This is a genomic window from Streptomyces sp. NPDC005151, assembly GCF_053599875.1.
The window spans coordinates 1-113,418 of record NZ_JBSFYR010000002.1; the positions used below are offsets into that span (position 1 = coordinate 1).

93 protein-coding genes, 1 tRNA gene and 12 pseudogenes (1 of these 106 only partly in view) are annotated in these 113,418 nt (G+C 70.4%); 56 read left to right on the top strand and 50 right to left on the bottom strand.

The genetic code is table 11. The features are described 5' to 3' along the window. The first annotated feature begins 207 nt into the window (after positions 1-207). Complete coding sequence (locus tag ACWD6R_RS01530) at positions 208-468, top strand: ATP-binding protein (protein ID WP_451817055.1); 261 nt, start codon at positions 208-210, stop codon at positions 466-468. Positions 469-482: 14 nt separating this feature from the next. Here the strand turns inward: ACWD6R_RS01530 and ACWD6R_RS01535 are convergent, their stop codons facing one another. Beyond that, complete coding sequence (locus ACWD6R_RS01535) at positions 483-995, bottom strand: hypothetical protein (protein ID WP_451816835.1); 513 nt, start codon at positions 993-995, stop codon at positions 483-485. Positions 996-1,577: 582 nt separating this feature from the next. Here ACWD6R_RS01535 and ACWD6R_RS01540 point away from each other — a divergent pair. The 6 genes from ACWD6R_RS01540 to ACWD6R_RS01565 all read left to right on the top strand — a co-directional run bounded on the left by ACWD6R_RS01540 (position 1,578) and on the right by ACWD6R_RS01565 (position 7,788). Beyond that, the gene (locus tag ACWD6R_RS01540) at positions 1,578-2,792 is read left to right on the top strand and encodes an FAD-dependent monooxygenase (protein ID WP_451816836.1); all 1,215 of its coding nucleotides are present in this window, start codon (positions 1,578-1,580) and stop codon (positions 2,790-2,792) included. 23 nt (positions 2,793-2,815) lie between these two features. After that, on the top strand, positions 2,816-3,853 hold the full coding sequence (locus tag ACWD6R_RS01545) for a cupin domain-containing protein (RefSeq protein WP_451816837.1): 1,038 nt from the start codon (positions 2,816-2,818) through the stop codon (positions 3,851-3,853). A 30-nt stretch (positions 3,854-3,883) separates the two neighbouring features. Beyond that, positions 3,884-4,753, top strand: coding sequence for a fumarylacetoacetate hydrolase family protein (locus tag ACWD6R_RS01550; protein WP_451816838.1), 870 nt, complete (start codon positions 3,884-3,886; stop codon positions 4,751-4,753). A gap of 49 nt (positions 4,754-4,802) precedes the next feature. After that, positions 4,803-5,306 carry a MarR family winged helix-turn-helix transcriptional regulator gene (locus tag ACWD6R_RS01555; protein ID WP_451816839.1) on the top strand — a complete coding sequence of 168 codons (504 nt, stop codon included), beginning with the start codon at positions 4,803-4,805 and terminating at the stop codon, positions 5,304-5,306. A 173-nt stretch (positions 5,307-5,479) separates the two neighbouring features. Continuing rightward, positions 5,480-6,232, top strand: a complete 753-nt coding sequence (locus tag ACWD6R_RS01560) for an IclR family transcriptional regulator (RefSeq protein ID WP_451816840.1) — start codon at positions 5,480-5,482, stop codon at positions 6,230-6,232. 209 nt (positions 6,233-6,441) lie between these two features. Next, a complete protein-coding gene (locus tag ACWD6R_RS01565) occupies positions 6,442-7,788 on the top strand; it encodes an MFS transporter (RefSeq protein ID WP_451816841.1) in 1,347 nt (448 codons plus the stop codon). A 159-nt stretch (positions 7,789-7,947) separates the two neighbouring features. Here the strand turns inward: ACWD6R_RS01565 and ACWD6R_RS01570 are convergent, their stop codons facing one another. Then, positions 7,948-8,226: a hypothetical protein gene (locus ACWD6R_RS01570; RefSeq protein WP_451816842.1), complete on the bottom strand. Its 279-nt coding sequence runs from the start codon at positions 8,224-8,226 to the stop codon at positions 7,948-7,950. An 83-nt stretch (positions 8,227-8,309) separates the two neighbouring features. Then, positions 8,310-9,584, bottom strand: a complete 1,275-nt coding sequence (locus tag ACWD6R_RS01575; protein WP_451816843.1) for a sulfite oxidase — start codon at positions 9,582-9,584, stop codon at positions 8,310-8,312. A gap of 587 nt (positions 9,585-10,171) precedes the next feature. Here ACWD6R_RS01575 and ACWD6R_RS01580 point away from each other — a divergent pair. Next, positions 10,172-11,161 carry a helix-turn-helix domain-containing protein gene (locus tag ACWD6R_RS01580; protein ID WP_451816844.1) on the top strand — a complete coding sequence of 330 codons (990 nt, stop codon included), beginning with the start codon at positions 10,172-10,174 and terminating at the stop codon, positions 11,159-11,161. 47 nt (positions 11,162-11,208) lie between these two features. After that, positions 11,209-12,105, top strand: a complete 897-nt coding sequence (locus ACWD6R_RS01585; RefSeq protein WP_451816845.1) for a hypothetical protein — start codon at positions 11,209-11,211, stop codon at positions 12,103-12,105. Between the two features lie 265 nt (positions 12,106-12,370). Here ACWD6R_RS01585 and ACWD6R_RS01590 read toward each other — a convergent pair whose 3' ends face one another. Next, a complete protein-coding gene (locus tag ACWD6R_RS01590; RefSeq protein WP_451816846.1) occupies positions 12,371-13,249 on the bottom strand; it encodes a septum formation family protein in 879 nt (292 codons plus the stop codon). A gap of 426 nt (positions 13,250-13,675) precedes the next feature. Here ACWD6R_RS01590 and ACWD6R_RS01595 point away from each other — a divergent pair, with 426 nt between their 5' ends. After that, positions 13,676-17,242 (top strand): ATP-dependent DNA helicase, encoded by a 3,567-nt coding sequence (locus ACWD6R_RS01595; RefSeq protein ID WP_451816847.1) that lies wholly within the window; start codon positions 13,676-13,678, stop codon positions 17,240-17,242. Positions 17,243-17,297: 55 nt separating this feature from the next. Here the strand turns inward: ACWD6R_RS01595 and ACWD6R_RS01600 are convergent. After that, positions 17,298-18,185: pseudogene (locus ACWD6R_RS01600) on the bottom strand (hypothetical protein); the annotation flags it as partial. Here ACWD6R_RS01600 and drmB point away from each other — a divergent pair. Further along, entirely contained in the window at positions 18,115-19,602 is a 1,488-nt protein-coding gene (drmB, locus tag ACWD6R_RS01605; RefSeq protein ID WP_451816848.1) for a DrmB family protein, read from the top strand. The pseudogene ACWD6R_RS01600 and the gene drmB overlap by 71 nt on opposite strands. Beyond that, positions 19,599-20,381 carry a DISARM system phospholipase D-like protein DrmC gene (gene drmC, locus ACWD6R_RS01610; protein WP_451816849.1) on the top strand — a complete coding sequence of 261 codons (783 nt, stop codon included), beginning with the start codon at positions 19,599-19,601 and terminating at the stop codon, positions 20,379-20,381. The genes drmB and drmC overlap by 4 nt, the downstream gene beginning before the upstream one ends. Before the next feature lie 81 nt (positions 20,382-20,462). Here the strand turns inward: drmC and ACWD6R_RS01615 are convergent. Further along, positions 20,463-20,750 (bottom strand): annotated as a pseudogene (locus tag ACWD6R_RS01615) (DUF3533 domain-containing protein); the annotation flags it as partial. 166 nt (positions 20,751-20,916) lie between these two features. Here ACWD6R_RS01615 and ACWD6R_RS01620 point away from each other — a divergent pair. Both ACWD6R_RS01620 and ACWD6R_RS01625 read left to right on the top strand, forming a co-directional pair. Then, positions 20,917-24,372 (top strand): DNA polymerase III subunit alpha, encoded by a 3,456-nt coding sequence (locus tag ACWD6R_RS01620; protein WP_451816850.1) that lies wholly within the window; start codon positions 20,917-20,919, stop codon positions 24,370-24,372. Next, on the top strand, positions 24,369-25,373 hold the full coding sequence (locus ACWD6R_RS01625; protein WP_451816851.1) for a DNA polymerase Y family protein: 1,005 nt from the start codon (positions 24,369-24,371) through the stop codon (positions 25,371-25,373). The genes ACWD6R_RS01620 and ACWD6R_RS01625 overlap by 4 nt, the downstream gene beginning before the upstream one ends. A 242-nt stretch (positions 25,374-25,615) precedes the next feature. On the opposite strand, the gene ACWD6R_RS01630 is transcribed toward ACWD6R_RS01625, so the two are convergent. Next, positions 25,616-27,112: an IMP dehydrogenase gene (locus ACWD6R_RS01630; protein WP_451816852.1), complete on the bottom strand. Its 1,497-nt coding sequence runs from the start codon at positions 27,110-27,112 to the stop codon at positions 25,616-25,618. Positions 27,113-27,800: 688 nt separating this feature from the next. Between ACWD6R_RS01630 and ACWD6R_RS01635 the strand changes: the two genes are divergently transcribed. The 3 genes from ACWD6R_RS01635 (at position 27,801) to ACWD6R_RS01645 (ending at position 30,824) form a co-directional block, all read left to right on the top strand. Next, entirely contained in the window at positions 27,801-28,691 is an 891-nt protein-coding gene (locus tag ACWD6R_RS01635) for an esterase/lipase family protein (protein ID WP_451816853.1), read from the top strand. A gap of 142 nt (positions 28,692-28,833) precedes the next feature. Continuing rightward, complete coding sequence (locus ACWD6R_RS01640; protein ID WP_451816854.1) at positions 28,834-29,298, top strand: GNAT family N-acetyltransferase; 465 nt, start codon at positions 28,834-28,836, stop codon at positions 29,296-29,298. Between the two features lie 47 nt (positions 29,299-29,345). Further along, the gene (locus tag ACWD6R_RS01645) at positions 29,346-30,824 is read left to right on the top strand and encodes a methyltransferase domain-containing protein (RefSeq protein ID WP_451816855.1); all 1,479 of its coding nucleotides are present in this window, start codon (positions 29,346-29,348) and stop codon (positions 30,822-30,824) included. Here the strand turns inward: ACWD6R_RS01645 and ACWD6R_RS01650 are convergent. Together ACWD6R_RS01650 and ACWD6R_RS01655 are read right to left on the bottom strand one after the other, a co-directional pair. Continuing rightward, positions 30,821-31,330, bottom strand: a complete 510-nt coding sequence (locus ACWD6R_RS01650) for a DUF402 domain-containing protein (RefSeq protein WP_451816856.1) — start codon at positions 31,328-31,330, stop codon at positions 30,821-30,823. The two genes, ACWD6R_RS01645 and ACWD6R_RS01650, sit on opposite strands and share 4 nt — an antisense overlap. Continuing rightward, the gene (locus ACWD6R_RS01655) at positions 31,311-32,231 is read right to left on the bottom strand and encodes an N-acetyltransferase family protein (RefSeq protein WP_451816857.1); all 921 of its coding nucleotides are present in this window, start codon (positions 32,229-32,231) and stop codon (positions 31,311-31,313) included. The genes ACWD6R_RS01650 and ACWD6R_RS01655 overlap by 20 nt, the downstream gene beginning before the upstream one ends. 69 nt (positions 32,232-32,300) lie before the next feature. On the opposite strand from ACWD6R_RS01655, the gene ACWD6R_RS01660 reads away from it, so the two are divergent. Next, positions 32,301-32,675, top strand: coding sequence for a GntR family transcriptional regulator (locus ACWD6R_RS01660; RefSeq protein ID WP_451816858.1), 375 nt, complete (start codon positions 32,301-32,303; stop codon positions 32,673-32,675). 93 nt (positions 32,676-32,768) lie between these two features. Here ACWD6R_RS01660 and ACWD6R_RS01665 read toward each other — a convergent pair whose 3' ends face one another. Next, positions 32,769-33,863: a DUF5925 domain-containing protein gene (locus tag ACWD6R_RS01665; protein ID WP_451816859.1), complete on the bottom strand. Its 1,095-nt coding sequence runs from the start codon at positions 33,861-33,863 to the stop codon at positions 32,769-32,771. 721 nt (positions 33,864-34,584) lie between these two features. Between ACWD6R_RS01665 and ACWD6R_RS01670 the strand changes: the two genes are divergently transcribed. Next, entirely contained in the window at positions 34,585-35,385 is an 801-nt protein-coding gene (locus ACWD6R_RS01670; protein ID WP_451816860.1) for an SGNH/GDSL hydrolase family protein, read from the top strand. A 30-nt stretch (positions 35,386-35,415) separates the two neighbouring features. On the opposite strand, the gene ACWD6R_RS01675 is transcribed toward ACWD6R_RS01670, so the two are convergent. Further along, positions 35,416-37,065 carry a serine/threonine-protein kinase gene (locus ACWD6R_RS01675; RefSeq protein ID WP_451817056.1) on the bottom strand — a complete coding sequence of 550 codons (1,650 nt, stop codon included), beginning with the start codon at positions 37,063-37,065 and terminating at the stop codon, positions 35,416-35,418. A gap of 265 nt (positions 37,066-37,330) precedes the next feature. Here ACWD6R_RS01675 and ACWD6R_RS01680 point away from each other — a divergent pair, with 265 nt between their 5' ends. Continuing rightward, positions 37,331-37,594, top strand: a complete 264-nt coding sequence (locus ACWD6R_RS01680) for a hypothetical protein (RefSeq protein ID WP_327247209.1) — start codon at positions 37,331-37,333, stop codon at positions 37,592-37,594. 80 nt (positions 37,595-37,674) lie between these two features. Here the strand turns inward: ACWD6R_RS01680 and ACWD6R_RS01685 are convergent, their stop codons facing one another. The 3 genes from ACWD6R_RS01685 to ACWD6R_RS01695 form a co-directional block, all read right to left on the bottom strand. Next, the gene (locus tag ACWD6R_RS01685; protein ID WP_451816861.1) at positions 37,675-38,697 is read right to left on the bottom strand and encodes a CaiB/BaiF CoA transferase family protein; all 1,023 of its coding nucleotides are present in this window, start codon (positions 38,695-38,697) and stop codon (positions 37,675-37,677) included. 73 nt (positions 38,698-38,770) lie between these two features. Next, the gene (locus ACWD6R_RS01690; RefSeq protein ID WP_451817057.1) at positions 38,771-39,523 is read right to left on the bottom strand and encodes an ABC transporter permease; all 753 of its coding nucleotides are present in this window, start codon (positions 39,521-39,523) and stop codon (positions 38,771-38,773) included. Between the two features lie 71 nt (positions 39,524-39,594). Further along, complete coding sequence (locus ACWD6R_RS01695) at positions 39,595-40,572, bottom strand: ATP-binding cassette domain-containing protein (protein ID WP_451816862.1); 978 nt, start codon at positions 40,570-40,572, stop codon at positions 39,595-39,597. 64 nt (positions 40,573-40,636) lie between these two features. Between ACWD6R_RS01695 and ACWD6R_RS01700 the strand changes: the two genes are divergently transcribed. Next, positions 40,637-41,344: a TetR/AcrR family transcriptional regulator gene (locus tag ACWD6R_RS01700; protein ID WP_451816863.1), complete on the top strand. Its 708-nt coding sequence runs from the start codon at positions 40,637-40,639 to the stop codon at positions 41,342-41,344. 21 nt (positions 41,345-41,365) lie between these two features. On the opposite strand, the gene ACWD6R_RS01705 is transcribed toward ACWD6R_RS01700, so the two are convergent. The 3 genes from ACWD6R_RS01705 to hmgA all read right to left on the bottom strand — a co-directional run bounded on the left by ACWD6R_RS01705 (position 41,366) and on the right by hmgA (position 44,831). Next, positions 41,366-42,589, bottom strand: a complete 1,224-nt coding sequence (locus tag ACWD6R_RS01705) for a type ISP restriction/modification enzyme (RefSeq protein ID WP_451816864.1) — start codon at positions 42,587-42,589, stop codon at positions 41,366-41,368. A gap of 63 nt (positions 42,590-42,652) precedes the next feature. After that, the gene (locus tag ACWD6R_RS01710; RefSeq protein WP_451817058.1) at positions 42,653-43,411 is read right to left on the bottom strand and encodes a GntR family transcriptional regulator; all 759 of its coding nucleotides are present in this window, start codon (positions 43,409-43,411) and stop codon (positions 42,653-42,655) included. A gap of 91 nt (positions 43,412-43,502) precedes the next feature. Next, positions 43,503-44,831: a homogentisate 1,2-dioxygenase gene (gene hmgA, locus ACWD6R_RS01715; RefSeq protein WP_451816865.1), complete on the bottom strand. Its 1,329-nt coding sequence runs from the start codon at positions 44,829-44,831 to the stop codon at positions 43,503-43,505. Positions 44,832-45,008: 177 nt separating this feature from the next. On the opposite strand from hmgA, the gene ACWD6R_RS01720 reads away from it, so the two are divergent. The 6 genes from ACWD6R_RS01720 (at position 45,009) to ACWD6R_RS01745 (ending at position 53,989) form a co-directional block, all read left to right on the top strand. After that, positions 45,009-47,231 carry a right-handed parallel beta-helix repeat-containing protein gene (locus ACWD6R_RS01720; RefSeq protein ID WP_451816866.1) on the top strand — a complete coding sequence of 741 codons (2,223 nt, stop codon included), beginning with the start codon at positions 45,009-45,011 and terminating at the stop codon, positions 47,229-47,231. Between the two features lie 2 nt (positions 47,232-47,233). Next, positions 47,234-48,100: a hypothetical protein gene (locus ACWD6R_RS01725; protein ID WP_451816867.1), complete on the top strand. Its 867-nt coding sequence runs from the start codon at positions 47,234-47,236 to the stop codon at positions 48,098-48,100. Beyond that, entirely contained in the window at positions 48,097-49,380 is a 1,284-nt protein-coding gene (locus ACWD6R_RS01730) for a hypothetical protein (RefSeq protein ID WP_451816868.1), read from the top strand. The genes ACWD6R_RS01725 and ACWD6R_RS01730 overlap by 4 nt, the downstream gene beginning before the upstream one ends. A 46-nt stretch (positions 49,381-49,426) precedes the next feature. Beyond that, entirely contained in the window at positions 49,427-50,047 is a 621-nt protein-coding gene (locus ACWD6R_RS01735; RefSeq protein WP_451816869.1) for a TetR family transcriptional regulator, read from the top strand. A 396-nt stretch (positions 50,048-50,443) separates the two neighbouring features. Beyond that, positions 50,444-51,883, top strand: coding sequence for a CitMHS family transporter (locus ACWD6R_RS01740; RefSeq protein WP_451816870.1), 1,440 nt, complete (start codon positions 50,444-50,446; stop codon positions 51,881-51,883). Between the two features lie 219 nt (positions 51,884-52,102). Next, positions 52,103-53,989 (top strand): ABC transporter ATP-binding protein, encoded by a 1,887-nt coding sequence (locus tag ACWD6R_RS01745; RefSeq protein ID WP_451816871.1) that lies wholly within the window; start codon positions 52,103-52,105, stop codon positions 53,987-53,989. Between the two features lie 11 nt (positions 53,990-54,000). Here ACWD6R_RS01745 and ACWD6R_RS01750 read toward each other — a convergent pair whose 3' ends face one another. The 3 genes from ACWD6R_RS01750 to ACWD6R_RS01760 all read right to left on the bottom strand — a co-directional run bounded on the left by ACWD6R_RS01750 (position 54,001) and on the right by ACWD6R_RS01760 (position 62,884). Further along, positions 54,001-57,357, bottom strand: a complete 3,357-nt coding sequence (locus tag ACWD6R_RS01750; RefSeq protein ID WP_451816872.1) for an ATP-binding protein — start codon at positions 57,355-57,357, stop codon at positions 54,001-54,003. Positions 57,358-57,455: 98 nt separating this feature from the next. Then, complete coding sequence (locus ACWD6R_RS01755; RefSeq protein WP_451816873.1) at positions 57,456-60,338, bottom strand: FG-GAP-like repeat-containing protein; 2,883 nt, start codon at positions 60,336-60,338, stop codon at positions 57,456-57,458. Next, positions 60,335-62,884: a S8 family serine peptidase gene (locus ACWD6R_RS01760; RefSeq protein WP_451816874.1), complete on the bottom strand. Its 2,550-nt coding sequence runs from the start codon at positions 62,882-62,884 to the stop codon at positions 60,335-60,337. Before ACWD6R_RS01760 ends, ACWD6R_RS01755 begins: the two co-directional genes overlap by 4 nt. 202 nt (positions 62,885-63,086) lie before the next feature. On the opposite strand from ACWD6R_RS01760, the pseudogene ACWD6R_RS01765 reads away from it, so the two are divergent. From ACWD6R_RS01765 to ACWD6R_RS01780, 4 pseudogenes are all read left to right on the top strand, one after another. Next, positions 63,087-63,743: pseudogene (locus ACWD6R_RS01765) on the top strand (aldehyde dehydrogenase family protein); the annotation flags it as partial. Positions 63,744-63,918: 175 nt separating this feature from the next. Next, positions 63,919-65,585: pseudogene (locus ACWD6R_RS01770) on the top strand (IS200/IS605 family accessory protein TnpB-related protein). Between the two features lie 6 nt (positions 65,586-65,591). Further along, a pseudogene (locus tag ACWD6R_RS01775) lies at positions 65,592-65,936 on the top strand (aldehyde dehydrogenase family protein); the annotation flags it as partial. A 40-nt stretch (positions 65,937-65,976) separates the two neighbouring features. Beyond that, a pseudogene (locus tag ACWD6R_RS01780) lies at positions 65,977-66,257 on the top strand (alcohol dehydrogenase catalytic domain-containing protein); the annotation flags it as partial. Between the two features lie 23 nt (positions 66,258-66,280). Here the strand turns inward: ACWD6R_RS01780 and ppk2 are convergent. From ppk2 to ACWD6R_RS01800, 4 genes are read right to left on the bottom strand one after another with little or no spacing between them, the layout of a single operon-like run. After that, entirely contained in the window at positions 66,281-67,318 is a 1,038-nt protein-coding gene (gene ppk2 / locus ACWD6R_RS01785) for a polyphosphate kinase 2 (RefSeq protein WP_451816875.1), read from the bottom strand. Further along, positions 67,251-68,276, bottom strand: coding sequence for a DMT family transporter (locus ACWD6R_RS01790; protein WP_451816876.1), 1,026 nt, complete (start codon positions 68,274-68,276; stop codon positions 67,251-67,253). The genes ppk2 and ACWD6R_RS01790 overlap by 68 nt, the downstream gene beginning before the upstream one ends. Before the next feature lie 33 nt (positions 68,277-68,309). After that, the gene (locus ACWD6R_RS01795; protein WP_451817059.1) at positions 68,310-69,029 is read right to left on the bottom strand and encodes an ArsR/SmtB family transcription factor; all 720 of its coding nucleotides are present in this window, start codon (positions 69,027-69,029) and stop codon (positions 68,310-68,312) included. A gap of 14 nt (positions 69,030-69,043) precedes the next feature. Continuing rightward, on the bottom strand, positions 69,044-69,718 hold the full coding sequence (locus tag ACWD6R_RS01800) for a TetR/AcrR family transcriptional regulator (RefSeq protein WP_451817060.1): 675 nt from the start codon (positions 69,716-69,718) through the stop codon (positions 69,044-69,046). Positions 69,719-70,005: 287 nt separating this feature from the next. Between ACWD6R_RS01800 and ACWD6R_RS01805 the strand changes: the two genes are divergently transcribed. Continuing rightward, entirely contained in the window at positions 70,006-70,221 is a 216-nt protein-coding gene (locus ACWD6R_RS01805) for a hypothetical protein (RefSeq protein WP_451817072.1), read from the top strand. A 38-nt stretch (positions 70,222-70,259) separates the two neighbouring features. Here ACWD6R_RS01805 and ACWD6R_RS01810 read toward each other — a convergent pair. The 4 genes and pseudogenes from ACWD6R_RS01810 to ACWD6R_RS01825 form a co-directional block, all read right to left on the bottom strand. Continuing rightward, a pseudogene (locus tag ACWD6R_RS01810) lies at positions 70,260-71,483 on the bottom strand (zinc ribbon domain-containing protein); the annotation flags it as partial. Between the two features lie 220 nt (positions 71,484-71,703). Beyond that, positions 71,704-72,198, bottom strand: coding sequence for a recombinase family protein (locus tag ACWD6R_RS01815; RefSeq protein WP_451816877.1), 495 nt, complete (start codon positions 72,196-72,198; stop codon positions 71,704-71,706). A gap of 526 nt (positions 72,199-72,724) precedes the next feature. Continuing rightward, on the bottom strand, positions 72,725-73,567 hold the full coding sequence (locus ACWD6R_RS01820) for an alpha/beta fold hydrolase (RefSeq protein WP_451816878.1): 843 nt from the start codon (positions 73,565-73,567) through the stop codon (positions 72,725-72,727). Positions 73,568-73,571: 4 nt separating this feature from the next. Next, the gene (locus ACWD6R_RS01825) at positions 73,572-74,189 is read right to left on the bottom strand and encodes a dihydrofolate reductase family protein (RefSeq protein WP_451816879.1); all 618 of its coding nucleotides are present in this window, start codon (positions 74,187-74,189) and stop codon (positions 73,572-73,574) included. A 324-nt stretch (positions 74,190-74,513) separates the two neighbouring features. On the opposite strand from ACWD6R_RS01825, the pseudogene ACWD6R_RS01830 reads away from it, so the two are divergent. Next, positions 74,514-75,014: pseudogene (locus ACWD6R_RS01830) on the top strand (IS701 family transposase); the annotation flags it as partial. Here the strand turns inward: ACWD6R_RS01830 and ACWD6R_RS01835 are convergent. Further along, positions 74,923-75,297, bottom strand: coding sequence for a hypothetical protein (locus ACWD6R_RS01835; protein WP_451816880.1), 375 nt, complete (start codon positions 75,295-75,297; stop codon positions 74,923-74,925). The pseudogene ACWD6R_RS01830 and the gene ACWD6R_RS01835 overlap by 92 nt on opposite strands. A 129-nt stretch (positions 75,298-75,426) precedes the next feature. Between ACWD6R_RS01835 and ACWD6R_RS01840 the strand changes: the two genes are divergently transcribed. Beyond that, the gene (locus ACWD6R_RS01840) at positions 75,427-76,149 is read left to right on the top strand and encodes an ArsR/SmtB family transcription factor (protein ID WP_451816881.1); all 723 of its coding nucleotides are present in this window, start codon (positions 75,427-75,429) and stop codon (positions 76,147-76,149) included. Between the two features lie 141 nt (positions 76,150-76,290). On the opposite strand, the pseudogene ACWD6R_RS01845 reads toward ACWD6R_RS01840, so the two are convergent. Further along, positions 76,291-77,423 (bottom strand): annotated as a pseudogene (locus ACWD6R_RS01845) (IS630 family transposase). A 291-nt stretch (positions 77,424-77,714) separates the two neighbouring features. Here ACWD6R_RS01845 and ACWD6R_RS01850 point away from each other — a divergent pair. Both ACWD6R_RS01850 and ACWD6R_RS01855 read left to right on the top strand, forming a co-directional pair. Then, the gene (locus tag ACWD6R_RS01850) at positions 77,715-78,005 is read left to right on the top strand and encodes a YiaA/YiaB family inner membrane protein (RefSeq protein WP_451816882.1); all 291 of its coding nucleotides are present in this window, start codon (positions 77,715-77,717) and stop codon (positions 78,003-78,005) included. Between the two features lie 83 nt (positions 78,006-78,088). After that, positions 78,089-78,712 (top strand): TetR family transcriptional regulator, encoded by a 624-nt coding sequence (locus ACWD6R_RS01855; RefSeq protein ID WP_451816883.1) that lies wholly within the window; start codon positions 78,089-78,091, stop codon positions 78,710-78,712. 20 nt (positions 78,713-78,732) lie between these two features. Here ACWD6R_RS01855 and ACWD6R_RS01860 read toward each other — a convergent pair whose 3' ends face one another. Further along, on the bottom strand, positions 78,733-79,194 hold the full coding sequence (locus ACWD6R_RS01860; protein WP_406417976.1) for a MaoC family dehydratase: 462 nt from the start codon (positions 79,192-79,194) through the stop codon (positions 78,733-78,735). 137 nt (positions 79,195-79,331) lie between these two features. Between ACWD6R_RS01860 and soxR the strand changes: the two genes are divergently transcribed. After that, a complete protein-coding gene (gene soxR / locus ACWD6R_RS01865) occupies positions 79,332-79,805 on the top strand; it encodes a redox-sensitive transcriptional activator SoxR (protein ID WP_406417974.1) in 474 nt (157 codons plus the stop codon). Positions 79,806-79,857: 52 nt separating this feature from the next. On the opposite strand, the gene ACWD6R_RS01870 is transcribed toward soxR, so the two are convergent. Together ACWD6R_RS01870 and ACWD6R_RS01875 are read right to left on the bottom strand one after the other, a co-directional pair. Beyond that, on the bottom strand, positions 79,858-80,469 hold the full coding sequence (locus ACWD6R_RS01870; RefSeq protein ID WP_451816884.1) for a hypothetical protein: 612 nt from the start codon (positions 80,467-80,469) through the stop codon (positions 79,858-79,860). A gap of 437 nt (positions 80,470-80,906) precedes the next feature. Continuing rightward, complete coding sequence (locus ACWD6R_RS01875; RefSeq protein ID WP_451816885.1) at positions 80,907-82,184, bottom strand: exo-beta-N-acetylmuramidase NamZ family protein; 1,278 nt, start codon at positions 82,182-82,184, stop codon at positions 80,907-80,909. A 187-nt stretch (positions 82,185-82,371) separates the two neighbouring features. Between ACWD6R_RS01875 and ACWD6R_RS01880 the strand changes: the two genes are divergently transcribed. Beyond that, the gene (locus ACWD6R_RS01880; RefSeq protein WP_451816886.1) at positions 82,372-83,136 is read left to right on the top strand and encodes an SDR family oxidoreductase; all 765 of its coding nucleotides are present in this window, start codon (positions 82,372-82,374) and stop codon (positions 83,134-83,136) included. A 273-nt stretch (positions 83,137-83,409) separates the two neighbouring features. Next, a complete protein-coding gene (locus tag ACWD6R_RS01885) occupies positions 83,410-84,003 on the top strand; it encodes a TetR/AcrR family transcriptional regulator (RefSeq protein WP_451816887.1) in 594 nt (197 codons plus the stop codon). Positions 84,004-84,185: 182 nt separating this feature from the next. On the opposite strand, the gene ACWD6R_RS01890 is transcribed toward ACWD6R_RS01885, so the two are convergent. Together ACWD6R_RS01890 and ACWD6R_RS01895 are read right to left on the bottom strand one after the other, a co-directional pair. Next, on the bottom strand, positions 84,186-85,436 hold the full coding sequence (locus ACWD6R_RS01890) for an acyl-CoA dehydrogenase family protein (protein WP_451816888.1): 1,251 nt from the start codon (positions 85,434-85,436) through the stop codon (positions 84,186-84,188). A gap of 8 nt (positions 85,437-85,444) precedes the next feature. Further along, positions 85,445-86,467: a phosphotransferase family protein gene (locus ACWD6R_RS01895; protein WP_451816889.1), complete on the bottom strand. Its 1,023-nt coding sequence runs from the start codon at positions 86,465-86,467 to the stop codon at positions 85,445-85,447. 299 nt (positions 86,468-86,766) lie between these two features. Between ACWD6R_RS01895 and ACWD6R_RS01900 the strand changes: the two genes are divergently transcribed. Next, the gene (locus ACWD6R_RS01900; protein WP_451816890.1) at positions 86,767-87,702 is read left to right on the top strand and encodes an NADP-dependent oxidoreductase; all 936 of its coding nucleotides are present in this window, start codon (positions 86,767-86,769) and stop codon (positions 87,700-87,702) included. 12 nt (positions 87,703-87,714) lie between these two features. On the opposite strand, the gene ACWD6R_RS01905 is transcribed toward ACWD6R_RS01900, so the two are convergent. From ACWD6R_RS01905 to ACWD6R_RS01925, 5 genes are read right to left on the bottom strand one after another with little or no spacing between them, the layout of a single operon-like run. Beyond that, positions 87,715-88,026 (bottom strand): DUF202 domain-containing protein, encoded by a 312-nt coding sequence (locus ACWD6R_RS01905; RefSeq protein WP_451816891.1) that lies wholly within the window; start codon positions 88,024-88,026, stop codon positions 87,715-87,717. Continuing rightward, complete coding sequence (locus ACWD6R_RS01910) at positions 88,023-88,418, bottom strand: YidH family protein (RefSeq protein WP_451816892.1); 396 nt, start codon at positions 88,416-88,418, stop codon at positions 88,023-88,025. Before ACWD6R_RS01910 ends, ACWD6R_RS01905 begins: the two co-directional genes overlap by 4 nt. 9 nt (positions 88,419-88,427) lie before the next feature. Continuing rightward, complete coding sequence (locus tag ACWD6R_RS01915; protein ID WP_451816893.1) at positions 88,428-88,973, bottom strand: NUDIX domain-containing protein; 546 nt, start codon at positions 88,971-88,973, stop codon at positions 88,428-88,430. A 45-nt stretch (positions 88,974-89,018) separates the two neighbouring features. Then, a complete protein-coding gene (locus ACWD6R_RS01920) occupies positions 89,019-89,195 on the bottom strand; it encodes an SDR family oxidoreductase (protein ID WP_451817061.1) in 177 nt (58 codons plus the stop codon). Then, positions 89,192-90,085, bottom strand: a complete 894-nt coding sequence (locus ACWD6R_RS01925; protein WP_451816894.1) for a DMT family transporter — start codon at positions 90,083-90,085, stop codon at positions 89,192-89,194. The genes ACWD6R_RS01920 and ACWD6R_RS01925 overlap by 4 nt, the downstream gene beginning before the upstream one ends. 340 nt (positions 90,086-90,425) lie before the next feature. On the opposite strand from ACWD6R_RS01925, the gene ACWD6R_RS01930 reads away from it, so the two are divergent. Then, complete coding sequence (locus ACWD6R_RS01930) at positions 90,426-92,084, top strand: FAD-binding dehydrogenase (RefSeq protein ID WP_451816895.1); 1,659 nt, start codon at positions 90,426-90,428, stop codon at positions 92,082-92,084. 233 nt (positions 92,085-92,317) lie between these two features. Here the strand turns inward: ACWD6R_RS01930 and ACWD6R_RS01935 are convergent, their stop codons facing one another. Beyond that, positions 92,318-92,758, bottom strand: a complete 441-nt coding sequence (locus ACWD6R_RS01935; protein WP_451816896.1) for an ASCH domain-containing protein — start codon at positions 92,756-92,758, stop codon at positions 92,318-92,320. A gap of 185 nt (positions 92,759-92,943) precedes the next feature. Between ACWD6R_RS01935 and ACWD6R_RS01940 the strand changes: the two are divergent. From ACWD6R_RS01940 to ACWD6R_RS01950, 3 genes and pseudogenes are all read left to right on the top strand, one after another. After that, positions 92,944-93,258: pseudogene (locus ACWD6R_RS01940) on the top strand (amino acid permease); the annotation flags it as partial. Positions 93,259-93,395: 137 nt separating this feature from the next. Then, positions 93,396-94,061 carry a molybdopterin-dependent oxidoreductase gene (locus tag ACWD6R_RS01945; protein ID WP_451817062.1) on the top strand — a complete coding sequence of 222 codons (666 nt, stop codon included), beginning with the start codon at positions 93,396-93,398 and terminating at the stop codon, positions 94,059-94,061. After that, positions 94,045-94,683 (top strand): cytochrome b/b6 domain-containing protein, encoded by a 639-nt coding sequence (locus tag ACWD6R_RS01950; protein ID WP_451816897.1) that lies wholly within the window; start codon positions 94,045-94,047, stop codon positions 94,681-94,683. Before ACWD6R_RS01945 ends, ACWD6R_RS01950 begins: the two co-directional genes overlap by 17 nt. A 61-nt stretch (positions 94,684-94,744) precedes the next feature. On the opposite strand, the gene ACWD6R_RS01955 is transcribed toward ACWD6R_RS01950, so the two are convergent. Both ACWD6R_RS01955 and ACWD6R_RS01960 read right to left on the bottom strand, forming a co-directional pair. Further along, the gene (locus ACWD6R_RS01955) at positions 94,745-96,142 is read right to left on the bottom strand and encodes a GntT/GntP/DsdX family permease (RefSeq protein ID WP_451816898.1); all 1,398 of its coding nucleotides are present in this window, start codon (positions 96,140-96,142) and stop codon (positions 94,745-94,747) included. An 11-nt stretch (positions 96,143-96,153) separates the two neighbouring features. Beyond that, positions 96,154-96,663, bottom strand: coding sequence for a gluconokinase (locus ACWD6R_RS01960; RefSeq protein ID WP_451816899.1), 510 nt, complete (start codon positions 96,661-96,663; stop codon positions 96,154-96,156). 144 nt (positions 96,664-96,807) lie between these two features. Between ACWD6R_RS01960 and ACWD6R_RS01965 the strand changes: the two genes are divergently transcribed. Next, positions 96,808-97,509: a FadR/GntR family transcriptional regulator gene (locus tag ACWD6R_RS01965; protein WP_451816900.1), complete on the top strand. Its 702-nt coding sequence runs from the start codon at positions 96,808-96,810 to the stop codon at positions 97,507-97,509. A gap of 291 nt (positions 97,510-97,800) precedes the next feature. Here ACWD6R_RS01965 and ACWD6R_RS01970 read toward each other — a convergent pair whose 3' ends face one another. Then, positions 97,801-98,520, bottom strand: a complete 720-nt coding sequence (locus tag ACWD6R_RS01970) for a TetR/AcrR family transcriptional regulator (protein WP_451816901.1) — start codon at positions 98,518-98,520, stop codon at positions 97,801-97,803. Between the two features lie 99 nt (positions 98,521-98,619). Here ACWD6R_RS01970 and ACWD6R_RS01975 point away from each other — a divergent pair, with 99 nt between their 5' ends. The 4 genes and pseudogenes from ACWD6R_RS01975 (at position 98,620) to ACWD6R_RS01990 (ending at position 103,717) form a co-directional block, all read left to right on the top strand. Further along, positions 98,620-100,125 carry an APC family permease gene (locus tag ACWD6R_RS01975; RefSeq protein WP_451816902.1) on the top strand — a complete coding sequence of 502 codons (1,506 nt, stop codon included), beginning with the start codon at positions 98,620-98,622 and terminating at the stop codon, positions 100,123-100,125. Positions 100,126-100,184: 59 nt separating this feature from the next. Then, positions 100,185-101,827 (top strand): annotated as a pseudogene (locus ACWD6R_RS01980) (amidohydrolase). Positions 101,828-101,999: 172 nt separating this feature from the next. Further along, a complete protein-coding gene (locus ACWD6R_RS01985) occupies positions 102,000-103,088 on the top strand; it encodes an S-(hydroxymethyl)mycothiol dehydrogenase (RefSeq protein WP_451816903.1) in 1,089 nt (362 codons plus the stop codon). After that, positions 103,088-103,717 carry an MBL fold metallo-hydrolase gene (locus ACWD6R_RS01990; protein WP_451816904.1) on the top strand — a complete coding sequence of 210 codons (630 nt, stop codon included), beginning with the start codon at positions 103,088-103,090 and terminating at the stop codon, positions 103,715-103,717. The genes ACWD6R_RS01985 and ACWD6R_RS01990 overlap by 1 nt, the downstream gene beginning before the upstream one ends. A 10-nt stretch (positions 103,718-103,727) precedes the next feature. On the opposite strand, the gene ACWD6R_RS01995 is transcribed toward ACWD6R_RS01990, so the two are convergent. The 3 genes and pseudogenes from ACWD6R_RS01995 to ACWD6R_RS02005 form a co-directional block, all read right to left on the bottom strand. Continuing rightward, positions 103,728-104,663: a pseudouridine synthase gene (locus tag ACWD6R_RS01995; RefSeq protein WP_451816905.1), complete on the bottom strand. Its 936-nt coding sequence runs from the start codon at positions 104,661-104,663 to the stop codon at positions 103,728-103,730. A gap of 167 nt (positions 104,664-104,830) precedes the next feature. After that, positions 104,831-105,010, bottom strand: a complete 180-nt coding sequence (locus tag ACWD6R_RS02000; RefSeq protein ID WP_451816906.1) for a beta-galactosidase small subunit-related protein — start codon at positions 105,008-105,010, stop codon at positions 104,831-104,833. After that, positions 105,010-105,289 (bottom strand): annotated as a pseudogene (locus ACWD6R_RS02005) (hypothetical protein); the annotation flags it as partial. The pseudogene ACWD6R_RS02005 and the gene ACWD6R_RS02000, both read right to left, overlap by 1 nt. Positions 105,290-105,700: 411 nt before the next feature. On the opposite strand from ACWD6R_RS02005, the gene ACWD6R_RS02010 reads away from it, so the two are divergent. The 3 genes from ACWD6R_RS02010 to ACWD6R_RS02020 all read left to right on the top strand — a co-directional run bounded on the left by ACWD6R_RS02010 (position 105,701) and on the right by ACWD6R_RS02020 (position 108,337). Continuing rightward, positions 105,701-106,345, top strand: coding sequence for a GAP family protein (locus ACWD6R_RS02010; protein ID WP_451816907.1), 645 nt, complete (start codon positions 105,701-105,703; stop codon positions 106,343-106,345). A 365-nt stretch (positions 106,346-106,710) separates the two neighbouring features. Then, a complete protein-coding gene (locus ACWD6R_RS02015; protein ID WP_451817063.1) occupies positions 106,711-107,517 on the top strand; it encodes an SDR family oxidoreductase in 807 nt (268 codons plus the stop codon). Between the two features lie 274 nt (positions 107,518-107,791). Further along, positions 107,792-108,337 carry a hypothetical protein gene (locus ACWD6R_RS02020; RefSeq protein WP_451816908.1) on the top strand — a complete coding sequence of 182 codons (546 nt, stop codon included), beginning with the start codon at positions 107,792-107,794 and terminating at the stop codon, positions 108,335-108,337. Positions 108,338-108,425: 88 nt separating this feature from the next. On the opposite strand, the gene ACWD6R_RS02025 is transcribed toward ACWD6R_RS02020, so the two are convergent. Further along, positions 108,426-108,513: transfer RNA gene (locus ACWD6R_RS02025), tRNA-Leu, on the bottom strand. Between the two features lie 182 nt (positions 108,514-108,695). Here ACWD6R_RS02025 and ACWD6R_RS02030 point away from each other — a divergent pair. The 3 genes from ACWD6R_RS02030 to ACWD6R_RS02040 all read left to right on the top strand — a co-directional run bounded on the left by ACWD6R_RS02030 (position 108,696) and on the right by ACWD6R_RS02040 (position 111,334). Further along, entirely contained in the window at positions 108,696-110,021 is a 1,326-nt protein-coding gene (locus ACWD6R_RS02030) for a M20/M25/M40 family metallo-hydrolase (protein WP_451816909.1), read from the top strand. Positions 110,022-110,173: 152 nt separating this feature from the next. After that, on the top strand, positions 110,174-110,407 hold the full coding sequence (locus ACWD6R_RS02035; protein WP_451816910.1) for a chaplin: 234 nt from the start codon (positions 110,174-110,176) through the stop codon (positions 110,405-110,407). Between the two features lie 138 nt (positions 110,408-110,545). After that, positions 110,546-111,334: a chaplin gene (locus tag ACWD6R_RS02040; protein ID WP_451816911.1), complete on the top strand. Its 789-nt coding sequence runs from the start codon at positions 110,546-110,548 to the stop codon at positions 111,332-111,334. Positions 111,335-111,404: 70 nt separating this feature from the next. Here ACWD6R_RS02040 and ACWD6R_RS02045 read toward each other — a convergent pair whose 3' ends face one another. Further along, complete coding sequence (locus ACWD6R_RS02045; RefSeq protein ID WP_030918345.1) at positions 111,405-111,593, bottom strand: DUF5703 family protein; 189 nt, start codon at positions 111,591-111,593, stop codon at positions 111,405-111,407. A 47-nt stretch (positions 111,594-111,640) separates the two neighbouring features. Here ACWD6R_RS02045 and ACWD6R_RS02050 point away from each other — a divergent pair, with 47 nt between their 5' ends. Continuing rightward, positions 111,641-112,300 carry a hypothetical protein gene (locus ACWD6R_RS02050; protein ID WP_451816912.1) on the top strand — a complete coding sequence of 220 codons (660 nt, stop codon included), beginning with the start codon at positions 111,641-111,643 and terminating at the stop codon, positions 112,298-112,300. Between the two features lie 482 nt (positions 112,301-112,782). On the opposite strand, the gene ACWD6R_RS02055 is transcribed toward ACWD6R_RS02050, so the two are convergent. Beyond that, a protein-coding gene (locus ACWD6R_RS02055; RefSeq protein WP_451816913.1) for an ATP-dependent DNA helicase crosses the window boundary here: on the bottom strand, positions 112,783-113,418 show its end. The gene runs 1,608 nt beyond the window's last position; only the last 636 of its 2,244 coding nucleotides appear in the window; its start codon lies off the right edge, out of view; its stop codon occupies positions 112,783-112,785.

Here is a 113,418-nt window from a genome sequence, read left to right on the forward strand (position 1 = left end):
GATGGCACGGTGAAGCACCAGGCAATCACTCCCGAACCCCGCCCGACCGTGCCAGAGTTCAGCCTCCGCCTCAGCAGCACAAGACGAGGCGCCCGACTGGCCCGCACCCTCGCCGTGTAGCAGCTCACCGAGTGGTGCGGCATCCCGCACGACTCCGACTCGGCCCGGACCGTCGCCCTGATCACGGCCGAGCTGGCCTCCAACGCGATCACCCACGGCCACCTACCCGGCCGCGACTTCCGGCTGACGCTGCTGCTCCTGCCCCATGCCCTGCGTATCGAGGTAACGGACACCCGCCCCGACCGACTTCTGCCGAACCCGCCCTTCACCCCCACCGGTGCCACTTCTGGCCGCGGCCTACTGCTCATTGACGCCTACGCGAACCGCTGGGGCTGCACAGTCCGCGACGCCTGTACCAAGACGGTCTGGGCGGAGGTGACGCTCTTGGAGACGGCGCCGACCCCATAGGAGAGCGGCCCGGATCAGGAGGCCTTCGACTCCAGGTGGTAGGTCGTGTCGACCCAGAAACCGTTCGTGGCCCTGGCCTTGATCTCCAGTACGTACTGACCGGGAGTCAGCGACGCGATGCCGCCCCAGATGCCCCATGCGTAGCGTTGGGTCAGCCCCGTCCTGAACGGCGCGGAGAACTCCTGAAGCGGCAACGGAATGCCGTTGAGCGATGCCGTGGCCTCTGCCACCGTCAGGGACTGAGGGACCCTCGAGTACGACCTGGTGTGCTGCATATTGAGCACCGGGAAGAAGACCGGCCGGTCCGAGGGGATCGGACAGCGCCGCACCACGCGGCCGCCGTAGGTGCCGGCGAGAAACCACAGGTCGTCCGGCTGCTTCCAGGCGGCGTGCTCACCTGTTGTGTCCCGGACCGGGCTGAGGTCCTCAGGGGCGGACATGGCCCACTTCCACCACCGGCCCGCTAGCACCCCGCCCTCGTTGTCGCTCAGCTTCCACGCACTGTCGACCGATTCCGCACCACTCATGACGCCCCTCCCGCGTGCAGCCCCTGGCTCGGGGCCCGATTGAACAAGCGGACAGTATCCGAGGCGGATGAAGGGCTCGACGGCGACCTCTGAGACTGGTTGCGTTGGGCCGCTGGGCCACACTGCCCAGGACGCACGGCCGGATGTTCCAGCCCCCAGCATCGCCTCTACCACCCTGCGGCCGCCTTCGCTCGTCTCGGGCTACCGGAGCCGGAAACGTTCGCCCAGGGCTCCGGAGGACCAGCCTCTGCCCGATGGACTCGATACCACTGCGCACGATGCGCCGGGCGATCCCGGCCGCCATACGCCCGGTGTCACCGCGGAGGACATCGCGGCGTGCACCGACGCTCCTCTGCTCCTCTGCTTCTGGACAGCCTCACGGCTACCCCCTGATCAAGAGGCGCACCACCCGAGCCATCGGTTCGCGATATGTGGACCTCTCCATCGACACCCCATTGACATCGGGGCAACACCGTCTCAAGATGATCCGTACACCAATGATTGACGTACAGATCATTTAGAGGCCCGCGCTCGCCGCCTCCTCTCTCGGTGTCCTCCACTCCTTCGACGCTAGGAGGCCATATGCCTGTGACTCCTGATCCTCTCCGCATCGCCGTCGTCGGCGGCGGCATCGGCGGACTGGCCGCGGCGCTGGCAGTCGCCCGCTCCGGGCACCACGTGACGCTCGTGGAACGAGCCGCCCAGTTCGGCGAGATCGGAGCCGGCCTGCAGCTCGCCCCGAACGCCTCTCTCGCACTTGAGGAACTCGGCGTCCTCACGGCTGTTCAGCGCACCGCGGTTGCCCCACCCCGACTCGTGATGATGGACGCTCTGACGGGAGACCAGATCACCTCCCTCGACCTTCGCAGCGCGGCCTACACCGAGCGCTTCACGCATCCCTACCTGGTCACGCACCGCACGGATCTGCACGCCGCGCTGCTGACCGCTTGCCAGGAACATCCTGCCGTCACACTTCGCACAGGGCACACCGTCACCCACGTCGAACAGGACGCATCCGGGGCGCAGCTGCACTTCGCCGAATCGTCGGCGATCCTGACCGCGGACGCGGTCGTTGCCGCGGACGGCCTGCATTCACGTTTGCGCCAGGCTTTGGTGGGCGATGGGGAACCGGTCTGCTCCCGTTACGTGGCCTTCCGCGGCGCATTGCCGACCGAGAAGATGACCGGCCGGATGTCGCAGCACGCCGCTTCGGAGGCGGTGATGGTGTGGGCCGGGCCCCGCATGCATCTGGTGCAATACCCCGTGCGGCGCGGGGAGCTGTACAACCAGGTCGCTGTCTTCGAGAGCGACCACTACACGGCGGACTCCGACGACTGGGGCACCGAGGCGGAGCTCGAGGAACGCTTCGCCGGCACCTGTCAGGCCATACGCGATTCTCTGCCCCTGGTGTCGCGCGATCGGCGCTGGCCCCTGTACGACCGCCTGCCCATCGACAACTGGGTGCACGGCCGGATCCTGCTTCTCGGCGACGCCGCCCACCCGATGCTGCAGTACCTGGCCCAGGGAGCCTGCCAGGCGCTGGAAGACGCCGTCGCCCTGGGACAGGCACTCGGCCGGTTCCCCGACCCGGCCGACGCCTTCACCGCGTACGCCGCCCAGCGCCGCGAGCGGGCAGCGCGTATCCAGACCAACGCCCGCCGCTTCGGCGAGATCTGTCACCTGGAGGGCATGGGGGCCACCCTGCGCAACGTCCTCCTCTCATCCCGTACGCCTGACGACTTCGACGACATCTCCTGGGCGTGGACACCGGCCGCGGCCGGCGTTCCTGCCCTGTGAGCCCGCAACCGCAGGAGGAGACGATGACCGACGAACTCGCCTACAAGGCTTTGGAGGGCCTGGGGGCCGCGCCGCTGTGGAGCTTCTACGGAAACCTGTTCCCCGCCCAGCCGCGCAGCCGCGCAGTGCCCTACCGCTGGAGCTGGCAGGAACTGCGCCCGCACCTGCTGCATTTCTCCAAGACCCTCTCGCTGGAGGAGGCCGAACGGCGGGTCCTCATGCTGGTCAATCCCGGCCTGACAGATCCCCCGGCCACCGTCAACACCCTCTATGCCGGCCTGCAGATCATCCTGCCCGGCGAGACCGCGCAGGCGCACCGGCACACGTCCAACGCCTTCCGCTTCATCCTGGAGGGGAGCGGCGCATGGACGACGGTCAACGGCGAGCGGGTCTTCATGTCCCCCGGCGATCTGCTGCTCACTCCCGGCTGGCACTGGCACGACCACACCCACGAGGGCGACGAGCCGATGCTCTGGCTCGACGCTCTCGACTACCCGCTCGTCAACGCTCTCGAAGCCGGTTTCTACGAGCAGTACCCCCAGCGTCTCCAGCCTGTCACCCGGCCCGACGACGCAGGCAGCAGGCAGTTCCTGCACGGCCGACTGACCCCCGTCTGGCTCTCCCAGGACGGGCCCAACTCCCCCGTCACCCGCTACACCTGGCAGGAGACGCATCGCGCCCTGGAGAGCATCGCTGACACCGCCGAAGGAAGCGACGTCGACGGCATCGTCCTGGAGTACACGAATCCGTGGACGGGCGGTCCTGTGATGCCCACCATCGGCTGCCGCATCCAGCGTCTGCGCCCCGGCTTCCAAGGAGCCGGACGCAGGCACACGGCCTCCACCATCTTCAGCGTCGTACGCGGTGAGGGGGCCACGATCGTGGACGGCGTGCGGCTGGAGTGGTCCGAGAACGACACCTTCGCCGTGCCCGGCTGGACGTCCTACCGGCACCTGAACGCCTCCTCCTCGCAGGACGCCGTCCTGTTCTCCTACAGCGACGAGCCCGTCATGCGCTCCCTCGGCCTCTACCGCACGGAAAGCGCCGACCCCGGCGCCTGATCCGCCCATTCGACACCTCAGAAGGAGGCCATGATGCGTCTGGCCCTGTTCAACAAGGGGCGACTCGGACTCGTCGACGGCTACGAACTCGTCGATGTGACCGAACAACTCGCCGGCTCCGGCACCCCCGGTGCGGCCGGTGCGCTCCACCAGCACATCGAGACCGCCGCCCGCGGCGACGCGACAGAGATCGACCTCACCGGCTGCGCACGCGTCCCGCTCGCCGAGGCAGTCCTGGAAGCCCCTCTGCCACGCCCCGGCAAGATCGTCGGCGCGCCGGTCAACTACCTGGACCACAAGGCCGAGATGGAGTACACCACCTCGGTCGCCGACCTCGGCGTCTTCCTCAAGGCGAACTCGTCCGTCATCGGGCCCGGCCAGGACATCCTCCTGCCCTACACCGACAAGCGCACTGACCAGGAAGGCGAACTGGGCGTCGTCATCGGACGCACCGCCACGCACGTCAGCGCCGATGACGCACTGGACCACGTGTTCGGCTACACATGCGTGCTGGACATCACCGTCCGTTCCGGCGAGGACCGCTCCACGCGGAAGTCGTTCGACACTTTCACCCCCATCGGCCCCTGGGTCGTGACCGCGGACGAGATCCCGGACCCGGACACCCTCGATCTGCGATGTGACGTGGGCGGCACCACCCGGCAGCGGACCAACACGGCAGACCTGATCTTCGGCGTCCGTGAACTGATCGCCTACACCTCCTCCGTCATGACGCTGCACCCGGGCGACGTGATCGCGACGGGCACGCCGGCCGGCGTGGGGCCGCTCAGCCACGGCGACCGGGTCGTTCTGGAGATCGAGCAGGTCGGCCGCCTGGAAGTGGGCGTCGACGGATCCCGGGCCACCCCCTACGAGCAGCGTCCGGGGCGCCGAGATCGCTGACGGGTCGGCCGCACGCGAGGTGGTGCCGCACACTCGTAGACTCCTGGGCGTGCCGGTCGTCTCCTTGGCCGGCACCACCTCGGCAGCGGACGAACGGAGCACTGTGGCGCGCGCACTGGATCTGCACAACTACATCGGACACCTGATCCGACGTGCGGAACAGGTACACACCGCTCTGTGGTCCCAGCACGTGTCCCGGGAGATCACCTCCCAGCAGTTCTCCGTCCTGAACGCTCTGAGCCAGAAACCGGGCATCGACCAGCGCACACTCGCGCACCTCACCTCGCTGGACCGCTCCACGGTCAACCAGATGATCCGTCGTCTGACCGACCAGCACTACGTGAGTCAGGTGCGGGACGAAGACGACCGCAGACGAACCCTGCTGAGTCTGACCGACCAGGGAGCCGAGCTGCTCGACTCACTGATCCCTCCGGCCGAACGGGTCAACGAGCAACTCCTGAGCTCACTCCCCGCGAGCGTGCGGGCTCTGGCCGTGGACATCCTCCGCAGAATTGCCACCATGGACGACAGGCCGTTCCACGACGAGGCGTAACGCCCGGTAAGCGGCTGCCTCGGCGACGGCCGACTCGGCGCTCGGACGTCCCGCGTATCAACGCAGGCGCGAGATGCTCCAGGCCCCGGGTCCGGATGAGGAGTCACATCTTGCCTCACTATCGCATTCCTGAAGCAGCCCAGCCCAGCGTGCGGCAACAGCCGCAGCCCCGCTTGGCCACCAGCACCGGTCCCGTCATCGGCCGCGCCCTGCAGATCCTCGGCACCTTCACGGCCCAGCACCCTCATCTGTCTCTGAGTGAACTGGCCCGCAAGGCCGACCTGCCGGTGTCCACCGTGCACCGCATGCTGGGAGAGCTTCTCGCCTGGGGAGCCCTCGAACGGGACGAGCACGGGCGCTACCGCGTCGGACTGCGGTTGTGGGAGGTCGGCTCCCTAGCACCCCGTACCCAAGGGCTGCGTGAGCGCGCGCTGCCCTATCTGGAGGACCTGGCAACCCTCACACGCGAGAACGTGCAACTCGCCGTCCGTGAAGAGTCGGAGATCGTCTTCGTGGAGCGCATCGGCTCCAGCAGCGCCGTGCCCACGCTGACACGCGTGGGCGGACGGCTGGCCATCACGGCTACCGGCGTGGGACTGGTCCTGCTCGCCCACGCCCCGGCTCATGTGCAGGATGCCGCGCTGGCCCAACCGATTCAGCGCCACACCTCCTTCACATTGACCGACAGCAGTCAGCTCAGGAGGGTCCTCGCGCAAGTGCGGACGTGCGGCTACGCGGTGAGTGACCGGCAACTGTCTGTCGACACCCTCTCGGTTGCGGCACCCGTCACGACCGCCGCCGGTGAGGTCGCAGCAGCTGTCTCCCTCGTCGTCCGGCACGGCTCCATGCCAGTGGGAGCCCTGGCAGATCTCGTCCGAACCAGCAGCCGGGCTATCTCGCGGGTACTTCACACGCCTGTTTCCTGAGGTGCACGTGCCCCTCACGATTGCTTTCCCGGCATACGGAAAAGGCCCTGGCCACCGGACGCAGGTGCTCGGAACATGTCTGCGCCGACAGCCGAAGTCACCACAGGCCATATGCCCCTCTTCGGCCTCCGTCATCCATACCACAGTCGACAATGGAGTGCCGCCATGTACATGTTCTTCAGTCTCGTCGCCGCTCAGCGAGTCGTCCGATGAGCGCCTTGCAAGAGGCCCTGGACACGGGTCGCATGAGCCGCTTCCAGTGGCGCGCAATCGTGATCTGTGTGCTTCTCAACACCCTCGACGGTTTCGACGTGCTGGTCATGTCCTTCACCGGGAAGACGATCTCCAGTGAGTGGCACCTGGACTCCGGCACGCTGGGGCTTCTCCTCAGCAGCGGTCTGGCCGGCATGGCTCTGGGCGCCCTCCTCGTCGCCCCCTGGGCGGACCGGATCGGCAGAAGGCCCGTCATTCTCGCCGGGTTGATCGTGGCGGCGGTCGGCATGATGCTCTCCTCAGCCAGCCAGAGCTGGCAACAGCTGGGAACGCTGCGCCTCGTGACGGGCGTCGGGATAGGCGCCGTTCTCGCCTGCAGCAACGTCATCGCCGGCGAGTTCGCCTCGCAGCGCTGGCGCGGCCTCGCCGTCAGCCTCAACTCCACCGGCTATGCCATCGGCGCAACAGTCGGCGGTCTCTCATCCGTGGCTCTCATCGACCACTACGGGTGGCGATCGGTATTCCTGGCCGGCGGAATAGCCACTCTGGTCGTCGTACCGCTCACCTTCTGGTTCCTCCCCGAGTCTCTTGACTTCCTCATCACGAGGAGACCCAAGAACGCCCTGGGCAGGGTCAACTCGCTCGCGCGCCGCATGGGACATCCCGAGCTCACCGCGCTTCCCGACTCGCCCCAGGCCGAGCGCTCACGTCCGGCAGGGTTCCGTCCTCTGCTCGCAGGGGAGCTGCGCCGCCCCACCCTGACGCTCTGGGCAGCCTTCTTCCTGGTGATGGCGGCCTTCTACTTCGTCACCAGCTGGACGCCAACGCTGCTGGTGGAAGCCGGCATGTCCTCGAACCAGGGCTTGACCGGCGGCACGCTGCTCAACCTGGGCGGCATCTTCGGAACGGCACTCCTGGGTGCACTGGCCGCGCGCTTCGCCCTGGTCAGCGTGCTGCGGACCTACCTCTTTCTGGCAGGAGCACTGGTCACAGTGTTCGCAGCCTCCACCGACGTGCTCGTCCTGGCCTTTTCCCTCGGTGCGGTCATCGGCGTGGCTGTGAACGGATGCATCGCCGGCCTCTACGCCCTCACACCGGGCGTCTACTCGACGCAGCTCCGCGCCACTGGCGTGGGAGCGGCCATCAGTGTCGGTCGCGTGGGCGCCATCGTCGCTCCCTCCGCGGCGGGTTGGCTGCTCCACTCCGGCTGGACACCACGGGGGCTTTACATAGCCACTGGTGTTGTGTTCGCGGCAGCGGGCCTGCTCCTGTTCACCATGCGCGCGAAGCGGCCCGGAAAGGGCGCCGCACTCATGGCGGAGCCCGCTCGCTCGGCTTCATAGCGTTCCAGCAATCCGCAGAACACGCGGACGACGTCCTCAGATGCTGACGCGTCTGTGGGCGTCGTCGCAGACACCTGCACCTCGCCCGACGACGGAACGGGCACGCGGGGCCGGGGCCGGCAGGGCGTCGTACACCCCGCAACCGCCCGCCCACCTGATTCACGGGGCCGTCGCCCGTTGCGGACGGTTCTGGTGGCCGACGTCGCGGACGAGGTCCAGGCCGAGGACGCGGTCGAGATGGGCGAAGGTCTCGAATTTGGCACCGGCCAGTACGTCGGACCGTCCCGCCACATCGGCCAGCAGATCCAGCACGGCGTCGACACCGAGATCGTCGACGAGCGCCGCATGTGACTGTCGCAGCAGGTCGGCGGGCATCGACCCGGACTTCTCCGGCACCGAGGGCCTGACCGAGGAGCAGACCTCGCTGCTGCTGGTCATCGCCCCGGGACCACCACCAGCCGGCCGCGTACCGACTGCAGGCCTACGCCCGGCCGGGAGTGAACTGCCCGCGGTGATGGAGGTCAGATCACGGTCACCGGGTGACGCACCACTGCGTCGAACAGAAAGCCCTGCGTGTTGGCCACGGCGGTGTCCGGCTGGGTGCGGCCGGCCGTGTCGGTGGCGCGGGCCAGGAGATGAGTGTCGCCGGCTGTGTCGGGCTTCCAGGTCAGGGACCAGCGGGTCCAGGTGCCGGCGCGGGGCCGGTCGTGGAGGCGGGCGGGCCGCCAGCTCGCCCCGCCGTCGGTGCTGACATCGACCCGCGCGATGGCCCCCGCACCCGACCAAGACCGGCCGTGCAGCACGTGCCCCTTCCCCACCCTGAACCTCGCCCCGCTCGCAAGCTCGAAGGCGCTCCTGACCGCCTGCCGGGTCAGCGGCGCGCTGCCCTCCTCTGGGTACGCGGGGCCGAACAGACGGTAGAAGATGGTGTTCCAGGGCGAGTAGAGCGGCTGCGTGGACACCTCGATGTCGCCGACCCACTTGATCGACGCGATCCCCACCCACGACGGCACCAGCACCCGCACCGGATACCCGTGGTCGTACGGAAGCGGCTCACCGTTCATCTCGTACGCCAGCAGCACGTCGTCCAGCGTCTTGGCCAGCGGCAGCGGACGGCGTACCCGCCCGAGGTTCTCGCCACCGCTGAAGAACTCGGTGTCCAGACCGCGCGGCTGCACATCCACGGCGTACGAGGACAGCCCGGCCTTGCGCAGGACGTCGGCCAGGCGCACCCCGCGCCAGCGCGCGACGCCGATCGACCCCATCGTCCACGGAGTGCCGGTGACCGTCTCGCCCTGCTGCGTCGTGTAGTAGCTGCGGCCGGTTCCGGCGCACTCGACGAACGCTGTACGGGTCACGGCGGGCAGGGCGCGCAGATCGTCGTACCCGAACTCCACCGGTTTGTCCTCACCCGGCGCGCCGCGCAGCCCGCTGCCCCACAGCCTCAGCCGCCAGTCGGCGGCATCCAGGACAGGGGTGGACGTGTGGTTGCGCACGAAGAACAGTTCGTTGGGGGTGCGGTGGCCGGTTCCGCGCAGCGCCTCCCAACGGGTCTCGGCGTTGGTGCCGCGCCGGATGAACCACTCGGGCGGCAGCGGCTTGACAATCGTGGGATCGGCGGCGTGGGCGAGGTGCGGCACGGGGAGCGCGGCCCCGGCGGCGGTCGCGGCGAGCAGGGTCAGCATCCGGCGGCGGGTGACCCCGTCCGCCCTGGCGTCCCCGGAGAGCCACTGGCTCAGCCTGTGGCGGTCGTACGCGGATTCGTCGTGGCGGGCGGCGGAGATGGGTGAAGGCATGACAGATCCTCATCGTTGAGACGGCAGACCGACATGGGAGAGGACAGCGCGAGCCGGCGCACAGGGCGGCGCGCCGCGAAGGCGGCCGAGTTGCACAGCGCGGCGGCGCGTCAGTGGCTCCAGCGACGACATGACGGGATGCAAGCATGCGGCGCCAGAAGGCGTCAACGGGGCGATCTTGCCACTTGGTTGGGCCCTTCTACACCAGACCGCGGCCGGAGGGGCGTCCACGTGCATGGTCTCAGTGATGTCGTTCAGTGTCATGGCTGCTCCTGGGGCGCGGCCTGCTCGCTACTTTCGGCCCTGTCCATCGCCACCACCGGGTCGCGGAATCCCGCGACCCGGTCTCCTGCGACGCGGCGACGCAGGACGTAAAGGTCTTTAAATCACCCGGGGAAATCACCCTTCCCAAACCCGCCCTGCCTCCCGTCACCCACACGGGTGAGCTTGGCCAATTCAGCTGGATTCGCGCCTGGTTGGTCGGCATATGCTCGCGGCGACCAACAACCCCAGACATGCGACGGCCCCCGGCCAGGACGCCAATCCTGATCGAGGGCCTGACCACCGAGGAAGTTCGGAGCTTCCCGATGGATACCCAGCAGATTACCGCGCCCTCTCTCGCCCCGTCCCGCGTACGCGGCAGCGTTACGCCGTCGTCCGGTGTCGTGCACGTCAACTCCCGGCACACCAGCCGCTTCACGGTCGTCGGCAACCACCTCACCCAGCATCGCGAGCTGTCCCTCACCGCGATCGGGCTCGCCGCGCACATCCAGTCGCTTCCCGCCGGAGCCAAGATCGGTATCAGGTTCCTTGCCGACCGCTTCCCGGAGAGCGAGACCCGCATCGCCGCCGCCCTGCGCGAACTTGAGGCCCACGGTTACTTGCAGCGCACCCGGGAACGCCTCCCCAGCGGCCAGGTGGTCACCCGCACGGTCTCGTACAACCAGCCGAGCACGGAGGCCACGCGCACCACGGTGCCCACGCCGCAGCCCAGGCCCGAGCTCAGGCCCAGCCGCAGCCGCACAGCCCCCAAGCGTCCGGCCGTGACGGCGCCCCCGGCTCCCGCACCGGCACCCGTCCGGCCCCCGGCACCGGAGCCCACCCCTGCTCCCGCACCCCAGCCGGAGGCGCAAGTCCCCGCCCCCGCATCGCAGCAGGCACCCGCGCCCCCGCGCCCGCCGCTACCCCAGCCGCAAGTGCCCGACCTGGACCGTCACCGCGCGGCCGCAGATCTCCTGGCCGACCTGCGTCGCCACGAACCCCGCCTGCTGCTGGCCGAGAACGACATCCACCGCCTGACTCCCGCCGTGGCCACCTGGCTGGAACGCGACGCCCACCCCGACGCCGTACGCCACGCCCTCACCACCGACCTCCCCGAACCCCTCAGACAACCGGCGGGCCTCCTCGCCCACCGCCTCACCACCCACCTGCCACCCCCGCTCCCGACGGTGCCCGCCCCCGTAACCGCATCACGGCCGCACCCCCTCCAGGACTGCGACGGCTGCGACCGGCCCTTCCGCGCTCCGGAGCCTGGGCGCTGCCGCGACTGCCGTACGGGCGTGCCAGAAGCCGCCTGACGCGAACGCCATACCCCCACCCGACGCAACAACCAAAGGAACCCCGCATGGTCAGCTCGCCCCACGAGGCGATGCACCGCATCTTCCAGGAGTACCCGGGACTGTTCTCCCGCGTCTCCGAGGTACTGGGCGTTGCCATCGACCCGCCCACCTCGGTCACCGTCATGCCCACCGACCTCACCGAGAACCGGCCCCTCGAACGACGCGTCGACACCCTGCTGCGCATCGAAATGGAGGACAGCGAGCCCTTCCTTCTGGCCATCGAGGCCCAGGGCAAGAAGGATCCGGACAAGCCCGCCAGCTGGGGCTACTACTACATGTACCTGCTCAATAAGTACCGACTGCAGGCCCTGCTGCTGGTCGTCTGCCAGGACCGCGCCACCGCCGAATGGGCCGCACGCCCGGCAGTCTTCGGCAGCGTCGGGCATCCGATCATCACCCTGTGCCCCCTCGTCGTGGGCCCGCACAACATGCCAGTGATCACCGATGTGGCCGAGGCCCGCAAGGACCTGGCGCTCGCCACACTGGCCGCGATCACACACGCCGGCGATCCGGACATCGGTGCCATACTGAAAACACTGTCTGCCGCTCTGCGGGAGGCACCGGAAGCAATCGTCGACCCCATCGTCGAACTCACCGCACAAGGCCTGGGCAACCGTCCGGCCGCACAACAGTGGAGGAACCTGGTGGCTGTGGACCTTTCTTTCTACAAGTCACCCCTCTCGGAAGAGATCCGGGACGAAGGCCGCGCAGAGGGCCGCGCAGAGGGCCGCGCAGAAGGCCGCAAGGAAGACATCCTGCTCTTCCTTGCACAGGCCGGCATCGACGTGCCCGATGAGGCTCGCCGGCGTATTACGGACTGCGGCGATCTGGACACCTTGAGCCGCTGGCTCCTGCGTGCCCCCACCGCGTCGTCCATCGAGGACATCTTCGCCGAGACGTAGTCCCCGTCTCAAGGCCCTACGCAGGCCGACGTGCCAGATCCGGCGCCGCCGTGTGGACGAACCAGTCCAGCACCTCGCAGAGATCTCCTCGCCGTGCTCGGCGAAGAGCCGAGTCGGGAACCGACGGCCGCAGCCCCGACTTGGCCCGTGCTCACCGCTGACTCAGCCTCGGTCAGTGCTTCCGCAGTTGACTACGGAAGCGCTCGGCCGCCTCGGGCCCCCGCCGTCCGGCAGGGGCCCTGCCGGACGGCGTGACCCGACCGGGTCAGCCGGCCCAGACCTCGGCTTCGTCGGCCGGGACGGTGGTAGCGAGCTTCAGCTCCTTGCGGGCGGCGACCGTCTTGTCCGGGTTGATGCCGGAGAAGGCCCGGTCGTAGGCGAGGTAGAAGGCGTCCGTGTCACCGGCCGAAGCGGCCTTCTCCCACGCACCGGCGGTCTCCTCCAGCCGTGCACGGAGCTTGACGGTCTCCGGCTGCTGAATGCTCTTCAGGGCCGTGAGGTGAGTGCCGAGCGCGGCGGCAACGGCTTTGGCCTGCTTCTTGTAGCCGGCCAAGTCGTCCTCGACCTGCTCTGCTTCGGGCTGGTTCATCCCCAGGGCCTCGTAGACGGCGCTCGAGCCCTTCAGGTACGCGAGCTGGTCGGCGTTCAGGGACTTGCTCTTCAACGAACCGGAGAACGTGCCCGCGTCCTTGGCGTACGTACAGCTCACGGCCCGATCGCCGGTCGCCCAGCTCTCCTTGGTGGGGTTGTAGTAGTAGACGTCGACGCCCTTGGGCAGGGCCCAGGCGTCGGGGGTGAACTTCTGAGCCTCGGCCGGGCATCGTTCGTCGGAGATCTGTGCGATTTTGTCCTCGCCGGGGTAGGCCGACTGCCCGTCGATCTTGAAGTCACCGACGACCTGGCCCTTGTGCGGTTCCTTGCACGGCACGACCTCGACGCTGAACTCCTCGCCCTCGGGCGCCCCGCTGTTCGGGTTGTAGCAGTCGCCGGTCGAGAGCGAGAAGACCGATCGCTGGCGAACCACCTTCTTGGCGCCGGCCTTTGCGCTGTCGAGGGTTTCGGAGCACCCCACTGCTCCGATCGAGATCAGGGCTACGACAGCGGATATACCGCGCAGGGAACGGGACGTGACACCGAGAGACATGACGTAAGCATCCTCAAGCGGAAGAGGTGTGAACAGGAGTGCGCATCGTATGGCATGTCAGTGACAGTGCCGTGTACAGGCGCTTCGCTGCGCCGGCAGTGGTTGTGCAGGTGATATCCGGACGAGTTGCCGTCCGGCGCTTACCGGATGGCCGAGAAGTGCCGGAACATCTTGTGAACTCAGTCAATGGCTGACATGCTTGACGTGGTGCGGCGGCTGAGGAGGGTTCTGTGTTCGTGGCTGTCGCCGCGCAGGAGGGGGCCGGCCCACGCGTGACCTGACCTGCGCTCAACAGGGGACGGAAGTCCGGCTCGGGAGCAAGGCTCCGACTCACCGTGACGAAACGAAGCCTGATGGTCATTCAACGTGGCGCGGATGTATACCCGGAGCGGCGTTCCGCCGGACGCCGCCAGGGAGGGGCAGCAGATGAACACCATTGTTCGTAACCAGGTCATTGCAGAGGAACAGAAGGCCGTCGACCGGGCGTACGACTGCTATACCGCGCGCCTCGCCGAGATGACCGGGACGTCGGCCGCCCAGGCCGCGGCCAGCGGCAAGGACGGTATCGCCAACCGGCTCGACGTCGTGAAGAAGGCCGAGGCGTACGCGGGACTGGGCGAGGAGTCCCTGGTGATCGCCCGTGTCGACGCGCCGGAAGATCCGGGCGAGGAGCCCCGCCCCTGGTACGTGGGCCGCCGCGCCGTATCCGATGTCCGGACCCGCGACACCGTCGTCGTGCTGTGGACCAGTCCGCTGGCCACGAAGTGGTTCGAGGCGCAGCCGCACACGCCGGGCGACGTCGTCCTGCGGCGGCAACTACGCTGCGCGCAGCAGGTCGTCGAGGACTACTTCGACGACATCGCCTCGGCGACTCCCGTACCCGTCGCCCCTGCGCTGGAAGCCGTCCCGGAACCGCGGCCCGCCGGGCACGACGCGATCACGGCGGAGCCCGTCACCGCAGACGAGGCCGGGGCGGAAGCATCGCCCGGAGGCGCGAAGCAGCCGGAATCCGGCGAGCGCGAAAAACGTGCATCGGCCCTCACGCCCGCCGACGTGGTCCGGTTCCAGCGCCGCAAGCCCCTGCAGCCGGACGACTTCCTGCTGCGCGAGCTCCAGCGCTCGCGCAGCGGCCGCATGCGGGACATCGTCGAGACCATCCGCCGCGACCAGATGGACCTGGTCACTGGCTCCCCGTCCGACATCCTCGTCGTGCAGGGCGGCCCGGGTACGGGCAAGTCCGCCGTGGGTCTGCACCGCGTGACCTGGCTCGTCAACAACGACCACTTCAAGGCCCAGGACATCCTCGTCATCGGCCCGCACCAGCGGTTCCTCGACTACGTCGGCCAGGTCCTGCCCACGCTCGGCACCCGCGACGTCAACGCCGTCCAGCTCTCCCGCCTGTGGGACGGCGAGGTTCTCGGCACCGACACGCCGCGGGCACGGCTGGTGAAGTCCGACGAGCGCATGGCGGCCGTCCTGCGGCGCCGCGTCGAGCACGAGTGCCGTCCCGAGGCCCTCGACGGTCTCCTCACCGCACCCTCCTTCGAGGGCGACGAGCCGGCGTTCACCGTCACCGCGGGCAGCACGACCCTGCGCATCCCCCGCTCGGAAGTCCGCGCTCTTTTCGACGAGGCGCGCGGCGGTGACGGCGCCCACCGCGAGCGCCGCGACCGCTTCCGCAGCCTGCTCGTCGACCGGCTCCTGCGGGAACTCGTCGCCCTGGCCCCGCGCCGTGGCGCGGACGGCACGATCCGCCGCAGCCTCGAACGCCACCGCCAGGTGGAGCGCCTCCTCGACCGTGCCTGGCCTTCGCCGGGCGCCCGGGAGACCCTGCGGACTCTCTACGACTCGCCGGACCTCCTGCACGCTTGCGCCGACGGCATCCTCGACGAGGAGGAGCAGACCGTCCTGCACCGCCCTCGGGCCGCCAAGGCCGAGGGTGAACTCTGGACCCTGGACGACCGCGTCTGCCTGGAAGAACTCCGGTACCTCATCACGGGCGAGACGCCGCGGCGCTACGGCCACATCGTCGTCGACGAGGCCCAGGACCTGACTCCCATGCAGGCCCGTGCCCTGCGCCGCCGCGTCGCGAGGGGCGGCTCGATGACTGTCCTCGGCGACCTCGCCCAGGCCACCGGCCCGTATCCGTACACCCAGTGGGACCGGCTGGGCGCGCTCCTGTCCGACCACGGCGACTGGCGCGTCGAAGAGCTGACCACCAGCTACCGCGTACCCGCCGAGATCATGGAGTTCGTCGGCCCCCTGGCCCGTACGGTCGCCCCCTCGCTTCCCTCCCCGCGCGCCGTGCGCGAGGTCGGCGCGGACGCCGTACGGACGATCGCGACCGAGCCGTGGAAGCTGCTCGGCGACACCGTCGCCCAAGCCGTGCGTCTCGTCGGCTCCAGCGACGGGCACACGCTGCGTTCCGTGGCCGTCATCGTTCCCGACGACTCCGGCTGGCTCGACGAGATCGGCCGCCACCTGGACGAAGCCGACGGCATCACGGAACAGGAACGCGAGGCGGTGTCCGTCCTGGCCGCCGCCCAGGCCAAGGGCATGGAGTACGACCACGTCCTCGTCGTCGAGCCCGCCACCATCGCCGACCGCGGCCCGTCCGGCCTGCGCCAGCTCTACATTGCTTTGACCCGTAGTACCCAGAGCCTGACCGTCCTGCACACCGCCCCACTCCCGGAGGTCCTGACGGTCACGGCCGACAGCCCGGGGCAGTCGTTCAGCGGCATCGGCATCGGCACGGACACCGACTCCGAACCGGAGGCGGCTGGAGACATCCCGGAGATCGGCACCGACATCCGGGTCCGGGTGATCGGCCACACGACCGGCGGCAACTACAAGGTCGAGGCCGTCTCGCCCACCACCCGCCGTCCGCTGCTCATGGCCGTGCGCCACGGCTCCACGCCCCCGGCCCGAGGGGCGGAACTGGATGCCTGGGTGCTGCGCCACGCGTCCAGCGTCAGCTTCGTCACGGTCGACGAACGCGGCCGCCGGCCCATCTCGCCCACCATGGCCCCGCGGTACGCGGAAGCGCTCGGCGTCGTCGCGGAACTGGCCGGCGGGAACGTCCCGGACGACTTCCGTGCCCGGCTCTCGGAGCTCAAGGGCATGGCCAACCGCTGCCTGCGCCTGGACCAGCACGACTGGCTGGATGTCTGGCGCGTACTCGGATCCCCGGACAGGGCCCGGCTGAACCTGCTACGGGATCTGGCGGCCAACGCCAACCGGACGGCGGCCTCCGGGACGCCGGACCTGGACCGGTTCCGTACCGAGCTGGAGCTCAGTGGTTGGGCCGAGGACCTGGCCGAAGCGCGGCGGACCATCGAGCGGCGCATCGGTGCCGTGGCCGACCCGGTGACGAAGGGTAAGCCGGAACATCTCGTTTCCGCGCCGCGGTCAGCGCCATTTGAGCCGGTCGCCAACCCCGAGCCGTCCGATCCGACCGAGACTCCCGCGTCGTTCGAGCCGAAGGAAATCGCCCCCATGACCGCCACCGCAGTCGCCTCCGCCCCATCGGAACAGGCAGCTCCGAGCACCGGACTTCGCCACATCCTGGAGGCCTCGGCCGCAGCCGACCGCACCTGCAAGACCCATGAGGCGGTGCGCTTCGAATTGATGGCGGCTCTCCTGCGAGCCGACCGGCAGCCGAAGTCCGACTCCTCGGTCGCCGACGTCGAGTGCGTGACCGAGGACGGCCACCTGCTGTACGAAGTGCTCGGTGCCGGTCTCGCCACGTACGCCGACCTCCGCGCGGGAGCGGTCCGCCTCATCGAGATCAACCACACGCTGCCCAAGCCTGCCGACCGCCTCTGCCTCGTTCTGGCCGGCCCCCCGGCCGAGGACTGGTCGGCGGCCACCGTCCACGACGTCTTCGGCATCCAGGTCCTGTGGCGCACCCAGCAGGGCTGGGAGGGCGAGGACGTCGAAATCGCCCTGGCCGAGGGGGTGCCGGCCCGGACGGAGGAACTGGCCAGGGAGTGAGGCCGCGGGACGTGTTTCTCGGCGCGGCGGCCTCACTCCGATGCGGGCGCCGGGCTCAGGCCCGGCGCGCCAGGTCCAGCGCCGCCGTGTGGACGAACCAGTCCAGCACCTCGCAGATCTCTTCACTGTGCTCGGTGAGGACCCGGAGCGGGAACGACGGGCGCAGTTCCAGCTTCGCCTCCGGCAGTTCGATTCCGCCGCGTCGTCCGGAGTGGTGCGCTCCGCGTCGACGAGGTCGAGGAGGTGGAGCGCGAGGAAAGTACATCTCGCCGGTCCCGGACGACGTGCCGTGGGCGTCCGCCGCAGCCAGGTCGGCGGCGGTGAGGGCCCCGTCGCGGCCCGCGATGTAGCCGAGCAGCTCGGTGGGCGGCGTCCCACCGTCGATCTGGCGGGCGATGGCCTTGAGGGCGTCCAGCGTGGAACGGCGGTTGCGCTCGCGCAGCACGAGCGCCGGCGTGAGCCGGACATACGGCACGTCAAGGCTGCGCGGCTTGGCACGCTCGACGGTCGGCAGGTAACTCCCGGCGCTGTGGGCGGCGTTGACCCAGCTGCGCAGGGCAGTGTGCAGGGCTTCCAGGTGTTCGGGGTCGCTGGCGTCCGAGGCGCCTTCGAGCACCTCGACGATGGCCTCGCGTACCGGGCCCGGGACGTGCTGCGCGCCGTCGAGCATGCCCTCTTCGAGCTCCATGCCGACACCCGTCGGGTCCGGTGCGGCGGTGAGCGTGCCGGTGGACGGGTCGAGCTGGATGGTGGCGCGGTGGGTGACGAGGTGACGCTCGACGCGCTGGCCGCCGGTTGTCTGCCAGGTCAGTCGGCCGAATCCGAGGACGAGTTCGTAGGCCTCGCCGAGGTTCGCTGCGTCCTCGTGCATCTTGTGGAGCCGGTCGTACAGCCTGACGAGCGGGTCGATCGCGCGCCGCCGCTCGGCCCAGGCCGTCCACTGCACGGCAGGTCATCTGGACGAGTTTCCGTACACGGCATACGTCCATCACGGGCAGACCTGCGCAAAGACCCCTCGTCCCAAGCTGCGTATGAAGGACCACGGCGGAAATCAGGCGGCCAACGTCACCATCGAATGCGTTGCCTGCGGTACGAAGCGCAACATCCGTGAGGCGATGGGAGAACGTGGCCGCCGAAATCTGCCGGCGTGCCGCGGACGCCACCCGCACCTGGGTACGTACGAGGGAAACGGCTGTGCCCAGGGAGCCGTACTGATGGTCGCAGGTGCGTCCAACCAGTGGTTCCCGCTGACCCTCAGCGCTCTTGCCCTGCCCAAGGGGCAGGGTGGCGACATCGAAAAGCTGCTCGACGATCACTGGCCCGATCTCCAGATCGTCGTTGAACGGGCCCAGTTCGACTTCATGGCGAGCATGAGCAAGTTCGGGTTCCTGCAACAGTTCGACGCCGATGCGGTGGTCGCTGCCATTGCCGCCCGCAAGGCCGGGGCAGGCGGACCGGCCCCCTCCGCGCCCGATGTCCAAGCGGACCTGTACGGCCCCGAGTGGGACGCCCTCTCCGGTCCCATTCCGCAGTCGAGCGACGACTTCACGCTGCGGCAGGTACGTGTGCCGGCGTCACTCGACGAGTTGTTCTCCGACGTGCGACAGGTGGAGCGCCTTCGGGAGGCCCGCGCCCTTATCGGCTTCACCCGCCTCGACGCCCCCGATCCCGAGTCGCCTGAAATCGCCACCCGGGTCGATCTCTCCCGCGGTACGCAGAACTGGGTGCCCGCCAGCGAGGTGCGCGGTGAAGGCATCTTCCTGCGGGTGCACGACGGGCTCATGGCCGAGTGGGTGGCGAGGGTGGAGAAGTCGCAGCATATGGAGGCCCACCGGGAAGCCTTCGGCCGATTCCGTACCAATCGCAAGTCGGATCGCATGACCAGTGACTTCGATCCCCTGCACGGCTGGCCCGGGGCGCGCTACATCGCTCTTCATACCCTCTCACACCTCCTGATACGGACAATTGCGCTGGAATGCGGCTACAACTCGGCTTCTCTCGCCGAGCGGATCTATGCAGGTGATGAGGAGAACCCGAGGACGGGGATCCTCGTCTACACCGCTGTACCGGACTCCGAAGGCACCCTCGGTGGCCTTGTCTCACTGGCGGAGGAGCGAGAATTCGACCGGATCGTCCGCCGTGCTCTGGCAGATGCGTCGCACTGCTCGGCCGACCCGCTGTGCTCCGAGAGGCTGCCGCACGACCCCGCCGACTTCCTTCACGGAGCCGCCTGCCACGTCTGCCTGTTCGTCTCCGAGACCACCTGCGAGCGCGGCAACCGTTTTCTCGACCGGCGCTTCCTCGTCCCGCTCACCGGAGACAAGGACCAGGTGCTCACACCGGTCGGTCTGCTGCCGTGAGCAGACGCAGCTTCGAGGCCGCGGCCGAGGCGGCGGCCGTGGCCCTCGGTCCCTCCCGTACGAAGGACCTTGCCGGGCTGCTGGCCCGGGAGTCCAGCAGAGAGCGGGCTCTGACCGAACTTGCGACGCCAGGAGTCCGGGAAGCCGTCGCGAAGCTGTACGAGGCGGTGGAGGAGAACTCGCTGCCGAGTTCGGAAGCCGCGGCCTACCTGCGGGGCTATGTCGCGGCGCAACTGCGCGCACGGGACGCGGTCCAGGTCAGAACGGTGTGGAGCGGCCCCTCCACCCCCGCGGTACCGGTCCGGGCGACCGCTCAGGTACTGGTCGAGGTCATCAACGATGCTCGTGACGAACTGCTCGCCATGACCTATGCAGCCCGCCCCTATCCGGCGCTGACACAGGCCCTGACCGAGGCCGCAGCCAGAGGCGTGCACACGCATGTGGTGGTCGAGACGCTGGCCGGCGCGCGCGGTCTCCTCTCTGGCCGGGAGCCGGCCGGCGCGTTCGCATCCGTACCCGGATTGCGTCTTTGGCACTGGGTACGCGACCCGGACGCCGACTCCTACGCGCGCCAACACGCGAAACTCGCGGTCGCCGACCGCCGTGTCCTCTTCCTCGGCAGCGCGAACCTTACGGAGTCCGCTGCCCGGCGCAACATCGAGGCGGGCGTTCTGGTGCGTGGCGGAGACGCGCCGCAACGGGCCGCCGAGCACATCGTGGAGCTCCAGCGCCGAGGAATACTTCGACCACTCCACGTATTTCGACCACTCCACGTATGAGGAAGTGTCTGGTCTCCTCGTCGAAGCGGCAGGGCGATCCGTTGCCCCCGCAGACGGGCGGCGCGGCTGCCGGAACACGCCTCAGGCGGGTGCCGAGTTGCCGGGGACCGTCTCCGTGCGCGTCGCGTCCGCGTCGTCCTGCCTGCGGCGCATGGCGAGCAGCAGGGTGAGCGCCGTGCCGACGACCGCCCACGCGGACAGCACCAGCAGCGGTCCGGTCACCGCGTTGCCCTTGAAGTACGCGATCGAGCGCGCCACCCAGGTCCCCGCACCCGGTGGCAGCGCGGGGCCGATCGCCCGCCAGAAGTCCGGCAGCATCGGCAGCGGGAAGGCGCCGCCCGCGCTCGGGGTGCCCGTGGTGACGGTGAGTCCCGGCGGAGTCGTGGTGAGCCGCTGTGTGAAATGTCGCGAAATAGGTCACGCGTTCGAATGGTGCCATCGTCCGAGGTCGATGGGGGTTAGAGTAATCGAACGAGCGTACGATGAATGTATCGGGTGAAAGGCTCAAATAGGGGTGAAGTGATGGAGGTGCGGCATGGCGGGTTACGCCCATCTGCACGTCGCGTCCGGATACTCCGCCCGCTACGGTGCCGCCCATCCCGAACACCTCGTCCGGCGGGCGGCTGAGCGCGGCGCGACGGCGCTCGCGCTCACCGACCGGGACACGGTCACCGGCGCCGTACGGTTCGCGAAGGCCTGCGCCGGAGCCGGGATCCGGCCGATCTTCGGCATCGATCTGGCCGTGGAGGCCATCGCACCCCCTCCTCCGGTGCAGCGCCGCCGCACCCCGGCGCGCGGTGGTGCCCACGTCGTCGAGCCGCCCCTGCGAGTGGTGCTGCTCGCGCAGAACCGGACGGGATGGGCACGGCTGTGCCGCATCACGTCGGCCGCGCACGCGGGCACGGCAGGCGGCGCGGCCCCGGTGGCGGTGCCGTGGGAAGCGCTGCGCGAGTACGGCGGTCCCGGTCTGATCGTGCTGCTCGGACCGCTCTCGGAGCCGGTACGGGCACTGACGGCAGGCCGGGAGGACGTCGCGGCGAAGCTGCTGGCGCCGTGGCGGGAGATCTTCGGCAGCGGTGTACGGCTGGAGGCTGTCCTGCACAGGCGGTCCGGTACGGGCCCGGGATCGCTGCGGCTGGCCGCCCGCACCCTGGGGCTGGGAGACCGTACCGACACCACCGTCGTGCTCTCCAACGCCGTCCGCTATGCCGACCCGGAGCAGCACCGGCTCGCCGACGTCCTTGATGCCGCGCGGCTGCTGCGCCCCATCGACCGGCGCCGCCTGGACAGCGGGCAGCGCTGGCTCAAGGACGAAGGAGCGATGGCGCGCATCGCGCAGTTGATCGCCGAGTGTGCCGGAGCGGACGCCCGGCGGGCAGACCGTTTGCTGGCGGACACCGCCGTCACGGCGGCCGAGTGCTCCGTCGATCCCAAGGCAGACCTGGGGCTGGGCACACCGCACTTCCCGGAACCGGCCGTGCTCGGAGTCGAGCCGGGAACAGGCGGCGCGGCACAGTTTCTGCGTCGCCAGTGCGAGGCCGGCATGGTCCGGCGCGGCCTGGACCGTGACCGGGCAGCGCTCGACCGGCTGGACGAAGAGCTCGGCGTGATCTCCGAGCTGAACTACGACTCGTACTTCCTCGCCGTCGGCCAGGTCGTGGCCGACATCCGGGAGCTGGGCATTCGGGTCGCGGCCCGCGGCTCGGGTGCCGGTTCGATGGTCTGCCACGCGCTGGGCATCGCCACGGCCAACCCGCTCGATCACCACCTGCTGTTCGAACGCTTCCTGAGCGTGCGACGGGCGTCGCTGCCCGACATCGACATCGACGTGGAGTCCGCCAGAAGGCTTGAATGCTACGACGCGATCTTCGCCCGGTTCGGTACCGAGCGAGTGGCGGTCACCGCGATGCCCGAGACCTACCGGGCCCGCCGGGCGCTGAGGGACACCGGCCTCGCGCTGGGGATCGCACCGGCGGACGTCGACCGGATCGCCAAGAGCTTCCCGCACCTGCGGGCATCGGACATCACCGGCGCACTCGCCGAACTGCCCGAACTGCGTCAACTGGCGGCCGAAGCGAAGCGGTACGGGCCGTTGTGGGAGCTCGCCGAAGGCCTCGACTCCCTGGTTCACGGCATGGCCATGCACCCCTGCGGAGTGGTCATCAGCGACGCCACGCTCCTGGACCGGCTGCCCGTGCAGCCCACCCCCCAGGGCAACTACCCGATGGCGATGGCGGCCAAGGAGGAGATCGAGGCGCTGGGCAACATCAAACTGGACGTTCTGGGCGTGCGGATGCAGTCCGCGATGGCCCACGCCGTCGCCGATATCGAACGGGCGACCGGCAACCGTATCGATCTGGACGATCCACGGCAGGTGCCGCTCGACGACGTCTTCGCGTTCAAACTCATTCAGGAGAGCCAGACCGTAGGGCTGTTCCAGCTCGAATCGCCCGGCCAGCAGGATCTTCTCTCGCGCCTGCAGCCCCGTGACCCGCAGGACGTCATCGCCGACATCAGTCTCTTCCGCCCCGGACCGGTTGCCGGGGGGATGCCTGAGCGGTACATCGCCGCACGTCATGGCGGTACACCGGCCTACGCCCACCCGGACCTCGAACCCGTGCTCGCCGACACCTACGGCGTGACCATCTGGCACGAGCAGATCATTGAGACGCTGTCGGTGCTGACCGGCTGCGATCGCGCTCTGGCCGAGGTCGCCCGGCGGGCTCTCGGTGACAAGGGGCGACTGCCCGGAATCAAGGACTGGTTCCACCGCCGGGCGGCCGCCCGCGGTTACAGCCCTGCGGTCCGGGACCAGGTGTGGAAGACCGTCGAGGCCTTCGGTGCCTACGGCTTCTGCCGGGCGCACGCGGTCGCCTTCGCCGTACCGGCTCTGCAGAGCGCCTGGCTCAAGGCGCACTACCCGGCTTTCCTGCTGGCCGGCCTCCTCGAACACGACCCCGGTATGTGGCCCAAGCGCGTCATCGTCGCCGACGCCCGCCGACGCGGCGTCCCGGTCCTGCCCGTCGACGTTAACCACTCCAGGGCGAAGCACACCGTGGAGCGGGCCGACGGGGAGCAGTGGGGCGTGCGGCTCGCGCTGTCCGCGGTGCGCGGTATCAGCGAGGAGGAATGCGCGCGGATCGAGGAGGCCCAGCCGTACGGATCACTGTCGGACTTCTGGCAGCGGGCCCGGCCCAGCCGGCCGGTCGCCGAACGCCTCGCGGAGATCGGCGCCCTGAACTCCCTGCACGACGGGCGCCTCACGCGGCGGGATCTGTTGCTGCAGATCGCTGAACTCCACCGTCAGTCCCGCACCCGGTCCGCGAGCAAGGGCCAACTGCCCCTCGACGCGGGCGCCATCGGCGGAGCGGAGCCGAGCGGCCTGCCGGAGATGACCGGACGCGAAGCCCTCAGCGCGGAGCTGAACACGCTCGGCATCGACGTCTCCAGGCACCTGATGGAGCACCATCACCGGCTGCTGCGGGAGATCGGTGCCACCGACGCGGCGCATCTGGCCGGAGCCCGTCCAGGCGGGCAGGTTCTCGTCGCCGGGGTACGGGCCTCGACGCAGACCCCGCCGATCGCCAGCGGCAAGCGCATCATCTTCGTCACCCTGGAGGACGGCTCCGGTCTGGTCGACCTGGCCTTCTTCGAGGACTCCCACCCCGCCTGCGCGTACACCGTCTTCCACAGCGGGCTGCTGCTGGTCCGCGGCACAGTCCAGGCGCGCGGCACCCGCCGCACCGTCGTCGGGACCATGGCCTGGGACCTGGAACGGATCGCCGTCGCCCGGCGCGATCACGGCCCCGAAGCGGCCCTCTCCCTGCTCGGAGTCAGCCATCCGCAACCGACGCCCGCGCAGCCGCGGCGCACCCTGATCAACGGCACGACAGGCGCCCGACTGCATCCCTACGCCGACCTGCAGCCCGCCGGCAGCCGTTCAGCCGATCTGAAGAAGCTCGGCTACACCAGCCCAGGGAGCGCAGGATGACCACACGCCGACGGCACATCGCCCACCTGCACCTGCACGCCCTGCCGTACGAAGGACGGTACGCGGACGCGATCGACCTGCTGACCGGCATCACCCCCCATGTGCAGGCGGTGTCGCCCGATGCTGTCCAGCTCGACCTGACGTCCGCGCTCAGGTACTTCGACCTCACCCCGTACGACGTGGTTCAGCTTGCGAAACTCAGGCTGTTGGCCTTGTACGGCATCGAGAGCAGTGCAGGGCTTGCCGGCAACCGCATGCTGGCCACCATGGCGGCCGACGCGTCCGCGCCGGGACACACCACCTGGGTTCCCGCCGAACAGGCCGCCGCCTGGCTGCGGCCCCGACCGGTCACCGCGCTGCCCGGAATCGGCCGCGCCACCGCGGCCACGCTCGGCCGATACGGCCTGCACACCATCGGCCAGGTCGCCGACGTACCCCTGGCGACCCTGCAACGCATTCTCGGTGTCGTCCAGGCCCGGCTGCTGACCGAGCGGGCCCGCGGCCATGATCCCCGCCCGGTCGTCCCGCTGGAACCGGCGGCACATCTGATGGCCGATCTCGTGCTCGACCAGGACTGTCTCGACCCGGTGCGGCATCACCGTGCCGTCCTGGGACTCGCCGACCGGATCGGCCAACGCCTGCGCGGTGAACGCCAGGTCACCGGCCGCCTCACGCTCACGGTGCGGTACGCCGACCGCAGTTCCACCACGCGTACGTGCAGGCTGGCGGAACCCACCGACCACTCGCCCGCCCTCGTCACGGCTGCTCTGGGCCTTCTGTCCGCTCTCGGGCTGCAGCGCGCAAGAGTTCGTGCCTTCGTGATCCGCGCCGACGACCTGCGGCCGGCCGACGGGGCTCACCGCCAACTCTCCCTGGACCCCGGTGCCGACCGCGCCCGCGCCGCTGAAGCCGCCGCGGACAAGGCCCGCCACCGCTTCGGTCCAGGAGCCGTACATCCCGCCGCTCTGGCCGAGGGCCGTCACGCCCGGGCGATGAGTTGATCGCGCGGCGGCAGGCAGCAAAGACGCCAAGGCCCGAGAGCCGCAGAATTCGCTACAGCCTCGTTCGGCGCTTGCCTACGCTTGGGGAATCGTGCTTCGACTTGCGTGAGGTGATTGCAGGAGCTCCGTAGAACTGAGTCAGTGCTTCCCGTTCGATCTCCTGAACTACTGGCGGGAGGGGGGTTATTCCGACTGTGCACTATTCCCCTCCGGCAGTAGTCCTCGGCCCTCGGCAGCCTTTCTCAGGCGACGGTCGCAGGGGTGTCCCGCAGGGTGACGTTGGCGTGGCTCTCCTGGAAGCTCTGGTCGGAGACCAGGGTCAGCCGGGCCGTGGACTGGAACTCCGGCAGAGTGGCGGAGCCGCAGGACACCATCGTGGTCATGAGTTTGGCGATGGTCAGGGCGAGCCCTTCGTTGAGGTCGCCGGCGTAGGGGACGTAGCCGTCGACGCCTTCCTCGAAGATCAGCCCTTGGCTGCCCTGGCCATAGCGCTGCCAGTTGCGGGCCCGGTTCGAGCCCTCGCCCCAGTACTCCTTCACGAAGCCGTCCCGGGTGGGCAGTTTCGCGCCGGCTGCCTGGTCGAAGCGGGCGAAGTAACGCCCCATCATGACGAAGTCGGCTCCCATCGCCAGCGCCAGGGCCACGTGGTAGTCGTGCACCAGCCCGCCGTCGGAGCAGATCGGCACGTACTCGCCGGTGCGATCACGGAAGGCGTCCCGGGCCGCGGCGACGTCAAGCACCGCGCTGGCCTGGCCGCGGCCGATGCCCTTCTGATCGCGGGTGATGCAGATGGAGCCGCCGCCCACGCCGACCTTGACGAAGTCCGCGCCGGCCTCGGCGAGGAAGGTGAACGCTTCACCGTCGACCACGTTGCCGCCGCCGGTCGGGATCTCCGGGTAGTGCTTCTTCACCCAGGTCAGGGCCTGTGCCTGCCAGTCGCTGTAGCCGTCGGAGGAGTCGAAGCACAGGGCGTCCGCACCCGCCTCCAGCAGGGCGGGGACGCGCTCTCGGTAGTCGTGGGTGTTGATGCCCGCGCCCACGCGCAGGCGCTTGGCGGTGTCCACGGCCTGGTTCGGGAAGCGCTTGTTGTCCGCGTAGTCGGACCGGAACACCAGGTACTGCAGGTGGCCCTCGGCGTCCAGCACGGGGAGGCAGTCCAGCCGCTGGTCCCACAGCCGCGCGTTGGCCTCGGAGAGCGTGATTTCGGCCTCGCCGTGGGGCAGGTCGGCGATGGCGGTCATCCGACCGCCCACCGGGCCGTCGAGGTCGTGGCGCTGGGGATGGAAGTCGCGGGAGGTCACCAGGCCGAGCAGGCGGCCGGTGCCGGTGCCGTCGTGGGTGACCGCGGCAGTGCTGTGACCGGTGCGCTGCATGACGGCGACCAAGTGGCTCAGGCTGTCGTCCGGGCGGACGTTGGTGTCGCTGGTGACGAACCCGGCCTTGAAGTTCTTCACCTGGCGCACGGCTGCGGCCTGGTCCTGGATCGACTGGTTGTGGTGCAGGAAGCTCAAGCCGCCGTTGCGCGCGATCGCGATCGCGAGTTCCGGTGTGCTGACAGCCTGCATGATCGCGGACGTGAACGGGGAACCGAGTTCGATCGCCGACAGCTCGCCCACGACGTGCCGCACCAGGGGCGTGCGCAGGTCGACCGTCGCGGGCGAGCAGTCGGTCCGGGTCCGGTTCGGCAGGAGCAGAAACTCGTTGAACGTCCTTGAGACCTCGGCGATGATCTGTGCCACTCGTTCCTCCTGACCCGTCGACCGGGGCCCGACTGCCCGGCCGTGAAGATCGCCCCGTGTCCCAAGACCCGGGCAGGCAGGTGCCGGCATGGCAGCTGTGGAGGTGCCACGAACTGCGGCAGAGCCCTGACCTGCCCGTGGTTCGAACCGGGTGCGGTCATGACCTGGCACCCTATCGATTGCCCCGCCGCTGCACGAATCTTGAGCTCGTCGTTCTGTTGCTTCAGGGCATCGGCGACCTTGGACCGAGCGCCTTGGGCGCTGACCAGCGCGTAGAACAAGTCCTTGGGTCCGGTGTGCTTGTGGGTGAGCTTGTTCCACCTCAGGCCGGACTCGGTGGCGAGGGGCTTGATGGTGAGCTGACCGTCGGAGCGCATCGGGATTCCGGCCGGCAGGCGCACCGATGGCATCGGTGATCGTCTGAATCTCCTTTTGGCCGTACACGGTAATGGAGGACGATCGACCCGCTGACTGACGTGCCGTCATATAGGTCCATGCATGCTCGAAGTGATGTCGCGTCAGGCTTTACCGACGCGTAACTTCCCCTGCTACCTTACTCGCGCGTAATTTGGCATGAGCGCGTAGAGCGCGGTACCGAACATCGGTACGGAACGTCGGTACAGAACTTGTGGTCCGGGCCGCAGGGCGCATTCATCGCAACTACCTTGAGCCGCAAGGAGATCACACGATGCTGCCCTGGACACGTGCGCCGCGCACCCCACGTGCGCGGAGAACCCTCGCCGCACTGCTCCTCGTCGTCGCAGCGTTCGCCGCCCCCACGGCGACCGCCACCGCAGCCGCCCCCGCCGCCACGGCCCCCTCCCGTGGCTGGAACGACTACTCCTGCAAGCCCTCCGCAGCCCACCCCCGCCCCGTCGTCCTGGTCCACGGAACCTTCGGGAACTCGATCGACAACTGGCTCGTCCTCGCCCCGTACCTGGTCAACCGGGGCTACTGCGTCTACTCACTCGACTACGGGCAGCTGCCGGGCGTGCCGTTCTTCAACGGCCTCGGTCCGATCGACAAATCGGCCGCTCAGCTCGCCACCTTCGTCGACCAGGTGCTCGTCGCCACCGGAGCGCCCAAGGCCGACATCGTCGGTCACTCCCAGGGCGGCATGATGCCCAACTACTACCTGAAGTTCCTCGGCGGCGCCGCGAAGGTGAATGCCATGATCGGGCTTGCCCCCGACAATCACGGCACCACCCTCCTCGGGCTGACGAAGCTGCTGCCGTACTTCCCGGGCGCCGAGGACCTGCTGAACGCCAACACGCCTGGCCTCGCCGACCAGATGGCCGGATCCCCCTTCATCACCAAGCTCAACGCGGGCGGCGACACCGTGCCCGGCGTGTGGTACACGGTCGTCGCGACGAGGTACGACGAGGTCGTGACCCCGTACCGCACGCAGTTCCTGGACGGGCCGGGCGTACGCAATGTCCTGCTCCAGGACCTGTGCCCGGTCGACCTGTCCGAGCATGTGGCGATCGGGACCGTGGACCGGATCGCGTACCACGAGGTGGCGAATGCCCTGGACCCGGCGCACGCCACCCCGACCACCTGCGCCTCGGTCGTCGGCTAGGACGACCGGTCGCTCAGTGTCCGCGCCGGGCCACGTCCCGCCGTGGCGCTCGCGACACGGCAGGGCGGCGATGCGGCCCTCTCCGTACGTGCACGAGGGCCCCACCCGTATGGCATGGGCAGGGCACTCGTACCGTGCTTCCATGATCGCCGACACGTCCGACGAGATCCGCCTCGCCGCCCCGGCCGACGTCCCCGCCGTACGGGCCGTCACCGATGCCGCCTACCGGCACTACATCGCGCGCATCGGCGTCGTCCCCGCACCCATGCGTGCGGACCATGCGGCAGATGTGGCGGCGGGCCGGGTGTACGTGACGGGGGACCCGGACGTCATCGGCGTCCTGGTCCTCGTCCCGCACGAGTCCCACCTTTTCCTGGAGTCCGTCGCCGTCCACCCGGACGCGGCCGGCCGGGGAGTCGGCCGACGGCTGCTCGCCTTCATGGACGCGCACGCCCGCAGCCTCGGCCTTCCCGAGATCCGCCTCTACACCAACGCGCTGATGTGGGAGAACCAGAAGATCTACCCGCGCTACGGGTACGAACTGGTGGAGCGGCGCGTGGACGGTCCTTACGACAGGTTCCACTACCGCAAGCGGCTGCCCCGCTGACCGACCGACTGATCGACTGTGTCAGTGGTGGCTGAGACGATCGACGCATGACGACGATCGACTGGGACTCCGCCGCCGACTCCTTCGACGAGGAGCCCGACCACGGGCTGCTCGATCCGGTGGTCCGGCACGCATGGGCGCAGCGCCTGGAGAACTGGCTGCCTGGGGGCCGCTCCGAGGTGCTGGACCTGGGGTGCGGCACCGGAAGTCTGGCGCTGGTCGTCGCCGGGCAGGGCCACCGGGTCACCGCGGTCGACCGGTCGCCGCGCATGGTCGAGCAGGCGCGGGCCAAGCTCGCAGGAACGGGCACCGAGGTGCTCGTCGGGGACGCGGCCCGACCACCGGTCGGGAAGCAGCAGTTCGACGTGATCATGGCCCGTCATGTGGTGTGGCTGCTGCCCGATCCCGAGGCCGCTCTGCGCCACTGGTTCGGTCTGCTGCGGCCCGGCGGGCGGCTGCTGCTGATCGAGGGGGTGTGGGGCGGGGTGGGCCTTTCCGCCGAGCGATTGACGGCACTGCTCACCCCGTTCACCGAGCGCATCCACCACGAGCGGCTCTCCGGCGACCCGAACCTGTGGGGCAAGCAGGTCGACGACGACCGGTACGCGCTGGTGGCGCGCGCCGAGCCGCCGCACCGGCACACCGAGATCGTCGATGTGCATCTGATCCTGCGCCGCGGCCCCGACGTCCTGCTCGCCCGCCGCGCCGGGACGGGATACGCGGACGGGCTGTTCAACGGTCCGTCCGGACATGTGGAGGACGGCGAGGACGTCCGCGAGGCGATGATCCGCGAGGCCGCCGAGGAGATCGGTCTCGCACTGGACCCGGACGAGCTGCGGGTCGCCCTGGTCATGCAGCACCGCGGTCCCGGCGGCAGTCCCCGGACCGGCTGGTTCTTCGAGGCGGAGTACGACCCCGCCCGTCCGCCGTACAACCGCGAACCGGAGAAGTGCTCGGAGCTCGCCTGGTTCCCGCTGGACGCCCTGCCCGACGACATGGTCGCGTACTGCCGTGCGGGGCTGGACGGCTACCGGGTGGGGGAGCACTTCCTGATCCACTGGCACGAGGACGGCGACACCGTGGCGTACCAGCCGCACGGTATCCGCCGCGCGGTCCCGCTGCAGTCCGGCGGGTCCGGCACCGGCGGGGTGCACCACATCGAGCTGTGGGTGCCCGACCTGGCGGTGGCCGAGGCGGGGTGGGGCTGGCTCCTCGGTGAGCTGGGCCATGTCCCGTACCAGAGATGGGAGCACGGCCGCAGCTGGCGGCGCGGTGACACCTATCTGGTGATCGAGCAGTCACCGGCCCTGGCCCCGGGACCGCACGACCGGCTCCTTCCCGGCCTCAACCACCTGGCGTTCCACGTCCGGGACCGGGCCACGCTGGACGCGCTGGTGGCGCGGGCCCCGGAGCACGGCTGGCGGCTGCTGTTCGCGGACCGCCATCCCTACGCGGGCGGCGACGCGCACTGCGCCGCCTATCTGGAGGACGCGGCGGGGTACGAGGTGGAGCTCGTGGTGCGTTAGCGTCCGTCGCCGGACGGGCGCGACGGTGCCAGCAGACCCGTGAGCCCGCCTGCGAGGGCGAGGCCTTCCAGCTCGTCCAGCGCCCGGCGGGCGGCATCCGCCGCGTCGGGATCGTGTGCGGCCAGTCCGCTCTCCTCGAACTCGTCCTCGTCCAGCCGCAGTACGGAGGAGCCGTCCGCGGACACCCACAGATCGAGATCCAGGTCCTCGACCAGCAGCTCCCCGTCGCCCAGCACCGCGGGCCGGGTGATGTCGCAGTACCAGCCCTTCAGCGTCCCCTCGCCGGTGCGGACTTCCTTCACCGCGAACCACCGGTCGCGCCAGTAGTGCTCGGTGAAGACATCGCCCGGCTCGAACCGTACGAAGCCGAAGTCGCGCACGCCCGGCGCGGCCCACGGCGCCGTCACCGTCACCCGGGTGCCGTCGTCGCGTACGAGCTCCGCCGGGTATCTGATCTTCGTCCGGCCCGCCTTGACGAGGGCGACCTCAACCGAGCTTCCGGACATGCCGCACCTCCGTGGCGCAGATCCGGTAGCCGAACCACTTGTTGATCGCCAGCATCGGGCCGTTGCCCGCGTCATTGCCGGTGTACGCGTCCGTGCAGCCGGCCGCGCGTGCGCGGTGCAGCGAGTCGGTCTTGGCGAGCTTCGCCAGACCGCGGTTGCGGTACGCCCTGCGGGTGCCGGTCATTCCCGACCAGTAGCGGGTCAGGCCGTCGGTGTTCGCCGCGCTGAAGGCCGCCACCTCGCCGTCCACCACAGCGACCGAGGTGAGCTCCCGGTCCAGACCGGGGTTGTTCCAGGTGTTCCGCAGCCAGTCCTCGTAGTCCGCGAGTTCGGCCGGGGTGTCGCTCGGTTCGTCCGCCGTGGTCTCCGCGTCCGCCTCGAACAGGGGCCGCGGGTCGTCGGCGAACTCCGCCGCGGTCCGCAGCTCCACGCCGGGCGGGAGTTCCTGACGGGGTGGCAGGGTGCCGTTGGCCAGGTCGAGATGGAGGAAGTGCGCCGGGCGGCTCGGCGTGTACCCGTGCTTCTCGGCGAAGGCCCGGTTGGCCGGTTCGTCCAGCACCCAGGTGTAGACGGCGACTGCCCCCGCCCCGGCCAGATACTCCTCGGCGGTACGCACCAGCAGCGAGCCCGCGCCGCGGCCCACCCGGTGGGGGTGCGTGTACGGATTGCAGAAGCCCTGGCCGGGCTCCGGGCTGTCGTGGGCGATACCGACCTGAGCGGTGCCGATGATCTCCCCGTTCTCCTCGGCGACCAGCAGCCTGTACCGCCTGTCGGGGTGGGCGTTGGCCTGTTCGAAGGCAACCTGCTCAGGAGTCGTCACCATGTACGGGAGGGCGGCGCGCCGCACCCGTACCCATGCCTCGGCGTCGGCGGGCACGAAGTCGCGAACGATCACAGTCATGCGACGGACGTTACGGGGAGGACCGGCCCGGTCGCCTCCGAATTTCCGGCGGTGGGGGAGAATCGGGCCGTGACTTTGAAGATCGCTCTCGATCCCGGCTCCGGCACCGCCCCGTACGAGCAACTGCGCACGCAGATCTCCGAACTGGCGCGGTCCGGGGCGCTGCCCGTCGGCTACAGACTCCCGACCGTACGCGGCTTCGCCGAGGAGCTCGGCCTCGCCGCGAACACGGTGGCCAAGGCGTACCGGACCCTGGAGGCGGACGGGGTGATCGAGACCCGCGGACGGAACGGCACGTTCGTCGCTGCCGCGGGGGATGCGGCGGAGCGGAAGGCCGCGGAGGCGGCGCGGGAGTACGCGGACCAGGTGAGGCGGCTCGGGTTGTCGCGCGCGGCGGCGGCGTCGCTGGCGCAGGATGCGGTGCGGGCGGCGTACGAGGAGTGACTGCGGCCGTCCGGTGGCCGTTCGTTTCCTCAAGGGCCTGACAACCAACCCCGTCCGGCGATTGAGGACAGACATGGTTACCGGGCCGAATCCTCAGAGGTACAGCCCCGCGTCCGCCCCCGCGTCCTGCTTCGGCACCGAGGCAGGACCGGTGCCGCGGCGCAGCGCGTACAGCTCGGCCAGCGTCGCTCCCTCCCGGCCGAGCCCCTCCTCCGTGCCCAGCCAGGCCACCGCCTCCCGACGCGTCAGGGAGCCCACCTCGATGCGGGCCAGGCAGCGGCCGGGCCTGACGACCGCCGGGTGGAGCCGCTCCAGGTCCTCATTGGTCGTCACGCCCACCAGCACATTGCGGCCCTGGCCCAGCAGCCCGTCGGTGAGGTTCAGCAGCCGGGACAGCGCCTGGCCCGCGGTGTGCTTGGCCTCGCCGCGGATCAGTTCGTCGCAGTCCTCCAGGAGCAGCAGCCGCCACCTGCCCTTCGCCGTGCCGTCGTCCTCGCCGATCGCGATGTCCATCAGATAGCCGACATCGTTGAAGAGCCGCTCCGGGTCGAGTACGCAGTCGACCTGGCACCAGTCCCGCCAGGACCGGGCCAGCGTGCGCAGCGCGGACGTCTTGCCGGTGCCGGGCGGGCCGTGCAGCAGGAGCAGCCGGCCCGCGATGTCGTCCGGTGTCACCTTCATCAGCCGGTCCATGGCCTCGGCCACCGGCGCCGTGTAGTTGCTGCGCACCTCGTCCCATGTACCGGCGGCGATCTGCCGGGTGGTGCGGTGCGGGCCGCGGCGCGGCGAGACGTACCAGAAGCCCATCGTCACGTTCTCGGGCTGTGGTTCCGGTTCGTCCTGGGCGCCGTCCGTCGCCTGGTCGAGGATCTTCTGCGCCAGCTCGGCGGTGGTCGCGGTGACGGTGACGTCGGCGCCGCGGTTCCACCGCGAGATGAGCAGCGTCCAGCCCTCTCCCTCGGCGAGGGTTGCGCTGCGGTCTTCGTCGCGGGCGGCGCGCAGCACCTTGGCGGCAGGCGGCAGCAGCGTCGCCCCGGACTTCACCCGGTCGAGGGAGGAACTGTGGGAGTACGGCTGCTCGCCCGTCGCGAAGCGGCCGAGGAACAGCGCGTCGACGACATCGGCCGGGGAATCGCTGTCGTCGACGGTGAGCCGGATCGGCAGAGCGGACTCAGGGTTGGCAGACATGGCGCCCATGATCCGGCACAGGGGCACCCGGCGCACCCAGGTTTCGCCACCTTCTGCCACCCGTTCGAACGGTCCGCATCGCTCACCTCCCCGAGCCGGCGAATCCGCTTCGTACCTGCTGCGGCGTCGGCGGACCGCCGGACCGTCACCCGCTCCGGGGCGTACGGTCCCTGGCGCCGCCGCGCCGCCGCGTCGGCATCCTCGACCGGATGGGTTCCGGGGCTCCGGCATTCCGGTCGCCGGCCGAATGATCGGCGGTGCATGCGGAAGCGATCTGCGGTGCACAACGGCTCCCCCGCGATAGGGAGCCCACACCGTCCTGCCTCGCTCCGGATGTTCTGCATGCGCGACTTTGCCCCGCAGCGCGCCGGATGCCGGATGCCGATATGACGCACGCTCAGAGCCTGTCGGGTGACCTCTGATCGGGCGGCCACGCCCTGGCCCGCACGCTTCCCGCGTTGCCGAAATGCCCTAGTAGCTCCTTCCCCAAGCTCTCAGCTTCGTTCGAGCAGGGGAGACCCCATCCGAGGGCCTTCCAGCGCCTTGGAATCGCACGCACCAGACCACGTCCGCTTTCCGATCGAAGGTCACCCGACAGGCTCTCAGGGGGCGTTCAGGAGTACCTCATGGATGTACTTGGCATGAACACTTCCAGTCGAGCGTCTGTGCTGCTACCACTGAGTAGGGCAGAGATCCTGCCGGTCGGTCCAAGGGAGATTCCATGAAAATATCCAGACTTGTGGCGTTGTCGTCCTCACTTCTGCTCGGTGCCGTACTCGCCCTGACCGGGGCGACCACCGCGAACGCCGCGACGTCCGTCGATTACGTCGCACTCGGCGACTCGTACTCCTCGGGGGTCGGATCCGGAAGCTACGACAGCGCCAGCGGTGGCTGCAAGCGCAGCACCAAGGCCTATCCCGCGCTCTGGGCCGCCGCCAACTCGCCCGCGTCGTTCGCCTTCACGGCCTGCTCGGGTGCCGTTACCGACGATGTGAGGGCCGGACAGCTCGGCCCGCTCTCCGCCTCGACCGACCTCGTCTCGATCTCCATCGGCGGCAATGACGCGGGCTTCGCCGATGTCATGACCACCTGTGTCCTCCAGTCGGAAGCCACCTGCCTCAGCCGGATCGCCACCGCCCGCAGCTATGTCGACTCCACCCTGCCCGGCAAGCTCAACTCGGTGTACACGGCGATCAGGTCCAAGGCGCCGTCCGCCCGTGTCGTCGTCCTCGGCTACCCCCGCTTCTACAAGATCGGCGGCAGCTGCATCGCCGGCCTGAGTGATACCGAACGCTCCGCCATCAACAGCGCCTCCGACTACCTCAACGCGGCAACCGCCAAGCGTGCGGCCGACCATGGCTTCACCTTCAGAGATATCGCATCCAGGTTCACCGGGCACGAGATCTGCTCCGGCAGCGCCTGGCTGCACAGTGTCAACTGGCTCAACATCGGTGAGTCGTACCACCCCACCGCCGCCGGACAGTCGGGCGGCTATCTGCCCGCCTTCAGCTCGGGGGTCTGACGGGGCGGCGGAAGCCACGGGCCGTCCCGGTCAGTCGTCCGCCGGGGCGGAGGCCCCTTCCGCCGATGCGGAGGCCCCGTCCGTCGGGGTCTCCGTCCGGCAGGTCACCGAGAACGCCACTCCGTTCGAGGTGACTGCGACCGGACTCCTCACCTCCAGGGTGATCGTTCCGTGGTACGTGGTGTCCTGCCGGTACGTCAGCTCCGTGTGTGACACCTGCTTCGACCGCCCGTCGCCGGCGCCGAAGGACAGCGACTGCCAGCCGGGATCGGAGCTCGTACCGTCCTTCAGCACCCACCGGTACTCGACCCGGGCCGGCGTGCGCCCCACCGTGATCGTCGCCTCGACCGCCGGTGCCTCGGTGTGCGGCGGTGGGCAACTGCCCTCGTAGCTGTCGCGTACGGGGGTGAGATACACCGCCACGGTCTGGGGCGGCGGCTTGCTCGTACTGCCGTGGGCGGTGTTGCCGGTGCTCCCGGCGCCGCCCCCGCCCGGTGATCCGTCAGAGCCGGACGTTCCCCGGGTGGCGGGCGTCGAGCGCGGGGCGCTGCTCGTCGGCCCCGGGCCGGCCGCGCCGGTGGTGCCTCCGGCGTTCTTGTCGTCGCCCTTGTGTGCCAGCGTCCAGACGATCCCGCCGACGGCCAGCAGCAGGACCGCCAGCCCTACGGCGAGAAGGGCGACCGCGCGACGCGACCGCTCCTCGGGGGCGTACGCGGACGTCGGAGAAGAAGCGGGGGAGGGGAAGGGGGTCGCGGGAAACGGCGTTGCGGGCGCCGTCGTACGGGCAGTCACCGTGGCACCGTACGGATCCGCCGCACCGGCCCCCGCGGTCCGAGGCGTACCCCCGGCGGCGACGATCCGCAGCCGATGCTCGGCCTCCGCAGCCGAGAGCCGCTCGGCCGGGTCCTTGCGCAGCAGCGCCTCGACGACCGGGGCGAGCGGGCCGGCCCGCCGGGGCGGCGGCAGTTCCTCGTCCACCACCGCCCGGAGCGTGTTCAGCGGGGTGTTCTGACGGAACGGCGAATTGCCCTCGGTCGCGGCGTACAGAAGCACACCGAGCGACCACAGATCCGATTCGGGCCCCGGCGTGCGCCCCAGTGCGCGCTCCGGTGCCAGGAACTCCGGCGAGCCGATCAGTTCACCCGTCATGGTGAGTGCGGATGTCCCCTCGACCATGGCGATACCGAAGTCCGTCAGCACCACCCGCCCGTCGTTGGCGAGCAGCACATTGCCGGGTTTCACATCGCGGTGCAACACCCCGGACCCATGGGCGCTGCGCAGTGCGGCCAGCACCTCCGCGCCGATGTGCGCCGCCCGCTGCGGGGACATGGGGCCCTCGGCGTCCAGTACGTCGGAGAGCGCGAGCCCGCGGATCAGCTCCATCACGATCCACGGGCGGGAGTCCTCGGTCGCCACGTCGTAGACGGTGACCACGTTGCGGTGGGAGACCCTCGCGGCCGCCCATGCCTCCCGCTCCAGGCGCGCGTAGAGCCGCTGTACGTCGGAGGCGGGCAGCCCCGACGGGGCGCGGACCTCCTTCACGGCGACCTCGCGCCCCAGCACCTCGTCGCGCGCCCGCCACACGGTACCCATCCCGCCCTGGCCCAGGGGGCCCAGCAGGCGGTAGCGGCCCGCGATCAGTCGGTCCTCGCCCGGCACTTTGCTCACGGTGATCCCCATCCGCAGGAGTGGCGGCAGCACGGCGGAAACCTCTCCACGCTAGCTCAGACCGGACCGTTCCCGACCCCCTTGCGCACCAATCCGCCGCTGAGGGCCAACCACTCCCGTTCTGTCCAACTCGCCCTGGAATCGAGCGAATTATGAGTACGGTCGTCAACCTCCGTATGTGTGTGCTCAATCCGGCGCCCGGGATACACGCGTGTCATCGCGGGGGGATAGGGTTAACCTGCCCGGGCCGGGTGCCCTCGTACGGGTGGGGAGTGACATGGAACAGATAGCGATGCGTAGCAGGCCGCGTGTGCCTGCCATCACATGTGGGAGCAGTGCGACCAGTTCGCGCCTCGACCGCCATCTCGCAGTGCTCGGCGGCCCCGCCGTCCCGCAGCGCGAGACCGCGGAGGCGACGTTGCTGATGCTTGAGCTCACCTCGCGCGACGCCGCGCACAGCCGCCGGAGCAGGAGCGCGCGGGTCTCGCTCTTCGCACCGCTGCGGCGACTGCGGCGCTCTCTCTTCGGCAGCCGCCGCTGACCCGACGGCCTGTCACCATCGATCCGGCACCCGACCGATCGCCCGTCCCTGACTGAACCGGCCCACCGCTCGGGCCGCGCTCAGGCGATCACACCGTCCCGGCGCAGCTCCGCTGTCTGCTCGTCCGTCATCCCCGCGGCCCGCAGCAGTGCTTCGGTGTGCTCACCGAGCGCCGGTACGGCTCCCATCCGCGGCTCCGCCCCGCCCGGCAGCGTGATCGGCGGCAGCATGGCCCGCAACGCCCCGACCGGTGATTCCACTTCCCGCCACCGGTCCCGCGCCGCCAGCTGAGGGTGTGCCGCCACATCCGCCACGGTGTTCAGCCGGGCGCAGGCGATGCCCGCGGCGTCCAGCCCGGCCAGCGCCTCCTTCGTGGTCAGTGTGGCGAGCGCCTCGGCCACCACCGCATCGGTCCGCTCCCGGTGAGCGGTCCGTGCGGTGTTCGTCGCGAAGTCCGGATCGCCCGCCAATTCCGGCCGTCCCAGAACCTGTTCCGTGAGCCGGCGCCACTCCCGGTCGTTCTGCACGGAGAGCAGCAGTTGTTCCCCGTCCGCCGTCTCGAATGCGTCGTAGGGGGCGATGACGGGATGCGCGAGCCCCGTGCGCACCGGGGTTTCGCCTCCATGCATCCGATGGTGCAGCGGATGACCCATCCACTCGGCCAGCGCCTCCAGCATCGAGATCTCCACCGGCCCGCCGAGCCCGGTGGTCGCGCGCCGCAGCAGCGCCGCGAGCACCCCCGAGAAGGCGTACATCGCCGCCGCGATGTCGGCAGCGGGTACACCCGCCTTCACCGGCTGCCCGGGCGTGCCGGTGACGGAGACCAGTCCCGCCTCGCACTGCACGAGCATGTCGTAGGCCCGCTTGTGTGCATACGGCCCGTCGGCGCCGTACCCCGAGATGTCGACGGCGACCAGCCGCGGGTGCGCGGCGCAGAGCGTCGCGGCGTCCAGACCCAGCCGGGCAGCCGCGCCCTGGGCGAGGTTCTGTACGAACACATCGGCGTCGGCAACCAGTCGGCGCACCACGGCGAGGCCGCGCGGGTCCTTGAGGTCGATCGCGCTGACGCATTGATTCCGCGGTGAGCCCGGTGTGCGTGCCACGCTGACGCGATGACCCCTCGACGTGTACGGGGCATCCGTCGCGCCGGTGCGGTGGCCCCTCGGTGGGTCCGTGTCACTCGCCGCCGCGCGCATGGCGCCGGACGGCCAGCGGTACGAACACCACGAGGAGCGCCGCCGACCAGGCGAGCGTGCCCGCCACCGGATGGGCTGCCGGCCAGGCCGCGTCCGCGGACGGTGCCGCATTGCCGAACAGGTCACGGGTGGCGGCGGCCATGGCGCTGATCGGGTTCCACTCCGCGACCGTCCGCAGCCAGCCCGGCAGATTGTCGGTCGGGATGTACGCACTCGACAGCAGCGGCAGGATGAAGGTGGCACTGCCCAGCTGACCGGCGATCTCCTCGTTGCGGATCAGCAGGCCCAGCCAGCAGCCCAGCCAGGACGTGGCGAACCGGAGGAGCAACAGCAGCCCGAAGGCGCCCAGGGCGGCGAGCGGACCGCCCTCGATCCGCCAGCCGACCGCGAGCCCGACCAGGATCAGCGGAATCATGCCGATGGCCGTGGTCAGCAGATCGGCGGCGGTCTGGCCGAAGGGTACGGCGGCCCGGCTCATCGGCAGCGTACGGAGCCGGTCCATCACCCCGCGGTGGCAGTCCTGCGAGGCCTGGAACATCCCGACCATGATGCCGTTGGCCGCCGTCGCCGCCAGCAGGCCCGGCACCAGGAACGCGCGGTACTCCTGGCCGGGCATGGCCAGGGCGCTGCCGAACACGTACCCGAAGAACAGCAGCATCGTGATCGGCATGGTCTGGGTCAGGATCATTACGCCCGGCGCCGCTTTGATCCGCTGCAGATGGCGGCCCAGCATGGCCAGGGAGTCGGCGATCGGGGTGCTTGTGGCGGGCGCGACGGTCTGCTCGTGGACCAGTGCGGTGCTGCTCATGCTGCCGTCTCCTTCAGGGGCGGGGAGGTGCGGCCGTCGCCGCGGTCGGTCAGGCGGAGGAAGACCTCGTCGAGCGTCGGCGGGCGCAGGCTCGCGTCGATCACCGGTACTCCCGCTGCGTCGAGTTCGCGGACGATACGGGGGAGGGTGAGCGTGGGGTCGGTCGCGACGGCGCCCACGGTGCGGCGCTCGTGGTCGAGTACCGGTTCGGTGCCGGTGAGCTGATCGAGGACGCCTGCCGCCGGAACCAGCGCCGATTCATGGGAGACGACCACTTCGGCGTAGCTGCCGATGCGGGCCTTCAGCTCGGTGGGGGTGCCGCGATGGGCGGCTTGGCCATGGTCGATCAGCACGATGTCGTCGGCCAGCTGATCGGCCTCCTCCAGATACTGCGTGGTGAGCAGGACGGTCGTGCCCCGGCCGGCCAGTTCCCGTACCGCCGCCCAGATCTGGTTGCGGCTGTGCGGGTCGAGTCCGGTGGTCGGCTCGTCCAGGAAGAGCACCCGCGGGCGGGTCAGCAGACTGGCGGCGAGGTCGAGGCGGCGGCGCATGCCGCCCGAGTAGGTGCGGGCCGGGCGGTCGGCGGCCTCCGTCAGCTCGAAGCGTTCCAGGAGTTCGTCGGCGCGGGCGCGCGCGGCCTCGCCGCGGAACCGGAGCAGCTTGGCGAAGAGCCGCAGATTCTGCCGGCCGGACAGCTCGCCGTCGACCGAGGCGTTCTGCCCGGTGACGCCGATCGCCGCGCGCACCGCGCCCGCCTCGCGCACCACGTCGTGGCCCGCCACCCGGGCGCTTCCGCCGTCCGGGGCGGTCAGCGTGGTGAGGACCCGGACGGCGGTGGTCTTGCCTGCGCCGTTCGGCCCCAGTACTCCGCACACGGTGCCCTCGGCGACCGCGAGATCGAGCCCGCGCAGCGCGTGGACATCGCCGTAACGCTTCTCCAGACCTTCACTAAGTACAGCGTACGTAGTTGTCATGTGGCCCACCGTACCGCACTACGTACGGTGTACGTAACTACGATGGTGGGAGAGGTGGTGATCGATGGTGGGGCGACCCGCTGTACCCGAAGTGATCTGGGCGCGCCCCGAGCGTGCGGGCCGAGGCCCCAGGCCCGCGTTCAGCCGTGCCGACATCGCGGCAGCCGCCGTCCGTATCGCCGATGCGGAGGGCCTCGACGCGGTGTCCATGCGGAAGGTCGCGGCGGAGCTCGGCTGCGGCACGATGTCGCTCTACAACTACGTGCCGCGCAAGGAGGACCTGTACGAGCTGATGCTCGACGCGGTCAGCGACGGGTACGAGTTCCCGGAGCCGTCCGGCGACTGGCGCGCCGATCTCATCGCACTGGCCCATCAGGCCCGCGAGATGATGCACCGCCACACCTGGGTGCCCCGGCTGATGTCACCCGTGTACGGCTTCAGCCCGAACGCCCTGCGGTATCTGGAGTACTCGCTCAGCTGCCTGGACGGGGTCGACGCGCGATTCGGCGAGAAGATGGAACTCATCGCCATGGTCACCAGTGTGGTTACCACCTATGTGGCCAACGAGATCGCCACGGCGGAGCGCAGCCGGTCGCTGCCCTGGTCCGAGGAGCAGGAGCACGCCGCGCGCACCGACTATCTGATCAGCCAGATCGCGACCGGGAAGTATCCGCGGATGGCGGCGGGATTCGCCGAGGACCCCGGACCGATCGATCTGGACGGCGTCTTCAACCGGGCGCTGCACCGGGTGCTGGACTCCTTCGACCGGTAGCGCGTACGCGCCCCGATGCCGTCACAGCAGCGCGAACTGCCCGTCCGGCCCCTCCTCCTGATGGTCGAGCACCGACGCGGGCCGCCTGGCCGTGGCCGGGACCGGCAGGACGCCCGCCGCGCGGAGATCGCCGGCCGTGATCTGCGGGCCGTCGGCCAGGCCCTCCTGCCGGGGACGGAGTTCGGCGAGCAGGGCGAGCACGGTGATCAGTTCCAGCAGTTCCGAGGTCCATTCCTGGGGCCACGTGCGGGGCCGGACCGCTTCCAGGCCGCCCAGGTCCTCCGCCCCGTCCGCCGCCCGTCGCTCGAACCACAGTTCCAGCATCCGGACCCCGCCCACCCGGAACTCCCAGGCTCCCGCCGGCACGGGCGAGATGCGTCCCGTCCCCAGCAGGAGCGCCTCGTCGCCGGGGTCGTACTCCAGCGTGCCGGGCGCGGCCGGTACCGCGGCCCGCACGTAGGGGCGCCGCCCGCCGGGCAGCCGCGGGCGCTCCCCGCCGCGCGCGCCGCGCAGCTGCAGCCGCAACAGCTCCCGGCCCAGCTCCACCCCGGCCCACCAGCGTGCGCTGTCGGCGGGCAGCGGCACGACGGATCCGGCCGGGGAATGACGGGCCGCCGTGACGATCCAGGCCAGCACGGACTCCGCGGTGACCGCGTCCCCGTGCCGGGCGCGCAGCAGCCCGAGCAGACCGGGCGCCAGATTGGGTTCCCGTCCGCCGGGCCTTCGGTAGAGCGGCCGGATCCGGCCGGGGCGGCCCGCCGGGGAGTGGCCGTCGGGCAGCAGCGCCGTCACGGACAGGGCGGGACCGGTGTCCTGCGGTACGTACCCGTGCTCGACGGCGAAGAGCTGGTGCCCGTCGGCGACCCTCCACAGCTCCGGGCGGGCGGCGTCGATCAGCCGGTGGTCGGGGATCAGCCACTGCTCGTCGAACGGTCCGTGCAGGATCCGCACCGGCTCGGGGCACGGACCGGACTCCCGCGCGAACCGGGCGGTGGAGGTGGTCTGGCCGGGCAGCGCCGCGACCGGAGTCTGCGGGTTACGGGAACGGGTGGGCCGGAAAAGCTGTTCGCGCTCGACTCCCCCGGCGCTGACCAGACGTCCCCAACGGGCCTTGAGGGAAGCGGCGTCCGGGGCCGTCACCCAAGGGCGCCCGGTGCGCAGGGGCCGTACGGACCATGGCATGAGGTCGTCGAGCAGCGGGATGCCGTCGTCCCCGCCGGCTCCGGCGCCCGCCCGTGCTGCCACCGTGTCGTCCTCCCCGTCGCCACGTCCGCCGCCCCAGGCATCGTAACGGCGCGTCGTGTGCGGTCAGTGCGCTTCGACCGTCACCGAGAACGAGAACCTGTCCCCCCGGTACCGGATCTGTGCCACATCCACCACCCGGCCGCTCTCGTCGTACGTCACCCCTGTGTAGAAGAGGATCGGGCTGAGCAGCGGGACCTGGAGGAGCTCGGCGGTGGCCGGGTCGGCGAGCCGCGCCTCGACCGTGTCCGTGATCCGCGCGATCCGGACGCCGACGCGGTCGCGCAACACCTTGGTCATCGGCCAGCGTTCGAGATCGGCGGCATCGAGCCGGGCCGCGACCTCGGGATGCACCGTGTTCTCCGCCCAGTTGGTGGGCTCGCCGGTGTCGCCGTCGCAGCGCAGCCGCCGGTAGCCGACCACGTCCGTACAGCCCGGGAAGTACTCGGCGAGATCGCAGGGCAGGGCGAGCGGGCCATGGCCGAGGACCGTGGTGCGCTCGCCCGACTGCTGGGCGACGATCGCATCGATCGAGCCGAGCAGCCGGACCGGCGAGGCCCGGCGGGCCCGCGGCTCGATGAAGGTGCCGCGCCGCCGGTGCCTGCTGATCAGCCCCTCCGTCTCCAGCTCCTTGAGCGCCTGCCGCATCGTGAGGACGCTGACGCCGTAGTGTGCGGCGAGCTGCTCCTCGGTCGGCAGCCGCAGCGAGGCGTCCTGGGCGCGACCGAGTATGGACGCGCGCAGGGACTGCGAGACCTGGTACCACAGCGGCAGTTTGCGGTTCAGGACCAGCGAGTCGGGGGCGAAGGCCGTCACCTGGGGCATCTGGGGCAGTTGAGGCACCTGGGTCACCTGGACTCTCCGTACTGCGACACTGCGGACGCGACGAGCGGGGGCCGGGAAGCGGCGGCTTCGCCTATGGCCGGAAGTTGCGTTCGAGACCCTGCCACACGTCGTCGTACCCGCGCTGCAGGTGGTCGGCGGTCGACGCCTGTCCGGTCGCCGTGACCGGCCAGCGGGTCTCGAACATGAAGGCAAGACCGTCGTCGATCTTCTGCGGCTTCAGCTCCGCCGCGCTCGCCCGGTCGAAGGTCTCCCGGTCCGGGCCGTGCGCCGACATCATGTTGTGGAGCGAGCCGCCGCCCGGCACGAAGCCGCCCCTGCCGGCCGTCTTCGCGTCGTACGCCCCCTCGATCAGCCCCATGTACTCGCTCATCACATTGCGGTGGAAGTACGGCGGCCGGAACGTGTCCTCACCGACCAGCCAGCGCGGCGCGAAGACGACGAAATCCACACCGGCGAGACCGGGGGTGTCCGACGGCGAGGTCAGCACCGTGAAGATCGACGGGTCGGGGTGGTCGTAGCTGATGGAGCCGATCACATTGAAACGGTGCAGGTCGTAGACGTACGGGGTGTGGTTGCCGTGCCAGGCGACGACGTCGAGCGGCGAGTGGTCGTACGTCGCGGACCAGAGGTTGCCGCAGAATTTGTTGATCACCTGGACCGGGCGGTCCGCGTCCTCGTACGCGGCGACGGGAGCCAGGAAGTCCCGGGCGTTGGCAAGGCCGTTGGCGCCGATCGGGCCGAGGTCGGGGAGTGCGAACGGCTGCCCGTAGTTCTCGCAGACATAGCCGCGGGCGGAGTCGTCGAGGAGTTCCACACGGAAGCGGACACCCCGGGGGATCAGCGCGATGTGGCCGGGTTCGGCGCGCAGCAGGCCCAGTTCGGTACGGAGCAGCAGGCCGCCCCGCTCGGGGACGATGAGCAGTTCGCCGTCGGAGTCGCTGAACACCCGGTCGGTCATGGCCGTGTTGGCGTGGTAGAGGTGCACGGCCATGCCGGTGCGCTGGGTGGCGTCGCCGTTGCCGCCGAGGGTCCACAGCCCTGCCAGGAAGTCCGTGCCGGGCGCGGGATCGGGGAGCGGGTCCCAGCGCAGCCGGTTCGGATCGGGGACGGACTCGGTGAAGGGGGCGGTGCGCACCGCACCGTTGTCGATCCGGACGAACGGCGGGTGGGCGGCCGAGGGGCGGATCCGGTAGAGCCAGGAACGGCGGTTATGGGCGCGCGGTTCGGTGAAGGCCGAGCCGCTCAGCTGCTCGGCGTAGAGGCCGAGGGGTGCTCGCTGCGGCGAGTTGCGGCCGTGCGGCAGCGCCCCCGGGACCGCCTCGGAGCTGTGCTCATTGCCGAAACCGGCGGAGTGCGCAAGCGCTTCCGCCGTCTTCCTCGCCTGCTCGATGCCGCCCATGCCGCGCTCCCGGTGCCGAAGAAATCCTATGGGACACCGTAGGAATTAGAACGGGGCACGTCAACGGGGCAGGGCGGTGGCGCGTCGCGGATCCGGTGCGGGGCCGTGACGGAAATCTTTTGATCCGTCGCGCAGAAGAGGGTTCCAAAAGTTGAACAATGCTCTACTCTCCGGCATATGTCGTGGACACGAAGACTTCTGGTGGTCCTGGTGGCACTGGCCGCCGCACTCCTCGCGGCCCCGGCCGCCCAGGCGCACGAGGAACGGCCGGTCACCCTGCCCGACGGTTCCGGCAGCGTCCCGGTCTACCGCACCGGCGAACCCGATCTGCTGGTCTGCAAGAGCGACCGCGCCGACTTCGAACGCCGGATATCCGGCTTCCCGGCGAAGCTCCGGGCACGCAACCTCGAACTCTTCGACCGGTGCCGGAAGTCCGGGTACCGCCATCTGCAACAGGCCGTCGACGAGGTCGGCAGACCGGGCATGACCATCGCGATCCTGCCCGGCCTGTACGAGGAGGAGCCCTCGCTGCCCAGTCCGACGGGGGAGTGCGCGAGGCTCAAGGCGCCCAACTCGCAGCTCGGCTACCAGATCCTGTCGTACGCGCAGCAGAAGCAGTGTCCGCACAACCAGAACCTGGTGGCGATCCTCGGCAAGAAGCAGCTCCAGATCGAGGGGACCGGCGCGGAGCGCACCGACGTCGTCATCGACGCCAAGTACCGGAAACTCAACGCGATCCGCTCGGACGGCTCCGACGGCATCTACTTCAAGAACTTCACCGCCCAGCGCACGACATTCAACTCGCTGTATGTGCTGGCCCAGGACGGCTTCGTCATCGACGACGTCCTCACCCGGTGGAACGACGAGTACGGCTTCCTCACCTTCGCCAGTGACCACGGGCTGTACAAGAACTGCGAGTCGTACGGCAACGGCGACTCCGGCATCTACCCCGGCAGCGCGTCGGACATCAATGACGGGTACGGCTACGACGTGCCGCGCTACTCGATCGAGATCACCGGCTGCCGCAGCCACCACAACATGGTCGGCTACTCCGGCACCGCGGGCGACTCGGTCCACGTCCACGACAACGAGTTCGACCACAACATGGGCGGCGCCTCGATGGACAGCGCCTTCCCCGGCCACCCCGGACTCCCGCAGAACCACGCACGCTTCGAACGCAACCTGATCCACGACAACAACGCCGACTACTACCCGTACGTCGCCGACGGAACCTGCGCCAAACCGCCCGTCGAACGCGGCTACGAGGACGGCGTCGTCTGCCCGCAGATCTCCATGCCGCCGGGCACCGGCATCATCACCGCGGGCGGCAACTGGAACATCTACGAGAACAACTGGATCTACGGACAGCGGCGCGCCGCCTTCTTCCTGAGCGCCGTCCCCGCCTTCATCCGCGGCGAGAACGCCCTCGCGAAGCAGGCCGACACCTCGCACCACAACCGGTACGCGGGCAATCACCTCGGCACGGACAAGGCGGGCCGCTCCCGGCCCAACCGCACCGATGTGTGGTGGGACGGCCAGGGCGACAGCAACTGCTGGCAGTCGGACACCGGACCGTCCACACCGCGCTCGCTGCCCGCGTGCGGGGCGGCGCGCGGCGCGGTCTCCGTCCGCACCGACCGGCTGGTGGGCGAACCGGTCAAACTTGCCCAACTGCTGGTCTGTGCCGACTACAACGTGCAGGCGCGGCGGCTGCCGGCCGGCTGCGACTGGTACGGCGCACGCGGCATCGAGCGCATCGAGGTGCAGATCGCGCTGGGTGTCGCTCTGGTGCTCGCACTGGTCGGCGGGGTGCTCTGGTGGCGCCGCCTGCGGCACAGCCGGCTCGCCACAGCGGCCACCCTGCTCGGCGCGATCGGCCTCGGGCTGGATGTGGCCGGTGCGACGACGGGCCTCGCGTCCTCCTATCTGCCTGCGGTGGCGCTGCTGCTGACCGGGGCGTGGTGGACCGCCATCGGACTCGTCCTGCGCGGCGAGCGGCCCGGACTGGGCTGGACCACGATGGTGCTGGGCGCCCTGACCCTGCTCGACGCCTTCGACAAGGCCGTCCTGATGATCCCGTGGATCCCGATCGGCCCGGCCTGGGTACGCGGTCTCCTCGGCGTCATCTGGGTGGTGTGGGCGGTGGCGGCTTCGGCGCGGCACGGGGAACGGGCGGTACGGAAGAAGGCGGACCCGGGGCCGGACGCGGACGCGAACGCGAACGCCGATGCGGCGGACACGCAGGGCGACGACCGGGCGGGTGCCGGTGCGGGCGTGGGAAGGAATTCGGGCCACGGCGCGGGCTCCGGACACGGTGCGGATTCAGGGTCCGGATCGGCGGGTTCCGGGCCGGACACGCATTCCGGGTCCCACCGGGGCTCCGGACCGGACGGGGACTGATCATGAGGCGATCTCCCCGCCCGCTGCGACTCAACAGGCTCACGCCGCTCACGCCGCTCACGTCGCGCACGGCGTTCCCCCGGCTCGCCGTCGCCCTTCTCACCGCAGGCGCCCTCGTGTGCGGTGCGACTGCCTGCGGTGGGCGGCCCACCACCCACCACAGGCCCGGCACCAGCCATGAACAGGCCGGCGGCAGCGTCGGCCGGCTCCTCACCGCGGACGACGGATCCGGGCACCGGCTCCGCCAGGTCGAGGCCAAGGGCGCACCCGCGGTGACCGTCGCCGTACGGCCGGACTCCGAGGACGGGTGGAACGTCCATCTCTCCGTACGGAACTTCAGATTCAGCCCGGACAGTGTCGGCGGCGCGGCGCTCCTCGGGCGCGGCCACGCCCGGCTCTTCCTCGACGGCCACCCCCTGGCCCGGCTCTACGGCCCCTGGTACCACCTCCCCGGCTCCCTCGTCCGCGACGCGGGCGGCGGCCGCACCCTCACGGCCCGGCTGTACGCCGACGATCACACCGCCTGGGCAATGCACTCCACACCGATCCAGGCCACCACGCCTCTCACCACCACTCCTTCCGCCGGCACCCCCGCCGAGCCCCGCCCCGACCGGACTCTGGAGATCGTCATCTCTCACGGCAAGGTCAGCCCCGCCCCCGGCCGCACCGAGCTCAGGAAGGGGCAGCGCATCGAGCTGCGCGTCCGCACCGACCGCGCCGACACCCTCCATGTCCACGGCTACGACAAGGAAGCGCGCCTGCCCGCCGGACGGACCACCACCCTCACTCTCACCGCCGACCGCACCGGGCTCTTCGAGGTCGAGTCCCACGAGTCCGATCTGCTCCTGACCCAGCTCGTCGTACGGTGAGCGTCCTCGCCCATGGCATCGGCTCCCGGCACGACCTGCCGCTGTCCCCCTTCTACGCGTTCGCCGGTGCCTTCGCCGCGCTCTTCGTCTCCTTCCTCGCGCTCGGCCTGCTCTGGCCCGCCTCCCGATTCCGGGGCGACCGGGCGGGCCGCCCGCTTCCGGTCCCTCTTCAGCGCCTCGCCGACGCCCGCCCCACCCGTATCGCCGCGCGCGCCCTCGGCCTGGCCGCCGCCCTGTTCGTCCTCCTCCATCTCCTCCTCGGCCCGGACGGTCCGGAGCGCAACCCGGCCGCGGGCGCCGTCTACGTGCTCCTCTGGGTCGGGCTCGTCCCCGCCTCGCTCCTCCTCGGTCCCGTCTGGCGACTCCTCAACCCCCTGCGCACGCTCCACCTCCTCGTCTGCCGTGCGCTGGCCCGCGACCCGGCCGCGGGCCGCCCCCTTCCCGCACAGCTCGGTCTGTGGCCCGCCGCGGCCGGACTCCTCGCCTTCACCTGGCTCGAACTCGTCGCCCCCGACCCCGCATCGTCCACTGCCCTCCTTCTCTTCCTCATGCTGTACGGCGCTGTCCACCTCGCGGGCGCCGCCCGCCACGGCGCCCGCTGGTTCGACCACGCCGACGCCTTCGAGGTCTACTCCGGCCTGCTCGCCCGGCTCTCCCCCCTCGGCCGCCGGCCTGCCGACCGCCGTCTCGTCCTGCGCTCCCCGTTCAACGGACTCGACGCCACCCCGCAGACCTCCGGTCTCGTCGCCACCGTCTGCGTCATGCTCGGCTCCACCGCCTACGACGGCTTCTCCGACGCCCCCTCCTGGATCACCGCCGTCCAGACCTCACCCCTGGGCCGCACCACCGCGGCCACGCTCGGGCTGCTCGCCGCCGTCGCCCTCGTCGCCACCCTCTATGCCCTCTGCGCCGGTGCCACCCGGCTGATCTCCGGTCAACTCCGCCACCCCCTCACCGTCTTCGCGCACTCGCTCGTCCCGATCGCCCTCGGCTATCTCGTCGCCCACTACTTCACACTCTTCGTGACCGAAGGCCCGCGCACAGTCATGGTGGCACTCGGCGCTGACAATCCGGTCCCGCCCGAACCGCCCCTGGGCCCCGGCGGCATCGCCACGCTCCAGGTCGCCGCGATCGTCGTCGGGCACATCCTCGGCGTCGTCGCCGCCCACGACCGGTCCGTGCGCCTCTTCCCGCCCGCCCGCGCCGTCGCGGGGCAGCTTCCCCTGCTGGCCCTGATGATCGCGTACACCGTCGGCGGGCTGACCCTGCTCCTCGCCTGACCGCAGGTGCGCACCCGCCCGTCCCGCAGAGGAGAGTCACGGCATCATGGAGCCCGTGCCCCATGCGAATACGAACCTCCGCCGCGCCCCCGTGCAGCAGCGCAGCGCCGAGCGCCTCGCCCGGATACTCGACGCCTGCGCCGAACTCCTCGACGAGACCGGTTACGAGCAGCTGTCCACCCGGGCCGTCGCCGCCCGCGCGGAAGTCCCGATCGGCTCCGTCTACCGGTTCTTCTCCAACAAGCGCGCCCTCGCCGACGCCCTGGCCCGGCGCAACCTGGACAGTTACGCGGAGCGCATCACCGGTCGCCTGACCGCCATCCCGGCCGCCGACTGGCGCAGCGCCATCGACGCCGTGCTCGACGAATACCTGGCGATGAAGCGCTCCGTCCCCGGTTTCGCCCTCGTCGACTTCGGCGCCCCGGCCCCCGTGGACGACCCGGCCTCCGACGCCAATCGCCGCGTCGCGGAGCGCCTTGCCCGGCTGCTCTCCGGTCATCTGGGGCGCACCGCCGACGAGGATCTGCTCCGGACGATCCTGGTCTGCGTCGAAGCCGCCGATGCGCTCCTCCAACTCGCCTTCCGCACCGACCCGTCGGGCGATCCGGCGATCGTCGCGGAGACCCGCGTCCTGATCCAGGCGTATCTGGCCCGGATCCTGGACTGAACCCGGCACCGCACCTCACCGCGCGGGACGACACGGGTCCGCGCCGCAGGGAACCGGACCGCATCTCCCCGCACCTCGCGAAAACGCCCGGGCGCTGGGCAAGCCGGGTCTCCGGACACCCCGAGGCCAAGGGCGAACTGCCCATCGCCGCCCTCGCCGAGGAGATCGAGATCCCGGGGGAGGACCGGATCCGCGCCCTGATCGTCCTCGCCGCCAACCCCGTGCTCAACGGCATCCCCGTCGCGGTGGCGCCCAGCGCGTCACCTGGCCACTGACCTGGGGTTTTGCTCGTATTGCTCGCATGTCAACGTCTTGTTAAGGCTGCGAGTCGCGCCCTAACGTCATCCACACCGCCGACCCCGGCGGGAGTTCAAGGGTGAACGATAGGTATCCCACATGCTGACAATCCTCGGCTTTGCCATGATTGCGACCTTCCTGGTCCTGATCATGATGAAGAAGATGTCGCCGATCGCGGCGCTGGTCCTGATCCCCGCACTTTTCTGTGTCGCCGTCGGGCAGGGCGCCAAGCTCGGTGACTATGTGATCGACGGCGTGGGCAACCTCGCGCCGACCGCCGCGATGCTGATGTTCGCCATCGTCTACTTCGGTGTGATGATCGACGTCGGCCTCTTCGACCCGATCGTCCGCGGCATTCTGCGCTTCTGCAAGGCCGACCCGATGCGGATCGTCGTCGGTACGGCGGTGCTCGCCGCGATCGTCTCGCTGGACGGCGACGGCTCCACCACCTTCATGATCACCGTCTCGGCGATGTATCCGCTCTACAAGCGCCTCAAGATGAGCCTGGTCGTGATGACCGGTGTCGCCGCCACGGCCAACGGCGTCATGAACACCCTGCCCTGGGGCGGCCCCACCGCCCGCGCCGCCACCGCCCTGAAGCTGGACGCGGGCGACATCTTCGTCCCGATGATTCCGGCCCTCGGCGTCGGACTGCTTGCGGTCATCCTCCTGGCCGTCGTCCTCGGCCGGCGCGAGCGCAAGCGGCTGGGCACCCTCACCCTCGACGAGGCCATCGTCCAGGAGCCCGAGACGGTTCTCGTCGGTGCAGGCGCCGGAGCCGGTGCAGGCGGCGGCAGCGACCGTACCCGCAAGAACTCCGGCGGAGCCGGTACGGGCACGGACGCCGAGCACACGGCGGCAGCGGCGCACGACGGCAAAGCGGACGACGACGAGGGCTTCAAGGGCCTCGACCCGAACCGTGCCACCCTGCGGCCCAAGCTCTACTGGTTCAACGCCGGTCTCACCATCGCCCTCCTCACCGCGATGATCATGGAACTGATGCCGATCCCGGTGCTCTTCCTGCTCGGCGCGGCCCTCGCCCTCACCGTCAACTTCCCCCACATGCCCGACCAGCGGGCCCGTATCGCGGCCCACGCCGACAACGTCCTCAACGTCTCCGGCATGGTCTTCGCCGCCGCCGTCTTCACCGGCGTGCTCTCCGGCACCGGCATGGTCGAGCACATGGCGGACTGGCTCGTCGGCGCGATCCCGGACGGCATGGGCCCGCACATGGCGATCGTCACCGGCATCCTGAGCATTCCGCTCACGTACTTCATGTCCAACGACGGCTTCTACTTCGGCATCGTCCCCGTGCTCGCCGAAGCCGGCGCCGCCCACGGTGTCTCCCCGCTGGAGATCGCCCGCGCCTCCCTGATCGGCCAGCCGCTCCACATGTCGTCCCCGCTGGTCCCCGCCGTCTACGTCCTCGTCGGCATGGCGAAGGTCGAGTTCGGCGACCACACCCGGTTCACCGTCAAGTGGGCCGCGCTCACCTCACTGGTGGTGCTCTGCGCCGGACTCCTCTTCGGGATCATCTGACCCATGGACCACACGGAAGGGCCCGCCGTCTCCTACCGGGCTCTTTCGCTCGGTGCGGACGAACGCGGTCTTCGACCACCACGGCCGCCGGATCTGCCCCCTGCCGAAGGAGATTTTGGGGCTCGGCCTCTGAGCCGTACCGCTCCAGGGCCTTGCTTTCGGGAAAGGCTCTGGAGCGGACGTTGACCTCAAGCCGGGTCGAGGTCGTACGTTCCTTCCATGAGCATGGAAGCCACCGCGTGGACGCAGCTCCACAACGTCATGAACGCGCAGCAGGACCGACGCCCCTTCGACCGAGCCACTCTGCGGCGCATCGCCGCGTTCGCCCGACCGCACCGGCGGCGGGTCGCCCTGTTCCTGCTGCTCAGTGTCGCCACGGCACTGCTCGCGGTCGCCACCCCCGTCCTCGCCGGCCGCGTCGTGAACGCGATCGTGACCGGCAAGGAGGAGGGGACCGTCACGCGGCTGGCCGTGCTCATCGCCGTGATCGCCGTCGCGGAGGCGGGACTCGGGCTGGTCAGCCGCTGGCTCTCGGCCACCCTCGGCGAGGGACTGATCCTCGACCTGCGCACCGCCGTCTTCGACCACGTCCAGCGCATGCCGATCGCGTTCTTCACCCGCACCCGCACCGGCGCGCTCGTCAGCCGCCTCAACAACGACGTCATCGGCGCCCAGCGCGCCTTCAGCAACACCCTGTCCGGCGTCGTCAGCAATGTCGTCACGCTGCTGCTCACCCTCGGCGTCATGCTCAGCATCTCCTGGCAGATCACCGCACTCGCGCTGGTGCTGCTGCCCGTGTTCGTACTGCCCGCACGCCGGATGGGCACGCGGATGGCGAGGCTCCAGCGCGAAGCCGCCGCCCACAACGCGGCGATGGGCACCCGGATGACCGAGCGCTTCTCCGCACCCGGCGCCACGCTCATCAAGCTCTTCGGGCGGCCCGCCGACGAGTCCACCGAATTCGCCGCCAGGGCGGGCAGAGTGCGCGACATCGGTGTCCGTACGGCCATGGCCCAGTCCGCGTTCATCACGGCTCTTACCCTTGTATCGGCGCTGGCACTTGCCCTGGTCTACGGGCTCGGCGGGTTCTACGCGCTGCGCGGGCAGCTGGACGCGGGCGCTGTCGTCGCCCTGGCCCTGCTGCTGACCCGGCTGTACGCGCCGCTCACCGCACTCGCCGGGGCACGCGTCGAGGTGATGAGCGCGCTCGTCAGCTTCGAGCGGGTCTTCGAGGTCCTCGACCTCAAGCCCCTGATCGAGGAGAAGCCCGATGCGCGGACGGTCCCGGAAGGTCCGGTCTCCGTGGAGTTCGACGCCGTGCGCTTCGGCTACCCGTCCGCCGACAAGGTCTCCCTCGCCTCGCTGGAAGACGTCGCCACCCTGGACACCCGCGGCGGCGCCGAGGTGCTGCGCGGGGTCTCGTTCCGCGCCGAACCGGGCCAGACGGTGGCCCTCGTCGGATCGTCCGGCGCGGGCAAGTCGACCATCGCGCAGCTGCTGCCCCGGCTGTACGACACGGACGAGGGCGCCGTACGCATCGGCGGCATCGACGTACGCGACCTGTCGGCCGACACCCTCCGTGACACACTCGGCATGGTCACCCAGGACGGCCACCTCTTCCACGAGTCGGTCCGAGCCAACCTTCTCCTCGCCCGCCCCGAAGCCACCGAGGAGGACCTCTGGGACGCCCTGCGCCGCTCACGGCTGGACGGACTGGTCGCCTCGCTGCCCGACGGACTCGACACCGTCGTCGGTGAACGCGGCTACCGGCTCTCCGGCGGCGAACGCCAACGGCTGACCATCGCCCGGCTGCTGCTGGCCCGCCAGCGCGTCGTCATTCTCGACGAGGCCACCGCCCACCTGGACAACACCTCCGAAGCGGCCGTCCAGGAAGCCCTCGTGGAGGCGCTCGAAGGACGCACCGCGGTGGTGATCGCCCACCGGCTCTCCACCGTACGGGCGGCGGACCTCATCCTCGTCGTGGAGGACGGCCGGATCGTGGAACGCGGCACCCACCAGGAGCTGCTGGCGGCCGGTGGCCGGTACGAGGAGCTGTACCGCACCCAGTTCGAGCGCCCTGGCACCGAGCCCGCCGGTCTGGGCTGACCACCGCTGAGTCAGCCGCTCGTCCAGTCCGTCCCACGGGCCTGCTCCACCGCGAACGCCCCCGCCGGATAGGGGAGTTCGGCCGCCAGTACCGCTGCCCGGTCGAACTCCTCGCGCGCCTCCCGCTCGCGGCCCAGCGCCGCGAGCGCCGCCGCATGCACCGTACGCACCTCGGTCAACGACAGCCGTTCGCCGACCTCCTCGGCGCGTACGGTCTCCGCCGCCGCCAGCCGCAGCGCCTGCTCAGGCTGTCCCGACAGCAGCTCCGCCCAGGACAGCAACGCGGCCGAGCCGGGGCCGCTCCCGCCGGTCAGCAGGGCGAGGGCCTCCTGCGGGCGGCCCTCGCGCAGCAGGAGCTCCGCCTGCGCCGCCCGTACCGCGTGCACCGCCTGCCGGTCGCCCTGCGCCTCGGCCACCTCCCCGGCACGGGCCAGCAGCTCCGCCGCGCCCGACTCACCGGCGCCGATCCGGACCCGGGCCAGCGCGGCCAGGGCGTACGGGGTGCACCACGCGGCTTGCCCGCCGGTCTCCCGTACCGCCGCCTCCGCATGTTCCCGCGCCTTGCCGAACTCCCGTAGTGACAGATGCAGTTCGGCGAGGCTCGCCCGCTCGAAGGCGACTGCCGTCGGATCCCCGGTGTGCTCGGCGAGCCGCAGCGCCCGCTGCCCGGAGGCCACCGCCTCGGCGAGCCGGCCCGACCGCCGGGCATGCTCGCGAAGTACGGAGAGGACGGTGGCCAGCAACTCCTGGTCGCCGTACGCCTCGGCGTGCGACAGTGCCAGATCGGCCGCCGGACGGGCCTGCGCGAACCGGCCCGCGAGCCCGAGCGAGGCCGCCTGCATCCCGAGGGCGCGGGCCAGCAGACCCCGGCGTTCGCTGCCCGGTATGGCGTCCGCGGCTTCCTGCGCGGTACAGGCCGCGGCGTGTGCCGCCTCGTACCGGCCGGTCACGAACCGCAGCACCGCCGCCGCCAGATGGTGGGTCGCGGCGGCCAGCGGCGGGGTGCGCGGACCGGGCGGATAGGTACGCAGCAGATCCTCGCCCTCGTCGGTCCCGCGGTACTTCACCAGCACCTCGGTCAGCCGGGCGGCGGCCAGCACCTGTCCGTCCTCGTCGCCGCGCCGCACCATGTCGTCGAGTGCCTCGCGCAGCACCGCCGCCGCCTCCTGGTAGCGGGCCATCCGGCGCAGGACGGCGCCGCGGTCGATCCTCGTCTGCGCCGCATCGGCGGCCAGCGCGTCGAGCCGGGCGGTCAGTTCGGCGTAGTAGCGGTCCGCGGTGTCGTTCGCGCACAGGGCTGCCGCCCGCTCGGCCGCCTGCCGCAGATAGTGGGCGGCCCGGGGGTCGTCGGCGCGGGTGAGGTGTGAGGCGAGGGTGTCGACGGCGTCCGGCCTGCGCCGCAGCACCGCCTCCGCGTAGGCCGAGTGCAGCTGCCGGCGGCGGGCCGCGGACAGCCCGTCGTAGCAGGTCAGCCGGACCAGTGGGTGCCGGAAAGCGAGCCCGGGCAGCGATCGTCCGCCGACCACCACGGTCCGTTCCGTCATCACCGACGCCGCGACCGCCGCGTCCACGGCATCCGTCGCCTCGGCGGACGACAACGGCGGATGCAGCCCGTGCTCGGCGACGTCGAGAACCTCGGACAGTGCTGCGCCGCCGCCCGCCACGGAGACCGCCTCCACGACCCGCCGCGCCGCGGGTCCCAGCCGCGCCAACCGGGCCGCCACCAGCTGCCGTACGCCCTCCGGGGCGCTGAGCCGCGCCGGGTCGGCGCCCTCGTGGACCGTACGGGCCAGCTCCAGGGCGAAGAGCGGGTTGCCGAGTGACAGCTCCCAGACCCGGTCCGCATCGGCCCTGGCCCCCACGTCCCGGGCGACCGCCAGGCACGCGTCACGGTTCAGGCGTCCCAACTCCACGGAATGGGCCAGGCCTTGACGCAACAGTGTGTCCAGCACGGTGCGCCGGGGATCCGCCGCCGTCAGTTCCTCCGCGCGGTACGTCACGGCGAACCGCCAGTTTGTGCGCGTGGCCACCGCGCGCCGGGCCAGATGGCTGAGCAGCTGGTACGTCCCCGTGTCGGCGGCATGCAGGTCGTCCAGCACGAGCAGCACGGGCGCGGTCGCCGCCAGATCGCCCAGCAGTCCGGCCGCCGCCCGGAACAACCGGTCGCGCTCCTCCTCGGGGCTGCGTTCCGTGCCCACCTGGATCTGGCCCAACGAGGGCAGCAGCGAAGCGAGTTCGGGGTACTCGCCGCCGATTCCGGCCCGGTCGGCGGGTGGCCGGTCGGCGAGCCAGGCATCCAGCGCCTCGACGAAGGCGCCGTAGGGTGTGTGGCCCTCCGCGTCGTGGCCCGCGCCCCACAGCACGGTGGTCCCGGCCTCGGCCGCCCGCCGGGCCGCCTCCGCCGTGAGATGGGTCTTGCCGACGCCCGCCTCGCCGCCGACCAGGCATACCGGCGGGCCGTCCGTGGCGAGCAGCAGCTCCAGGTCGGTGTCCCGGCCGCGCAGCGGGGCCGCGGGCGGTGCGCGGAGAGCTGCGGGCAGGACCGGGGCCGCTGCCGCGCCCACCACCGTGGCCGTCGAGTCGAGGGCCAGGAGGTGGAGTTGCTCCGTTGTCGGGCTCGGGCGCACTCCCAGCTCGGCGTCCAGCGCCTCACGGCACACGTGGTACTGGCGCACCGCCTGCCGGCGCAGCCCTTGCCGCAGATACGCGTCGATGAGTACCCGATGAGCCCGCTCCTGGGCGGGCGCCGACGCCAGGACCCGCTGCGCGGCATCCGTGGCCGGTTCCGTCTCGCCGTCCGCGAGATACGCCTCCGCCAGGGCCAGCTGCACCCGCTCGCAGAGTTCCGAGAGGCGCTCGCGCCGGGTCTCGGCCCAGGGTGCGTAGCGGTCCTCGGGCAGCAGCTCACCGGTGAATGCCGCGACCGCCGCGGCCAGTTCGGCCGTACCGCCCCTGACGAGCGCGCGCTCGGCCAGGGTCTCGGCGTGGTCCACGTCGATCCACACCATCCGGGGATCCAGCGACAGGAGAGCCCCCTCGCCGGTCAGATACGACGACGCGGCGCGCGGCACGAGCTCGGGCTCGATGGCCCGCCGCGCCGCGTGCAGCGCGACCCGCAGGCTGCCCAGCGCGGACTGCGGATCGGCGTCCGGCCAGCAGATCTCCATCGCCTGCTCGCGGTGGAGGCGGTGTCCCGGGGAAACGGCGAGGAGTTTCACGAGGGCGCGCGCGCTCGGCCGTGGCCAGCGCTCGGCAAGCGGCGCGCCTCCGTCGCGTTCTATCCGGAACCCGCCGAAAAGGTGCACACGCAGCAACGGGGGTATGTCCGGGGGCGGCTCGCCGTGGCCGGCGGTGTGCGCTGCGTTCATCAGGAAGTCACTGTAACCGCCGCTCCGGGGCAGCCCGAAGACCCCCGCGCCACCGTGCGCGGGGGTCTCCAAGGCCGGAATCTCCGGGGATCCCCAGGTCAGGACAGGCTGATCGAGTCCACCGTCAGTCCGTGCAGCTGGTTGCTCTGCAGGAGGTAGCGTCCGCCCGCGAGTTCGATCGTACGGTCGTACCCGGTCTGGTCCGCGCCGAGGCCGATGATCTCGTCGACGCCGTCACCGTCGAGGTCAGCCGCCACGGTGTTCTGGACCGCGTATTTGTTGATCTTGGCCAGGTGGTCCGGGTAGTTGTGGCCCGCGGTGAGGACCGCCGGGTCCCAGAGGTAGATCGCGGCCTCCGTGCCGCCCACGATCAGCCGTCTGCCGCCGGGGCCCGTTCCGAACTCGGCCTGGTGCAGAGTCGGCAGGGTGTACATGCTGTACTCCTTGTCGCCGCCCGCGTAGGTGCGCAGCGCGGCCGTGCTCGCCAGGACTGCTCCCTCCTCGCCCGTGAACCAGTTGCCGGTGGTCCAGGCCCCGCCGCCGGGTGCGGTGTGGACGACCTTCCCGGTCCGCGCATCACGGAACTCGATCAGTGTGATCCAGCGGTTGCCCTCCCTGACGATCCACGAGTGCACGACAGCGTGCCCGTCCGCGTAGGGGATCCCCGGGTCGGCGAAGACACCGTGGTACAGCTCCGCGGCGTAGATCCTGGTGTCGGGGTCGCCGGTCCACTTCGGATCGGCGGTCCAGAGCACCTTGCCGGACTTCGCGTCCAGCGCCATGCCGTTGACGACCGACGTGTCGGCGTTGAGGGCCCCGACCGTGCTGTACGAGGCGAAGACCCGGCCCTCGGTCACCGCCAGGTCGGAGAAGACCACTCCCGCGCCTTCGGGGGCGTACGACCAGAGCTGCTTTCCGTTGCCCTGGTACACGCGGACCGCGTCCGTCGGTACGAGCACCTCGTCGGCGCCGTCGTGGTTCACGTCGGCGACGGCCACCGAGCGGACGAACTGTCCCTTGCCGTCAATGGTCCGCAGGACCCGGCCCGTGTGCGCGTCGACGATCACGGTCGCGGAGTCCGCCGCGACGACCAGCTCGTCCCGCCTGCCGTCGCCGTCCGTGTCGGCCCGCACGATCTCGCCGTGCACCGCCCCGGGCAGGGTGGTCCTCCACAGCACCTCAGGCTTGCCCGCCGCCATCGACGGACCGTCATACGCCCACAGGCCGTGCGACTGGCCGCCCGTCACGACGTCCTTCTTCCTGTCGCCGTTCACGTCCACGGCAACCGCCGCGGTCAGATCGCCGTGGAGCGGGGTGAGCGACGCCTGGCGGCCACCGCTCAGCCGGTAGCTGCGGATGTTCTGGTCGTTGTCGACCGTCCGCACCCGCCACTCGCCGTCCTCGCGATACGGCTGGGCGTAGATCGGAGAAGCGACGGGGCCGCCCTGCTTCTCCCAGCTCACCTCGCCGTCGCGCCCGTCGATGGCCGCGAGCCTGCCGTAACGCGTACCACCCGGGTTGGCGGCCACATCCTTGTCCTGCATCGTGATGTACGAGGCGAGCAACTGCCCGTCGACGATCTTCAGGCCGAGTGCGGAGTCGCCGTCCCTGGAATTGGACTCGTCCCGCTTGACGGTCCGCGACCACAGCTCGGACGCGTCCCCGCCGTCCAGCGCGCGCACGGTCGAGGCGTTGACCCAGAGGTACTCGTCGAGCGTGTCCTCGCTGACCGCGTACTCCGGCTTGGAGTCGCCCTTCAGGTTGCCCACCTGCAGGCCGAGCGCGAGGGCGTTGACCCGGGTGTCGAGGGTGGTGCGAGCCCCCGTCGCCGGGTCGTACACGGCGAGCTGGTACTGCACACCGTCGCGGTAGTCCGCCTGCTCGACGGCGACGAGCCGCTTCCGCGCGGAGTCGTACGCCAGCTGCCGTGAGTAGAGCGTCCCGTCGCTCTGCCACTTCACCGTGCCGTCGGCGGTGTCCAGGACCAGAGTGTGGCCCTCGGCGGCCGCCGTCGCGGTCTTGCGCCTGTTCCAGGAGACGGCGAGCAGCCCGCCGCCGAGCGCCCTGGTCGAGCCCCAGCGCCCGTCGCGCTGCCCGGTCTCGTACGTCCATGTGTCGGTCGGCGTCAGCTTCCCGTCGGCGTACGAGAAGCGGAAGCCCTGCAGGGTCGCCCTGGCATCCTTGGGGGCGTTCAGGTTGGTGGACGGCTGGTCGCCGACGACGAGTGTGTCGCCGACCAGGGTGACCTGCTGCGCGTCCGCGAAGATCCTGGTCCAGACCGTCTTGCCGGTCTTTCCGTCGAGGACGGTCACGAACGTGCCTGTGGAGAGCCTCGATCCAGGCACGGTGAACGGCCGGTACGGCGAATTGCCCACGTCCGCGGTGAAGACGACGTCCGCCACGCCGTCGCCGGTGAGGTCGCCCGTCGTGTAGCCGCGGTCGGAGAAGTCGGCGGCCGGAGAGACGGCGTTGTAGCCCATGGTGATCCGGGCCGGGTAGGGCTCCACCTGCCAGCGGCGTGCGGGCCGGACCTGCCAGTCGGCGTACAGCGAGGCATTGTCCCGCTTCCACACCGTCGTGCCGTCGTCCGTCAGGCGGGTGACGGTGCCGGCACTGTGCACGGCGAGGTAGTCGCCGTGGCCGCCCGCCAGCTGTGTGGTGTCGGCCTGTCCCCGGTAGGTCTCCAGGTCGGAGCTTGCTTCGAGGGACAGGGTCCCGTCGGCCGACGTGTCGTCCGTGCCCTGCGGACTCTGCGACGACAGAGAGGAGTTGGATGTGGACTGCGGCGTGATCTGCTGATCGCCGGCGAACGAGTCGCCCTGGAGCCGCTTCTCCAGCCGGTCGGCCTGTGCGTCGGTGAGGATGCGGGGTCCGGCGCCGCCGCCGCTGTCGGCGTGTGCAGCGGGCGTGGCGGTCAGCGCCAGCCCGGCCGCGATCAGGGCGGAGGCGAGCCGGACGGTGCGCCGTGAAGTGGAGGTCATGACGTCGCCTTCGAGGAGATTCGGACGGCGGACTTGTCGGTGAGGACCGACTCGTTGAAGGAGTACTGCAGGGCGTCCGTACCGGCCTGGTTCTCGATGCCGATCGTCGCCTTCGCTCCCGTCTCGGGGGAGGCGGTGCCGATGGACTGGTACTGCAGGGTGATCGCACCGGTCGCCTCGTCGAAGAGAGCCTCGAAGGTGACGCGCTGCGAGGTGTCGGAGGCGAACGCGACGTTCTCCCAGACGATGGCGAATGTTCGCGCTCCGGCCGTACCGTTCGTCGCCGTCTTCACGCCCGCCTTGGCGTCGACCGTCAGGTCGTCCCAGAAGGCGGCGACGATGCCGTTCGGCTTGGTGGCGCCGGGCAGCGCCGTGTTGGCGTAGTCGCCAAGGCGCGGTTCCAGGAAGTTGACCAGGCCGTTGGTGGTGACACTGGCGTCGGTGTACTTCACGCCGTAGAAGGTGACGGGGAAGGGCAGTGACACCGTCTTGGCGTTCTCGTCACCGGAAAGCGCGACCTTGGTCCTGCCGCTGACCCAGTTGTACGTCGCAGGGGCGCAGCTGTTGCCTGCCGCGTCCGCACGGTTGGGCAGTGCGGCCTTCACGGTTTCGTCGTCGACCATGACCTTGGCGGTGAAGACGCCGTTGCAGAGCACCGGAGCGGCGGGCGTCGCGGTCAAGGAGAACGAGCCCTCGGCGACCGACGGGAAGCGGAAGGCGCCGTTCGAGTCACTGGTGACGGCTGCGAGCGGCGCGTCAGTGATCCGTACCGTGGCGCCCTTCAGCGGCTTGCCGGTGACATCCAGCACCGTGCCGGAGACGGCGTGCACGGGTACGGCGTCCAGCGCGAGGTTCTTGGTGACCTTCTCGCCGGTGGTGACGATGAAGCCGTCCTCGGTGGCGGACGCGTATCCGTATCCGCCCACGGCCAGGGTGTACGTGCCCGCGGTGAGGTTCAGCTTGTACGTGCCGTCGGCCGCGGTCGTCACGGAGCGCTTGGCGGTGCCCGCCTGCGCCCTGACCGTCGCACCGGAGACCGGCTTGCCGGTGGCCCTGTCGGTGACCGTACCCGCCACGGTGGCCGCGCTGCGCGGGGCCGCGTCGACGGAAGCGAGGATGTCGAGCTTGCCCTCGCCCCAGACGTTGTTCATGTCCGCCGTGCCACCGCAGTGCGTGTCGTCGACATCGACCGCGCCGTCGTTCAGGATCGCCCGGGTCTCGTCGATCCTCCCGATCAGCGAGGGAGCCGCCGACCACAGCAGGGCTGCCGCACCTGCGACATGGGGTGTCGCCATCGACGTGCCATCGAGGTTCCTGTACGTGTTCCCCGGCCAGGTGGACCGGACGTTCACGCCGGGCGCCGAGATGTTCGGCTTGGCGGAGCCGTCGACGAGCGACGGGCCGAAGCCGGAGAAGTCCGCGATCCTCCCGTTCACGTCGTAGGCGCCGACGCCGTACGACGGGGCCTGCGACCCCGGAGCATTGCTGGTCGAACAGGTCGTGCCGTCACCGTCGTTGCCCGCGGCGAACGCCTCGAAGATCCCGGCCGCGTTCCACGCCTCGACGATGTCCTGGTAGAAGGTCGTGTCACCGCCGCCCCAGGAGTTGTTGACGATGTCCGGTGCCATCTCGGGCTTCGGGTTCTGCCCATTGTGGTCGGTCGGCGCCAGGATCCACTGACCGGCGGCGAGCAGCGAGGAGTCCGAGCAGCTGCGGGACTCGCACCCCTTGGCGGCGATCCACTTGGCGCCGGGTGCGACGCCGACACCACCGGCGCCGACCATCGTGCCCATGGTGTGGGTGCCGTGTCCGTTGTTGTCGCAGGGGACACCGCCGGCGCACTGCCCGGTCGGGTCGTACCAGTTGTAGTCGTGGCTGAACGTGCCGTCGCCCAGGTTGCCCCGGTAGTTGCCGACCAGCGCCGGGTGGTCGTACTGCACACCCGAGTCGACGTTGGCGATGACGATGCCCTCGCCCCGGTCGTCGTACTGGGACCAGACCTGGTCCGCCTTGATGTCCTTGACACCCCATTCGGCGGCGGGGTCCGCGTCGGCCGCGGCGTCCGTCACCGGGTTCTGCTCGATCCTGTCGAGGTGGTACGTGCGCTCCTTGCGGATGCTCTTCACATCGGAGCGCTCGGCCAGCGCCGTGACGAGCTTCTCGTCGCCGGTCACCTTGAGCGCGTTGGCGATCCAGTACGACTGGTACCCGACCCGCTTCTTGTCGAGGAACGCCTGCAGGGGTGCCTGGCTGGACGCGGCCTTCTCGCGCAGCGCGGTGAAGGCGGACCTGGCCTTGTCCGCGTGGGTGCGCCTGCTCTCGGCGGCCGACAGGTCGGCCCGGGGCTTCAGCACGACGAAGAAGGTCGACTCCTTGCCGTGTTCGACGGTGTCGAGGACGGCGGAGTCGACCTTCGCGGTGACGGGACTCGCGTCCGTGGCGGGTTGCGCGAACGCGGGAGCGGGGCCGGTCAGTACGGCTGCGGCCGTCATCGCGGCCGCAGCCCACGCGGCGGTTCTACGCCGCGGGGATCGGGGCAGATGCATCGGAGTGCTCCTCCATGGCTGGTACGGGGGAGCCCGCCGCGCCCCTGCTGTCAGGGGGAAGCACGGGAGGGGCGGGCTGGTCCGGGACGCTAGGAGGAGGCCGTTACTGACGAATTACTGAACCGTGTGACGAGGGGGTGTCCGGCGGATCAGGGCCGGACAGGTCGCGGCCCCGGCCCTGATCCGCCGGCCCCCCCCCAACCTGCTGCTGGAGCCCGTCGGCGTCGTCGGGGCGATCACCCCGTGGAACTACCCGCTGCACCAGATCGTTGCCAAGGTGGCTCCCGCACTCGCCGCAGGCTGCACGATCGTGCTCAAGCCCGCCGAGGACACCCCGCTGACCGCGCAGCTCTTCGCCGAGGCCACCGAAAAGGCCGGCCTGCCCGCCGGTGTCTTCAACCTGGTCACCGGTCTCGGCCCGGTCGCCGGACAGGCCCTCGCCGCGAACGAGGACGTCGACCTGGTCTCCTTCACCGGTTCCACCGCCGTGGGCAAGCAGATCGGCGCCACCGCGGGCGGCGCGGTCAAGCGGGTCGCGCTGGAGCTCGGCGGAAAGTCCGCCAATGTCATCCTGCCCTCCGCCGATCTTGCCAAGGCCGTCAACGTCGGTGTCGCCAACGTGATGTCCAACTCCGGTCAGACGTGCAGCGCCTGGACCCGGATGCTCGTCGACGGCGAGCGGTACGAGGAGGCCGTCGCCCTCGCCGCCGCGGCCGTCGCCAAGTACGTGCCGGGGGAGCGGGTCGGTCCCGTCGTCAACGCGAAGCAGCAGGCCCGGGTGCGCGGTTACATCGAGAAGGGCATCGAGGAGGGCGCCCGCGTCGTCGCCGGCGGCCCGGAGGCGCCGCTCGCGACGGGGTTGTGAGCTGCTGTTGGTTTGCTGTGCTGAAGTGAGTGGTGGCGTGCGGGGGTGAGTCCTGTCGGGGGTTTGGTGGGGTGGGAACGGGGGTTCTGGGGCCGAATGGGTGACCTTGGCGGCTGCTGCTCGTTGGGCTGGACAGTGGGTGTCTGGCCTTGCGGGAGGGGGTGATGTGGTGGGTGGTGTGCGGGAGCTGGCCGTGTCCTTCGTGGTGCCGGGGCCTTGCGGGGTGGCGATCCGGGACCGGCTCAAGCACCTCACCTCCCAGGACGAGAAGGTGCTGCGGGCGGTCGGTGAGCAGCAGGGTGCGCTCGCTTCGCGTGATCTCAAGGCCCGCTGCGCGGACGGTCTGGAGCACAGTGCGGACGCCTGGGCGTCGCGTAAGCGGGACCTGACGCCGCTGTCGTCGTCGCGGATCGCCGGTGCGATCACCAAGGCCACGCATGATCAGTGGGCACTCGCGCGCCGTTGCCAGGCGGCGCACATCCAGAAGCTGGCAGCCGGGATCAAGACATTGCGGCATCGGCTGTCCCTCCCGGTCGGGGAGAAGGGCACCAAGCGGGCCGCGGGCGGCTATCGCTCCAGGAGTGAGTGGTTCCACAAGTCCCGCCGCCTCGCGGCACTGGAGGCGCGGCACGATGCCGCTGTCGGCGAGTGGCAGGCCGGACGGGTGCGGGTGGTGCGGGGCGGTAAACGTCTCCTGAACACCCGCCATCATCTCGCCCAGGCCGGGCTCACCGAGGAGCAGTGGCGGGAACGGTGGGAGGCGGGGCGCTGGTTTCTTGCTGCTGATGGTGAGTCGGGGAAGCGGTTCGGGAACGAGACGATCCGTGTCACCCCGGACGGCGTGGTCAGCATCAAGCTGCCTGCTCCGCTCGCGCACCTGGCCAACGCCGGGCACGGCCGGTACGTCCTCGCCTCCCGCATCGCGTTCGTACACCGGGGTGCGGAGTGGGGAGACCGCATCACCGCGAACCGGGCCGTCGCCTACCGCATCCACCTCGACGTGGACCGTGGCCGCTGGTACCTCGCCGCATCCTGGCAACGCCCCGTCGTGAAGACCATCGCGCTGGAGGCCGCCCGCGCCCGGGGCATGATCGGCGTCGACACCAATGCCGACCACTTCGCCGCCTACCGGCTCGACCGGCACGGCAACCCCATCGGCGACCCGCGCCGCTTCCCCTACGACCTGTCCGGAACCGCCGGTCACCGCCACGCACAGATCCGCCACGCCCTCACTCGGCTGATCAACTGGGCCAAGCAGGTCGGTGTCGCCGCGATCGGCATCGAAGACCTCGACTTCACCACCGAGAAGACCCGCGAGAAGCACGGCCGCAGGAAACGGTTCCGGCAGCTCATTTCCGGCATGCCGACCGGGAAACTCAAGGCCCGGCTGGTGTCGATGACCACCGAACAGGGCCTGAGCATTGTCGCGGTCGACCCCGCCTACACCTCCATGTGGGGCGCCCAGCACTGGCAGAAACCGCTGACCACCCCACGTCGAAAGATGTCCCGTCACGATGCCGCCGGTATCGCGATCGGACGACGCGCCCTCGGACACCCGATCCGGGATGGGGTATCCCCTGCTCGAACGGAGTTGAGAGCTTGGGGAAGGACGGCACCGCCCCCACACGACCAGAGCGATCGTGCGGGGCATCGGACCATCCAGGCCAGACCAGGTCACCGGGGGCGTGAGGGAACCCGCCCACCCGCCACGGACCGGCCCCCCGGAGAGCCGTCACCGAACGGGACGCGAAAGCGGGAACCCAGCGCATCCACACCGTTCGGGATGCGCCCAGTACGCAACAGTGGGTAGAAGGCTCACTCACGCACACTGGTTAGGAACGGTACTACGTCAGCCCCACCGTGTTCGCCGATGTCACCCCGGAGATGACCAACGCCCAGGAGGAGATCTTCGGCCCGGTCATTTCGATCCTGAAGTACGAGGACGAGGACGACGCCCTCCGGATCGCCAACGGCGCGGTATACGGGCTCGCGGGCGCCGTCTGGGCGGCCGACGACGCGGAGGCCGTCGCCTTCGCCCGCCGGATGGACATCGGGTAAGTCGACATCAACGGCGGCCGGTTCAACCCGCTCGCGCCGTTCGGCGGCTACAAGCAGTCCGGCGTCGGCCGTGAGCTCGGTTCGCACGGCCTCGGCGAGTACCTCCAGACCAAGTCCCTCCAGTTCTGAACACCCCCCGATGCACCCCCGATCAGCAAGGAGCCAGTCCGTGGTCCGCGCCGCCATACTGTCCGCCGTCGGAGCTCCCCTGGAGGTCACCGACATTGAACTCCCGGAGCCCGGCCCGGTCAGGTGAGGATCCGTCTCGCCGCGGCCGGGGTCTGCCACTCCGATCTGTCCCTGTCCAACGGCACCATGCGGGTGCCCGTCCCCGCCGTACTCGGCCATGAGGGAGCGGGCGCCGTTCTCTCCGTCGGCGAGGGCGTCACGCATGTCGCGCCCGGCGACGGCTTCGTGCTCAACTGGGCGCCGTCCTGCGGCAGCTGCCACGATCGAAGGTAGCCCGACAGCCCTCAGGCCGGCTCCTCCGGCGTGGGCTCGGCCTTCGACCGGCTCGTCGTGAGGAGGCGGGCTTCCCTCTCGCCCTCCTCGAAGAGCCGGGAGGCCGGGCCCACGATCAGCGGGTCCGGCTCACCGACCAGGTCCGCGTTCTTGTCCTGGTAGTCGAAGCGGTGCAGCACATGCCGGATCGCCTCCAGCCGGGCCCGCTTCTTGTCGTTGCTCTTCACCACGGTCCAGGGCGCGTCCGCCGTGTCCGTGTGGAACAGCATCAGTTCCTTGGCCTCCGTGTACGCGTCCCACTTGTCGAGCGAGGCGAGGTCGACCGGGCTCAGCTTCCACTGCCGCACCGGATCGATCTGGCGGATCATGAACCGGTTGCGCTGCTCGTTGCGGGAGACGGAGAACCAGAACTTCACCAGGTGGATGCCGTCCCGGGCGAGCATCCGCTCGAAGCCCGGTGCCTGGTGCATGAATTCGAGGTACTCGCGGGTCGTGCAGAACCCCATGACCCGCTCCACACCCGCCCGGTTGTACCAGGACCGGTCGAAGAGCACGATCTCCCCGGCGCTCGGCAGATGCGCCGTGTACCGCTGGAAGTACCACTGGGTGCGCTCGCGCTCGGTGGGCTTCTCCAGGGCGACGACACGCGCACCACGGGGGTTGAGATGCTCGGTGAAGCGCTTGATCGTGCCGCCCTTGCCCGCCGCGTCCCGTCCCTCGAAGAGGATGACGAGCCTTTCGTCGCGCTCCTTGACCCAGTGCTGCAGCTTGAGCAGTTCGATCTGCAGGGCGCGCTTGGTCTTCTCGTACGCCTTGCGGCCGAGCTTTCTGTCGTACGGATAGTCCTCGCGCCAGGCGTCGCGGGCCCGGCCCTCCGGGGTCACCAGGACCGGGTCGTCGTCCCCGCTGTCGATCACGTCGAAGCCGTCGAGCTCGGCGCCGCCGTGGCGGGCCGCCCGGGCGAGGGCGGCCTGCTTCTCGTCAGCCGTGCCCGACTGCTTCTTCCGCTTCTTCCCGGGGCCGGTCGGTTTCCTGGCGCTCCGCGTCATCTCGGCGTCCCTCCACCGGCTGTGCCGGACTGTTTTGCGTCCGTCCAGTCTGCGGACGCATGCGGGAGACCGCCACCCCGGCAAGACAGAGCAGGCCGCCGCCGACGGTGAGCAGCGCGGGTACCTCGTCCAGCAGCAGCCATGACATCAGCACCACCAGTGCGGGCACCGCATAGGTGGTGGCGCCCATCTTTCCGGCGGTGGTGCGGGCGAGGGCGTAGGCCCAGGTGGTGAAGGCGAGGGCGGTCGGGAAGATGCCCAGGTAGACCATGTTCAGGGTCGCCGAGAGCGGTGCGTCGGCCGCCTCGGAGACCAGCACACCGGAGAACGGCAGACAGGCGACCGTACCGATCAGGCAACTGTATGTGGTGACCTGCAGGGCCGAGCCGTGCCGCAGCGCGGGCTTCTGGGTGACCACCCCGGCCGCGTACGCCACCGCCGCGAGCAGGCAGAGCGCCACGCCGAGCACCGACGAACCCCCGTGCCCCGACATGGAGAGACCGACCACGACGGCACCGGCGAACGACACGGCCATGCCCATCACCAGCATGCGCGGCAGCCCCTCGCCGAGCAGTCGGGCACCGAGCAGCGCGATCAGGATCGGGCCGATGTTCACGACCATGGCGGCCGTGCCCGCGTCGACCTGCTGCTCGCCCCAGTTGAGCACCACCATGTAGAGCCCGAACCAGAGCAGCCCGGACGCGAGGATGCCCGGCCAGGCACCCCTGGACGGCAGCCCCTCGCGGCGTACGAGAAGGATCGAGCTGAGCATCAGCGAGCCCGCGAGCAGCCGGCCGAGGGCGAGCGCCCCGGGGGAGTACGCGTCGCCCGCGCTGCGGATGGAGACAAAGGCGGAGGCCCACAGGACCACGCTCGTGCACGCCGCGGCAATCGCCCGCCAGTCACGGCTTGCGGGCAGGGTGGCCGTCGCTGAGGAGGCCGGTATGGGTGTCGTCATGGGTGCGACTGTAAGCGGGGAACGGTTCGGTCCTCACCGAATTGTTTCCGGCTCGATCCCGAGGAGCTCGTGCAGCGCCCGCTCCCCGTCCGCAGTCGCCTTCACGGCCCGCCCGGAGCCGATCCGTACGCACCACCCGGTGTCCAGGGCGTGCCTGCACAACGCGGCGCCCGCGGTCCCCGCCAGGTGCTGCCGGCGCTCCGTCCAGTCCAGGCAGCCGCGTACGAGCGGACGCCGGGTCCCGGTGTCCAGCCCGATGCCCAGCTCCCGGAACCAGCCCAGGCCCGCGTCGGTGAGTGCGAAGCCGGTGTCCTGCCGCAGCAGTCCCCGTGCGGTCATCGCGTCCGCGATGGCGATGCCGATCCGGCCCGCGAGATGGTCGTAGCAGGTGCGTCCGCGGGCCAGTGCGCTGCTGGTGCTCGCCGCCCGCAGGGTTCGCGGGCGTTCCTCGTCGCCGGGCGCGGCCTGGGCTGCGAGGTCCTCGACGAGGTGGGCGGTCCGTTCGTCGGCGAGCCGCAGATAGCGGTGGCGGCCCTGCCGCTCCTCGGTCAGCAGCCCGCCCGCGACGAGCTTCCCCAGGTGTTCGCTGGCGGTCGACGGCGCGACCGACGCGTACCGCGCCAGTTCACCCGCGGTCCAGGCACGCCCGTCGAGCAGGGCCAGACAGAACGAGGCGCGGGTCTCGTCGGCGAGGAGCGCGGCGAGGGCGGCGAGGCGGGGCGCGGCCGGGTCGTGGGGTGCCATGGGTGCCATGGACCCAGCATGCGTCAGGAACGCTTCGGCGCGGGCCGAACCGTGGCCGCGGGCGCCCGCTGCCCGTACTGCAGGGCGAGACCGTCGAGGATCGCCCGCAGTCCGGTCTCGAACGCGCCCTCGTCGACCTTCTGGCGGCGGTCGGCCAGCAGATGGGCCTGGCCGAGGTGCGGGTAGTCGGCGGGGTCGTACGCCGTCTCGTCGTCCACGAAGCCGCGTGCGAACGAGCCCAGTGCCGAGCCCGTGACGAAGTACCGCATCAGTGCGCCGATGTACGTGGCCTGGGCGGGCGGCCAGCCCGCTCGGACCATGCCGCCGAAGGCCGCGTCGGCGACCCGCAGCCCGGCCGGACGGCGGCCGGGGCCCTGGGCCAGCACCGGGACGATGTGCGGGTGCGCGGCGAGCGCCGCACGATAGGAGACCGCCCAGTCGTGCAGGGCGGCGCGCCAGTCGCGGCCGTCGTCCTCGTCGAACATCGACAGGTCGACCTGCGCGGAGACGAAGTCCGCGACCGCGTCCAGGATCTCGTCCTTGTTGCGGAAGTGGTTGTAGAGCGAGGGCCCGCTGACCCCGAGTTCGGCCGCGAGCCGACGGGTGGAGACGGCTTCGAGTCCCTCGGACTCCACCAGGGCGCTCGCCGCCTCGACGATGCGGTCTCTGCTGAGGAGGGGCTTGCGCGGTCGGGCCATGCCGCACATGGTAGAGCGTCTCTAGAACTCTGTGTGTGCCTGTGCGTTCCAGGCTTTTCGGGCCCGGTGCGGGTACTCCATGACCTGGCACCGGCCCGAATACGGCTGGTGTCGTGGTGTCATGCCCCGCCGGACGCTGGACTGCCCCCGAGGCGGGGGTGGTGGCGGGGACCGTACGCACATCGGGCATACGGCGGGAAGTCTTTGAGCCCGGGGCTGGGTCTGCGGCGGCACGCCGGGCACCTCGGTGCCGGGTGCCGCTCGGCCTGCTGGGGGTGGGGTGCCCGTTGCCCGGGGTGATCTTCGGTCCGCGCGGCCGGGGCGGGGTCATCTCCGCGCGGCGCAGTCGGCGCAGGCGGCGGGTGGCCTTCTTGGGGCGGCGGGCCACAGCCACCGTGCCCTCCACCGTGGTGCGGATGCTGCGGGCGCCGGTGGCGCGTTCCGTGGTGGTGTGGGCCTGGGCGAGCAGGCCGCGGGAGACGATCCGGCGGGCGGCGGCGTGATCCCGGTCCATCGACAGCCCGCAGTCCGCGCAGTGCGCCCACTTCCAGCCCTGCTCGGCCAGCCGGTCGGGGGCCGGGTGGTGGGCGAGCTTGCCCAGGCAGCCGGGGCACAGCTTGGAGGTGCCCCGGGCCGGGACGGTGACCACCGCGATCCCGGCCTTCGCGGCCAGGTGCCGCATCGCCTCGGCCACCTTGCCGCGCACCTGTCCCGACAAGCGGGCGTTTGCCTTGCGTTGGCCACGTGCTTCCAGGGTGGCGAGGTCTTCGAGGTAGATGACGCTCGCGCCGAGCGCTACCGCCTGGTCGACGGCCCAGCGGGCGGCCGCCCAGGACAGCGCGGCATTCAGCTGTCGGATCCGGGCACAGACCCGGCCGTGCTCGGCTTCCAGCATCCGGGCCCGATCGAGGTGTTGGCCCCAGGCCGGGTGCGGGGAGCCGAGCCCGTCCGCGAGGGCCTGGCAGCGGTCACGCTTCAGGGCGAGGTGCTCGCGCACGCCGCGCAGCCGGTGCAGGGCGGCGCTGATCACCGTGGCGTCGAAGATCAGGGGGCGCCCGTCGGTGACCACCCGGCGGGTGGGGCCGCGTCCAGTCAGACGACCCAGGACGCCGGTGAGCAGGGTGTTGACGCCCCAGTCGAAGCCGAGCGCTGCCTGGTGCCCGCTCGCCCGGATGGCCGGGGCGGGCCGGGAGTGCGGCAGGTCGACGGCGATCCTCCCGCTCCGGGTGGGGCGCAGGGTCGGGGTGTGCAGCACCGCATCCGGCGCGATCGCGCCGGGCAGCCGGATGTCGATCACGTGCCAGGCCCAGTCACGGCCCGTGGCAGGGGCGGCGCACAGGGGCAGCTTGACCCGCAACCGGGCGGTGGCCGCATCCACCCGGGCCAGGGTGACCTGCTGGCGGTCCATCGCGGCAAGGAGCACCAGCCCGGCGGCCTGCGGTGGGCCCTCCAACACGCACAGCGCGGCGGGCGGGTGCCCGTGCTCGGCCATGAAGGTGCGGATCTGCCGGGTGCGGTTACGGATCTCGGCACCGCTCACGCCGGCAGACAGCAGCTTTCGCAGCGCCGCCCACCCCGCATCGGTGCGCCGGCCCGGATCGGCGGGCCAGACGGCGAGGACGGCGGCCACGATGCTGCGCCGGTGCAGGGCCAGGCGCAGAGTGCGCGCCGCGTACTCCTCAGCACCCCGGCGTACCCGGTCCGGGACATACACCCCGGCCAGGGGCGTGAGGGTCTGCGGCCAGTTCAGGCGGCGCATCGCCATCCAGCCCTTGGACGGCAGGTCTTCGCCCCGCTCGTCCACCCCGGCGGCCAGTATGTCCAGGGACCCTTCGTCCCACCGGGCGGCCACCAAAGCACCGGTCAGCTCCCGACTCAATTCGACCAAAAACCCCACCCGTTCCAGCAAGGCCCGCTGCCCGACCCGCTCGCCCGTACCCTCCACAGCGCCGCGAAACGCGGTACAGGCCGCCGTCGCCACCAGCCTAGCCACGAGCTTCACCCGCAACCCCGGCTCCGGCTCCGAGGGCAGGATGTTCCATACGGCCCTCGGCTTCGGCCAAAAGCCGCCGACGCGCCTCGCGTGAGCGCATCCCGTACATGCGACCGGCGAAGGTGGCCACCAGCGACATGAAATCGTCCAGCAGCTCCTCCATCCCCCCAGCCCCTCCCTTGGCATGCAACACCTCGACAGAGACCCGGTGATGGGCCAGAACCTGGATCAACCAGCCTGCACCGAAGCGAGCCAGCCGGTCGCCGTGAGTGACCCGCACATGGGTGAACTCACCCTTCGCGGCCCGTTTCAACAGGCGGTCAAGCCCTGGCCGTGACTCCCGCAGCCCCGAGGCACGGTCCTTGAAGACCGCGACCACCACCCCCGAAGCGGATGCCCGCAGCTCGGCCTCTTGCGCGGCTAGCGACGACTCCTGCCCACTGGTGCCCGAAACCCGCACATACAGCGCCTCACGACGCCCGGCCACATGGAGAAGCGCCGTTCACGCCCCACCCACACCACCGGAACCCTGCCCTTGTTCGCCCACAGCCGCAACGTGCCAGGCTGCACACCCACCCGCCGCGCAGCGACCGCCAAGCGAAGAAGTTCCATGACGAGAGAACCTACGGCCCCGGCCGCACCCGCCACCTCAAACCCGGCCCGAACATCACACCATCGCAGGAGACGGGGCAGAATTATCCACAGATCCACATGCGTTCTGCTATGCGGCATCCACAAGGATTCCTAATACTCCAGCCGTAGATCGTGATCTTGCTGGTGGGGTCGTGTGGTCGGGGGTTCTCCAGTTGGTTGTGGCCACGCTTCCGTGATGACTACGACGTTCGACGTGGAGCGCTGACGGCAGAAGCCGTGGGTTTACGGGACATGGATCGAGAGAAGCATCCTGGACAACCTCGGGTTGGAATCGTGCCGATCGTGGGGCGCGCGGCCGGATCGAGCCTCCGACGTCCACTGCTGCGTGGAGGCCAGACCCGCGCGGCGCCCGCCGTCCTCTATCCGAGCGTGAGCATCGTCTCGGTGACCTCGCCGACCACCGCATCGGGGATCGCAGTGGCGGCCTCCTTGAGGACGAGCAGCTGTGCCCCGGGGATCTCGCGCGCGATCGCCTCGCCGTTGCCGACGGGGAAGAACCGGTCGCGGCGGCCGTGAACGACGAGCGTGGGGACCTCGATCTCGGGCAGGCGCTCGCGCCAGCGGGGTTTGCAGTCGAGCCTGGAAAACACCATGCCCATCTGGTTGGCCATCTGGACCGGGGGTGCGGTGCCGGGCGTGCGGTCCCAGATGCGCGCAGCGATTGCGCGCGCGGCGACGGGGTCGTCGCCGAGGATCTCCGCGCCGGCGGCGGCGAACTCCGCAACCGCCTCGCGGTCGGTCCAATCGGGCATCGGACGCGCGAACAGCCGGCTCATCGTTGCCTGGTCATGGTCGGGGAGGTCATCGTCGGGTGGGCCAGGGGCAACCGCGCGGGTGCCGACCAGGGTGAGCGCCGAGAACGCGCCCGGATGGTCGAGCACGGCCACCTGGGCGACCATCCCGCCGACGCCGATCCCCGCGAGGTGCGCAGGTCCCCCGCCGAGCGCGTCAGCAAGGGCCGCCGCGTCGGCGGCGAGGCCGCGCAGGGTGTAGGCGGGCGCCTCTGGATCCTTCGTCGTCGACTCCCCGCTATCGCGCAGGTCGTAGCGCACCACACGGCGCCCGCCGGCGGCGAGGCGCTCGCAAAGCGCGTCGGGCCAGGAGAGCATCGTCGTCCCGCCCGCGAGCAGGACGAGTGGCGCGTCGTCGTCACCGAACGACTCGATGCCCAAGGCGATCTCATTGGCGTTGACAGTGGTCATCGGATCACCGGGAGACGTCGTAGGTCAGGTGCGTCGCGGTCGATGTCGAGGTCACGCTCCGCTGCACCAGCGTGCGTGGCGCTCCGCCGGTGAACAGTGGTGTCCCGGCGCCCAGCACGATGGGCGCGAGGTGCAGTGTCAGTGCGTCGGCCAGCCCGGCGTCGAGCGCCGAGCGGATCGTGGCGCCGCCGCCCATGAGGATGACGTCGAGGTCCTTGCCGCTGTCCGACGACGCCGCCTCGGCTCGCTCGCGCGCGGCGGTGACGGCGTCGGGCAGACCGGTGGTGACGAACGTCCAGTCGAGGTTGGTTGTCCGCACCGACTCTGGCGGCGAGCTCGTCACGACGACGAACGCGGGCTTGCCGACCTCGCCGGCGCCGTAGCCGGACGTGTCGTCCCAGCCTTTCGGCCCGTCGACCACGTCGAAGAGGTGACGGCCGAGGACGACGGCGCCCGAGCGGGCGGTCCCCTCGCGCAGGACCCGGCGGTCGTCGGGGTCGTCGGAAAACGCCCACGTGTGCAGGGCCTCGCCGCCGGTGCCCAGACCGTTGTCCGGGCTGGGGTCGGGCCCGGTGACGAAGCCGTCGAGAGAGACCGAGATGTCAGCGATGATTCGAGTCATGCCAGGGCAGACCCGATCCGCCGCCCAAACTCATCGCTCACGCATGAAGCGTGTGGCGGATGCGAACTCGATAGCACGCGCGAGGCGGCACGTCGGACGTACAGCGGACGATCGCCCCCGAGTACCTCAGAGGCGCATATGCACAGGTCAAAGGGTATGGCCTCTTGGGTGCTCGGAATGGCCAGGTGAAGGGTTGCGGCCGCGCTTCCGTGATAACTACGACGTTCGACGTGGAGCGCGGCCACAACCACTTGGAGCGCTCAATACAGGTCGGCTGCTTGACGGGCACGGCCACCGCTGATCATCGGTGTGTGAAGACTGAAGATCTTGTGGTGGCCGCGGGTCACAGCGTAGACCCTGCCCGCTGGCAGGAGGCGTTCGAGTTCCTGATGGGCCGGATAGCGTGTCGGTTCGCGCGGGTTGAGCCCCGGCGCCGGGTGAGGGACTTGGTACTCGGGCTGCTGTCGGACCTTCCGCACAAGAACTGCTGGTCGATCGCCGAGTGGGCCGGGGAGACGAGTCCGGACGGCATGCAGCACCTGCTCGGCCGGGCCAGGTGGGATGCCGACCGCGTGCGTGAGTACGTGCTGGAGCATCTGCGCGACGAGGACGCGGTGCTGGTGGTTGACGAGACCGGGGACGTGAGGAAGGGCACGCACACCGTCGGTGTCCAGCGCCAGTACACCGGCACTGCCGGCAGGATCGAAAACGCGCAGGTCGCGGTCTACCTCGTCTACGCGGGAGTGCGCGGGCACGCGGCGGTGGACCGGGAACTGTACGTGCCGCGCTCGTGGACGTGCGACCCGGACCGCTGCCGGGCGCCCAGCCCGCTGCCGCGCAGCTCGGGCGGCAGGAAGAAGAGGTCGGCGAAGAACAGCCCGAGCGAGGTGCGCCCGGTCAGTCCACCGATCACCTGGTGCGTCTCGAGATCACGGACGAGGATGGCGAGCGGTCTGCGGTCGTCGACTCCCGTCTTCTCGATGTTGAACCGGTCCAGCGCGTCGGAGATCGCCGCAATGTCCGCAGGCATCGGGGCATCGGTGACAACGAGGTCCGTCCGGGGTTCGGGACGCGGTGGCACGCCGGCGGTCGTGTCGGATACGGGCATGGTTCCTCCAGGGTGTGAGCGGAGGCGGCGCGCCCCCGGTGCAGTTGCCGGGCGTGCTGGCGTGCCCTGCGCATCCGGCGACGCTAAGGCGTGGACGTTTCGATGGACGCCGAACCGAGGACGGCGACAATGGGCGATATGGACATTGAGTGCGCAGGTCAGGACGTGGGCGTGGACCTGGCGGCCGTGGCCAGGCTGCTGGCCGACGGGACCCGGGCCGCCTTCTGTCTGGCGCTGCTTGACGGCCGGGCGTGGACGGCGAGCGAGCTCGCACGTCATGCCAGGGTCGCGCCCTCTACCGCGACATCGCATCTGAACCTGCTCGTCAGCGGCGGACTCCTCGTCGAGGAGCGGCACGGACGCCACCGGTACCTGCGGGTGGCCGACCGCCGTGTGATCGAGCTGATCGAGAGCCTCGCCGAGCTGGCCCCGCAGCAGGCCGCCCGACCGCGATCGCTGTCGGCTTCCGGCCGCCGACAGGCACTCGCACGTGCCCGGCTGTGCTACGACCACCTGGCCGGATCCGTCGCGCTGGCGATCACCGACGCGATGGTCGGGCGCGGGCTGCTGGAATGGGGGCCCGAGCCGGGTCTGACCGATAGGGGCACGGCCTGGCTGGCCGAGGTCGGTATCGCCGTGCCGAGTGGCTCGCGCCGGCCGCTGGTGCGTGCGTGCCTGGACTGGACCGAGCGCCGCCCCCACCTGGCCGGCGCCGTGGGCGCCGCCCTGTGCGGCCACGCACTCACCGCCGGCTGGGTCACGCGGATCGGCACGACCCGCGCGCTCGCCGTGACCGCTGCTGGCCGCCGGGCGTTCCACGACCACCTGGACCTGCTGCTGACTGGTCTCTGACCCCTGGGCAGCCGTCGGCAACGCAGACGCTGGCGGAGGCACGACGCCCAGGTCCGCTTCCCGATGGCGCGTGCCCGTCATGTCGTCCCGGGGGCTGAGGAAGCCTTGCTTCAACGCGCGACGACGTCGAAGAACGCCGGGTCAGGCAACGTTTGCCCTGCTGACGACTTCGCGTAGGCGCTCGTCCTGGGCGTGCTTGTTGCGCCAGATGATGTAGCGGCGGATCATGCTGCCTTGGTCCTTGTGGCTGGCGTGGTCGGTGCCGTCGAGGGCGAAGTAGCGCAGGGCGGTGAACTGGGCCTCGATGCGGTTGAGCCAGGAACTGTTGGTCGGGGTGTAGGCGAACTCGACATTGTTCGCTGCGGCCCAGTCGCCGACCCGGGTGTCCTTCTTCGTGGTCAAGTGCGGGGAAAAGTTGTCGAGCACGATCGCGATCCAAATGTCCGGCGGGTAGAGGCTGCGCAGGTAGCGGCAGAACTCCAGAAACCTCGTGCGGTTCTTCTTCGGCTTGATGTGGCCGTAGAGCTTGTCGTTGCCCAGGTCCAAGGCGGCGAACAAGTGCCTGACCCCCGTGCGGGCGGGTGTAAGTCGCCCGCCGGCGAGGCCGGGGCTCTCGCTCGGGGTCTTTGTGCTTGCCGCCTCGTTCGGCCCATGGCCGGCCGGGGTGGGGCTGGAGGTTGAGCGGGCCGAACTCATCCAGGCATAAGACGACTTCGGGTTCGCCGTCCTCGGGTATGACCTCGCCGTCGGCGATCGCGTAGAGGTGCTCGACGCGGGCCTTCTTGGCGGCGTAGTCGGGGTCGCGGGAGGTCTTCCAGGTCTTTATGCGTTGAAACGAGACGCCCTCCTCGCGGAGCAGGACCCACAGGCCCTCGTGGCTGATGTCGTCGACCAGCCCCTCGGCGACCAGGAAGTCCGCCAACTTGGTCAGGCTCCAGGTCGAGAACGGCAGGTCGCTCAGCCGGCTTGGACTTGGCGATCCTCTTGATCTCCCGGCGCTCGCGCAGCGTGAACAACCGCGGCCGACCGCCGGAGTACTTCGGGTACAGCGAGTCGAAGCCGTCGGTGTTGAAGTTGTGAATCACGTCCCGGACCCGGTCCGCGCTGGTGAACGTCACCTCGGCGATCTTTACCACGGGCATGCCCTGCGCGGACAGCAACACCATCTGGGCCCGCCGCCAGGTCACTACCGACCCGGTGCCCCTACGGATGACCCGCAACAGGCGCTGCCCCTCGTCGTCATCGATCTCACGGACGCGTACCCGTTCTGCCACCTGCACAGCTTGGCGACACCGCGCCGTCCGGACCAACATCCGAACGGCGCTTCACGTCACCACAGGGCAAAGGTTCTCTGATGTGGCACTAATTGAAAGTGGGAGTACCGAAGAGTGGCCCTGGAGGACGTCCGCGTCCCCGCCGCCGCGCTCCTGGGGCCCGAGGGCAAGGGCTTCTCGATCGCCATGTCCGCCCTGGCCCTGAGCCGTCCCGCTCGAACGGGTGACTGAGTACGGGACTGAGTACGGGGGCGGATGCGGCGGGCGCCGCAGCGGCCGATGCTGTCCCCCATGAGTGAGACGACATCGGTCAAGCAGCAGAGCACCGCGGCCTTCTACGGTCAGGCCGTCGCATCTTTCGGGGTGGCGATGGGCGCGGTGACCCTCGGCATCTACTTCCTCGACGCGAACGCCTGGGTGCGGGGCTTCCTCGCCGTCGGTGTCCTGTACCTCGTCACGTCCTGCTTCACCCTCGCCAAGGTCATCCGTGACCGCCAGGAGGCGGGGCAGATCATCAGCCGGGTCGACCAGGCCCGGCTGGAGAAGATCCTCGCGGAGCACGACCCCTTCCAGAAGCGCTGACGATCTTAGGCCGGCCGGACCCCTAAGCGCTTGCTCAGGTTCGGGGTATGGTGTGTCCTGCTGAAGGGAAGGGGTCGGTGACGATGAGCGCGGCGGAGGAGACCGGCGGCGAGAGCTCGCCGTGGGGCGAGGTGACGCCCGAGGCGGCCAGACGACTCCTCGTCGCGGCCGTCGATGCCTTCGCCGAGCGCGGGTACCACGCGACCACCACCCGTGACATCGCGGGCCGCGCCGGGATGAGTCCCGCCGCGCTCTACATCCACTACAAGACGAAGGAAGAGCTGCTCCACCGGATCAGCAGGATCGGTCACGACCGCGCCCTGCTGCTCCTGGAGACGGCCGCCGACAGTGACGGCACGGCGTTCGAGCGGCTCGCGGACGCCGTACGGTCCTTCGTCCGCTGGCATGCCGAGCAGCACACCACCGCCCGCGTGGTCCAGTACGAACTCGACGCCCTGGGTGAGGAACACCGCACCGAGATCGTCGCCCTGCGCAGGAAGAGCGATGCGGTGATCCGCCGGATCATCAGCGAGGGTGTGCAGGCGGGGGAGTTCGATGTCCCCGACATTCCAGGGACCACGCTCGCCGTGCTCTCGCTCTGCATCGACGTGGCGCGCTGGTTCAGCGCGCAGGGGAGCCGTACGCCGGACGAGGTCGGCGATCTCTACGCCGACCTCGTCCTGCGCATGGTCGCGGCCACGCGGTAGAAGCTGTCCGGCCCGCGGGCTCAGAAGTAGTAGCGCGACACCGACTCGGCGACACAGACCGGCTTGTCGCCGCCCTCGCGCTCGACCGTGACGAGGGCGGTGACCTGGACGCCGCCGCCCGCCTCCTCGACGTCCTTGAGGACGGCCGTCGCGCGCAGCCGGGAGCCCACCGGCACGGTGGACGGGAAACGGACCTTGTTGGTCCCGTAGTTGATGCCCATCTTCATGCCCTCGACCCGCATGACCTGCGGGACCAGCGCCGGGAGCAGTGAGAGCGTCAGATAGCCGTGCGCGATCGTCGTGCCGAACGGGCCGGCCGCGGCCCGCACCGGGTCGACATGGATCCACTGGTGGTCCCCGGTCGCCTCGGCGAACAGGTCGACCCTCTTCTGGTCGATCTCCAGCCACTCGCTGTGACCCAGCTGCTCGCCCACCCCGTCGCGCAGCTCCTGCGCGGACGTGAAGATCCTCGGCTCTGCCATGTCTCTGGTCCTGCCTTCCCGCTCTCGGCCGTCCGTCGTCATCCCTCGCCTGTCTAAGCGCTTGCTCAGCATGGTTGGGCGGGTGCGTTCCTGTCAACGACGGACCGGCGCGGAGGCGGGCACGTAGGATTGGAGGGGTGCCCCAGATCCCACAGACACTCCATGAACTCACGGTCGGCCAGCTCTCCGCGCGCAGCGGCGCCGCCGTTTCGGCCCTGCACTTCTATGAGGCGAAGGGCCTGATCAGCAGCCGCCGCACCAGCGGCAACCAGCGGCGCTACAGCAGGGACGCACTGCGCAGGGTCGCCTTCGTCCGTGCGGCGCAGCGGGTCGGCATACCGCTGGCCACGATCCGGGACGCGCTGGCCGAACTTCCCGAGGAGCGCACCCCGAACCGCGACGACTGGGCGCGGCTGTCCGAGGCGTGGCGCTCCGAACTGGACGAACGGATCAAGCAGCTGGGACGGCTGCGCGACCATCTGACCGACTGCATCGGCTGCGGATGCCTGTCGCTGGAGACGTGTGTGCTCTCCAACCCGAACGACATCTCCGGCGACACGATCAGCGGTTCGCGCCTGATGCCGGAGCGCCGCTCGGCGGCCTGTCCGTAGGAAGCGTCCGCAGGGCCGGGGGCGCGTCGCCGTTCCGTCGCCCCCGAGCCCCTCATGCCGCCGAAGCCAGGTCCCTCGGCCGGATCCGCCGTGCTCTCGCCAGTGCCGCCGGTGTCAGTACGGGCCGCGGGACCACGATTCCGCAGCCCGTGCAGACCGGGCCCGACCACGGCTCGCAGTCGAGGGCCTGACGCCAGGCGATTTTGGTCTCCGCGCACACCGGGCACGCCGCGCCGGGCTGCGACTCCAGGGCCGAGACCAGTCGGCCCAGCACCTCGGGGAGCGGCGCGGACGGGTGGACCGCCGGATCCTCGCAGCGCGCCAGCCCGTTCCCGCCCCAGATGCGCCGGTGCCAGTCGTCGAACGCGCCCGGTCGGCGCAGCCCCTCGCGCTTCTCCCGCTTGCGGCGCTCGGCGAACCCGGCCTCGTACCGGAGCCAGACGGCCCGCGCCGCCTCCAGTTCCTCCAGTGCGTGCACCAGCCGCACGGGGTCGGGGGACCGGTCCTCCGGCTCCATCGTGTGCCGGGTGCACAAGTGGTCCCAGGTCGCCCGGTGACCGTAGGGGGCGAACCTCTCCAGGCATTTGCGCAGCGAGTACCGCCGCAGCGCCAGGTCGCCCCGCGGATCGCGGACCTGTCTCGCAAGACTCCGGAAACCGGCCATCGCACTGCCACCTCCGTCGCTCGTACTTCGGCGTCAAGGTATGGACGTACGACTGCCCGTTTCGGCTCCATCGGCTGAGACGCCCCACGTCGGACGGTGCTCGGACGCGATATTGACGCGGCGTCATGGGGTGATTCCGGAAAAGTGATGGTTATTCACCTTATCGGCGGGTCATTTCGCCAGTAACCTCCAATGCATCGGCGTCTCGGCGGAGCACGCATCCCCCCACGCATCGTCAGGTTCAGAGCCGCCACCGCTGCGGCGGTTCTCGCACTCGGCACCACCCTGCTCGCGGCCTCGCCGCAGTCCGGCGCCGCGGCGGCGGAACCCCAGCAGCGCAAGGAGACCGGTAGGGCACACATTCCAGCCCGTCCGGCGTTCGAGGACGGAACCGGTTCGCCGGGCGGGCCCGAACTCCCGGGCCCGCCCGGCTCACCTCACCGGTACTGCAGGTACTTCTTCCGCACCGCCCGGAACGCGGCGAGATCCGCCTCCCACGCCCCGACCACCTCATCCGTGTCCGCTCCCGCATCGATCATCGTGCGGACCCGCGTATTACCGGTGAGCTTGTCGATCCAGTTGTCCGGGCGCCAGGCGAACCCGCTCCACGTCCGCTTCGCCGTCACCAGCAGCGCGATCCCCGTGCGCACCGGATCGAACACCTCCCGGTCCTGGACATGCAGCTGCACCCCGCCGACCGTCTTCCCCTGGAACTTGGAGAACGTCGGGGCGAAGTACGCCTCGCGGAAAGCGACTCCGGGCAGGTCGAGGGCGTTCGCGGCCGCTGCCCACCGGTGGTCGATCCCCTCCGCGCCGAGGAGTTCGAACGGCCGGGTCGTCCCCCGCCCCTCGGAGAGGTTCGTACCCTCGAACAGACAGGTGCCCGAGTACACCAGCGCCGTGTCGGGCGTCGGCATGTTGGGGCTCGGCGGTACCCACGGCAGACCGGTTCCGTCGAAGAAGTCCGCGCGCCGCCATCCCGACATCGTCACGATGTCCAGCTCGACCGGCCGCGCGGCCAGGAACTCCGCGTTGAAGAGCAGTGCCAGCTCGGTGACCGTCAGGCCGTGGGCCTGCGCGATCTCCCGGCGCCCCACGAAGGTCGAGAACGCCGGGTCGAGGACCGGCCCCAGCGCGGCCCGCCCGGTCACCGGGTTCGGCCGGTCCAGGACGACGAACCGCTTGCCGGCGAGCGCCGCCGCCTCCATGCAGTCGTAGAGCGTCCAGATGTACGTGTAGAAGCGGGAGCCAGCGTCCTGGATGTCGAAGACGACGGTGTCCACGCCGGACGCGGTGAAGACGTCGGCGAGCGGCTGTCCGCTCTTCAGATAGGTGTCGTAGACGGGGAGTCCGGTCGCCGGGTCGTCGTACCGCCCCTCCGAGCCGCCCGCCTGCGCCGTGCCGCGGAAGCCGTGCTCGGGCCCGAAGACCGCGACCAGGTTCACGCGCTCGTCCGGGTGCATCACATCGACGATGTGGCGCACGTCGGACGTGATCCCGGTCGGGTTGGTGACGATTCCGACCTTCTGCCCCTTCAGCAGCGCATAGCCGTCCGCCGCCAGCCGGTCGAAGCCGGTACGGACCCGATTGCGCCCGGAGCCCTGCCCCGTGCCGGGGAGGGGGCCCGCGGCCGCGCTCCCGGTTCCGGCAGCCGTCGCCGCGAGGGCTCCCACTGCACCACCGGCGGCAAGCAAAACACGTCTGGACAGGCTCATTCGGCTACCTCCATGATCGCTCCGACTGTCATGGTCACGCACGCTAGCGCGCACATAGGGCCGGATGGAACGAGGCGGACGAGAGCGGTGTGACAGGAGCGGCGACAAGCTCCCGGCAAGACCCTTCCCCGAGGACATACCGACTGGTTAGTCTGCTGGAGAAGTCGGCTGAGAGAGGCGGAACCCGATGAGTACGGTGCAGGGCGCGGGCGTAGTGGTGACGGGGGCCGGGGGCGGCATCGGCGGCGCTCTGGCCCGCAGATTCGCCGCGGAAGGCGCCAGGGTCGTCGTCAACGACCTCGACGAGAGCCGCATCAAGACGCTGGCCGAGGAGATCGGCGGCGCCGCCGTCGCCGGAGACGCCTCGCAGATCGTGGACGCCGCCCGGGACGCACTGGACGGCACCGTCGACATCTACTGCGCCAACGCCGGTCTCGCCTCGCCCGGTGACGTCTTCGCCGACGAGGAGGTCTGGGCCGCGGCCTGGGACGTCAATGTGATGTCCCATGTCCGCGCGGCCAGGGCGCTGCTCCCGGACTGGCTGGAGCGCGGCAGCGGCCGGTTCGTCACCACCGCGTCCGCCGCCGGACTGCTGACGATGATCGGCGCCGCGCCGTACAGTGTCACCAAGCACGGCGCCGTCGCCTTCGCCGAATGGCTCTCGCTGACCTACCGCCACCGGGGCATCAAGGTCCACGCGATCTGCCCGCAGGGCGTACGTACGGACATGCTTACCGCCGCCGGTTCGGCCGGCGAGCTGGTCCTCGCCCCCAGCGCCATCGAGCCGGAGGATGTCGCCGACGCCCTCTTCGACGCCATGGCCGAGGACCGCTTCCTCGTCCTGCCGCATCCCGAGGTCGCCGGGTACTACCAGGCCCGAACCAAGGACACCGACCACTGGCTCAGCAAGATGAACCACCTTCAGCAGAAGTGGGAGGAGACCGGCGCATGACCGGGTCCGACACCGACGCACCCACCGGGTCCGTCTGCGCGCGAAGCGCTGGATCTCTCTGCTGAGCGAGGCCCGGCGTGCCCCGGTGAGCCCCGCCGCCCCGACGAACCGGGTGCGTACTGCGAGGAGCGGCTCGCCGCGTACACGTACCCGCGCGAGGTCCAGATCCTGACCGAACATCCCAAGACGGCAAGTGGGAAGATCCTCAGGCGGGAACTGCGTTCCCAGCAGTAGAACGTGTACGACTTCACCACGGAAAGGCAGGTGGCGGCCATGGCCAGAACGGCGGACGGGAACGACGCCCCCGTCCCTCAGCGGCTGCTGGCCGCCGCCACCCGGCTCTTCGCCGAGCAGGGCTACGACCGGACGTCGGTCCAGGAGATCGTCGAGGCGGCGGGCGTCACGAAGGGCGCGCTCTACCACTACTTCGGCTCCAAGGAGGATCTCCTCCAGGAGGTCTACTCCCGGGTGCTGCGGCTCCAGCAGGAACGCCTCGACGCGTTCGCGGACGCGGAGGCGCCGGTCGAGCAGCGGCTGCGGGACGCGGCGGCGGACGTGGTCGTCACGACGATCGAGAACCTCGACGACGCGGCGATCTTCTTCCGCTCGATGCACCATCTGAGCCCGGAGAAGAACAAGCAGGTACGGGTGGAGCGGCGCCGCTACCACGAGCGGTTCCGGGCGCTGGTGGAGGAGGGGCAGCGGAGCGGGGTGTTCTCCACGGCGACGCCGGCGGATCTGGTGGTGGACTACCACTTCGGATCGGTGCACCACCTGTCGACGTGGTACCGCCCGGACGGTCCGCTGAGCCGGCAGGAGGTCGCGGACCACTTGGCGGATCTGCTGCTGCGCGCCCTGCGCCCCTGACGTCGGACCAGACGCGGGGGAGCGGCATCCGTCCGGCCGGCTCCGGGTTCCCGAGTGCGGTCCGAGGCTCCGCGGTCACCGACCGCGGGAGCTCGTTCGCGGTGCCGATGCGGCCGGACGGGCAGATTCTCAGCCCGTCCGGCTTCGCAGGACATGGCGCGGCTGTAACCCGTGCCGCTCCGCTACACGTACCGCTTGATCTCGCGCCGCGCCAGCGACCGCTGATGCACCTCGTCCGGGCCGTCCGCCAGCCGCAGCGTCCGCGCCCCCGCCCACAGTTCCGCCAGCGGGAAGTCCTGGCTCACGCCGCCCGCGCCGTGCAGCTGCACCGCCCGGTCGAGGATGTCGACCACCGCACGCGGGGTGGCGATCTTGATGGCCTGGATCTCCGTGTGCGCCCCCCGGTTGCCCACCGTGTCCATCAGCCATGCCGTCTTCAGCACCAGCAGCCGCAGCTGCTCCACCGTGACCCGCGCGTCCGCGATCCAGTTCTGCACGACGCCCTGCTGCGCGAGCGGCTTGCCGAAGGCCGTACGGGACACCGCCCGCTTGCACATCAGCTCGATGGCCCGCTCGGCCATCCCGATCAGCCGCATGCAGTGGTGGATCCGGCCGGGACCCAGGCGCGCCTGCGCGATGCCGAAACCGCCGCCCTCTTCGCCGATCAGGTTCGTCGCGGGCACCCGCACATCGGTGAACACGACCTCCGCGTGACCGCCGTGGTAGTGGTCCTCGTACCCGTACACCTGCATGGCGCGCCGCACTTCGAGGCCGGGCGTGTCACGCGGGACGAGGATCATCGACTGCTGGCGGCGGATGTCGGCGCCGTCCGGGTCGGTCTTGCCCATCACGATGAAGACCCGGCAGTCCGGGTTCATCGCCCCGGAGATGTACCACTTACGGCCGTTGATGACGTAGTCTCCCCCACTCTCGGCTTCGCTCGAGCGGGAGGTGCCCCCTCCAACGCGCGTGATCCGGGTCTCGATGTTGGTCGCGTCCGACGAGGCCACCTCGGGCTCCGTCATCGCGAACGCCGACCGGATCTCCCCGGCGAGCAGCGGCTCCAGCCACTGCTTCTTCTGCTCGTCCGTGGCGAACTGGAAGAGCACCTCCATGTTGCCCGTGTCCGGCGCCGCGCAGTTGAGCGCGGTCGGCGCCAACTGCGGGGAACGGCCGGTGATTTCGGCGAGCGGTGCGTACTGGAGGTTGGTCAGCCCGGCACCGTGCTCCGCGTCGGGCAGGAAGAGGTTCCACAGTCCCTGCCTGCGCGCCTCGGCCTTGAGGTCCTCGACGATCTGCGGGGTGTCCCACGGGGAGGCGAGCAGCGCCCACTGCTCGTGCGCGATCGTCTCGGCCGGGTACACGTGCTCGTCCATGAAGGTGAGCAGCTTGGTGCGCAGCTCTTCCGTACGGGCGTCGAATGCGAAGTCCATGGGGGTGATCAGCCTTCCTGGAGGGTCGTGAGGCCGTGCTCGATGAAGACGGGGACGAGATCGCCGATGCGGTCGAAGCCGGCGCCGACGGTCTGGCCGAGGGTGTAGCGGTAGTGGATGCCCTCCAGGATCACGGCGAGCTTGAACCACGCGAACGCCGTGTACCAGGAGATGGCGGAGGTGTCCCGGCCGGAGCGGGCCGCGTAGCGCTCGATCAGTTCGGCGGGCGTGGGGTGGCCGGCCGCTCCGCTGGTGGTCGAGACCGGGGACTCGGGCAGACCCAGGTCGGAGCTGTACATGACCAGTAGACCGAGGTCGGTCAGCGGGTCGCCGAGCGTCGACATCTCCCAGTCGAGGACGGCCTTGATCCGGTCGTCGGAGCCGATCAGCACGTTGTCCAGGCGGTAGTCGCCGTGGATGACAGTGGGCGCGGCGGAGACGGGCAGTTCGCGCCCGAGCGCGGCGTGCAGCTCGTCGATACCGGGCAGTTCGCGGTTGCGGGAGGCGTCCAGCTGCTTGCCCCAGCGGCGCAGCTGCCGGTCGAGGAACCCCTCGGGGCGCCCGAAGTCGCCGAGCCCCACCGGCTCCGGGTCCACGGCGTGCAGTTCCACGAGCGTGTCGACCAGGCCCAGGACGACTTCGCGGGTGCGCCCGGCACCGAGCGGGGCGAGCTGCTCGGAGGTGCGGTACGGGGTCCCCTCGACGTACTCCATGACGTAGAAGGGCGATCCGATGACGGAGTCGTCCTCGCAGAGCAGCAGCGGCTCGGGCACCGGCACGGCCGTCGGGTGCAGCGCGCTGATGACCCGGTGCTCACGCTTCATGTCGTGCGCGGTGGCGAGGACATGGCCGAGCGGAGGCCGGCGGACGACCCAGTGGCCCGTGCCGTCCGTGACGACGTACGTCAGGTTGGAGCGGCCGCCCTCGACGACCCGGGCTTCGAGCGGTCCGTTCGCCAGACCCGGCCGCTCGCGGTCGAGATGTCCGCGGAGCCGGTCCAGGTCGAGACCTGGCGGATGGACTGAGCTCATCGTGCGCACCTCCGGGGTGAAAAGACGTCGGTGCTCATGATGCCGACCAGTCGGTATGTCGTCCAGTGAACTCCCGGAATCCGGTGTGTGGACTCCGTGCCGAGTGGGTCAGGGTCCTGACGTTCAGTCGTATCTCTGAATAAAGTTCACGTATGAATACTGTACTGCTGATCATGGCTCCGCCATGGCTCAATCCCCCGCCTTGCGATGCACGCACCCCAGCCCCGCTCCTTCACCCACCCCCCAATTGCCGGTCGGTCTGAGTTGCGGGCTGCCTGAGCAGCCCGGATGGTCGGATGATGAAGGCGATCAGCTACAGCAGGTACGGCGGGGCCGACGTCCTGGAATACGGCGAGCGGCCCGACCCCAAGGTCGGCCCGGACTGCGTTCTGGTGAAGGTGCGGGCCGCTGCCGTCAACCCGGTCGACTGGAAGGCAAGGGAGGGCCACCTCCAGTCCGGACTGGAGGCCGTCTTTCCGGTGATCCCCGGCTGGGACGTCTCCGGAGTCGTCGTGCAGCCCGGAATCGCCGTCGACGAGTTCGCCGTCGGCGACGAGGTCATCGGCTATGTGCGGGAGGACTTCCTGTCCCGTGGCACCTTCGCCGAGTACGTCGCCGCCCCCGTGCGCACTCTCGCCCGCAAACCGCTGAGCCTGAGCTTCGAGACCGCGGCTGGGCTGCCGCTGGCCGGCCTCACCGCGTACCAGGTGCTGCACCGCACACTGCGGATCCAGGACGGCGACACCGTGCTGGTCCACGCGGCCGCCGGCGGCGTGGGCTCACTGGCCGTCCAGCTCGCCCGGCATGCGGGCGCCCGCGTCATCGGCACCGCCAGCGAACGCAACCACGAGCACATCCGGCAGCTCGGCGGCGAACCGGTGGAGTACGGCGAAGGGCTCGTTGACCGGATCCGGGCCCTGGCCCCCGACGGGGTCGACGCCGCCTTCGACACCGTGGGCGGCGAGGCCCTCCGCGTCTCCGCGGACGTACTGAAACCCGAGGGGCGGCTGGCGTCCATCGCGGACGGTGAGGTCTTCTCGTACGGCGGGCACTACGCCTTCGTACGGCCCGACGCAGCGGATCTCACCCAGCTCGCGGGACTGGCCGAGCAGGGCATCGTCTCGGTCCATGTCGACCGGGTCTTCCCACTGGAGCAGGCCGCCGACGCCCAGCGGCTCAACGAGGAGGGACGCACCCGCGGAAAGATCGTCGTCACCGTCCCCTGGGACAACTGACCGGCGCGCCCCTCAGAAGATCACCGCCGCGGCGAACACCGCGAGCGCGATCGTGCACGCCGCCGCCGTCAGGGCGCCGCGCGGTGCCAGTGGCTGCGGCCGCGCGGTCCCCATCCCGAGCACCCGCCGGTGCGCCACCTGCAGAAAAGCAAGCCAGGCCAGCATGCTCAGCGACACGGCCACGATCCCGGCCGGGGTCGCACCGCCGTGCAGCACAGCCTTGCCCGCCAGCAGTGCCACCACCGTGCAGGACAGGGTGGTGCGCCGCCACGCCAGCCGGGTCCGCTCGGGCTGCAGTCCGGGGTCCCGCTCCCCGGCGGTCACCGGCCCTCCCAGCCGAAGAGGACCACCACCACCATTGCGACGGCGACGACGGCGACAGCGACACTGAGCAGCGTCGGGAACCGGGAGACCGGCAGGTCCTCGCCGCGCCGCATCGCCCGCTCGCACCGCACCCAGTGGTTGACCGCCCGCAGGGAACAGAACACACCGGCGGCGAGCAGTGCGAGCGCCAGCCCCGCCCTGACCCCCCAGGCCAGTTCCGGCAGGAACTGGTCGACGGCGAAACCGCCGCCGATGAGCGCAAGAGCCGTCCGGATCCAGGCGAGGAAGGTGCGCTCGTTGGCGAGCGAGAAGCGGTAGTCGGGCGTGTCGCCCTCTTCACGGATCCGCTGCGGCGCAAACCACAGCTTCACACCTTGTACGAACTCGTTCACGCCCGAACCTTATCGATCGCTTTGTCGCCGGCTGCTCGTCGGGGCGTGGCCTGCCCGGTACTCCCGCAACCGGTGGTACGTCTCCAGACCGTCCGGCACCCACTCCCAGTCGCCGAGCCGCTCCGCCAGTTCGCCATCGGTGAGGAAGGTGTGCCAGGCGACCTCCTCCACCTGCGGGTTCACCGGAAGCTCGCACCGGACCTGGTAGACGTACGACCACCAGGTGTGCTTTCCGCCCGTGTAGAGGAACTTGAAGAGCGGTTCGGGGCGGGGGAGTCCGGAGACCCCGAGTTCCTCCTCGGCCTCCCGCAGCGCCGCCTCGTCGTACGACTCGCCCGCGCCGACCACCCCGCCGACGAACATGTCGTAGTGCGAGGGAAAGACCAGCTTGGCCGCGGTCCTGCGGTGCACGAAGAGACGGCCCTCGGCGTCCCGGGCCTCGATGGCGACGCAGCGATGGCGCAGTCCCCGCGCGGTCGCCTCACCGCGCGGGGCCTGCCCCACGACCTCGTCGTTCTCGTCGACGATGTCCAGGATCTCGTCAGCAGCAGTCATGCCGCCCATCCAACCTCAGGCCGGAGTCCGGGACCCGGCCGGGGATCACAGACCCATGACGTACTTCACGGTCGGACCGGTGCTCCAGCCGCCGTCCACGGCGAGCTCGGCGCCGGTGATGTAGGAGGCGGCGTCCGAGAGCAGGAAGGTCACGGCCTGGGCGCCCCGACTGTGAGGGAACAGACGCGGAGCCGGCCGCCCGGCCGCCCGGCTGCCCGTCAGTACGGCTGGAGGCTGCGCCTGCGGTGATGGTGGCCGCGTCCCTCCGGCATCGCCGGATGCAGCCCCAGCAGCATGATCCCGACGACGATCGCCGTCAGACCCGTCGCCTGCCAGGCCAGCGCGGCCGCGTCGGTGCGCAGCTGGTCGCCGAGGAACCCGACCCCGCAGGCGATCCCGGCCAGCGGCTGGGCGGCGGTCAGCGCGGGAAGCGACATCCGCAGCGGCCCCGTCTCGAAGGCGCTCTGCACCAGGATCAGACCCGTCACGCCCAGCACCACCACCGCGTACGGCTGCCAGCCCGTCACCAGTGCCGTCCACCCCCCGTCCGACAGCCGCTGTCCGCTCACCCGGGTCAGCGCGTCCTGGAGGCCGTACAGCAGCCCGGCCGCCACCGCGAGCAGAGCGGGGGCCGCTCCGTGCTGCGAGCGCTTCGCGAACGTGGTCAGCGCCATGGCGATGCCCACGACCACGCCGATCACCAGCCAGTGCCGCAGCTCGTTCGTGACCACCTCGCCACCCTGCGGCCGGCCTCCCAGCAGGAAAGCGGTGACCCCGCCGGCCAGCAGCCAGAGCCCCGCCCAGCCCTGCCGGCCCAGCCGCTGCCCGGTGCGATGGCGCGACAGAGCCATCGCGAAGAGCAGATTGGTCGCCAGCAGCGGCTCGACGACGGACACCTCGCCCTTGCCCAGGGCCAGCGCCCCCAGCGCCATGCCGCAGACCATCAGTCCGATCCCGGCCAGCCAGCTCGGCACCCGCATCAGGTCGAGCAGCAGCCGGGGGGAGAGGAAGTCGCTCCTCGGGGCGTGCTCGGCAGCGGCCTGCTGCAGGACAAAGCCGAATCCCAGACAGCAGGCGGCGCTCACGGCGAGTACGAGGACCAGCACCGACACGCTTCTCTTCCTCAAGTCCGGCCAGGGGAGGGTGATTTGTTTCGACGATAGCGCCTCGGCGACAGGGGTGCGGCCGGAGCGCCGCCGACCGGGCGGTTGACGCCGCACCGGCCGGTGCCCAAGATCTGACGCACGAGTAAGACCGACCGGCAATGGGGGGGTGGGTGAAGGAGCGGGGCTGGGGTGCGTGCCTCGCAAGGCGGAGGATTGAGCCATGGCAGAGCCATGGTGATGGACGACAACGCCGCGAGGTGCGTGCCCCAGGCCCGTGACGCCGCCCCCATTGCCGGCCGGTCTAACTTCCGGCTCGCTCCGGCCCGCCCCGACAAGGATGGAACCCATGGCGTACGACGCTGATGTGATCGTGATCGGGGCAGGGCTCGCGGGTCTCGTGGCCACTGCCGAGCTCGTCGACGCGGGCCGCACGGTGATCCTGCTCGACCAGGAGCCCGAGCAGTCGATCGGCGGTCAGGCGCACTGGTCCTTCGGCGGTCTCTTCCTCGTCGACTCGCCCGAGCAGCGCCGCATGCGGATCAAGGACAGCCAGGAGCTGGCCCTTCAGGACTGGCTCGGCACGGCGGGGTTCGACCGCAAGGAGGACCACTGGCCACGGAAGTGGGCCGAGGCGTACGTCGATTTCGCGGCCGGGGAGAAGCGGTCCTGGCTGCATGCCCAGGGGCTGCGGATCTTCCCCGTCGTCGGCTGGGCCGAACGCGGCGGTTACGACGCGACCGGCCACGGCAACTCGGTACCCCGCTTCCACATCACCTGGGGCACCGGCCCCGGCGTCGTCGCTCCGTTCGAACGCCGGGTCCGCGAGGGCGTCGCCAAGGGGCTTGTCCGGCTGAGGTTCCGCCACCGGGTCACCGGTCTCGGCCGCACCGCGGGCGCTGTCGACACCGTGACCGGCGAAGTCCTCGAACCGAGCGGCGCCGAGCGCGGCACGGCGAGCAGCCGCGAGGCGACCGGCACCTTCGAGCTGAAGGCACAGGCGGTGATCGTCACCTCCGGCGGCATCGGCGGCAACCATGACCTCGTCCGCGCCCAGTGGCCCGAGCGGCTCGGCACCCCGCCCGCGAAGATGCTCTCCGGGGTGCCCGCCCATGTCGACGGGCTGATGCTCGGGATCACCGAGGAGGCGGGCGCCCACCACATCAACCGCGACCGGATGTGGCACTACACCGAGGGCATCGAGAACTGGAACCCGATCTGGGCCAAGCACGGCATCCGGATCCTGCCGGGCCCCTCCTCGCTCTGGCTGGACGCCCGCGGCAAGCGGCTGCCGGTCCCGCTCTTCCCGGGCTTCGACACGCTCGGCACCCTCGAACACATCATGAAGTCCGGCCACGACTACACCTGGTTCGTTCTCGACCAGAAGATCATCGGGAAGGAGTTCGCGCTCTCCGGCTCCGAGCAGAACCCCGACCTGACCGGGAAGTCGGTCCGTGACGTGATCGGCCGGGCGCGCGCCGACGTGCCGGGCCCGGTCAAGGCGTTCATGGACAACGGAGTGGACTTCGTCGTCGAGAAGGACCTCGACGCACTGGTCCGCGGCATGAACGCGCTCACCGGCGAGCAACTGATCGACGCGGACGCGCTGCGCCGCGAGATCACCGCCCGGGACCGCGAGATCGCCAACCCGTTCACCAAGGATCTCCAGATCACGGCGGTCCGCGGGGCCCGCGCCTATCTGGGCGACAGGCTGATCCGCACGGCGGCACCGCACCGCATCCTCGACCCGAAGGCCGGCCCGCTGATCGCCGTGCGGCTGAACATCCTCACCCGCAAGTCGCTCGGCGGACTGGAGACGGACCTCTCGTCGCGGGTGCTGACCGAGGACGGCACGCCGCTCGCCGGTGTGTACGCGGCGGGGGAGGCGGCCGGATTCGGCGGCGGAGGGGTGCACGGCTACCGCTCGCTCGAAGGGACGTTCCTCGGCGGCTGCATCCTCTCCGGGCGGGTGGCGGGCCGCGCCGCGGCAGAGGCGGTCGGCGCATAGGGTCCTCCGTTCGGATCGGGCCGGATCGGGGAGCGGCCCGTCACGGAGCGGCTGGTGTCGCCGTGGCGTGTGCAGTTGCAAGGCGGAGGAAGGAGCCCACGCGGAGCGAATGGGGTCTCCCCCGCTCGAGCGAAGCCGAGAGCTTGGGGAAGACCGACGACAACGCGGCGGTGTTGCGTGCCGGACCCCGCGAGCCCGGCACGATCCGAACGAGGGCCCTGGCCGCAGACGCGTCACCCCCCGACGACGGGGTCGAGCAACTCGACGACCCGGAACCGTTCGGCGACGATCGGCGTGTTGTCGTCGACCGTGAACTCCGGGTCGCCGAGCGCCTCCCGCATCTCCTCCCCGTGCCAGAACCGCTCGTGGCCCGCGCGCCACTGCGCCACCGACGTGTCGCCCTCGCCCTCGTCGAGCACATGCTGGAGACCGACGTCACCGAGCCGCAGGACCCGTACCTCCGTCACCTCGACGACCGCGATCTCCCGGCCGTCCGAATCGATCAGCGCCGACCGTTCGCCCACCGCGGGCAGCTCCTCCTGCTCCGCCGCGTACTCCGCGAGCAGTCCCGTCGTCGACACCTTCACGCCGGCGAGCACCGCCCCCACCAGCTGATCGCGCAGCGGCCCGGGGAAGGCGAGAAGGAACGGTTTGAGAGCTTCACGGTTCGACATGGCGCAAGTCTCACATGTCCTGGCACCTCCCGAAGGAGAGGGGATGAAGGTCGGAGTTCCGGCCAACCCAGCTGAAAATGAGCGAAGTTGATCGATTCGGCTCTTGACGTGGAGCCCCGCCTACCGCTTTGCTGTGGCGCGTTCGAAATGTCTGTACCTGCTTCGTACGCGTGTGCGTCAGGCCCGTGATCGCCTTCTTCGTCAAGCGCGGCGCCGGCCGGGCGCAGCTGTGGCGGCTGGTCGCCTCCGGTCTGGCCGGTGCGGCGCTGGTGGCCATCGCCGTCTTCACAGTCCGGGACTTCGACGTACTCGTCGGATCCGGTCCCGGCTCGGTGCTCAACTGGCTGCTGCCCGGAGTCGTCGTCGCCTCGCTCGTCATCGGCCTGGTGTACGGGGCGGTGCTGCGCTCGACGAAGCCGGCGGTGCACGCCAGGATCGGCCTGGGCAACGAGGCGTTCCAGTTGGAGAAGGCGGCGGAGAGCGGTGCGGCCCACCACTGAGACCCGTCGCCTCACCGAAGTGTGACGGACACCCGCGGCCCCTGGTGACATGCGGCCGCGGGTGCTCGAATGGGCGGGTGAACAGTCGCCCTCCCGATGCCGCAGGCGCACCCGTGGGCCGTCGCCTGGTCCTGACCATGCTGGGGCTCGGCGTCGCCGGAGTCGTGGCGGCGCCCGCCCTGCAGCGCGGTCTGGAGTCCGGGCTCGGCGCGGTCGCCGACAAGGACCCCACCGGCCTGACCGGACTGCTGCCCAACGGCGGCGGATTCCGCTACTACTCCGTGGCCTCCTCCGTACCGAGGAAGAGCACCACGGACTACCGGCTGACGATCGACGGCCTGGTCGACCGGCCCGCCACGTATACCCTCGACCGGCTCCGTGCCCTGCCGCAGACCCGGCTGGTCCGCGACGTCCAGTGCGTCACCGGCTGGCGGGTCCCCGAGACCCCGTTCGAGGGCGTACGGCTCTCCGCGCTGCTGGACGCGGCCGGGGTCCGGCCCGGGGCGAAGGCGGTCCGCTTCACCTGCTTCGACGGCACGTACAGCGAGAGCCTCACCCTCGACCAGGCCCGGCGCCCCGACGTGCTGGTCGCCCTGCGCATGCAGGACAAGCCGGTGGCCCACTCCCACGGCGGCCCGGTCCGCCTCTACGTGGCCCCGATGTACTTTTACAAGTCGGCGAAATGGCTCTCCGGGATCACCGTCACCGACTCCGTGAAACCCGGTTACTGGGAGGAGCTCGGCTATGACGTCGACGCCTGGGTCGGGCGGTCCAACGGCCGCGACGATGCCCCCACCGGCTGACCCCACCGGGCGGGTGCACCGCTTCAGCAGGGCGGAGCGCTGGGTGCACCGCACCACGGCCTGGTTGATGCTGCTGTGCGTGGCGACCGCCGCCTGCCTGTACGTGCCCCAGCTCGCCGAGCTCGTCGGCCGCCGTCGTCTCGTGGTCACCGTGCACCAGTGGTCCGGGCTGCTGATCCCCGTACCGCTGCTGGCCGGTCTCGTCTCGCGGGCGCTGCGCGCCGACCTGTCCCGGCTCAACCGGTTCGGGCCGCACGACCGCCAGTGGCTGCGGGCGGTGCGCCGCCGTGACCGGAGGCCCGGGTCACGGCCCGCCGGTAAGTTCAACGCGGGGCAGAAGCTGTACGCCGCCTGGATCGCGGGCGCCGTGCTCGTCATGACCGGCACCGGACTGCTGATGTGGTTCACCGGCCTGGCCCCGCTGGTGTGGCGGACCGGCGCCACGTTCGTCCACGACTGGCTCGCGCTGGCCATCGGGATCGTGCTGGCCGGACACATGGCAATGGCGCTCGCCGACCCGGAGGCACGCCGTGGCATGCGCACCGGGTCGGTCGAGCGCCATTGGGCGCGGGCCGAACACCCGCTGTGGGTGGAATCCCCCGAGAGACCGGACCTGCCCTAGACCGACCGGCAATGGGGGGCGGCGTCACGGGGCCCCCGATCGAAGGTCACCCGACAGGCTCTTAGAGGACCAGCGACAGCAGCAGGATGAAGCCGAGCGAGACCACGGAGATGATGGTCTCCATCACCGACCAGGTCTTCACCGTCTGGCCGACGCTCATCCCGAAGTACTCCTTCACCAGCCAGAAACCGGCGTCGTTGACGTGGCTGAAGAAGAGCGAGCCCGCACCGACGGCGAGGACCAGCAGCGCCGCGTGCGACGTCGACATGTCGGCGGCGAGCGGGGCGACCAGACCGGCCGCCGAGATCGTGGCCACGGTTGCCGAGCCGGTCGCGAGCCGGATCACGACGGCGATCAGCCAGCCCAGCAGCAGCGCCGGGATCGACCAGTCCTTGGAGAAGTCCAGGATCATCTGGCCCACACCGGCATCGATGAGGGTCTGCTTGAAGCCACCGCCCGCACCGACGATCAGCAGCACGCCCGCGATCGGGGCGAGGGACTTCTCGACGGTGACGGAGAGCCGTCCCTTGCTGAAACCGGCTGCCCGGCCCAGCGTGAACATCCCGACTATGACGGCCGCGAGGAGCGCGATCAGCGGCGAGCCGATCACATCGGTGACCCGCTGGACGTGGTTCTCCGGGTTGTCCACGACGATGTCGACGAGGGCCTTGGCCAGCATCAGCACGACGGGCAGCAGGATGGTCGCCAGCGTGGCGCCGAAGCTGGGGCGACGCTCCAGGTCCTCCGACGGACGCTGCGGGATCATCTTCTCGGGCGCCTCGATGTCCACCCAGCGGGCGGCATAACGGGAGAAGACGGGGCCCGCGATGATCACGGTCGGGATGGCGACCAGGACACCGAGCGCCAGCGTGACACCGAGGTTGGCGCCGAGGGCGTCGATCGCCACCAGCGGGCCGGGGTGCGGGGGGATCAGCCCGTGCATCACGGAGAGACCGGCCAGCGCCGGGATACCGATCCGCATCAGGGAGTAGTTGCCGCGCTTGGCGACGAGCAGCACGACCGGGATCAGCAGCACGATGCCGACCTCGAAGAAGAGCGGCAGACCGATGATCGAGGCGATGAGGACCATCGCCCACGGCATGGCGCGCCCGCTCGCCTTCGCGAGAATCGTGTCGACGATCTGGTCCGCGCCGCCGGAGTCGGCGAGCAGCTTGCCCAGGATGGCGCCGAGCGCGATCAGTACACCGACGCCCGCGACGGTCGAGCCGAGACCGGCGGTGAAGCTGGCGATCGTCTTGGCGGGCGCGGCACCGGCGAAGGAGCCGAGGGCCAGCGAGCCGATGGTCAGCGCGAGGAACGCGTGCAACTTGAACTTGGTGATCAGCAGAACGATGACGGCGATGCCGGCCAGGACGGCAATGCCCAACTGCGCGTTGCCTGCCGAAGTGATCGGTTCGACGGCGTCCGCTGCCAACATCTCGACGCTGAGACTGGTCACGGTGGGGATCCTTAGTCTTCGAGCCGGCGCAGCGCGGCGACGGCTCGCTGGGTGATTTCTTCGGGGGTGCCGGACACATCGACCCAGACGCCGGTCTCGTCCTCCTGCAGCGGCTGCAGGGTGGCGAACTGCGAGTCGAGCAGCGTGGTCGGCATGAAGTGGCCCTTGCGGTCCGCCATGCGCTCCTCGATGAGGGCCCGGTCGCCGGTCAGGTGGAGGAAGACAGCACCGGGGGCCTCGGCGCGCAGCCGGTCGCGGTAGACCCGCTTGAGCGCCGAGCTGCTGACGACGCCGCCGAGTCCGGCCCGGTTGTGCGCCCACTGCCCGATCGCATCGAGCCAGGGCCACCGGTCGGAGTCGTCCAGCGGGGTGCCGGCCGACATCTTGGCGATGTTCGCCGCGGGATGGAAGTCGTCGCCCTCGGCGTACGGAACGCCGAGTTCGGCGGCGAGCAGGGGGCCGATCGTGGTCTTGCCGGTCCCTGCTACGCCCATCACCACGACTACGTGGGGGGTGCTCATTGGTGGTGCCTCGCTGTCTCCGTCGATGTCGTCCTCGACACCGGTCCGTCGCGCTACTGAAACGTATACGTACGACTTATTCAAGATGCTGTGACATAAAAGTCGTACTTTTTGTTCCCGGTGTGTGACCCGTAGGCTTTGCCCATGACCACACAGGGCCCTGGGCTGCATACACACGTGCTGGACACCCTGGGTCTGGAGATCGCCGCGGGGGACTGCCCGCCGGGCCGGGTGCTGCGCACCGACGAGCTGGCCCAGCGCTTCGACGTCTCGCGCACGGTCGTCCGCGAAGTGATCCGGGTCCTCGAATCCATGCACCTGGTCGAGTCCCGGCGCCGGGTCGGCGTGACCGTACAGCCGACCGAGGCGTGGAACGTCTACGATCCGCAGGTCATCCGGTGGCGACTGGCCGGCAGCGACCGGCCGCGCCAGCTGCGCTCCCTGACCGTCCTGCGCTCGGCGATCGAACCGGTCGCGGCCGGACTCGCCGCCCGGCACGCCACGCCGGAACAGTGCGCCGCCCTCACCGAATGCGCCCTCGGCATGGTCGCGACCTCACGCGGTCAGCAGCTGGAGGGATACCTGGAGCACGACATCGCGTTCCACCGGATCGTGCTCAACGCCTCCGGCAACGAGATGTTCGCGCGGCTCGGGGACGTCGTCGCAGAGGTGCTGGCGGGACGCACCCATCACCAGGTGATGTTCGAGGACCCGGACCCGGCGGCGGTCACGCTCCACGTACGGCTCGCGGAAGCGGTGCGGGAGGGCGACGTGGCGGAGGCGGAGCGGCTGACGAAGGAGATCGCGGTGGGCGCCCTGCATGAACTGGACGTCCTTGCCCCCTGAGAGCCTGTCGGGTGACCTTCGATCGGAAAGCGGACGCGGTCTGGTGCGTGCGATTCCAAGGCGCTGGAAGGTCCTCGGATGGAGTCTCCCCTGCTCGAACGAAGCTGAGAGCTTGGGGAAGGAGCTACTAGGGCATTTCGGTAACGCGGGAAGCGTGCGTGCCAGGGCGTGGCCGCCCGATCAGAGGTCACCCGACAGGCTCTGAGACCGCGGGGCACGCGCCGCGCGGGGACCCACCCCGGAACCGCGGGTCGGAGCCCGGATTCGGAGGGCAGGGCCCGGACGCGTCGGTCAGTGCCCGGACTTCACATGCTGCAGCCGGCCGGCGGCTGCCGCGAGCACCATTTCCAGCGCCGCCGCATACCCGCTCCGGTCCATCTCCGCCACCAGGACCGGCGCGATCGCCGCGATGTTCGGATGCTCGGCGGCCGGCAGTCGTGCGTACGTCTCCTGCCACGCCTGGACCTCCAGCGCGCGGGCCTGCTCCGACAGCACCAGCGTCGACGCGTCCAACGCGGCGAACGACAGCGTCTGGTCCACGAACACGTGGTAGATCCGCGCCGCCTCCCCGTCCGGGAATCCCGCCCCGCGCAGAATCCCGAGGATGGTCTCCACGGCCTGGATCTCGTGCGTACGACCGGTGACCCGCGCACACGTCAGCATCGCCGCCTGCGGATGCGCCAGATAGTTGGCGTGCATGCGAAGCCCCAGGTCACGCAGGTCGGCTCGCCAGTCCCCGGTGGCCCGCCAGTCGCGCAGGGTGTGGCCGATCAGCTCGTCGGCCACTGCCAGCAGCAGCTCGTCCGTGTCCCGGAAGTACCGGTAGACCGCACTCGGGTCGCAGCCCAGCGCCGCGCCCAGCCGCCGCACGGTGAGCGCCGCCGCCCCGTGCTCGCCGATCAGCCGCAGCACCGTCTTGATGATCAGCTGCTCCGACAGCACCGTGCCCTGTTTGGTGGGACGCCTGCGGCGCCGCGCACCCTCCGGCACCACCCGCTCGCTCGCGCTCATGCGGGCACCCTATGACAACGATGTTGACGCGTGGAACCCCCGAGGAGTTCGATGTGCCGCCATCGGGGCCGAAAAGCGCCCCTCGGCGAAGGAGCCACCGTGACGGCCTCACCCACCCCCTACGGCAGCGACCCACCAGCGGCCACGACCCTCAAGAAGAGCCTCGGCGTTGTCGACGGAATCGCCATCGCCGCCTCCTCCACCGCCGCGACCACCAGCATCGGCATCGGCCTGGGCGTCACCGCGGGCGCCGTCGGCCTGCACCTGCCGATCATCATGCTGCTGGGCTTCCTGCCCGTCCTCGGCATCGCGAGCGCCTACTCCCGGCTCAACCGGGTCGAGCCCAACATGGGCAGCGGCTATGTCTGGGTCGGCCGCTCCCTGAGCCCCTGGCTCGGCTTCCTCGTCGGCTGGATCGGCATCGTCTCCACGGTCGTCTTCCTCTCGTACACCACGACCATCACCGGCTCCGCACTGCTCCAACTCGCGGGCGAGGGCGGGCTGCACCGCCTCGCCGGGCTCCGCCTCGACCCGGACTCCACCGCCCAGTCGACCGTCCTCGGCATCGTCGTCCTCATCGCCGTCACCGTCACCGCGATCATCGGCACCCGGTCCGCCGCCAACCTGCAGAAGTACCTCCTCGTCTTCGAGTACGCCGTGCTGCTCGGGTTCTGCGGATACGGACTGGCCGTCGGCCCGCACCCGTTCAGCCTGGACTGGATCAACCCGTTCACCATCCCCTCCGGACAGCAGCTCGCCCAGGGGCTTCTCCTCTCGGTCTTCTGCTACTGGGGGTTCGAGTCGTCGTTCAGCGTCAACGAGGAGGTCCGCGACCCGCAGGACGCCTCCAGGGCCGGACTCATCACTCTGGTCACCATGCTCGGCCTCTTCCTCCTCGGCTCCTTCGCCTTCCAGCGTGTCCTCTCGCTGGACGAGTTGACCGGACACGGCGCCCAGGGACTCACCTACTTCGGCGACCGGCTCGCCGACCAGCCGCTTGCCACGCTCCCGCTGATCGCTCTCACCTTCTCCGCCGTGGCCTCCCTCCAGTCCGGTGTGATCCCGACCGTGCGCGGCATGTTCGCGATGAGCCGGGACCGTACCCTCGGACCGCTCTGGACCAAGGTCAGCCCGCGGTACGGCACACCGGCGGCCGGAACGGTCGTGATCGGCTGTGTCGCCGCCGCCATCGCCGTCCTGTCCCTGGTCATTCCGAAGGTCGGCGACCTCATCATGGCCTCCGTCAACGCGATCGGTGTCGTCGTCTCGCTGTACTACGCGCTCACCGCACTGGCCGCCGCCGCCCGCTTCCGCGGGGCGCTGCGCGAGAGCCGGTCCGAGGCCCTGCGGGCCGTGGTGATCCCGGTGCTCAGTGCCGCCGCGCTGCTCGGCCTCGGCGGCTACCTCTGCTGGTCCTTCTACACCTCCGCCGACCACTTCGAGATCAGCCCGGACAACGGCTGGTTCATGCTGTTCTGCCCGGCGGTCATGCTGCTGACCGGTGTGGGTGCGGCAGCCTGGGCCAAGTGGGTAAGGAAGTCCCCGTACTTCAGCACCGGCCGCTCCCTCGCCGCCACAGATCCGGCAGTCGCCGAAGCGGCCTGACCCCCCGTACCCCTGCCATCCTCGCGCGCCGAACGACCCTCACCGAAACGGAACAACCCATGCACCACGCCCCCGCCGATCTCGTCCTCACCGGCGGCCCGGTCCTCACCATGGACGCCGCACGCAGCCGCGCCACCACCGTCGCCGTCACCGGCGACCGCATCACCGCCGTCGGCCACGACGAGGTGCGCGAACTGATCGGCCCCGGAACCGAAGTCGTCGACCTCGCCGGCCGGCTGCTCGTCCCCGGCTTCCAGGACGCGCACGTCCACCCCGTCTCAGCCGTCTCGAACTCGCCCAGTGCAACCTCACGGACGCCCGTACGGCGACGGACACGCTCGCCGCCGTGCGGGCGTACGCCGACAGCCACCCCGACCAGGAGTGGATCACCGGCGGCGGCTGGTCCATGGAGGCCTTCGGCGGCGGCAGCCCGACCAGGGACCGGCTCGACACCGTCGTACCCGACCGGCCCGTCTTCCTGGTCAACCGCGACCACCACGGCGCCTGGGTCAACACCCGCGCCCTGACGCTCGCCGGCATCACCCGGAACACCCCGGACCCCGCCGACGGCCGCATCGAGCGCGACGACCGGGGCGAGCCCACCGGACTCCTCCAGGAGGGCGCCATGGACCTGGTCGCCCGCCACACCCCGCGCTCCACCCCCGCCGACCGGCTCGCCGCCCTGCTCCGTGCCCAGCGCCTGCTCCACTCGTACGGGATCACCGCGTGGCAGGACTCCATCGTCGGTGTCTACGGCTCGATGGACGACGTGTCCGACGCCTATCTGACCGCCGCCCGCGACGGCTCGCTCACCGCCCGGGTCGTCGGCGCCCTGTGGTGGGACCGCGAACGCGGCGCCGAGCAGATCCCCGAACTCGTCGCCAGGCGGAAGGAGCTGACCTTCGGGCGGTTCCGGGCCGGCTCGGTGAAGATCATGCAGGACGGGATCGCCGAAACCGGCACCGCCGCCCTGCTCACCCCGTACCTCGACGCCTGCGGCTGCGCCACCGCCAACAGTGGCACCAGCTTCGTCGACCCCGTCGAACTGCGCCGGTACGTCACCGAACTGGACGCCCTCGGCTTCCAGACGCACTTCCACGCCCTCGGCGACCGCGCCGTGCGCGAGGCACTCGACGCCGTCGAGGCCGCCCGTACCGCCAACGGCCGTACCGGCACCCGCCCCCACCTCGCCCACCTCCAGATCGTCCACCCCGACGACATCGCCCGGTTCCGGGAGCTCGGCGCCACCGCCAACATCCAGCCGCTCTGGGCCGCCCACGAACCGCAGATGGACGAACTGACGATCCCCTTCCTGGGCGACGAACGGGCCGCGCTGCAGTATCCGTTCGGCGCACTGCTCCGCTCCGGTGCGACTGTCGCCGCCGGCAGCGACTGGCCGGTCAGCAGCGCCGAACCGCTGTACGGCATCCACACCGCCGTCAACCGGATCGCACCGGACGGCGAGGGGCCGGTCTTCCTGCCGGGGGAGCGTATCGGACTCACGGCCGCCATCGCCGCGTACACGGCAGGTTCGGCCTATGTGAACCACCTGGACGACACCGGCTCGCTGCGCGCCGGGGCCCTCGCCGACCTGGTGGTCCTGGACCGCGACCCGTACGCGGGCCCGCCCGAGGAGATCGGCGCCACCCGCGTCCTCCAGACGTACGTCGGCGGGCGCCGGGTCCACGACATGGAGGCCTGACCCGCCGGCAAGCGGCCCCCGCGGAACCTCCGGTGGGGGCCCGCCTCCCGCGCGCCACCGTGCCGCCGCTGCCGGGACACCCACGCACCGCGTACGGTTGTTCGTGTTCGATCTTCGGATGTCGGTCGAACACCAGAGAAGCCGGGACCGTCACGACAAGGGAGACCACGGTATGGCGCAGCAGGTGCAAGGGGTCATCGCACCGGGAAAGAACGAGCCGGTACGGGTCGAGACGATCGTGATCCCGGACCCCGGTCCCGGTGAGGCCGTGGTGAAGATCCAGACGTGCGGCGTCTGCCACACCGACCTGCACTACAAGCAGGGCGGCATCAACGACGACTTCCCGTTCCTGCTCGGCCACGAGGCCGCGGGCATCGTGGAGTCCGTCGGCGAGGGGGTCACGGACGTCGAGCCCGGCGACTTTGTCATCCTCAACTGGCGTGCGGTCTGCGGGCAGTGCCGGGCGTGTCGGCGCGGCCGCCCCTGGTACTGCTTCAACACGCACAACGCCAAGCAGAAGATGACGCTGCTGGACGGCACCGAGCTGTCGCCCGCGCTCGGTATCGGAGCGTTCGCGGAGAAGACCCTGGTCGCCGCGGGCCAGTGCACCAAGGTCGACCCCGAGGTCTCTCCGGCCGCTGCCGGGCTGCTCGGCTGCGGCGTCATGGCGGGCATCGGGGCCGCGATCAACACCGGCGAGGTCGGCCGTGGCGACTCGGTCGCCGTCATCGGCTGCGGCGGTGTCGGCGGCGCGGCCGTCATGGGCGCCCGGCTGGCCGGCGCCGCGAGGATCATCGCGGTGGACATCGACGACCGCAAGCTGGACACGGCGAAGAAGAAGATGGGTGCCACGCACACCGTCAACTCGCGCACCACCGACCCGGTCGAGGCGATCCGCGCCCTGACCGGCGGCAACGGCGCCGATGTCGTCATCGAGGCGGTCGGCCGCCCGGAGACGTACAAGCAGGCGTTCTACGCCCGCGACCTCGCCGGCACGGTCGTCCTGGTCGGTGTCCCCACCCCGGAGATGCAGCTCGAACTGCCGCTGATCGACGTGTTCGGCCGCGGCGGCTCGCTCAAGTCGTCCTGGTACGGAGACTGCCTGCCCTCGCGCGACTTCCCGATGCTCATCGACCTGCACCAGCAGGGCCGGATCGACCTCGGTGCGTTCGTCACGGAGACCATCGGGCTCGGCGACGTCGAACAGGCATTCACCCGGATTCACGACGGCGACGTGCTGCGCTCGGTGGTGGTGTTCTGATGACGGCCCACATCGACCACCTCGTCACCTCCGGCACCTTCGCCCTCGACGGCGGCGAGTGGGACGTCGACAACAACGTCTGGATCATCGGCGACGACACCGAGGCGATCGTCATCGACGCCGCCCATGATCCGGTCGCCATCGAGGACGCGCTCGGCGGCCGCACGTTGCGCGCCATCGTCTGCACGCACGCCCACAACGACCACATCGACGCGGCCCCGGCCCTCGCCGACGCCACGGGTGCGCCGATCATGCTGCACCCCGACGACCTGCCGCTGTGGAAGCAGACCCATCCGGACCGCACGCCCGACGCCGAACTGGCGGAGGGCCAGGAGCTGCAGATCGCCGGGACCACGCTCCAGGTCCTGCACACGCCCGGTCATGCCCCGGGAGCGGTCTGTCTGTACGCCCCCGAGCTGTCCACCGTCTTCACCGGGGACACGCTCTTTCAGGGCGGGCCCGGCGCCACCGGGCGGTCGTTCTCGCACTTCCCGACGATCGTCGCGTCGATCAGGGACCGGCTGCTCGCACTGCCGGCGGACACCACCGTCCGTACCGGACACGGTGACTCCACCACGATCGGCGCCGAGGAGCCGCACCTCGACGAGTGGATCGCCCGCGGGCACTGACGTCAGGGGATCACCGGTCCGGCCACGCGGAGAGCCGCAGCCCGCTCTCGAAGCGGCGCGGCCCGCCCGTGACCGGATCGGTGAACTCCAGCACCCGGGCAAGGAGCTGCAGCGGACGCGACCAGTCGTCCGCCGCCCCCTCCGGTTCGACCACCGGATAGACCGGATCATGGACGAGCGGCAGGCCCAGACTGTTCATATGAACCCGGAGCTGGTGAGTGCGCCCGGTGGCGGGCAGCAACCGGTAGCGGCCCAGCCCCGCCCGGTGCTCCAGCAGCTCGATCCGGCTCTCGCTGTTCGTCTCGCCCGGCTCCTCCCGGGCCGCGATCACCCCGCGCTCCTTGACGATCCGGCTGCGAACGGTGCGCGGGAAGGCCAGGGCCGGGTCGTACGGTGCCACCGCCTCGTACTCCTTGCGCACCCGCTTGTCGCGGAACAGCGTCTGGTAGGCGCCCCGCTCCTCGGGCCGTACGACGAAGAGCACCAGGCCCGCCGTCAGCCGGTCCAGCCGGTGCGCAGGCTGCAACGACGGCAGAGCCAGCTCGCGGCGGAGCCGGGCCACCGCTGTCTCGGTGATGTGCCGGCCGCGCGGTGTCGTGGCGAGGAAGTGCGGCTTGTCGGCGACGACGAGATGCGCGTCGCGGTACACGACACCGACGGGGAACGGCACCGGCTCCTCGGGCGCGAAGTCCCGGTGGAACCAGAGATACCGGCCCGCCGTGTACGGCTCGTCGGGCGCCACGGGCCCCTGCACCGAGACGAACCTGCCCTCGGCGAGCATGGCGTCCACCCGGTCCGCCCCGATCGCACCGCCGAACCGCGCCAGCAGATGGTCACGGACCGTCGCCCACTCCCCGCCCGGATCCTCGGGGAGCCGCACCCGCACCGGATCGATCCCGTCCCGCTGCGGCAGGGGCGCCGACGGAGGCTTCGCCCGGCCCCTCATCGCGAGGTGCCGGCCGGTGCGTCGGCGCCCGGGGCGCGGCAGCTGCTGACGGTGCTGGTGGTCATGGTGCCGGTCATCCTGTCACAGCGTCGGCGCAGCTCACCGGCGGTGTCAGACCGGCACTGGTTCCCGGTCCGGCGGCCACCGGACCGGGAACGAGCCGTACCTCACCCCACGGGTGAGAACACGAACGAGAACTCCGTCTCGGCCGCGTCGAGGCGGTACTCCGGCAGCACGCCCGGCCCGCACGACTGCGACCCGATGCCCTGCAGCGCGTGATCCAGGTGGGCCCAGACGGTCTCCCCGGCCACCAGATCCGGCCCGTGCCCCGCGGCGTCCAGCTGCATGGGTAGACGACATTCGTGTACACGGGAGCTCCGCCGGCTCCCTGCAGCACCCAGTGCCCGGGCACCGCGGCCGTTCCCCAGCCGGACGCGTCGAACCCGGACTGCGCGAACGAGGCGTCCTCGGCGGAAGCGGTCGGCGAGAGCCGGAACCGCTACTCCCCGTTCAACGACATCCGCCCGGCGTCCGACCCCGCGTACCAGGACCGGGGCGGCAGCCCGCCCGATCCGGGGGGACACATCCATGTACAAGGGGAGGGCGTGCGTATGCGTACGGCTCATGATTCTCCTTGCTCGGCAACGCCCGGTTCGCTGCGGGACGCCAGCCATGAATGAACCGTTTCAACAAGAGGTCGGAGGCATCGGCGCCGGATGGCCTCGGTGCCGCGCCGGATCGCCCGCTGGGCCTTCAGTCCACCGGAACGCATTCGGCCCATCGACGCCGTGGCCGGCTTGACGCGGTGATGCCCGGCCAACACAGTCGATATGTGCGACCCGACGTCCCCACCACGACCCGCGCCCGCGCACGCCCGGTCCGATCTCCGGCCGTCGGCAGACACTGAGGGAAGGCAGCGATGGCCGAGAACCGCGGCGAGGCGGGGGCACTGCCGTCCGGCGCGCACGATACCCCTGGCCTCGGAGAGCCGCGCGGACACGGGCCTCAGGACGGGACCGGCTACGCGGCCGGCAGCGATGATCGTTGACCTCGTCGTCATCGGCACGGCCATCACGCTCGGGCCCCTGCACAACAGCGCCTTCATTCTGCTGCTGACCGCCGACCGAGGGGTACGCAGGGGGCTGGTGTTCATCCTGTCGTGGCTCGCCGGCCTCCTGCTGGTGATCGCCGCCGTGATCCTGCTGACCGGCGGCACGCCCCCGGAGCGCCAGAGCGTTCCGTCGACTGCGGCGCTCGCGGGCAAGCTGGCCCTGGGCCTGGGGCTCGTCGCGTACGGCGAACGCAAGCGGCGCCGTCCGCCCCGCCCCCGCCACTCACCCAAGTGGATGGAGAGACCGGACCGCGTGTCCGGATGGACGGCGGCCGGACTGGCGATCCTGCTGCAGCCCTGGGCCATGGTCGGTGCCGGAGCCGCCACGGCAGTGGACGCGAATCTCTCCTCGGTCGCGTCCACGCTGGCCCTGACGGGGTTCTGCGTGCTCGCCACGTCCAGCCTGCTGGCGATGGAGCTGTACACCACCTTCTCGCCCATTACGGCAGAGGCCAAGCTGCGAGGGCTGCGCAACTGGCTCGACACCCATCAGGACCAGGCGATCGTGTCACTGTCACTTCTGCTGGGGCTGTGGCTGGTCGGCGACAGCATCTACCAGCTCGTCAGGTGAGGGCGGCAGCCCCGGACCGACCGCCACCACCACCGATGCGGGCCGGAGCGCCGGGGCCGGTCGCGGCGTCACTGGCCCGGTCGCGTGAGGTTCCCTTCCCACCGCGACCGTTCCGCGCGCCGGTCCGGCCCGCCCGCCGCGTTCGGTGATCCCCTCCTTTGGAGGTGTGGCGCGAAGCGGCTCACTTTCCGATACCGACCCTTCGGCTCCCGAGAGTCCGGCGCAATGGCACTGCGCCGTCCCTCCTCCAAGCGACTGCCGGCCCGACGGCCCGCCCGGCGGCGTTGTCTGCCGACCGACGGGCCGCACTGAGCGCCGAAGGAGACGTCGTGGTGGCAGGAAGTACCGGTGAGTCGCGGGGCGCGATGTCCGCGCGATTCGTGGCGGGGCAGAAAGCGCTGGTGACCGGGGCGAATTCGGGCATCGGCAAGGCGACCGCGATCGCCCTCGGACGGGCCGGTGCGGATGTCGTCGTCAACTACGTGGCCGGCGCGGACGAGGCCGAGAAGGTCGTGGACGAGATCAAGGGCTTCGGGGGCCGCGCCTACGCCCACGAGGCCGACGTGTCGCAGGAGGACCAGGTCGTCGCCATGGTCGCTCGCATGGTCGAGGAGCTCGGCACCATCGACATCATGGTGGCCAACGCAGGCCTCCAACGGGACGCGCCGACGGTGGAAATGACGCTCGCCCAGTGGCAGAAGGTCATCGACGTCAACCTCACCGGCCAGTTCCTCTGCGCGCGTGAGGCCACCAAGGAGTTCGTGCGGCGCGGTGTCGTCCCGGAGATCTCCCGGGCGGCCGGGAAGATCATTTGCATGAGCTCGGTCCACCAGATCGTCCCCTGGGCGGGCCATGTCAACTACGCCTCCTCCAAGGGCGGCGTGGGCATGCTGATGCAGACCCTCGCCCAGGAGCTGGCACCGCAGCGGATCCGGGTGAACGCCATCGCACCCGGCGCCATCCGCACCCCCATCAACAAGGACGCCTGGAACACCCCCGAGGCGGAGGCCGACCTCCTGCGGCTGATCCCGTACCGGCGGGTCGGAGATCCGGACGACATCGCCAACGCCGTCGTCGCGGTGGCGTCCGACCTTCTCGACTACGTCGTGGGCACCACGCTCTATGTCGACGGGGGGATGACGCTCTTCCCCGGCTTCGCCACCGGGGGCTGACGGCGCCCGTGCCCTCCGCGGCCCCCGGTACACAGGCCGGCCGGGCACCCGGTGACACTCTGTAGGTCTCCCGCCGCACATCAGCGGAGCCGTTCGACGATGTGGTCGCCGACCCGCAGGGCAACCGACGAGCCCGTGCTCGGCGATCGGCGGACAGTGATCGTTCATAGTGGCTCCGGAGGCGTCGGAAGCCCCCACCCCACCCACTATCCGGCAGAACGGATCTCCGCGCCTGGGCTGAAGGAGGGAAGCCGACGGGCCCCTCCGCCTGCCGGTGTCACGGCGATCGGCGGGGCTTCCGGTACTGATGTGGGCCGGGCTGGAGCAGCAGCGCAAGCGCATCGGACAGGCCGGACTCGACCTGGCCCCGGGGGAACTGCTGGCCGCCGCCACCGGTGAGGGGGCCGAGCTGGAGGGCATCACGGCGGTGTTCCTCCTGACCGCCGAGGACGACTTCAATGCGCTGACGGCCACCGTCCTGTGCGGCAGCGTCGAGGGATCCGTCCATCGCGTCGGGGCTCCGCGCGAGAGCCTCGGCGTGGTCGCCCCGTTCATCGGCGGCGAGGTCCTGTTCGGCACGGAACTGACCGGGGCGGCGCTGACCCGGAGGTACGAGGACGGGGCGTCCATCGTGACCAGGCCCGCGGACCAGGCCGCGCCGGCCGACTGGGACACGCTGTTCCTCGTCCGGGGCGACGGTCGGCTCGATCCGGTCACCGAGGCGAACCGCCCGCTGCCCGGGCCGGGCGACTTCGCCGTCCTCCTGGCTCCCGCCTGCGGCGGACGCCCGGCCGCGCCTCCCGCTCCGGCCGGAGTGTGACGGCGCCGGGCACCGCACCAAAAAGCAGATGCGGGCCGAGGCGATCCTCGACCCGCATCTGCTCCATCTCCCGTGGAGGGAGACCTTCTGGTGTCCGAGGGGGGACTTGAACCCCCACGCCCGATAAAGGGCACTAGCACCTCAAGCTAGCGCGTCTGCCATTCCGCCACCCGGACAAGGTGTCTGTCTCGCGGGCCGTGCCCGTTCCGACGTGGAAAACAATAGCAAACAATCGGGGGTGCTCGATCACGCCACTGGCCGTGTGAACGGCGCGTTATGGGGACGGGCGCCCTTGGGTGCGCGGGCCGGGCGCGGGAGGATATGGGGGAGCGCCAGGGTGACAGCGGAAGGAAGCAGCGTGAGCGAGACGAACAAGGCCGGCGGCCTCTCCGGCGAGGACGAGGTCGTGGACCTCTGTCGTGAGCTGATCCGGATCGACACCAGCAACTATGGAGACCACTCCGGCCCGGGTGAGCGGGCGGCCGCCGAGTACGTCGCGGAGAAGCTCGCCGAGGTCGGGCTCGAACCGAAGATCTTCGAATCCCACAAGGGCCGTGCCTCGACCGTGGCCCGGATCGAGGGCGAGGACCCGTCCAGGCCCGCGCTGCTCATCCACGGGCACACCGACGTCGTCCCGGCCAACGCCCAGGACTGGACGCACCACCCGTTCTCGGGCGAGGTTGCGGACGGCTGTGTATGGGGGCGCGGCGCCGTCGACATGAAGGACATGGACGCGATGACCCTCGCGGTCGTCCGTGACCGGATGCGCAGCGGCCGCAAGCCCCCGCGCGACATCGTGCTGGCCTTCCTCGCCGACGAGGAGGCCGGTGGTACGTACGGTGCGCGGTATCTCGTCGACAAGCACCCGGACCTCTTCGACGGCGTGACCGAGGCGATCGGCGAGGTCGGCGGCTTCTCCTTCACGGTCAACGAGAAGCTGCGGCTCTATCTCGTGGAGACGGCCGAGAAGGGCATCCACTGGATGCGGCTCACCGTGGACGGCACCGCCGGGCACGGCTCGATGACCAACGGCGACAACGCGATCACCGAGCTCTGCGAGGCGGTCGGGCGGCTCGGCCGGCACAAGTGGCCGGTCAGGGTCACCAAGACCGTACGGTCCTTCCTCGACGAACTGTCCGACGCGCTCGGCACCTCCCTCGACCCGGAGGACATGGACGCCACGCTCGCCAAGCTGGGCGGCATCGCCAAGATGATCGGCGCCACCCTCCGAAACTCGGCCGCCCCCACCATGCTCGGCGCCGGCTACAAGGTGAACGTGATCCCCGGCCAGGCCGTCGCCCACGTCGACGGCCGTTTCCTGCCCGGCTTCGAGGGCGAGTTCCTGGCCGACCTGGACCGGATACTCGGCCCGCGGGTCAAGCGCGAGGACGTGCACAGCGACAAGGCGCTGGAGACCGGCTTCGACGGCTCCCTGGTCGACGCGATGCAGGTCGCGCTGAAGGCGGAGGACCCGATCGCCCGCGCCGTCCCGTACATGCTCTCCGGTGGCACGGATGCCAAGTCCTTCGCCGACCTCGGCATCCGCTGCTTCGGGTTCGCCCCGCTGAAGCTGCCGCCGGAGCTCGATTTCGCGGGCATGTTCCACGGTGTCGACGAGCGGGTACCGGTCGACGGCCTGCAGTTCGGTGCGCGGGTGCTCGACCGTTTCATCGACAACTGCTGAATTACCGCGCCCTGTTCCGCCGGTAATCGCCAGCGTGTACGTACGTGACCGGAACGAGTGAAAGGGGTCATTGCCTCGTAGCCCGACTACTTATTCCTCGTTACAGGTGATGCGGTCCGCGGCTGGGACCGCATTGGCAACTAGGAGGAATAATGATCAAGAAGATCGTCGCCGCTGCGGCAGTCACCGGTGGTCTGGTGCTCGCGGGTGCGGGTATGGCCGTCGCCGACTCGGGCGCCCAGGGTGCCGCGGTCGGCCGCCCCGGTTTGATCTCGGGCAACACCATCCAGGTTCCCGTGCACGTGCCCGTGAACCTGTGCGGCAACACGGTCTCCGTGATCGGGCTGCTGAACCCTGCCTTCGGCAACTACTGCGCCAACTCCTGACGTTGTGCGTCAACCCGTAAGGGTTTGAGCCCGGTCGGCCCCGGAGCGCACGCCATGCGCTCCGGGGCCGCTGGGCGCTCCACCCCCGCACGGTCACGTCCGGGGGTATTCCGGAAGGTAGAAGGCAGGGAAAAACCTATGCGACAGGTCACGCGTAAAGGCCTGATGACCATGGCGGCAGCGGGCGGAGTGCTCGCGCTGAGCGGCGGGTACGCACACGCCGACGCGGGAGCGGCCGGCGACGCGTCGAATTCCCCGGGGGTGCTGTCGGGGAATTCGGTGGAGATCCCGGTCGACGTCCCGGTCAACGTATGTGGTAATTCCGTGAGTGTTGTCGGACTGCTCAATCCGGCGGCCGGAAACGCTTGCGGAAACGGTTCGGGAAACAGTGCCTCGGGGCGGCACGGCTCGGGCGCCCAGGCGTCGGGTGCGCAGGCATCGGGCCGCCACGCAGCGGCCGGCCGCGGCATGGGCGACCTGACCCGCGAGTACCGCGCCGGAACGGGCAAGCACCGGGCCGGAGGCAACGGAAGCTTCAGCGGCGCCACGGCCGAGGGGTACGCGAACGGGTCGCCCGGCGTCCTCTCGGGCAACAACATCCAGGTCCCCGTCGACGTCCCCGTGAACGCCTGCGGGGACAGTGTCACCATCGGCGGACTGCTCAGCCCCGCAACCGCAACCGGTAACACGTGCGAGAACGACCCCGACGTGAGCACGCCCCCGGTGGACGTTCCGGTCACCCCGGTCACCCCGCTCACCCCCGAGAAGCCCGAAGTACCCGGACCGCGAGGCGTGCCGAACGCGCCCGAGCCCCAGCTCGCCCACACCGGAGCGGGCGGGCTCGACCTGCTGGTCCCCGCGGGCGCGGGTCTGCTGCTGGCGGGCGCGGGTGCGGTGCTGTACCGCCGCTCCCGTATGGCCGCATAACAACGGGCTGCGGCACCGGGACAGGCCGGACGAAGAGGAGCGGGCCCCGCGGATGAGGGGCCCGCTCGTCTCACCAGGTGGCGCGTAGCTGGCGAATGATCCGCCGCCGCAGCCGCACCCTGCGGCTGCCGTCACGGCGCAGCGTCAATCGGTCCAACTCCCAGTGCCCGTACTCGGCATGGTCGGTCAGCAGGCGGGCGGTTTCCTTCCGGGAGACCCCGCGCGGTACGTAAACATCGACAAATTCGTATTCCGGCATCGCATCTATTGTGCGGGCAGAGGCTGTGTACGGATAGCGTCTGCACTATGTCTGATGCTGCGCAGCCCACCGCTGCCGAGGTACGCGCCGCCGCCGATGCGGTCAAAGCCGCACTCGACCATCACCTCGCGGCGGTCGAGCGCCGGTCCGGGGACGACGACCCCGCCGTCTATGAGGCGTTCAATGCACTGGCCGCTGCGGCCGAGGTCTACGACGAACTCCTCTACGACCGCTACGACGAGGTCACTCCCTTCGAGATCCCCGGCGCCGACGACTCCCTGCCGCCGTACGGCGGTCCCGAGGAGCCGAACGCGCTCAGCGTGCTGATCCGCCGCGACTATGCGGTGGTGGAGCCGCCCCGGCTGCTTGCCCAGGCACAGCGGATCGCCGACCCGGACCCGGACGGCCGCGCCAACGGGACCGGCGCCGTGGTCGGCGCCAGTGTCCATGCGGCGCTCGGCGTGCTCTTCGGTGAGTACGAACCGGACGAGATCGCCTCCCGGCACCAGGAGTTCGGCCTGGAGGAAGGCGACTCCACGCTCTGGGTCGCCGCGGCGGAAGAGCTTCCCGAGCCGGGGGAGTGGCTCAGTGCCCCGTTCGACGAGGCCGACCCTCAACTGGTGGTGTGCCGCTTCGACGTCAGTTCCGTCTTCGACGAGGACGAACTCGACGAGGAGCTGGACGATCTGGCGACCGACAGCTCCTGACCGCGTGCTGTCGGTGACAAACGGCCGTCGCCGGTGCCCTGCCCAGGGCACCGGCGACGCACCGGACGCCACGCGGCCGCCCTTCGGGCGACGGCGGCGGTTCGACGACAGAACCCAAGGGTTGCTGCGTCATCCCTGGCGGATCAGCGCGCGGCGTCGGATGCGGTGCCTCGCAAGGCGGAGGGGCGTCCGCATACTGGATGTATTCGGACGTTCCGACAACGCGGCGAGGTGCCGTAGCTGTCGTCGCGCGCCCGTCAGGGATTTCGGGACAGCCCTCAGAGCCTGTCGGGTGACCTTCGATCGGAAAGCGGACGCGGTCTGGTACGTGCGATTCCAAGGCGCCGGAAGGTCATCGGATGGGGTCTCCCCTGCTCGAACGAAGCTGAGAGCTTGGGGAAGGAGCTACTAGGGCATTTCGGCAACGCGGGAAGCGTGCGTGCCAGGGCGTGGCCGCCCGATCGAGGTCACCCGACAGGCTCTCAGGCGGTGACCGTCCGCTGTGCCTCCAGCAGGGCGCGCAGCCGGGTCGTGCGGTCCTGTGACGGAGGCAGGGCCACCGCGCGGGGCAGCGCCTGATCCACCCCGTGCACCACGGAGAGATGCCGCTCGCCACGGCTGAACGCGGTGTACACCCAGGCCCGGCTCAGCCCCTGAGCCGCGTCACCGGGCAGCACGACGACGACCGCGGGCCAGCGCATCCCGGCCGCCTGGTGGGCGCTGAGGGCCCAGCCGTGGCGCACGGACGACTCCACCCGCTCCTGCGGTACGACGACCGGCGTGCCCGCACAGTCCAGATGCAGTCCCTCGGCGTCGGCCGAGACGACCGTCCCGGGCACGGTCCTGCCGGGCGTCGGGACGTGTACGACCCGGTCTCCCGGGTCGAAGCCGCCGAACCGACCGGGACCGGGGTTGAGACGCTGCTTGAGTGCCGCGTTCAGCGCGCGGGTGCCCGCCGAGCCGCCGTGCCCGACGGTGATCACCTGGGTGTCGGCCGACGGGACGCCGATCGCACGCGGCACCGAGTCGGCGACCAGTTGCACGGTGCGGTGCACCGCCTCGCCGGCGTCCTGCACGGGGACGATCACCACCTCCTTGCCAGGGGCCGCCACCTGGTT

Excerpts from the sequence above, each read along its gene's own strand:
- ACWD6R_RS01535 (WP_451816835.1), bottom strand. The coding sequence starts at position 995 with ATGAGTGGTGCGGAATCGGTCGACAGTGCGTGGAAGCTGAGCGACAAC.
- ACWD6R_RS01540 (WP_451816836.1), top strand. The coding sequence starts at position 1,578 with ATGCCTGTGACTCCTGATCCTCTCCGCATCGCCGTCGTCGGCGGCGGC.
- ACWD6R_RS01545 (WP_451816837.1), top strand. The coding sequence starts at position 2,816 with ATGACCGACGAACTCGCCTACAAGGCTTTGGAGGGCCTGGGGGCCGCG.
- ACWD6R_RS01550 (WP_451816838.1), top strand. The coding sequence starts at position 3,884 with ATGATGCGTCTGGCCCTGTTCAACAAGGGGCGACTCGGACTCGTCGAC.
- ACWD6R_RS01565 (WP_451816841.1), top strand. The coding sequence starts at position 6,442 with ATGAGCGCCTTGCAAGAGGCCCTGGACACGGGTCGCATGAGCCGCTTC.
- ACWD6R_RS01570 (WP_451816842.1), bottom strand. The coding sequence starts at position 8,226 with ATGACCAGCAGCAGCGAGGTCTGCTCCTCGGTCAGGCCCTCGGTGCCG.
- ACWD6R_RS01575 (WP_451816843.1), bottom strand. The coding sequence starts at position 9,584 with ATGCCTTCACCCATCTCCGCCGCCCGCCACGACGAATCCGCGTACGAC.
- ACWD6R_RS01580 (WP_451816844.1), top strand. The coding sequence starts at position 10,172 with ATGGATACCCAGCAGATTACCGCGCCCTCTCTCGCCCCGTCCCGCGTA.
- ACWD6R_RS01585 (WP_451816845.1), top strand. The coding sequence starts at position 11,209 with ATGGTCAGCTCGCCCCACGAGGCGATGCACCGCATCTTCCAGGAGTAC.
- ACWD6R_RS01590 (WP_451816846.1), bottom strand. The coding sequence starts at position 13,249 with ATGTCTCTCGGTGTCACGTCCCGTTCCCTGCGCGGTATATCCGCTGTC.
- ACWD6R_RS01595 (WP_451816847.1), top strand. The coding sequence starts at position 13,676 with ATGAACACCATTGTTCGTAACCAGGTCATTGCAGAGGAACAGAAGGCC.
- ACWD6R_RS01620 (WP_451816850.1), top strand. The coding sequence starts at position 20,917 with ATGGCGGGTTACGCCCATCTGCACGTCGCGTCCGGATACTCCGCCCGC.
- ACWD6R_RS01625 (WP_451816851.1), top strand. The coding sequence starts at position 24,369 with ATGACCACACGCCGACGGCACATCGCCCACCTGCACCTGCACGCCCTG.
- ACWD6R_RS01635 (WP_451816853.1), top strand. The coding sequence starts at position 27,801 with ATGCTGCCCTGGACACGTGCGCCGCGCACCCCACGTGCGCGGAGAACC.
- ACWD6R_RS01640 (WP_451816854.1), top strand. The coding sequence starts at position 28,834 with ATGATCGCCGACACGTCCGACGAGATCCGCCTCGCCGCCCCGGCCGAC.
- ACWD6R_RS01645 (WP_451816855.1), top strand. The coding sequence starts at position 29,346 with ATGACGACGATCGACTGGGACTCCGCCGCCGACTCCTTCGACGAGGAG.
- ACWD6R_RS01650 (WP_451816856.1), bottom strand. The coding sequence starts at position 31,330 with ATGTCCGGAAGCTCGGTTGAGGTCGCCCTCGTCAAGGCGGGCCGGACG.
- ACWD6R_RS01655 (WP_451816857.1), bottom strand. The coding sequence starts at position 32,231 with ATGACTGTGATCGTTCGCGACTTCGTGCCCGCCGACGCCGAGGCATGG.
- ACWD6R_RS01665 (WP_451816859.1), bottom strand. The coding sequence starts at position 33,863 with ATGTCTGCCAACCCTGAGTCCGCTCTGCCGATCCGGCTCACCGTCGAC.
- ACWD6R_RS01670 (WP_451816860.1), top strand. The coding sequence starts at position 34,585 with ATGAAAATATCCAGACTTGTGGCGTTGTCGTCCTCACTTCTGCTCGGT.
- ACWD6R_RS01675 (WP_451817056.1), bottom strand. The coding sequence starts at position 37,065 with ATGGGGATCACCGTGAGCAAAGTGCCGGGCGAGGACCGACTGATCGCG.
- ACWD6R_RS01680 (WP_327247209.1), top strand. The coding sequence starts at position 37,331 with ATGGAACAGATAGCGATGCGTAGCAGGCCGCGTGTGCCTGCCATCACA.
- ACWD6R_RS01690 (WP_451817057.1), bottom strand. The coding sequence starts at position 39,523 with ATGCTGGGCCGCCATCTGCAGCGGATCAAAGCGGCGCCGGGCGTAATG.
- ACWD6R_RS01695 (WP_451816862.1), bottom strand. The coding sequence starts at position 40,572 with ATGACAACTACGTACGCTGTACTTAGTGAAGGTCTGGAGAAGCGTTAC.
- ACWD6R_RS01700 (WP_451816863.1), top strand. The coding sequence starts at position 40,637 with ATGGTGGGGCGACCCGCTGTACCCGAAGTGATCTGGGCGCGCCCCGAG.
- ACWD6R_RS01710 (WP_451817058.1), bottom strand. The coding sequence starts at position 43,411 with ATGCCCCAGGTGACGGCCTTCGCCCCCGACTCGCTGGTCCTGAACCGC.
- hmgA (WP_451816865.1), bottom strand. The coding sequence starts at position 44,831 with ATGGGCGGCATCGAGCAGGCGAGGAAGACGGCGGAAGCGCTTGCGCAC.
- ACWD6R_RS01720 (WP_451816866.1), top strand. The coding sequence starts at position 45,009 with ATGTCGTGGACACGAAGACTTCTGGTGGTCCTGGTGGCACTGGCCGCC.
- ACWD6R_RS01725 (WP_451816867.1), top strand. The coding sequence starts at position 47,234 with ATGAGGCGATCTCCCCGCCCGCTGCGACTCAACAGGCTCACGCCGCTC.
- ACWD6R_RS01735 (WP_451816869.1), top strand. The coding sequence starts at position 49,427 with ATGGAGCCCGTGCCCCATGCGAATACGAACCTCCGCCGCGCCCCCGTG.
- ACWD6R_RS01740 (WP_451816870.1), top strand. The coding sequence starts at position 50,444 with ATGCTGACAATCCTCGGCTTTGCCATGATTGCGACCTTCCTGGTCCTG.
- ACWD6R_RS01745 (WP_451816871.1), top strand. The coding sequence starts at position 52,103 with ATGAGCATGGAAGCCACCGCGTGGACGCAGCTCCACAACGTCATGAAC.
- ACWD6R_RS01750 (WP_451816872.1), bottom strand. The coding sequence starts at position 57,357 with ATGAACGCAGCGCACACCGCCGGCCACGGCGAGCCGCCCCCGGACATA.
- ACWD6R_RS01755 (WP_451816873.1), bottom strand. The coding sequence starts at position 60,338 with ATGACCTCCACTTCACGGCGCACCGTCCGGCTCGCCTCCGCCCTGATC.
- ACWD6R_RS01760 (WP_451816874.1), bottom strand. The coding sequence starts at position 62,884 with ATGCATCTGCCCCGATCCCCGCGGCGTAGAACCGCCGCGTGGGCTGCG.
- ppk2 (WP_451816875.1), bottom strand. The coding sequence starts at position 67,318 with ATGACGCGGAGCGCCAGGAAACCGACCGGCCCCGGGAAGAAGCGGAAG.
- ACWD6R_RS01790 (WP_451816876.1), bottom strand. The coding sequence starts at position 68,276 with ATGACGACACCCATACCGGCCTCCTCAGCGACGGCCACCCTGCCCGCA.
- ACWD6R_RS01795 (WP_451817059.1), bottom strand. The coding sequence starts at position 69,029 with ATGGCACCCATGGCACCCCACGACCCGGCCGCGCCCCGCCTCGCCGCC.
- ACWD6R_RS01800 (WP_451817060.1), bottom strand. The coding sequence starts at position 69,718 with ATGGCCCGACCGCGCAAGCCCCTCCTCAGCAGAGACCGCATCGTCGAG.
- ACWD6R_RS01820 (WP_451816878.1), bottom strand. The coding sequence starts at position 73,567 with ATGACCACTGTCAACGCCAATGAGATCGCCTTGGGCATCGAGTCGTTC.
- ACWD6R_RS01825 (WP_451816879.1), bottom strand. The coding sequence starts at position 74,189 with ATGACTCGAATCATCGCTGACATCTCGGTCTCTCTCGACGGCTTCGTC.
- ACWD6R_RS01835 (WP_451816880.1), bottom strand. The coding sequence starts at position 75,297 with ATGCCCGTATCCGACACGACCGCCGGCGTGCCACCGCGTCCCGAACCC.
- ACWD6R_RS01840 (WP_451816881.1), top strand. The coding sequence starts at position 75,427 with ATGGGCGATATGGACATTGAGTGCGCAGGTCAGGACGTGGGCGTGGAC.
- ACWD6R_RS01850 (WP_451816882.1), top strand. The coding sequence starts at position 77,715 with ATGAGTGAGACGACATCGGTCAAGCAGCAGAGCACCGCGGCCTTCTAC.
- ACWD6R_RS01855 (WP_451816883.1), top strand. The coding sequence starts at position 78,089 with ATGAGCGCGGCGGAGGAGACCGGCGGCGAGAGCTCGCCGTGGGGCGAG.
- ACWD6R_RS01860 (WP_406417976.1), bottom strand. The coding sequence starts at position 79,194 with ATGGCAGAGCCGAGGATCTTCACGTCCGCGCAGGAGCTGCGCGACGGG.
- ACWD6R_RS01870 (WP_451816884.1), bottom strand. The coding sequence starts at position 80,469 with ATGGCCGGTTTCCGGAGTCTTGCGAGACAGGTCCGCGATCCGCGGGGC.
- ACWD6R_RS01875 (WP_451816885.1), bottom strand. The coding sequence starts at position 82,184 with ATGAGCCTGTCCAGACGTGTTTTGCTTGCCGCCGGTGGTGCAGTGGGA.
- ACWD6R_RS01880 (WP_451816886.1), top strand. The coding sequence starts at position 82,372 with ATGAGTACGGTGCAGGGCGCGGGCGTAGTGGTGACGGGGGCCGGGGGC.
- ACWD6R_RS01885 (WP_451816887.1), top strand. The coding sequence starts at position 83,410 with ATGGCCAGAACGGCGGACGGGAACGACGCCCCCGTCCCTCAGCGGCTG.
- ACWD6R_RS01890 (WP_451816888.1), bottom strand. The coding sequence starts at position 85,436 with ATGGACTTCGCATTCGACGCCCGTACGGAAGAGCTGCGCACCAAGCTG.
- ACWD6R_RS01895 (WP_451816889.1), bottom strand. The coding sequence starts at position 86,467 with ATGAGCTCAGTCCATCCGCCAGGTCTCGACCTGGACCGGCTCCGCGGA.
- ACWD6R_RS01900 (WP_451816890.1), top strand. The coding sequence starts at position 86,767 with ATGAAGGCGATCAGCTACAGCAGGTACGGCGGGGCCGACGTCCTGGAA.
- ACWD6R_RS01915 (WP_451816893.1), bottom strand. The coding sequence starts at position 88,973 with ATGACTGCTGCTGACGAGATCCTGGACATCGTCGACGAGAACGACGAG.
- ACWD6R_RS01930 (WP_451816895.1), top strand. The coding sequence starts at position 90,426 with ATGGCGTACGACGCTGATGTGATCGTGATCGGGGCAGGGCTCGCGGGT.
- ACWD6R_RS01935 (WP_451816896.1), bottom strand. The coding sequence starts at position 92,758 with ATGTCGAACCGTGAAGCTCTCAAACCGTTCCTTCTCGCCTTCCCCGGG.
- ACWD6R_RS01945 (WP_451817062.1), top strand. The coding sequence starts at position 93,396 with ATGCTGGGGCTCGGCGTCGCCGGAGTCGTGGCGGCGCCCGCCCTGCAG.
- ACWD6R_RS01950 (WP_451816897.1), top strand. The coding sequence starts at position 94,045 with ATGCCCCCACCGGCTGACCCCACCGGGCGGGTGCACCGCTTCAGCAGG.
- ACWD6R_RS01960 (WP_451816899.1), bottom strand. The coding sequence starts at position 96,663 with ATGAGCACCCCCCACGTAGTCGTGGTGATGGGCGTAGCAGGGACCGGC.
- ACWD6R_RS01965 (WP_451816900.1), top strand. The coding sequence starts at position 96,808 with ATGACCACACAGGGCCCTGGGCTGCATACACACGTGCTGGACACCCTG.
- ACWD6R_RS01970 (WP_451816901.1), bottom strand. The coding sequence starts at position 98,520 with ATGAGCGCGAGCGAGCGGGTGGTGCCGGAGGGTGCGCGGCGCCGCAGG.
- ACWD6R_RS01985 (WP_451816903.1), top strand. The coding sequence starts at position 102,000 with ATGGCGCAGCAGGTGCAAGGGGTCATCGCACCGGGAAAGAACGAGCCG.
- ACWD6R_RS01990 (WP_451816904.1), top strand. The coding sequence starts at position 103,088 with ATGACGGCCCACATCGACCACCTCGTCACCTCCGGCACCTTCGCCCTC.
- ACWD6R_RS01995 (WP_451816905.1), bottom strand. The coding sequence starts at position 104,663 with ATGAGGGGCCGGGCGAAGCCTCCGTCGGCGCCCCTGCCGCAGCGGGAC.
- ACWD6R_RS02000 (WP_451816906.1), bottom strand. The coding sequence starts at position 105,010 with ATGCAGCTGGACGCCGCGGGGCACGGGCCGGATCTGGTGGCCGGGGAG.
- ACWD6R_RS02010 (WP_451816907.1), top strand. The coding sequence starts at position 105,701 with ATGATCGTTGACCTCGTCGTCATCGGCACGGCCATCACGCTCGGGCCC.
- ACWD6R_RS02015 (WP_451817063.1), top strand. The coding sequence starts at position 106,711 with ATGTCCGCGCGATTCGTGGCGGGGCAGAAAGCGCTGGTGACCGGGGCG.
- ACWD6R_RS02035 (WP_451816910.1), top strand. The coding sequence starts at position 110,174 with ATGATCAAGAAGATCGTCGCCGCTGCGGCAGTCACCGGTGGTCTGGTG.
- ACWD6R_RS02040 (WP_451816911.1), top strand. The coding sequence starts at position 110,546 with ATGCGACAGGTCACGCGTAAAGGCCTGATGACCATGGCGGCAGCGGGC.
- ACWD6R_RS02045 (WP_030918345.1), bottom strand. The coding sequence starts at position 111,593 with ATGCCGGAATACGAATTTGTCGATGTTTACGTACCGCGCGGGGTCTCC.
- ACWD6R_RS02050 (WP_451816912.1), top strand. The coding sequence starts at position 111,641 with ATGTCTGATGCTGCGCAGCCCACCGCTGCCGAGGTACGCGCCGCCGCC.